The organism is Sphingobium sp. B2 (genome assembly GCF_007693735.1).
Taxonomy (GTDB): Bacteria; Pseudomonadota; Alphaproteobacteria; order Sphingomonadales; family Sphingomonadaceae; genus Sphingobium; species Sphingobium xenophagum.
This window is the reverse complement of sequence record NZ_VDBZ01000001.1, coordinates 931,959-1,042,154: the sequence shown is the minus strand read 5'-3', so window position 1 is coordinate 1,042,154 and position 110,196 is coordinate 931,959. Positions and strand designations below refer to the sequence as shown.

Sequence of the window (110,196 nt, the reverse complement as noted above, 5' to 3'; positions counted from 1 at the left end):
CACCCGAAGCGCGATTGTTCGAATCGCTGTTCGTCACGCCGATCCGGCTGTTCGTGTGGCTCATTTTCCTCGGCACAGCCTATTCGCTTTTCCTCCGCAACATCCTCTACAGGTGGCGCATGGCCCGCATACAAGCCGATCTGCACAATCACATCATCGTCACCGGCTTTGGCACCAGCGGGCAGGAAGCGGTGCATGAACTGCTCGCGCGCGGCACCGACCCGCGTGAGATCGTCGTGATCGACGGCAGCGAAGCCGCGCTGGAACTGGCCGAGGCGCAGGGGTGCAATATATTGTGCGGGGATTCGACCCGCGACCGGACGTTGAAGGACGTGGCGATCCACCGCGCGCGCAGCATGATCGTATCGGCCGGGCGCGACGATACGTCGATCCTGATCACGCTGACCGCCCGCCACCTCGCCCCGCGCCTGCCGATCAGCATCGTCGTGCGGAACGAGGATAATGAACTGCCCGCGCGGCAGGCGGGCGCAACCACGGTGATCAACCCGGTCAGCTTTGCCGGGCTGCTGCTGGCGGGCAGCACCAGCGGCAAGCATATCGCCGACTATATGGCCGATCTGGCGGCGTCTGGCGGGCGGGTGAAGCTGAACGAGCGCTTTGTCAGCCCGCAGGAAATTGGCGGGCCGCTGTCCGCCATCACCACCGGCCTTGGCGTACGCATCTATCGCGACGATCGGCCGATCGGTTTTTGGGAGCCGGGCGCGCAACAGCTTCAGACCGGCGACCTGATCATCGAGATTGTCGAGAGCGAGGGTCTGGAGACAGGCGGCGAGCAGGCCTGAAAGCGCGCGCCAATCGCGCGGCGTGACATTCCGCGCAAAAATCCCTATGTGCGCGGCCATCATGGCAACCAAATTTCCTGACGCGCCGAAAATCGGCATGGTTTCGCTCGGCTGTCCCAAAAACCTGGTGGACAGCGAACGCATCCTGACGAAGCTGCGCTCCGACGGCTACCAGATGTCCGCCGACTATGCCGGCGCCGACGTCGTGCTGGTCAATACGTGCGGCTTTCTCGATTCGGCCAAGGAGGAATCGCTGGAAGCGATTGGCGAGGCGATGGCCGAAAATGGCCGCGTCATCGTGACCGGCTGCATGGGGGATGAGGCGGACCTGATCCGCGCGAAATTCCCGCAAGTGCTGGCCGTCACCGGCGCGCATCAATATGAGCAGGTCGTCAACGCGGTGCATGACGCATCGCCGCCCGTCCCCAACGCCTTTGTCGACCTGGTGCCCGAAGGCGGGCTGAAACTGACGCCGCGCCATTACAGCTATCTGAAGATTTCCGAAGGCTGCAACCATCGCTGCTCCTTCTGCATCATCCCCTCGATCCGGGGCGATCTGGTGTCGCGGCGGATCGACGCGGTGCTGCGCGAGGCGGAGAAGCTGGTCGCGGCGGGGACCAGGGAATTGCTGGTGATCAGCCAGGATACGTCGGCCTATGGCGTCGATACGCGGCATGAGACGCACCAGTGGAAAGGCCGCGACGTGCGCGCGCACATGACCGACATGGCACGCGAACTGGGGCAGCTGCGCACCGCCGAAGGGCGCGCGCCCTGGGTACGGCTGCACTATGTCTACCCCTACCCCCATGTCGATCAGGTCATCCCGTTGATGGCCGACGGGCTGCTGACGCCCTATCTCGACATTCCCTTCCAGCATGCCGCCCCCAGCGTGTTGAAGGCGATGAAACGCCCGGCCAATGAAGCCAAGGTGCTGGACCGCATCCATAAATGGCGCAGCATCTGCCCGGACATCACCATCCGCTCGACCTTCGTGGTCGGCTTCCCCGGTGAGACGGAGGCGGATTTCCAGTATCTGCTCGACTGGCTGGATGAAGCGCAACTCGACCGTGTCGGCGCGTTCCGCTTCGAGCCGGTCGAGGGTGCGGCGGCCAACGCCCTGCCCGGCGCGGTGCCCGACGAGGTCAAGGAAGAACGCTATCAGCGGATCATGGAAAAGACCGCCGCGATCAGCGCCGCCAAGCTCTCGGCCAAGGTCGGCCGCGTGCTGCCGGTAATCGTCGATGAAGTGGGCGAACCGGACGAGGAGGACGGCTCAATCGGCGCGACTGCGCGCTCACAGGCCGACGCACCGGAAATCGACGGCAATGTGTTCCTGCGCGATGTCGGCGAAGGACAAAAGGCTGGCGACATGATCGACGTCACAATCGAGGACGCCGACGAGCATGATCTCTATGGTGTGCCGGTTTAACATTCATCCTCCCCTGCAAGGGGAGGACTATTGCGTATGACTTTTCGTTATTCCTCCAACGTCATCCTGAATTTATTTCAGGATCCATCATGCGCCAAAAGCCGCCGCTGGGGAGGAGAAATGGATGCTGAAACAAGTTCAGCATGACGATGAAGATAGGGGCACGAGTTCCATTTGCCATAACCCTGCCTTCGAGGGGAGGATGGGAAAGCCTGTCTCTTATACACATCTAGATGTGTATAAGAGACAGCGGCGCGACTGCGCGCTCACAGGCCGACGCCTGTCTCTTATACACATCTAGATGTGTATAAGAGACAGGCGTATGACTTTTCGTTATTCCTCCAACGTCATCCTGAAGTTATTTCAGGATCCATCATGCGCCAAAGCCGCCGCTGGGGAGGCGAAATGGATGCTGAAACAAGTTCAGCATGACGATGAAGATAGGGGCAAGAGTTCCATTTGCCATAACTCTGCCTTCGAGGGGAGGATGGGAAAGCTGGGCAAATCACCTTACCCCGCCACAAACCCATCCTGATATTCCGTCTTGATCGCCTTGCGCATCGCCGCATCGACCGGCAGCGCGACCTCATACGTCCCTTCCGCGTAAGGCCCGGCACTATAGGGGCCGACCACGACGGTCACGCCGTCGATCAGCTTGCCGTCCTTGGACGTCAGCACCAGCACCTGTTCCATCGGGTCGATGCACTGGCTGAATTCATCGGCGTCCCGCACCACCGGCGCACCGCGTTTTTCCGCGCGTTGCTTGTCGAGTTCGGCGCAGAAGCGGTCGCGGATGGCGGCGGCGAAGGCGGCGGGCGTGGTCATCACCGCCTTGACACTGGTTTCGCGGCTGCGCGCCTTGTCCCATAACAGGCTGTCATAGCCGGTCATGCCGTGCGCGCCGCCGGTAAAGACATAGGTTTGCGACTGGAGCGCCAAAAAGCGCGGGGTATCGGCGGAAACGCTCCATTCCGTTTCCAGGCTGTGCGCGCGAAACGGATAGCCGGCCTGCTTGGCGGACGCGCTGTCATCCTTCGCCATTTTGAGCGCATCGGCCTTGGACGTCGTCAATTGCTTGTCGAACTTGTCGACCAGCGCGGGGATGGCAGCCGCCTGCGCCGGATAGGCATAGGCGAATTCCAGCAGCGCGCTCTTGTCCGTCTGCTTGAAGGGTTTGGCCGGGGGAGCCTGTGGCGGCGTTCCCGCCATCCTGTCGGCAAAGCGGGTCGCCGCGACATTGGCCGCATCATTGCCGCCCGCCTCCTCGTGCGAGGGGCTGCAAGCAACCAGCAGCATCGCGGCGATACCCAAAAGCCCCGCCGACCGGGCCAGTTCCCCCTGCCGCATCAGTGCGCCCGCGCAGCGCGGCAGCGTTCGCCGATCGCCTTGCGCGCATAGTCGCTTTGCAGCGCCTGCCCGGCATTGGGCCAACCCTCGGCGATCAGCGCCTGTTCGACGGCATGGCCATTTTCAAAACGGCCGCTTTCCGCCAGCACATAGGCACGGGCGCGGGCGGCCTGGAGGCCGCGGTCATCGGAATGAATCATCGTCTCTCTCCTTGGCATTTTGCGATGCAGATGAAGCTAGGCCTCAGCGGCGCTGGACGCAAATGGGGAAAGGGCGACATGTGCGATGCGGGCGATGAAATTTCGCGCTTTCCATCCCTTGCGCCTTTCTCCTAAACCGACCCCATGACCGATTATTCAGCCTTGCTCAAAGCCGACAACGACCAGCCCGCCCGTTCGATCCACCTTGTCGAGGCGGCAGGCTATGACGATTGGCTGGCGGCGCAGCCGGATCGGGTCCGCGCGATTGTGGCGGCGCAGAAATTTCAGGGGAAGCCGGGCGAACTGGCGATCGTGCCGGGCGAAGCCGCAGGCGACTGGTGGGTGGTGGCGGGCATCGCCAACAAGACCGCGCCCGGCCCCTGGTGCCTCGCAAAACTCGCCGAAACCCTGCCCGAAGGCATGTATCGACTGGCCGAAGGATCGCCCGATGCGGCCGCCCTTGGCTGGCTGACGGCGCATTATCGGTTCGATCGCTACCGCAAGGACGAAAACCCGGTCGCGCCCCGCGTGCTGCTGACCAGCGACGTGGCGCGGATCGAATCGACGGTGCAGCTGGCGCAGGCGATCGCGCTGGTGCGCGACCTGGTCAACACGCCTGCCGCCGACATGGGGCCGCCCGATCTGGAAGCCGCCGTGACGCAACTGGGCAAGACGTTCGGCGCCAGCGTCAGCACGACCCGCGGCGATGCCCTGGAACAGGGCTATCCGATGATCCATGCGGTGGGCAAGGCTGCGGACAAGAGCTTCGCGCCGCGCCTCATCGAACTGACATGGGGCGATCCGGCAGCGCCCCGCATCGCGATCATCGGCAAGGGCATCTGCTTCGATAGTGGCGGGCTGGACATCAAGCCTTCGTCGGGCATGCGCCTGATGAAGAAGGATATGGGCGGCGCGGCCCATGCCCTGGCGCTGGCGCAACTGATCATGGGCGCGCGCCTGCCGGTGCGGCTGCACCTGCTGATCCCGGCGGCGGAAAATGCGATCAGCGGCAACGCCTTCCGCCCCGGCGACATATTGCGCACCCGCAAGGGGCTGACGGTCGAGATCGGCAATACCGATGCAGAAGGAAGGCTGGTGCTGGGCGACGCGCTGACCCGCGCTGGCGAGGAGAAGCCGGACATCATCATCGACTATGCCACGCTGACGGGCGCGGCGCGGGTCGCGGTGGGGCCGGACCTGCCCGCGCTGTTCGCCAACGACGATGCGCTGGCGACGGAGATGGCGGCGGCTGGCACGGCGGTAGATGACCCGACCTGGCGGCTGCCCCTGTGGGATGGCTATGCCGACATGCTGAAGTCCGACATTGCCGACATCAACAATGCGGGCGAAGGCGGATTTGCCGGGGCGATCACCGCCGCGCTCTTCCTCAAACGCTTCGTGCCGGACGATGTGCCCTGGCTGCATCTCGACACGTTCGCCTGGCGGCCAACGGCGAAACCGGGCCGGGCGAAGGGTGGCGAAGCATTGGGATTACGCGCGGTTTTCCGGCTGTTGCAGCAGCGATACGGGCGTGATTGATATTGCAAGAGAATGTCGGCGTCCGTTACGCAACCGGATTGTGCATCGTGCGTTAAGGCCACATGAACGCTCATCCCGCCACCGATCTTTCGCCCGCAATCGACCGGCCCGGCCTGCTGCCGCTGACCCACTGGATGCGCACCCTTGTTGACTATGTCCGGTCGGGCAAGCCCGATCTGACCAACCGGCAGATGGCGCTGATGCTGACCGTCTATATTGCCGCCGGGCCACATACGGTGCGGGGTCTGGCCGAAGCGCTGCATGTGTCAAAGCCCGTAATCACCCGCGCGCTCAACAAATTGTCGGCCCTGGGCTATCTGCGCCGCGAACGCGATGTCAGCGACCGGCGCAATATTTTTATCACCCGGACCACCAAAGGGGCGGAATTTCTTGACGCCTTTCACCTTTTCATCGCAGGAACCGCGCGCGATGACAGGTACGAACAACCCCGCGCGGAACGAACCGCCTGAAAGAACCCGTTTCAAGCTCGACGGGCGTTCCGTCGCGCTCGACCGCCGCGTTCATGCGGCGCGGGGTGACCTGGCCGATCTGGCGCTGGCGGGGACGTTATTTTCCGCCCATTACGCCCGCGCCGTCCCGCTCACCTGCGTCGCGCCCGGCTCGCCGATCCTGACCGCGCCATCGGCCACGGGCGAAGCCGTCAGCGAATTGCTGCGCGGCGAAACATTCCATGCGCTGGACGTGATGACCGACTGGGCCTGGGGCTTTTGCGGGCATGACGGCTATGTCGGCTATATCCGGCGGGAAGCGCTGGACGTGCTGGAGCCGGTGAGCCACCGGATCACCGTCAACACCGCTCCGCTGTTCAGCGCGCCGGACATCAAGGCACCGATCGCTGACTACTGGCCGGGCGGCGCGCTGTTTTCGGGTGAGGCGGAGGATGGCTTCATCGCCTGCGCCGAAGGCTTCATCCATATCCGTCATGCCACCCCGCTCGACACGATCGCCACCGATTGGGTCGCCGTGGCGGAGCGCTATCTGGGCCAGCCCTATGTCTGGGGCGGGCGCGGGCATCGCGGCATCGACTGTTCGGGACTGGTGCAGGTCGCGCTGGGCCAGTGCGGCATATCCGTACCGCGCGACACGGACCTGCAATGCGAAGGGATCGGCAATCCGATCGACAGCGAGGCCGTGTTGCAGCGTGGCGACATCCTCTTCTTCCCCCGCCATGTCGGCATCATGATCGACGGCAAGACCCTGCTGCACGCCAATGCACACTGGATGGCGGTGGTCGCGGAACCCCTGGCCGACGTGGTCGCGCGGCTGGCCGGGGATCATGCCCAACCCATCATCGCGCGGCGGAGGATCGGCGCATGACGACACAGGTTTTCATCGACGGCGGCGTCGGCACCACCGGCATAGAAATCGCCGACCGGCTGGCCGGACGCTCCGAATTGTCGCTGATCCGTCTGGACGAGAAGGATCGCAAGGATGCGCGCGCGCGCCGCGATGCACTGAACGCGGCTGACGTCGTGATCCTGTGCCTGCCCGACGATGCTGCGCGCGAAGCCGTGGCGCTGATCGACAATGACCGCACCTGCGTGATCGACGCATCGACCGCGCATCGGGTGGCGGATGGCTGGACCTATGGCTTTCCCGAACTGGAACCCGGGCATCGCGAAAAGCTGGCAGCCAGCCGCTTCGTCGCCAATCCGGGCTGCTGGCCGACCGGCTTTCTGGCGCTGGTGCGGCCGCTGACGCTGGCTGGTCTGCTGCCGGTCGACTGGCCCGTCACCGTGTCGGGCGCGTCGGGCTATTCGGGCGGCGGCAAGGCGATGATCGCGGAATATGAAGGGGCCAACGGCGCGCCGACCGCTCTGCGCGCCTATGGCCTTGGCCTCGCGCATAAGCATGTGCCGGAAATGACCCGCTATTCCGGACTGGCTCACGCGCCCCTGTTCGCACCTGCCGTCGCCAACGCCTATCGCGGGATGCTGGTGGAAGTGCCGTTGCAATTGCGCGCAATGCCCGGATCGCCCACGCTGGCGGACGTCCATGCGGCTTTGGCGTCCGCCTATGCCGGATCGCCGATCGTGAGCGTCGCCGCGCTGGCCGACAGCGACGCCATGGGCAAGATCGATCTGGAACAGGTTGGCGCGACCGACCGGCTGCAACTGTTCGTGTTCGGCAATGCTGCCGCCGGTCAGGCGCGGCTGGTCGCGGCGCTCGACAATCTGGGCAAGGGCGCGGCGGGCGCGGCGGTGCAGAATCTCAACATATTGGCGGGACTGCCCGAAACCGCCGGATTGCGCCTGTAGACCATCGAACCAGTCGCGGGTCGACCGTCAGTGAATCGTGCCCAGCGGCTGATCATGGGTCAGCAGCACGATCAGGCGTTCGATCTGCCGCCAGTGGCAAAAATGGATATGGTTGCCCACGTCCAGGCTGCGGTCGGCGCGGGCAGCGGCTTCATAACCGGCATTTTCGCCGAACAGCGCCATCAGTTCGGCGGCGTCCTCATAGCTCTTTCGGCCCGAAAGATATGGCAACTGCATTGCGACCCCCATTATATTTCCGGCGACACCCATTGGTTCGCTCCCTTCTTCAATCCCCGTGCCATTTCAACGCTTTGACGGGGTTGGCGGGATGCGAGGGTGAACAGGTCATTAGCCAAGTCCCATGATGGGACAAACATCCCGCAACGGCACGGCCAGTCCCGAAACGACGCCCGCGGCCCTGTGACAGCAAAGCCTCTGGCCTTGTCGCATCGTCCATGGCAAGGGGCTGCGCATGAGCAATGACAGGAAAGAGCCGACCGGCGCGGGCGCGATCATCGCCCTCCTCATCCTGGGGGGAGCGATCACTGGCGGGATGATGGGCCAGCCCAGCATCGGCCTGCTGGCGGGTGTGGCCGCTGGCGTGCTGATCGCCGTGCTGCTGTGGCTGCGCGACCGGCGCAAATAAGCGTCGAAACTGCCGCCCATCCACCTTGCCCGATGCGGCACGGCGACATAGATGTGGGGGATGAACAAGCATCTGATCGCCCTCCCCCTCGTCGTCCTCACGCTGGCCGGCGGCGCATTCCTCTATCTTGCGCAAGGGGACACGGCCCAGTTGCCACCCGGCGCGGACACGGGGCGCGAACCGGTATTCACCGGACCGCGCAGCGAGATGATCCCGACGGTCAATATCGCCGAAGTAAAGCCCTGGACCGCAGGTGAAGCGCCGGTGCCCGCCAAGGGGCTGGCCGTCGCCCGTTTTGCCGACGGACTGTCCCATCCCCGCTCCATGCTGCGCCTGCCCAATGGCGATGTACTGGTGGCCGAAACCAACAGCCCGCCCCGCCCGACCGGCGGCATCGTCAACCGGGTGATGAACTATCTGATGAACAAGGCGGGCGCTGGCGATCCATCGCCAAACCGCATCTCGCTGCTGCGCGACGCCGATGGCGACGGGCGGGCCGAAACCAAGACAGCTTTCCTGACCGGGTTGAATTCGCCCTATGGCATGGCGCTGCTGGGCAATACGCTGTTCGTGGCCAACACGGACGCGCTGATGGCCTTCCCCTACAAGCCGGGCGATACCAGGATCAGCGCACCGGGCCGCAAGATATTGAACCTGCCCGCGCAGGCGCCCAACATGCATTGGACGCGCAGCCTGACCGTCAGCCCCGAAGGGATGCTCTATGTCGGCGTCGGGTCCAACAGCAATATCGGCGAAAACGGGCTGGAAACGGAAGCCAATCGCGCAGCCGTGCTGGAGGTCAACCCGAGGACCGGCGACTATCGCATCTGGGCGTCGGGCCTGCGCAACCCGGTGGGCCTGGCGTTTGAACCCAAGAGTGGCGCGCTGTGGGGCGTAGTGAATGAACGCGACATGCTGGGCAGCGACCTGGTGCCCGACTATCTGGCGCGGATCGAATTTGGCGGCTTCTATGGCTGGCCGTGGAATTATTGGGGCGGGTATGAGGATCGTCGTGTCCAGCCGCAGCGCCCGGAAATCCGCGAATATACCAAGCGGCCCGATTATGCGCTGGGCAATCATGTCGCCGCGCTGGGTCTGACCTTCGCTGACAAGGTGACGCTGGGCGCGCCCTATACGGACGGCGCGTTCGTCGGCCTGCATGGCAGCTGGAACCGCAAGCCTGCCGCAGGATATAAGGTGGTGTTTGTCGGCTTCACCGATGGCGAGGCGGGCAAGGCCAAGCCGGTCGATGTGCTGACTGGCTTCCTCGACCAGGATGGCAAGGCCCATGGTCGCCCGGTCGACGTGACCGCCGACGCCAAAGGCGCGCTGCTGGTCAGCGACGATGTCGGCGGCGTGGTCTGGCGGGTGACGAAGGGGAAGTGATGTAAGGCTCGCATACTCCCGCGCAGGCGGGAGTGTGATGTTCTTCATCCTCCCCTTGCAGGGGAGGTGTCAGCGCGTAGCGATGACGGAGGGGTGTCACCCTCTCGATAGCTCAACACCCCTCCGTCTGGCCTGCGGCCAGCCACCTCCCCTGCAAGGGGAGGATCGTCTTGCCGCTAGACTTTCAACCCGTTGCGCCCCGCCAGTTCGACGACATATTGCCACGCCACCCGCCCCGACCGGCTGCCGCGCTGGGTCGACCATTGGACCGCCTCCATCGGATCGAAACCGATGCCGAGCTTGTCCGCATAGCCGCGCACGATCGCGACATAGGCGTCCTGATCGAGCGCATGGAAGCCCAGGCTCAAACCGAACCGATCAGACAGCGCCATCCGGTCATCCACCACATCGCGCGGGTTGATCGGGTCATCCTGCTCCGACAGATGCCGGGGGACGATATGGCGGCGGTTCGACGTCACATAGAGCCGCACATTGGCCGGGCGCGCCGCCGTGCCCCCCTGCAACAAGGATCGCAGCGACCGGGCATCGCCCACCCCTTCGTCAAAGCCGAGATCGTCGAGGAACAGGATGAAGGGCCGGTTCGTGCCGCGCAGCAAAGAGAAAAGCGTGGGCAGGCTCGCCAGTTCGTCGATCGCGCATTGCAGCAGGGCGATGTCCCGCCCCTCCCCCTGCAACTGGCCGACGACGGACGCCACCACCGCCGACTTGCCCGTCCCGCGCGCACCCCATAGCAGCACGTCATGCGCCGCATGGCCCGCCGCATGACGGCGGCTATTGTCGAGCAGCGCGCCCTTTTGCGCGTCGATCCCGGTCAACAGGTCGTAATCCACCGGCGCGAATGCCTCCACCGCCCGGATGGCCCGACCGTCCCATACATAAGCAGGCGACGCGGCAAGATCGGCGGACGGCGCGGGCGGCGGCGCGAGCCGTTCCAGCGCCTCGGCAATGCGGATGAGGAGATCGTCGGTCATGGCGGGGACTTACCGGGCGAGCGACAGCGCGGCAAGCCATGGCGCGCCTCGCATCCGCTCCTCTCGTCAGCCCATGTCATGCGACTGACGCAATGGCCTTTTACTCGGTCGGTTCGCCGTCTATATCGCGGGGGCCGTGACCATCCCAAATCCAGCTTATTCCACCCGATCCTGCCGCTACGGCGCAGAATCCCTGCGCGAGGCGGCGTTGCTGATCCGCGCTGGTGAACCAGTCGCGGTGCCCACCGAAACCGTCTATGGCCTGGCCGCCGATGCAACCGACAGCCACGCCGTCGCCGCCATCTACAGCGCTAAGGGGCGACCGAGTTTCAATCCGCTGATCGTCCATGTCGCCGACCGGACGATGGCGCAGCGGCTGGCGGATTTCTCGCCCGTCGCCAACAGTCTGGCGGATCGGTTCTGGCCGGGGCCGTTGACGCTGGTGCTGCCGGTCCGGGCCGACAGTGGCCTCTCCCCGCTGGTGATGGCGGGCCTGCCCACCGTGGCGCTGCGCTTGCCAGCGCACCCCGCGATGCGCGCGCTGATCCGCGAAAGCGGACGCCCCCTTGCCGCGCCATCGGCCAATCGCAGCGGGTCGATCAGCCCGACACGGGCCGAGCATGTGCTGGCCAGCCTCAATGGCCGGGTGCGCTTGATATTGGATGAAGGACCGACCAGCGAAGGCGTGGAATCGACCATCGCCGCGCCGGAGCATGATCATGTGCGGCTGCTGCGCCCCGGTTCAGTGACGGCGGCGATGCTGGAGGAAGCGACCGGCCTGCCCGTCCTGATCGGCAAGGGCGAAACGAAGATCGAAGCGCCCGGCCAGTTGGAAAGCCATTATGCGCCGTCCAAGCCGGTACGGCTCGAAGCCATGCGGGCGGAGCGGGACGAATATCTGATCGGCTTTGGCCTGATGCCCTGCCACATCAATCTCAGCCCGGAGGCGGACGTGCGGGAGGCGGCGGCCAATCTCTTCGCCGCGTTGCACATCGCCGACGCGAGCGCACAGCAGCGCATCGCCGTCGCCCCCATCCCTGATGACGGGATAGGCGCGGCGATCAACGACCGGCTGAAACGCGCGGCGGCTTAGAGCTTCAATTCCACCTGCGGAGGTCGGGATTGCAGTCGAAAGTCGGTGTTTAATCGCAATTGTCGTAGCCGGCATCCCTGCACTGGCGGCGGCGTTCCTTGTCCGCCTTCTTGCGCGCCTTGCCATCGCGCGCTTCCTGCTCGCGCATCTTGCGACCATAATTGCGGTCGGCCTCGTCCTGGCTGGTCGTCGCCCAGTCCGCCGCCTGCGCGCCCGCGCGCACCGGCATGGTGGCGATGTCCAGCGCCGTCTTGGCAATACAGCCGGGCAGAGCCAGCAGCATTAGCGGCGCGGCCAGCATCATCATCTTGTTCATCTTCAGTCCCCCGACGTGGTTCGCCGCCCTACTGGCATAGCCCATCTTAACCATAGCCTAAGCTGGCTACAAAATGCGGTAAAGCACGTCGCGGAAAATCAGGCGTCCATCTTTTCGGCAAAGCCCTTGCGCAGCTTCGCGAGCTTGGGCGGGATCACCGCCATGCAATAGGGATTGCGGTCGCCGACCCGGTCCCAATATTGCTGATGATAATCCTCCGCCGGATACCAGGGGCCGTCCGGCTCGATCGTGGTGACGATTGCGTCGGCATGGTCCGGCTGCGCCCGGCCGATCGCGGCCTTTGCCTCGGCCTCCTGCGCGGGCGAATGGGGGAAGATGGCGGATCGATACTGGGTGCCGACATCATTGCCCTGCCGGTTCAGCGTCGTCGGGTTATGCGTCGCAAAGAAAATGTCGAGCAGATCGGCATAGCTGATCACGTCGGGATCGAAACTGACACGGATCGCTTCGGCATGGCCGGTCGCGCCGGAACAGACCTGTTCATAGGTCGGGTCAGGCCGCGACCCGCCAATATAGCCGCTCTCGACAGCGCTCACGCCTTTCAGATTCTGATACACCGCCTCGGTGCACCAGAAGCATCCACCTGCCAGCGTCGCGATTTCCTGCGCCATGATTATTCCTTCCAAACCTGATTAGTCCCCGCCGCCATTCGCCCGAACGGTGGCGGGAGCAATGCTTGGACATGCAGATAGGAAGGCTCAGGCCGCTGTTCCAGCCTCCGCAGCGCGCGCGGCCGCTTTCGCACGTTCCTCGGCGACCAGTTCCTTGCGCGAAAGCTTGCCGACCAGCGTGCGGGGCAGGTTCAGCCGCACCTCGACCTCGCACACCCGTTCATGCTTGCCCAGTTGCGGATTGAGCCAGTCCTTCAATGCCGCGCCGTCAATCTCCGCATCCTCGGCCAGCGTCACGAACGCCTTGGGCTGTTCGCCGCGGTAACGGTCGGGGATGCCGATGACCAACGCTTCCTTGACCATCGGATGATGGTAGAGGACCGCCTCGACCTGGCTCGGAAACACTTTGAAGCCGCCAACGGCGATCATGTCCTTCAATCGGTCGACGATGCGGACATAGCCATCCTCGTCAATCTCGCCCACATCGCCGGTGCGGATGAAATCGCCGATAAAGACATCGGCGTCGGCATCCGGCCGGTTCCAATAGCCCTTCATGATCTGCGGCCCGGCGAACAGCAATTCGCCCGGCTCTCCGGGCGGCGGCGGCCTGGTCGGGTCCTCGCGATCCACCAGCTTCACCCGCGTCCCCGGCACCGGCTGTCCCACCGTCCCGGTCTTGTTCAGCCCCTCATAGGGATTGGAACAGACGATCGGGCTGGTTTCGGTGAGGCCATAGCCTTCGATCAGCTTGGCGCCCGTCGCTGCCTCGAACCGTTGCCGCACTTCCAGCGGCAGCGGCGCACCGCCCGAAATACAGGCGCGCAGCGATGAAAAGTCGATGTTGCGGATCGCTGGATGATCCAGCAGCGCCTGGAACATGGTCGGCACGCCCGGCAGCGATGTCGCCTTGACCCGCTGCACCGCCGCCAGCACCTGCGCTGCGTCGAAACGGGGTAGCATGACCATCTCGCCGCCATTGATCACGGTGCGGTTGAGCGTGCAGGTATTGGCGAACACATGGAAGAAGGGCAGCACTGCGATGATGCGATCTTCCTCATTCGCGTGCGGGTCGATCGCCTGCGCCTGTCGCGCATTGGCGGTCAGATTCTGGTGGGTCAGCATCGCCCCCTTGGGCGTGCCTGTCGTCCCGCCTGTATATTGCAGCAGGGCGATGTCCCGCTCCGGGTCGATCGAGGGCACCGTGCAGTCGCCCGCATTGGCGATCAGCCTGTCATAGCGCAGCACGCGCGGATCGTCCGGCAAGGGCACGGACTCGCTCGCCTTGAACAGGCGGAACAGCAGGGATTTGACCGGGGGGAGCATCTCCGCCACCGATCCGACGACCAGCTTCTCCAGGCTGCTATGCTCCAGCACTTCCAGCGCGGTAGGAAGCAGCGCCTTGGCCGACAGGGTGAACAGGATTTTCGTCCCGCTATCCTCGACCTGATGTTCCAGTTCGGCAGCGGTGTAAAGGGGGGAGAAATTGACGACGATCGCGCCAGCGATCAGCGCGCCATAATAGGCCGCGACATAATGAGGCGTGTTGGGCAGATACAGGCCGACCCGGTCGCCCTTCTGCACTCCCATCGCCTGCAAACCGCACGCAATGCGGCGGATTTGCCCGAACATCGTACCATAGCTGAACCGGCGACCCATGAAGTCGATCATCGGTGCATCGGGGTGGGCCAGCGCGCTGCTGGTGACCATCTCACCCATCGACAAAGGGGGGAATGTTCGTTCCCATACGGTGGGGTGCTGATAATGCTCCCGCCAGATTTTCTCTATGCTCTCCATGGGGGAAGTCTATGGCCAACGGTCACTTTACGCAAGCGTCAACCTCAGCAAAAAGGCCGCGCCGATTGCCCGGCGCGGCCCTGAAAAATGCTGCATTGCGGCGACTTACGGCCAGTCGCCCAATGACGCTACGGCATCAAACGCTGCCCTTGTTGTTGCTGAACGGATCAAGGATCGTGGCGATGCCGGAAATCAGTTCCGCCTCGCTGCGCAGCGCCTCATCAGCGCGCCGGGCATTGTCGTCACGCTCGCGCCGCAGCTCCTCGATCAGCGCCGCACGGTCGCCATCCAGCCGCGAATCGGCCGGCGCCTCGATGCCCAGCTTCTTGGCGGTCTTGGCGACCAGAGCGTCCAGTTCGCGCTGCGAACACAGACCCAGCGTCACCGGGTCTTTGGGCGTGATATTGGAAATGTTCCAGTGCGTCCGGTCGCGGATCGCCGCGATGGTGGTGCGGGTGGTGCCGATCAGCTTGCCGATCGCGCCGTCGGACACTTCGGGGTGATTGCGCAGGATCCAGGCGATGCCATCGGGCTTGTCCTGCCGCTTGGACACCGGCGTGTAGCGCGGCCCCTTGGTGCGACGGACAGGCTCCGGTCCTTTCAGCATCTTCAGCTTATAGTCGGGATTCTGTTCGCCCTTGTGGATTTCTTCCATCGTGATTTCATGGGCGCGCACCGGGTCACGGCCGGTATATTTGGTGCTGGCGGTATCATCGGCGATCGCCTGCACTTCCAGGATGTGAAGCCCGCAAAATTCCGCAATCTGTTCAAAGCTCAGAGCGCTGTTGTCGACCAGCCAGCTGGCGGTCGCATGGGGCATGAGTGGCTGGGACACGGGAACATTCTCCGGCACAAAAACGATAAGGGCCGCCCAAGCAGGGCGGCCGCGACCGTCTGGAGATAGTCGATCATGCCCGTTCGAGCAAGGAAAAGCGTCAGGCCGCGCTGTCCAGCCCCAACCGGTCGATGGTGTGCAGGCCCGCCAGGAACTCGCGCGCGCTGCGTTCCCAGCTAAAGCTGCGGCCATAGGCGGCACAGGCCGCCCGGTCGCAGGCCAGCGCAATGGCGACCGCCTGCCCCAGATCCTCCGACAGCGCGCCGCATTCGGGGGTCACAATATCGACCGGCCCGGTGACGGGATAGGCCGCGACCGGCGTGCCGCAGGCCAGCGCCTCTATCATCACCAGGCCGAACGTGTCGGTACGGCTAGGGAAAACGAACACATCGGCCCCGGCATAGGCGCCCGCCAGCGTCTCGCCGAACAATGGCCCCATGAACAGCGCTTCGGGATAGCGCCGCTCCAGCGATGCGCGCGCCGGGCCATCGCCGACGACCACCTTGGTGCCGGGATGATCGGTCGCCAGAAAGGCTTCCAGATTCTTCTCCACCGCCACCCGGCCAACCGCCAGCATGATCGGCCGGGGCAGATCGGCGAACAGGGCGGGCGGCTGCGCGTCCGGCGTAAAGGCGCTCAGGTCCACGCCCCGGCCCCATGGCAATACATTGTGCAGCCCATGGGCGCGCAGTTGCGCGCGCACCGATCCGGTCGACACCAGCACCGCCTGCGCCGGGCCGTGAAACCAGCGGATATAGCGCCAGAACCAGGCCGGGGGCAGCCCGGTGCGCTGCGCCACATAGTCGGGGAAATGGGTGTGATAGGCGGTGGTGAACGGCACGCCGCTGCGCAGGCACCAGCGCCGCGCCGCCAGGCACAGCGGCCCTTCCGTCGCCAGATGCACGGCTTCCGGCTGGAAGGCGGCGATCGCCTGTCCCACCACGCCCGGTCGCACCAGCGCCAGCCTTATTTCGGGATAGGTCGGGCAGGGAATGGACCCGTACAGATCAGGCGAAAGCACCCGGACCTCATGCCCCATCGCCTCCAGTTCCGCGCGGATCGTCTGGAGCGTGCGCACCACGCCATTGACCTGCGGCGTCCATGCATCGGTGACGATCATAATGCGCATGGGATCACTCCGTCATCTCGCCCTAATCCCGCATGTTCCCGCGCAGGCGGGAACCCAGTTCAGACGTTTGGACTGGACTCCCGCCTTCGCGGGAGCACGACTGCTTGAATTCTTAAGCCGCCATCCGCGCCCGTTCGCCCTGCTGCCCTTGCGTCCGCGCGGCGATTTCATCGGCCCAGTGCAGCACTTCCATCCGCCCGCACTCATGCTCGACCAGCGCGGTGCAGCCTTCCACCCAGTCGCCGTCATTATAATAAGCGACGCCGGCAATCTCGCGCATTTCAGCATTGTGGATATGCCCGCATACCACGCCATCCACGCCCCGCGCGCCCGCTTCATGGGCGACCACTTCCTCAAATTGGGAAATGAAGGATACGGCGTTCTTGACCTTGTGCTTGGCCATCTTGCTGAGCGACCAATAGGGCAGGCCCATGCGCTGCCGCACCGCATTGACCACGACATTCAGCCGCATCAGCGTGGTGTAGGCGGCGTCGCCGACAAAGGCCAGCCAGCGATGCGCCAGCATGATCGTGTCGAATTCATCGCCATGCAGCACCAGCAGCTTGCGCCCGTCGGCCGTCATGTGGATCGCCTTGCGCCGGATTTCCACGCCACCGAAATTCATGCCGGTGAACTGGCGGAACATCTCGTCATGATTGCCCGGAATATAGACGACCCGCGTGCCGCGCTTGGCCCGCTTCATCAGCCGCCACACCACGTCATTATGGCTGGCAGGCCAGTAAAAGCGCTTCTTCAGCCGCCATCCGTCAATGATGTCACCCACCAGATAGATGGTGTCGCTGTCCACATTGTCGAGGAAATCGATCAGCATCGCCGCATTGCACCCGCGCGTCCCAAGATGGATGTCGGAGATCCAGATGGTGCGAAACCGGCGACGCTCGCCCTGCGTCCGTTCGGGTACGGAAAATGGCTCGGCGCCGTCCTCCGGCAGGTCCGCCAGAAATGGCAGGCGCGTGATGGCGTTCATGATGCGATCCCCAAAGACTGATGCCCTCAGGACCGGTTCCCTACCGCTGCAATGTTACAGTTCCGAAGCGAATATGACGGAAATGCTACGGTTTGCGTGGGTTTTACAGCTCCCCTCCCGCCCACGGGACGGAGCTATCACAGATTGAAGGCGCGTCATTTCACTTCGTCATGCTGAACTTGTTTCAGCATCCATCGCGCGCCATGAGCCTCCGCTTGTGACGAGAAATGGATGCTGAAACAAGTTCAGCATGACGTGGGGATAGGAACGACGTCCTGCACCTGTCTCTTATACACATCTAGATGTGTATAAGAGACAGGTGCAGGACGTCGTTCCTATCCCCACGTCAGGCTGAACTTGTTTCAGCATCCATCGCGCGCCATGAGCCGCCGCTTGTGACGAGAAATGGATGCTGAAACAAGTTCAGCATGACGTGGGGATAGGAACGACGTCCTGCACGGTCTTCATGCTGCGGGAAGCGCGTTTAGCCTACGCCGCCAGCTCCACGCCCCCTCAAACCACCAGCACAATCTTGCCGAAATGCTCGCCCGCATCCATCCGCGCATGCGCCTTGGCTGCGTCCGCCAGCGCGAACAGTTGGTCCATCGCCGGGCGCAGCTTGCCCTCCTCCACGAACGACCACACCGTCCGCACCAGTTCGTCGGCGACCAGGCTCTTGAACCCCACCGACCGCGCCCGCAGCGTCGATCCGGTCAGTGTCAGCCGCCGCTGCATGATGGCCGGAATAAACACGTCCGCCTTCGCCCCGCCCAGCACCGCGATCGACACATGCCGCCCATCCTCGGCCAGGCACTCCAGGTTGCGCGGCAGGTAATCGCCGCCCACCATGTCCAGCACCGCCTGAACGCCCTGCCCGCCGGTGATCCGCTTCACCTCGGCGACATAATCCTGGGTCTTGTAATTGATCGCCTCGTCCGCGCCCCATGCCTTGGCGGCCGCGCATTTCTCGTCCGATCCGCAGGTGACGATGATCTTCACGTCGAACAGGTTGCACAGCCGGATCGCCATGGTGCCAATTCCGCTGGTCCCGCCATGCACCAGCACCGTGTCGCCGCCCACCGCATAGGCGCGCTCGAACAGGTTGGTCCATACGGTAAACAATGTCTCCGGCAGCGCCGCCGCCTCGATCAGGTCATAGCTCTCCGGCACCGGCAGGCATTGCCCCGCGGGCGCCAGGGCATATTCCGCATAACCGCCCCCGGCCAGCAGCGCACAGACGCGCTGCCCGATCAGCAACTCGCCGCCCTGCCCGGCCGCCACGATCGTGCCGGATACTTCCAGCCCCGGAATGTCCGAAGCGCCGGGCGGCGGCGGATATTTGCCCTGCCGTTGCAGCACGTCGGGCCGGTTCACCCCGGCGGCGGCCACGCGGATCAGCACCTCGTCATCGCCAGGGACCGGCACTGGCCGCGTCTGCGGCACCAGCGCATCAGGCCCACCCGGCACGGGAATGGCGATCGCCATCATCTCGCCCGGTACGCGGTTGCCATCGGCCATCGTCGCTTCCCCCCAAAACCTGCTCATGCTGCATCGCACCAAAATCGACCGGCGGAATGCGCGCCCTTATTGACAGAGTGGCCCGCAGGGTCAACATTACCGTTCATGGACAAGGATGATGATCTCCCTCACCGGGCTGACGATCCACTGGCCCGGCTGCTGATGCAGGATCTGGACCCTTTGTCCGTGGCTGAACTGGACGCCCGCATCGCCGCCCTGAAGGCGGAAATAGCGCGGACAGAAGCGAAAATGGAATACGCCGTTAACCATAAGGCAATAGCCGAGGCGTTATTCAAGCGATGAACCCGCGCCTTGCCCCACGCACCCTGACGAAGGGTTCTACCGGGCACGGTCAGTCTGGCAATTCCGCAGGTCAAGGCGCGCGTCTTGATCCGGCGTCGAGCAATGCCGACATAAGGTTCAATACCGCCCTCTCATCGGGCCAGGAGTAGAACAGACATGCCTTCTTTCGCACCCGCTCTGGAAACCACCTTGCACAATGCGCTGACCCATGCGTCGGAACGCAAGCATGAATATGCGACGCTGGAGCATCTTCTGCTGGCGCTGATCGACGATGAACATGCGTCGAAGGTGATGCAGGCATGCGGCGTGGAAATCGGCGAGCTGGGTGATGCCGTCACCCAATATCTCGATACCGAACTGGACAGCCTCAAGGTCGAAGGGGCGAGCGACCCCTCCCCCACCAGCGGTTTTCAGCGCGTGGTCCAGCGCGCCATCCTCCACGTACAATCCTCCGGCAAGGATGAAGTGACCGGGGCCAACGTCCTCGTCGCGCTCTTTTCCGAACGTGAAAGCTACGCCGTCTATTTCCTGCAACAGCAGGATATGAGCCGTCTCGATGCCGTGAGCTTCATCAGCCATGGCGTCGGCAAGGGTACGCCCACGCCTGAGCGTCAGGAGACCAAGGGGGCAGCCGAAGAGGAGAAGAAGGTGCAGGACGGCAAGGGTAAGAAGGACAGCGCCCTCGATCAGTTCACCGTCAACCTGAATGAAAAGGCGGAGCGGGGCAAAGTAGACCCCCTCATCGGCCGCGCATCGGAGGTTGATCGCACGATCCAGATCCTGTGCCGCCGGTCGAAGAACAACCCGCTCTATGTCGGCGATCCCGGCGTCGGCAAGACCGCGATCGCCGAAGGTCTGGCGCGCAAGATCATCGAAGGCGAAGTGCCCGACGTGCTCAAGGAAGCCGTCATCTACTCGCTCGACATGGGCGCGTTGCTGGCCGGCACCCGCTATCGCGGCGATTTTGAAGAGCGGCTGAAGGCCGTCGTCACCGAACTGGAAAAGCTGCCGCACGCGGTCTTGTTCATCGACGAAATCCACACCGTGATCGGCGCTGGCGCGACCAGCGGCGGCGCGATGGATGCCTCGAACCTTCTGAAGCCCGCTTTGTCCGGCGGCACGATCCGGTGCATCGGCTCGACCACCTACAAGGAATTCCGCAACCATTTCGAAAAGGACCGGGCGCTGCTCCGGCGCTTCCAGAAGATCGACGTCAACGAACCCTCGGTCGAGGATACGATCAAGATCCTCGCTGGCCTGCGCTCGGCGTTCGAGGAGCATCACCACGTCAAATATACGCCGGACGCGATCAAGGCGGCGGTGGAACTGTCCGCGCGCTACATCAACGACCGCAAATTGCCCGACAAGGCGATCGACGTGATCGACGAAGTCGGCGCGATGCAGATGCTGGTCGTGCCCTCCAAGCGCAAGAAGACGATCACGCCCAGGGAGATCGAGCAGGTCATCGCGACCATGGCCCGCATCCCGCCCAAGACCGTGTCGTCCGATGACAAGAGCGTTCTGGAATCGCTGACCACGGACCTGAAGCGCGTCGTCTTTGGCCAGGACAAGGCCATCGAAGTGCTGTCCAGCGCGATCAAGCTGTCGCGCGCGGGCCTGCGTGATCCCGACAAGCCGATCGGCAACTATCTCTTCTCCGGCCCAACCGGCGTCGGCAAGACGGAAGTGGCGCGTCAGCTTGCGACCCTGCTCGGCATCCCGCTCCAGCGTTTCGACATGTCGGAATATATGGAACGCCACTCGGTCAGCCGCCTGATCGGCGCGCCTCCGGGCTATGTCGGCTATGATCAGGGCGGCCTGCTGACCGATGCCGTCGATCAGCAACCGCACAGCGTCCTGCTGCTCGACGAAATCGAAAAGGCGCACCCGGACCTGTTCAATATCCTGTTGCAGGTGATGGATAATGGCCGCCTCACCGACCATCACGGCAAGACCGTCGATTTCCGCAACACCATCCTCATCATGACCACCAATGCCGGTGCGTCGGACATGGCGAAGGAAAGCATCGGCTTTGGCGAACTCACGCGCGAAGATGTGCAGGAAGACGCGGTGAAAAAGCTTTTCACCCCCGAATTCCGCAACCGTCTCGATGCGATCGTGCCGTTCGGCTATCTGCCGCCGGAAATCGTCGCCCGCGTCATCGACAAGTTCGTGCTGCAACTCGAACTGCAACTGGCCGACCGCGACGTCCACATCACCCTGGACGAAGAGGCCAAGGCCTGGCTCACCAAGAAGGGCTATGACAAGCTCTACGGTGCCCGCCCGATGGGCCGCCTGATGCAGGAAAAGATCAAGCAACCGCTGGCCGAGGAACTGCTCTTCGGCAAGCTGGTCCATGGCGGCGAAGTCCATGTCCATATGAAGGAAACCGATGGGGTTGGGGCTCTGGCCTTCGAAATCACCCCCGCCGCTCCCAAAAAGGGCAAGAAGGGCGGCAAGGCCAAGACGCCGGAAGGCACCAAATAAGCGCGATTACAGTCGCAAACAAAAAGGGCGGCCCGCAAAGGCCGCCCTTTTTCATGGCACCCCACCAATCCCCCAACCCCGTCATCCCCGCGGACGCGGGGATCCATCCTTCGCTCCACACCTCAAATAGCGACGATAGAAGAGACTGGATTTACTGACTTATTAGGGCAGTTAGTGGACGAGCGGGTACGGCTAGGACAGCCTAAGAGCCGCCGTTTCACGGCGCCCAAAACCCTCCCCGTGAGATTGTCGAGCAATTTCACAACCCAACAGTATTTTTCGCATATCAGAACACACGCACAGCGCCGTTCTTTCAAGCCGCTGAACCACTCCGATAATCATGTCATTTTCGCCAGCGGGTCGTTTTGACTGTTTTTGAAAACCACCGCTCATTGAACATACGCCATCCGAATATGCCCGCGCCAATGCCAAGCAGGCCGCCTACGAGATAGGCGGTTGGCGCATCGTCCGGCACGAAGAGGCCGCCAGCGACATAGCCGCCGATTACGGCGGATCGCGTCACTGCGCCATAGATCGCCGCGACCTTGCCATGATCCGAGGGAGGGCATTCCGATTGCAGTAAGGTCCGGACAGCAACATTATGGATGCTGTTCGCGCCGCCCCCAAGCATGAAGGCTACGGCGATAATAGCAAATCCGGTCGGCGCGAGACCGATCAGCAGCATTGTCACGCCCATGACGGTGGCGGTGCTGAACACGGCCAAGCCGATCCTAGAGCCAATAGCCTTTTCGGCAAACCCAGCGCCGATCAACATCCCACCTGCCCATAATGCGGTCAGCACGCCAAAGGCAGTCGGCCCGCTCCCCAGCGTCACTATGACGAGGAACACGAAAGCAACGTCGGCAATGGCGGTCGCGAACACTTCAAGGCTGAGAGCGCTTGTCACCACCATCAAGCCTCGATTGCGAAGCAGAGGCAGATAGTCCGCAAGCAGGGTTTGTCCCTCCCGATCGACCCGTTGCGGCTTGCGGCGTAGACCGCTTGCCATCACGACAATCGCCAGAAGGGCGAAACTGACGGCATCGCCCAAAAGCACATTGCTCGATCCGATCGAGCCCACCAGCACGCCGCCAGCGACAGGGCCGGCAAGCATTCCAAGGCTGCGGAGTGTTTCCAAAAGAGAATTGGCGCGCGCGAGCGTTATCCCTAGCTCCCTTGCCAGCACTGGTATCATCGCGAACGTTGCCGCGCTGCTAATCGTAAACAGCACGCTCAACAGCGCAGCCCCTGCGAGCGTGAACATGGGATAGTAGGCGATGAGGGCGATAACGCCAGCTTGTAGCGCCGATGCCATGACAAGAATGCGTCCGGCGTCCTGGCGGTCTATCAGCCGCCCTGCATAAGGCGCGACGATAAGGCCCGGCAGCAACTCCGCGATCAGCAGCAGAGGCACCGCATAGGCGGCCGTGTTCTCGGCAGTGCGGAACATGAGAGTAAGCAGCGTGATTTCATCGCCGATCGTCGAAATCGTCAAGGCGGCAAGAACCAACCATCCCCAGCCTTGCCGAAACTCAACGCCCACTCAATTAACCTTTCACATTGGCCCCTCTTGGCCGGATTGCTTCGCACAGACAGGATCACGGGGAAGCGGATAGCGGGTTATGTCAGCGAAAGCTGGAAATCTCATGGCAATTTTCAACCAATAATCAGGTGTTTCCCATGAGCATCCCTTCCGACCATTCCATACTTCATCATAACAGGCTGGATTGGCCACCACCCGCCTCCGTCGAAATCCGGCACCCTACAAATCCCCTGGCCCAGTCCCGACATTTCCGCCACCCTCTCATCCAACCGCTTTGCCAAGGAGAGCAACGCCATGACCGACACCCTCACCTTCTACACCAACCCCATGTCGCGCGGGCAGATCGTCCGCTGGATGCTGGAGGAAGTTGGCGTGCCCTATGACCCCGTCCTGCTCGACTATGCGACGACGATGAAGGCTCCCGACTATCTCGCGATCAACCCGATGGGCAAGGTGCCCGCGATCGTCCATAACGGTACCATCGTCACCGAATGTGCCGCCATCTGCGCCTATCTCGCCGATGCCTTCCCCGCCGCCAACCTCGCCCCGCCAGCCCAAGCGCGCGGCCCCTATTATCGCTGGCTCTTCTTCGCGGCCGGGCCGCTCGAAGCCGCGATCACCAACAACGCCATGGGCTTCGTCCTGCCGGAAGGGCGCGAACGTACCGCAGGCTATGGCTCGCTCGACGACGTGCTGAATACGCTCGAACAGGCGGTGGCGGGCGAGGCATGGATTTGCGGCGACCAGTTCACCGCCGCCGACGTCTATGTGGGGTCACAGATTGATTGGGGTCTGTCCTTCGGCACCGTGCCGGAGCGGCCCGCCTTCACCGCCTATGCGGAACGCCTGCGCGCGCGTCCCGCCTATCAGCGGCAAAAGGAGATCGACGGCGCACTGATCGCGGCGATGCAGAACCAGGGTTAAGTCTCCCCCCCCCGTTCGCTTCGAGCGTAGTCGAGAAGCAAGCAGCGCAGCATTCGCGCCTGGCGCGCCTCATTTCTCGACTGCGCTCGAAACGAACGGATATTGGCCCAAGACTCGTACAAAAAAGCCCGGCGGAGGTATCTCCGCCGGGCCTTCATAATCTCGCTATCCAGGCCAATCAGTCGCGATTGCCCATGAAGCGCAGCAGGAACAGGAACATGTTGATGAAGTCGAGATAGAGGTTCAGCGCCCCCATGACGACCGACTTACCCATCATGTCCGTGCCCGCGACATGCGCGTAGATGCTCTTGATCTTCTGCGTGTCATAGGCGGTCAGGCCCGCGAACAACAGCACACCGATGAAGCTGATGACCAGATCCATCGCGCTCGATTTCAGGAACAGGTTGATGAGGCTGGCGACCAGCAGGCCAACCACGCCCATGATCAGGAAGGTGCCGAAACCCGACAGATCCTTCTTGGTGGTATAGCCAAACAGGCTCAGCCCCGCAAAAGCGGCTGCCGTCGCAAAGAAGGTCTGGGCGATCGATGTGCCGGTATAGACCAGGAAGATGGACGAGAGCGACAGGCCCATCACCGCCGCATAGGCCCAGAACAGACCCTGCGCCGCCACCGTCGACAGCCGGTTGATGCCAAAGCTCAGCACCATCACGAACACCAAAGGCGCGAACATGATGACATATTTCAGGATGCCGGGACCAGCCAACACCTGATAGGCCAGCCCGCTCGACGCAAACAGCACGGCGACGATGCCCGTCAGCAAAACGCCGCTCGCCATATAATTATAGACCGACAGCATGTAGCTGCGCAGACCGGCGTCGAACGCCTCGCCCCGCGCGACGCTATTGCCGCCAAAGCCCGCAATATTGGAACGGGGATCGGACCAGTTGGCCATGAAAATTCTCCTTCGTCGGCGTCATTGTCGCCGCTGATTCCATTATCGGCGCTTATGGCCGGATATTCAAGCGCTCTCGTAACCGCACTGGCCTAACGCGCGGTAAAGCCTATAGTCGGCCCGTCATGCATCGCCTGTTCGTCGCCATCCGCCCGCCGGCTGCCCACCGCGCGCAACTGCTTGCACTGATGGGCGGGGTCGCGGGCGCCCGGTGGCAACGCGACGATCAGTTGCATCTGACGCTGCGCTTCATCGGGGAGGTCGATCGGCACCGCGCGAGCGACATTGCCGACGCGCTGCGCACCATCCGCTTCGCCCCGTTCGACGCCAGAATTGCGGGCGTCGGGGTGTTTGATCGACGCGGTCTCATCGACACGCTCTGGGCCGGGGTCCAGCCGCGCGATCCGCTGGCCAGCCTGCATCGCAAGGTCGATCGCGCCTGCGTCGCCATGGGTCAGCCACCCGAAGAGCGCGCCTATTGGCCGCACATCACCCTCGCCCGCTTCGGGCGAAGCGGCGCTATCGTCGACCCCTTCCTGGCTTCCCACGCCGCACTGAACAGCCCACCCTTCACGATCGACAGCTTCGCCCTGTTCGAAAGCCGCCTCGGCAACAATGGCGCGCACTATCAGATCGTCGAGGATTATGGCCCCGGCAGCCCGGACTGAAGGATTGGTTCTGATATTTGCAACCCATGGCTCTGGCATGGGTATGCAAATATCAAAATCCGATCATTAGCTCGCCTTCAGGACACCGCAGGCGACCCGTCCGCCGGCATTGCCAGCCGGGTCGCTGACATTGTCGTCGGCCTTTGCATGGATCACCACGGCCGCGCCATCGGCATCCAGCAACGGCATCGCCCCGCTGCTGATCGTCCCGTCGGCTATGACATATTCAATCGCGCCAGTCCCGTCCGTCCCGACCGTCATGTTGGGCATGTCGCCCATATGCTTGCCCGCCGGATTATCCATGCCATGTTGCCGCCCGGTCGGGTTCCAGTGGCCCCCGGCACTGGTGAAATCCGGTGCCGTGCAGGCGCCAGTCGTATGCACATGGACAGCGTGGATACCCGGCGTCAGCCCCTGCGCCTTGACCAGCACATGCAGCCCGTCCGCCGCCTCGGTAACGCTGGCGGTCCCGCGCGCCGATCCATCTGCTGCCATTAACTTAGTGCCAGCCATCGGCGCTGCCGCGGGTGTCGCGGTCGTTGCGCAAGCTGAAAAGGCGACGGTCAGCGGCAGGGCGAACAGGATAGGGGCAAATTTCATGATACACTCCCGGAGATGGCGAATATGAAAGCGAACGCTGAAGCCTCGCTTTTGTTGCCGATCATGACGGGGCTGTCACTGTGATTTCGCCCGAAAGGTTCCAGAAGCCCTGATTTAGCCTCCCCCGGCCCGTCACAAAGACGGTCATGGCTCCGCACCACACAGTAGGCCAAGACCCTTGGCCCTGCCGGGATCAGGGAAATCCATGCCTGCCGACTATCTGCCCGGTACCGGCTTAGTCAGGCACACAGGGCTTGGTCCATGGCGCAAACGCCAATCGCCCGACCCCGCGCTGCTGACGTCACCCGGCGCGTAACGAAAAAGGGGCCGGTCTTTCGACCAGCCCCTTCAACGGCTTTCCATCCTTGCGGACGGAAAAGTCTCTTACATGCCCGAACCCGGACCGTAGGTGATTTCCACGCGACGGTTCTGCAGTTCGCGAACACCGTCGGCGGTTTCGACGCGGGGGTTCGATTCACCGAACGCCTGGGTCGTCATGACGCCGTCGGGGATGCCCTTCGAAGCCATGTAAGCCTTGACGGCGTCAGCGCGACGCTGCGACAGGCCGACGTTGTAAGAAGCCGAACCCGACTTGTCCGCATAACCCGCCAGCATGACCTGGGCGCTGCCGCAGTTGCTGTAGGCCGAAACCGCGTTGTCCAGAATGGTGGCGGCGTCAGGCGTGACGTCTGACTTGTCCCATTCGAAGAACACGATGTACGGTCCGGGGCTGCACTCTGCCACGGGCGGCGGAGGCGGCGGCGGCGGAGGCGGCGGGGGAGGCGGCGGCGGGGGCGGCGGAGGCGGCGGCGGCGGCGGAGCAGCCGGTTCGCCGAAGTTGTAGGTCAGACCCAGCAACAGGCTGTGCGTACGCAGCTTGGTGTCGGCGGTCGAACCTGCAACGCCGTAAGGGGTGGTGTAAGCCGGGATCAGCTTGAGATCGTCCTGATTGAAGAAACGATACTTCAGCGAAACGTCGACATTGTTGGTCACCGGATAGCGAACGCCGGCGATTGCCTGCCAGGCAAAGCCCGTGTCGCTGTCGTTGACGATGTCCGAAGCAACCTTGCCACGCGAAACGCCGACGCCGCCGCCGACAAAGCCCTGCAGGCCATCGTCGGGACCGAAGTCGAGCAAGCCGTTCAGCATGAACGACAGGGCCGAAGCCGCGCCGCCAAAACCGCCACCGGTCTTGTCGAGATCAATCTTTGCGCGCTTGTAAGCGGCTTCGGCTTCCAGACGGAAACCGCCGAAATCATAGCCGATGTTGGCGTCGAAATCATAACCCTTATGATAATCGATCGAAGGGACCGGACGGCCACCGGCAGGCACTGCCGAGAAAGTCATGTCCTGGTCTTCGACCAGCAGCACACCGGCGTCAACGCCGACATACCAGCTGTCGTCACGTGCCATAGCCGGGGTGGCCAAAGCAGTGGTAGCAAGAGCAGCCGCGAGGGCAAGCTTCCGCATCTGAATTCCCCTTTCAAAAGTGTCACGAAGGACTGCTGAAACCCTGTATCGGGAAGAAAGTTTCATGGCAAGTCCACAAATAGTGAAACCGTTGCAAAAATAACGCAGTAGCGCCTGGGAGCGCCAGCTACGAGGCTAATCGCAAGGTTTATCGCTCCAATAGCCAGAGGTCATGACAATAAAAAGTAAATTCTGCCAAACTCAGCTTTCGATCAGCCCATGTGTCCTTAAAGCAACTAGGACAGCGCCCAGTGTAGTGCGCGCCTCAACGTCAATCGTCGCCCCGTCCGTGGGTGCCGCGATCGCGGCCTGCCGCGCGCCGACCACTTTCTGCCCGTCCAGATACAGCCCGTCGCTCCGCAATAATGCGTCGCGCCAAAGGCTGCCATCATGAAAAAGCGCATGCCCCCGGTCCGCGACATCCATCGACAGACCGGCACGGGGCGCGACGAACCGCCAGCCGCCCTCGCTCCAGCAGGCGATGCAGCCCGCCTGCTCCGCCCACGCCCCGGTCGCGCCCGCCGCCACGATCCAGCATTGCCCGATCGTCGGCGTTTCGGGCGGTGTCGCGACATCCGCGCTCTCTACCCTGCCGTGCAGCAGCGCGTCGATCCGCGCCAGCGCTTCATTGTGAAAAACTTCCTTCTGCGCCTGCCCGGCAAACAGCATCGGCATCGCCCATCGCGCCGTCATGTCCATCACGCTTGCTCCCCTATGCTCCAATTTCCACGTCAGGTCGCGATTGCGACCGTCGCTGCCCGCCCGATCGCAAAAGTGCCGACCTGCCGCACCTCCACGCTCAGCGCGCCGTCATGCCCCGCGCCGCTGTCCACAGCGATCATCGCCGCATCATAGGCCCAGCCCGGCGCGATCGTCTCGGCGCTGCGCACCACGGCATCGCCCTTCAGCACCCGCACGGCATAGCGCTCGCTCTCCTCGCCCAGCGGCACGTCGCCCCCGCTGCTCCATCGCCATCCCGCCCGGCTGCGCCGCGTCCAGCCGATCTGCCAGCCGCCGCCGTCCGCCTGCGCCCGCACATGCACGGGCGCAGGCGGCATCAGCGCCTCGCCGGCGATGGCGACACCGGCCACCACAGGCTCCACATCGCCCAGCCCGATCGCCGACAATTGCACCGTCCCGCCAATCTCGCCCGCCACGCCCAGCATCGCCAGCGGATCGACGAGTCGATCTTCCTCGATCAGCAGGAACGGTTCGCCCGCCACATGCGCGTCCATCGCCCATTCGGTCCCGCGCAACCCCCGGCGCAAATCGCTCAGGCGATAGCGCGCTTCGCCGTTCTGCACCGCCGCGCCGAACTGGATCAGTTCGCGCCCCACCAGACACAGGTTGCGCCCCTGCGCCAACCCTTGCTCGTCCGCAGACAACAATGCCATGTCCGCAGCCAGCAATGTCACGTCCAGCGCATTGCGCCCGTCCACCATCGTCACGCTGCCAGGGAACAGAGCATGATCCGCCACGCCCATCACCGCCCGCGGCGCGCTCCGTCCGATCGGCACCGCCTCGCCCGTTCCGCTTATCGCAAACAGCGCCGCGCTGCGCCACCCCGGCCCGCCACTGGCCGCCGCGATCACCAGCGGCGCATCGGCCACGCCCTCGGTCAGTCGCGGCAGGTCGGCCAGCATCAGGCTCGTGACGCCATGGGGCGCATCCACCTGCCGCACGATCGCGCCGGACGAAGCACCGCCCGGCATCACCCCGCCAGCCCCCGGCACCCGCCGCAGCGACAGCCGCACCGCCATCGCCTCCCATTCCCGCTCCTCGATCCGCCATAGCCCCGGCGCATCGCTCACCCGCACCACCTCGCCTGGTTCCAGCCCCAGCGCGGCCCAGCCACAGCGCAGCACCATCGTCGCCCGCCCGGTCCAGCCGCTTGCCAGCCGCGCCCCCGCCAGTTCCCGCGCCGCATCCGCCGCCAGCACCGCGGGCAGCTCGATCCCGCGCTCGGCCCGCCCCGGCCCCGGCCGCGTCACGCGCTGCACCCCTGCCTGATAATCGCGCGCCGCATCATAATGGCGCAGCGACAATGCCACCGGCACAGCGTCGGCCGCCCCGCCGGCATGTTCCACCGCGTCGATGCTCCGTCCATTGACCCGCGCCGCCAGCGCCGCCGCGCCGATCTCGCCCGCGCTTTCGCCTGCCGCCGTCAGCCGCAACCCCTGCAATGCCAGCCCATGCGACTCGACCAGCGGCGTGATAGCCTCGCGCACGTCCGCCCCGCTCGCGGCATAGCCCTCGACACTGGCCAGCCCGGCCCCGCCAATCCGCCCGTCACTCACCGCCGCCGCGATCGCCTCGATCGCCACGGCTTGCGCATCCGCTACCACCTCGAACGTCAGCGACGGGATACGATTGCCATAATCCTCCAGCGCCAGATCCTCGAACACCACATAGGCCATGCCCCGATGGGCCGGGGTCACCGCCACGCCTTGCGCCGCGGCGATCAGCGGATCGACCGCCTGATCCGCCCCACCGTCATGCACCCGGAAAGCCGACAGCGCGCTCTTGAAATCCCCCGCCGCCCCGCGCAGCAAATTGCCATCGGCCCATATCCGCCCGATCGACCCGATCGCCCGCGCTGACAAGGCGACCGCAAAGCTTGCCGAATAGCTGTAGCTGGTCACGCTCGGCCGCCCCTTGCCGCCGCCGCTCTTGCTCTTCGTTTCACGCAGATCGGTCGCCCAGATCACCGTTCCCGCCACCCGCATCGTGCCGAACAGCCGCGGCACCTGTGTCCCGTAACTCGACGTCTGCACCTGCAATTCATTCAGGCGCGGCCCTTCCCGACCCTTGGGCTTGAACAGCACCGCATGGTCGATCGCATTGCCGATCAGCGCGCCGATAGCCCCGCCGATCGGCCCGCCAATCACCGTGCCCACCGCGCTCAGCACCACTGTCGCCATAAAAATCTCCCAAAAGCACCCTGCTCCCGCGCAGGCGGGCGCACGTTCATATCAAGGCCCACCAACCCATCACCGGCCAGGGCGATGGCCCCGGCATCTCGACCACACGGCGCAACCCGGCATGGGCATGGACAAACCCGCCCGGCACACAGATCATCAGATGCAATTGCAGGGGACCGGGCCGCACCAGCGCAACATCGCCCGGCACACCGCCTGCTACCGGCACCAATCCCGCCGCCCGCAACCAGCCGTCGGCCCGCCCGGCATCGCCGCTGCGCAAACCATAGGCGCAGGGCGCATTCAGCCCCAGCGCCAGAGCGACCAGCCCGACACAGTCCACGCCAGCCGCGCTCCGCCCATGCAGCCGAAACGGCACGCCGACCAGCGCCCGCGCCCGCTCGACCGCGCTCATGCGCCGGGATAGCGGGTCAGCAGATCCATCCCCGGCAGATAGGGTTCGCCCCGGAAATTCACCCCATTGCCAAAGCGCCCGGCGCAGGTCGCCATCTGCCGGTCGCACCCCTCCGTCAGCAACGCCAATGTCCCCGCCACCACCGCAAAGGCCGGCGGGTCGGCCAGAGTCACCCCGTCCGCCTGATTATCCACCACGGCCTGCACCAGCCCGACATTCGCCCCGCCCAGCCAGCGCAATGTCCCGAACGCATAGTCGCCGGGCGTCAGCCCGGTCGCGGCGACCACCGCCCCGTCTACAGCCGACACAGTCACCACCCGCCGCCGCGCCGCCATGTCCACCCGGCACGCCCGGTCGCCCAGGGTCGCGCGACAATCGGGTGATGTCGATGGCGCAACCGCCGCCCCCAGCACCGCCGCCGCGCCGATCAGTTCCGCGCTGAACGCCGCCCCCTTGCGCGCCACCGCGCCAATTTCGCCCCGCGCCAGCGACAGCCACAGGTCGCCCGGCGCTTCTCCCAAAGCCCCCCATTGCGTCAGCCACACTTCCAGCGCCGCGCCATCCCAGCGCCCCGCCATCAGATCCGCCTCGCTGATCGCATCGCTGGAAAGCGCCCCAGCCAGGTCGCTATCCTCGCCCTCCAGCCCGATGCCGCTGCGGATCGCCGATGGCGTCATCCCCGGTGCGGCGCGATAGGTCAGCCCGCCGATCGCCAGATCGCGATCATGGCTCGTCAGCCCAATCGTCACCCCGTCCCGCCGCTCGATCCGCCAGCAAAAGGCCAGCGTGACCAGCGGCTGCTCCAGCGCCCCGATCATGCCCATTCGCGTATCTCCACCAGCGGCACCGACGGCGCTTCCCCGGCGGCAAAGGTCGCGCGGTTGATGTCCAGCCGATCCTCGGCAAAGCGCACCGGCACGTCGAAGCGAAAGCCAGCGGTCAGCAGCACGCCCGCCGCCGGCGCCTCGTCAAAGGCGATGATCCCCATTCCCGCATGGCTCCACCCGCTGGCCAACTCCACGCCATCCGCCGCGACCCGGATCGTCCCCGCCACCGGCCGTGTGATGATCCGCGCCTGCGCATCCTCTCCCGCGCCATAATAGCGCGTCAGCTGGAACGAGGCCTGCACCCCGTCCCCCACGCCCAGCCTCTGGTCGATCGGCCCCGGCGCCTGCCCCGGCGCGCCGCTGCGATCGTCATAGGGATCGCTGAACCGGAACCCCCGCGCCGCGCCACGTCGCGCCCGGAAAAACGCGATCAGCGTCGCTATGTCCGCCTCGGACCGCACCCCCGGTCCCGCGTCGAAGGACAGCCGCGCATCCGCCCAGTCGCTGCTGCGCCGTTCATGCCCCGACGGGCTTTCGACGATCTGCGTCGAAAAGGTCGGCGACAGGCTTGCCTCGCGCCCTATGCCCAGCGGAAAGACAATATCGTCAAAGGCTTGCATCGCACCCTCTCCATTGATCCTGAACGCGGTAAAGCCATCGCGGCACGCCTGGGGCAGCGCCCAGATGAAGGTCGCTGCCGTCCCCCGGTCCACCGACGCCTGCGCCGCCGCCGCAATCGCGCGCCACTGGCCCGCCTGTTCGGGCAACAGCACGAAGCCCGAAAAATAATGCTGCTCCTCGATCGGATAGCCCAGCCGCGCCGTCGCAAGCTGTATGCCCCGCGCCGTCAGCCCCGGCCGCTCCTCCGTCACCCAGTCATAATCTTCCAGTTGCAGCACGTCGAAGGCTGGCGCGGCCCAACCCAGCGGCATGTTCGCCCGCTTGGCCTGCGGCGCGCGCGGGTCCAATATCGTCGGCAGATAGGCCAGCAAATGCGTCACCGCGCCCGGCGCGACCGCCTTCACCGCCGCGCACAAGGCCGCGGTGGACGCCGCCAGCACCGCTCCCGCCTGATCCAGCAAAGCGCATTGCGCCTCGTCCAGCGGCGTCCAGATGCTCGCAATCGACACCGGACTGCCGCCAAAGGCCGCCCGCGCCGCATCGTCATAAATGCATATCCGCCCGTCGCCCGGCACGACCCACCACCATGGCTCACCGACCTGAAACAGGATCGGCAGACCGACTTCCAACCCAATGGAAACAAAGGCACTTGCGACGGCCTGCACATATCCCATCGCCCCGCCATGCGCGGGCGACAGCAATGTCGATGGCGGCACCCAGCCGGTCAGCGCCGGATCGCCATTTTCCGCCCGCTGCTTCCAGTCGTTCCAGCAATGCGCGTCGAACAGTTCATAGGATAGCGACCAGATGACATCGAAGCCCAGCGCCTTCGCCCGGCGCGCAAAATCCCGGTGCCATGCCGCGCAGGGCGCGTTCAGCGCCCCGCCGGTCAGACTGACGTACAGCCCCTCCCCGCTGGAAGGATCGGGCCGTTCGAGCCGGAAATAATGGCTCATGCCCACATAATGGTTGATCGCCCCGCGATAGCCCAGCGCATGGATCGCCGCGACCACCCGTTCGGGCGTCTGGTTGAAACAGTCGTCATAGCCGGTCGCCATCGCCAGCCCATGGTCGGGCACCATGACGTCACCTGTCGCCAGCACGGAACCCGCCCCGTCGCACGCCATGTCGGACAATTCGGCCCAGCCCTCGACCCCGCTGGCAAAGGGCGTGTCCCCCGCATCATAATCGGGCGGCACCAGCGATATGAACATCCGGTCCACATCCCCCGCCCACACCGGATCGGCCTCCTCCGGCAACAGGAACCCGCCGTCCAGCGCCGCGAAATCCAGCGTGACAACCGCGTCTTCCGGCCCACCGTTCGCATAATTCCACAGCCGCACATACCAGGCGCGCGGATTGCCCGCCGCATCCCGCCCCTCGATCGTCAGCGTCGGCCCATGCGTCTCGTCCAGCGTGCGCAGGCCGCCGCTCCGCCACCGGAACCGCAGCACGCATGCCCTGAAATCCCGCGCTGTCTCATAGGCCAGCAGGGGATGGCTCCACCCGTCCACCGCCTCCCAGATCAGCCCCGCCAGATCGCCCGACCCGTAAAAGGTCGCATCCACCCGCAAGGCATCCGCCCCGGTCGTGACCACGCTCGCCATCATCGGGCGCGGAAAATTGACGGTCCAGTGGCTCGGCGCAAAGCGCTTCATCCAGCGCGTCTCCTGCCCCCGCCGCGCATCCGCCAGCCAATAGTCCAGCTTCCCCATCAGCCCAGCACCCCCTTCACCGCCCGCGCCACCTGCCGCGCACTGCGCGCCAGCAGCCGCGCCTCGCTCTCCTGCCCCCGACCATTCACCGCAATGCTCACCCGCACATCGCGCGCGCCGCCGCCATGTGCCACGACTTGCCCGCTGCTCGTCGGTACGAACATTTCAGGCCCGCGCTCGCCGACCATATATGCCCGCCCCGGCGCCACCGGCCCGCCCGTGGCCCGCCCCGGCAATCCCAATGCCGACGTCAGCAGCGACGCCCCCAGATTGACAAGCCCGCCAGCCCCGCCACCAGCGCCACCCATCGCCCCGCGCAACGCGCTGCCCGCAATCTCGTCCAGCACGGACAGGGCGATCCGCCGCAAATCCTCAAAGCCGAACTTGCCCGTCCGCACCGCGCGCAGCAGCCCTTGCTCGATCCGCCGCCCGGCCCGCTCCGCCCCGTCGCCCAGCGGCCCCTCAATCCCCGCCCGCATCGCCTCCACGTCCCGGCTCAACCCCTGCGTATCGGCCCGAACCCGCACCACCAGCGTCTCGATTTCCTCGTCCATCCGGGTCACTCCCTTTCAATTTCCGTTCGCCCTGAGCGAAGTCAAAGGGCCAGCCTGAGCGGAGCGAAGGCACTTCGCCTGCGGCTCAGTGGTCGGCTTCGACTTCGCTCTCCTGAGCTTGTCGAAGGGCCGAACGGCAATGGGTCAATCCGGCATCGCCCCCGCCACCTGAACCCAGTGCTCCCGCGCAGGCGGGAGCCCAGTCCCGCCCTCTCGCCTGTGCTCCCGCGCAGGCGGGAGCACGCCGCCCTGCTAGTCCGGCATCGCCCCCATCAACCGCTTCAGCTCATGCCCATCCACCCCCGCATCGACCGCCTCGTCCCCGCGCGCGGCCGCCAGCACCGCCGCCAGTTCAGCGGGCGTCGCGCGCCAGAATTCATCGGGCCGCCAGCCCAGCAGCCACCCGGCCACCCCGGCCAGCCGCGCCGCCCCTTGCGCAAAGCGCGTCATTTGCCCGCCAATATCTGCTGCAAAATGGCCTTGAGCACCGGCGTCACCTTGGCCAGTCCCACCGCCAGAATCGCCTCGCCCAGCGTATCGCGATCCATCCGGTCGCGATCGACCAGACAATGCCAGAACAATGCCACCAGATCGCCCAGCGACAGCTTGCCGTCCGCCGCCCGCTCCACCAGCGCGAACAGCGGCCCCAGTTCCGCCTCCGCCGCCACCAGCGCCGCAAAACTCGGTCGCAACGCCAGCATGTCGCCGCCAATCGCCAGCGCCGCCTCGCCCCGTTCGGGATTTGGGCGCTCCGCCTTAGCCCCGCTCATTCCGACACCACCGCGCCGGAGCTTTCCAGGCTCAGCGCATAATTGCGCTCGCCATTATAGTCCCCGGCATAGTCGAGCCGCGTCACCAGAAAGCGCCCGCGCATCCGCTCGCCGCTCTCGAAACTCAGTTCATAATCCTCGATCGTGCCGGACAGCGCATGGTTGCGAATTGCCACCTCCGCCGCCGATCCGGTGAACAGCCCCGCCGCCGACACGCTGACCGATCGCACCCCCGCGCCCGACAGCAATTCGCGCCACCCGCCCGAATCCTTGGACGTGATGTTCACCGCCTCGCCATTCACGGACAATTGCGTAGTGCGCATCCCCGCCACCGTGGCATATGTTGCCGGAATGTTGCCATCACCAACCTTCAACAGAAACGCACTTCCCTTTTCGACGCCCATGGCGCATCCTTTCTTCCGATAAAGCGTGCAAAACGCTGGTTAAGGAGAGTCTCAATGATCTTCATCGCACCGCTTATGTTGCTGGTCACAACCGCAGCCGCCGCCCCCGCCGATCCTGTCGGCATGGGTCGCAAGGCCTATTCGCAATGCCTGTCGGCCCAGATTCAGCCGGGCTTGGAAAAGAAGCTGACGCTGGGCGATTTTCAGGCCGACATGAAAAAGACCTGCGCCGCCAAGGAAACCGCCTTCCGCACCGCGATCGTCGCGGCGGACAAGGCTGACGGCATGTCCGAAAAAGCAGCGCAGGCCGACGCCGACGACCAGATTTCGGAATATGTCGACAAGATCACCAGCGAATATGAAGATTATAACGCGCCGGGCTGACGCGCATATTTATCTCTCCCCACCGGGGAGAGATACGAAGGCCCGGCAGCTTGCTGCCCCGGCCGCAGTTGAGAGGGGGCACGACGCTCAGTCCGTAGCGCCTACCCCTCCCAAACCGCCCGCAACCGATAATCCACCACCGCGGACCAGCCTCCGCCCTGCCGCGTCGCCCGCGCAACGCGGGACCGCACCAACCGTGCCGTCACGATCCGCCACCCCTCGCGCACCGCCACGCCCGCCAGCACCGGGTCTGTCTCTTATACACATCTAGATGTGTATAAGAGACAGCTGCCGCGTCGCCCGCGCAACGCGGGACCGCACCAACCGTGCCGTTACGATCCGCCACCCCTCGCGCACCGCCACGCCCGCCAGCACCGGGTCGATCCGCGCGATCATCCCCGCCAGCCGCGCCGGCGTCTCGCCACCGTCGTGCAGGCCGATCGTCAGCCGCAACTCGCGCCCCGCCACATCCTTGCCGCCCCAGTCCGCGCCGATGCACTCGCCCACCACGCCATAGGGCTGGCTGGCCCGCACCGGATCGCCGTCGAACAGACCGTTCAGCCCGTCCATCAACAGCGTGTCCGCCCGCAACGCATCGATCACCGCCGCGCGCACCGCCACTTCCGCGCTCATAATCCGCCCCTCCCCGCTTCCCGCAGCGCCAGATCCCGCCACCAGCGCGCCACCAGGCCGCGCCCGGACGCCCGCACCAGTTCGCCTTCGATGCTGACGTCCAGCCCCGCCTCATCCAGCGCCGCCGCGACCGCCGCCCGTCGCCGCGCCGCCCGATGCGCCACCATCCGCGCCAGCGCCGCCCTCATTGCAACCGCATCCGCCGCCATGGCCGCCACAGCGCGCTCACCACGGCGGGGGGGCGCGGCCCCTTCCGTCCCGCGCGCGGAAAAATGCTCCGCCGCCAGCCGCACGATCCCCTGCCGCAATGCTTCGGGCAGGCCGTTCATCTCGCTCGCCATGCCCGCCGAATAGCGCACCAGCAATCGCCGCCTGTCGCCCGCGCGCGTCGATCGCACCCACCCCTCGCCGGTCGCATCGATGTCGATCGCATAGCCATCGACCGGCAGGGCGACCGCCATGCCATCCGCCTCCACCGCCTCGACACTCTCGATTCCCACCACGGGCCGCGCCGTCAGCCGCTGCCAGCTTCCATCGCCCGCCACCATCTCCTGCGCGCCCCGCACGATCAGCCACTGCCCGACAAATTGCTCGCACAGGGCCGACGCGCTGCGCAGCAACCCGGCCAGCACTCCATCCTCGCCACTCGTCTCGATCCGCAAATAGGCCTTCAGCTCGGCCAGCGACGCCGCCAGCGTCCCGCTCTCATCCTGCGCCAGCATCAGCATTCCTCCACCCGAAATGTCACCGACCGCGCGTCCACCTGCCCGTCGGACAAAGTGACCCGGTTCGTCAGTCGATAGAGCCGCCCGATCAGCCCGCCGCTCACCCGCGCGCTGGTCCGCAAGCCTTCGAACGCGGAAGCCTCCACGCTCAATCCGCCCGCTTCGACCGGCGCCACGCTCCACAGGCTGGCGGCGATGCTCTGCCCCGCCAGATGGGCGGACCAGTCGATCCCATGATCGATGCTGCTGTCGGCATCCTTCAGATACAGGCTCATCGCCGCTTGCTCCCCCCAAACAAAAAAGGGGGAAGGCCAAACGCCTCCCCCCCCAAACCTTCTCCCCTGGGGGGAGAAGGATATGCAGCCTTACCCGCGCAGCGGGTTAGGCGAAGTTGGAAGAGGGGGAACCACCCCCTCGCCCCTCACGAAGCCGCAAACTTCATCAATTTGATCGCCTCGCTATTCGCCACGGCCCCGCCGATCCGCTTGACCGCGTAGAAATGCATGAACGGCTTGTTGCTGAACGGATCGCGCAGGATGCTGGTGTCGCTGCGCTCGGCAATGACATAGCCCGCCTGGAAATTGCCGAACGCGATCGACAGGCTGCCCGCGCTGATGTCCGGCATATCCTCGGCCTCGACCACCGGATAGCCCAGCAGCGTCGCGGGCTGGCCAGCGCTCATCGACGGCTGCCACAAAAATGCGCCATCGCTCGTTTTCATCTTGCGAATGGCGCTCAGCGTCGCGCTGTTCATGACAAAGCTCGCCCCTTGCCGGTAGGGCGCGCGCAGGCTCTGCACCAGGTCGATCAGCCGGTCCTGCGGGTCGGACGCGGCAAAAGCCCCCGCCGCGCCCGACGCGACATATTGCAGCGATCCGAACGCCCGCACACTGTCCGCCTCATTGGTCGTCGTATAGGTCAGGAAGCCCTTGGGCTTGTTCGTGCCATTGCCGGTGATGAAGGCCGCACCCTCCGCCACCGCAAATTCACGGGCAATCTCGCCCGCCAGCCAGCCCTCGACATCGAACTGCGCATCGTCCAGCATCGCCTGGCTCGCCGCCGGATTGGCGAACAGTTCGCCCGATGGCGGCGCGATCTCGTTGAAGCTCGGCGTCCCCGTCTCGCCCCGCGCCCCCGTCTCACTGGCCCAACCCGACACGATCCCGCCCGCACTCACCAGCTTGCGATAGCCCGCCGTCCCGGTCCGCACGACATTGGCGATGCTACGAATGGGCGAAATGCCTTTCAGCGTCGCATCGATCAGCTGATCGATCTCGCGCGGCACCGCATACCCCCCGCTCGCGCCCGAAGCCCCGGAAAAGCTCTTGAGCTCCACCCCCGCTTCCTGCCCCTGCCGCAGATAACGATCGACAAAAGCCGCGCGCGCCGGATCAACCGCCTCGCCCTTCACCCCATCGAGCGCAGGCCGCTGCATCGCCACCCGCATCGCGCTCAAATCCGCTTCCAAAGCCGCAATCCGCTCCCCCTGAAGCACCACATCAAAGCTCCCCTCCAGAGCATCCGTCACGCCGTCCGTCATGTCATTCTCCCGCTAGAAAACACAAAAAAGGGCGGCCCCGGATGGGACCGCCCTTCAAAAAACAAACCTTCTCCCCACGGGGGAGAAGGATACGAAGCCTTGCCAGCTTGCTGGCTAGGCGCAGTTGGATGAGGGGGCGCGCGTTGGCGTAAATCCCTCCACCTTATGCACCCGCGCCCGATCCTGCATCGGATGCGTCACCAGACTCACCTCCACCAGCTCCAGCGCCAGCAATTCGCGCGGTCCCGCCCCGCGTGCCTCCCGCACGCGATACCCAAACGACAGCCCATCCAACGCCCCGGCCTTCAGCCCCGCCGCCGCCTCCCGCCCGGCCGCCGTCCGCGCCGACACCCGGCCGATCACCCGCAACCCGCGCGCATCCTCCTCCAGCCGCTCGATCGCGCCGATCACCTGCCCCGGCCCATGCTGCCACAGCAACGGCACCCCCGCCGCGCGCACGCTACCGAACGCCCCCGCCCGCACCACATCCCCGCCCCGGTCCACCCGGTCGAAAATCGCCGCATAACCGGCAAAGCGCACGTCTTGAGCCATATAATCTCCGTTCGCCCTGAGCCTGTCGAAGCCTGTCCTGAGCGCCTGCCGCAGGCGGGCAGTCGAAGGGGGCTTGCCTGCGCTTGTCGAAGGCTTCTGACCTCGCTCCGCGCGGCCAAGGGCTTCGACTTTGCTCAGCCCGAACGGAACAGGCGCCCCATCGCCACTCACGTTCTAACCAACCCGACCAGCCCGGTCTTGACCGCAATCCCCAGCAGCACCAGCGCCAGCGCGATCCGCACCAGCCAGCCGATCACCGCCCCGCGCGCCGCCTTCTTCGCGTCGCGCCAGGCGCGCAGCAGTTCGCGCAGTTCGCGCACATCGCCCTCCGCCCGCCGGTCCGCCAGCCCCAGTCGCTCCAGCGCCCGCCCCGCGCCCAGCTCGCTCGCCTCCTCCACCAGCGCCCGGATCATCACCATGTCCATCGCCCCCGGCCCGCCTTCCGCCTGCGCCACCAACCGCGCCAGCATCTCGCCATCCTGTTTCATCGCGCCCTCCAATCCCCGCGCCCCCTTGGCGCAGTTGGGAGCGGGGGAACCCCAGCCCCCCTCACAACCCCAACAGCCCCTTCTTCTCCTCCGCCGACAGGAAATCCGCCCCCGCGACCCGCTCCCACAGTGCCGCCCGCTCGTCGCTCAGCGCCGCGATGCCATCCAGGTCCGGCTCGATCCGCAGCCCCGGCCACCAGCCGCTCAGCCCCTGCCCCAACCCCGCGCCGATCTTGTTCACCAGCGGCAATATCGTCTGCCGCCACAGCGCCTTGTTCGCCTCGCGATAATTGGCGTAACTATTGTCGCCGGGCAGCCCCATCAGCATCGGCGGCACGCCAAAGGCCAGCGCAATCTCCCGCGCCGCCGCCGCCTTCAGCCCCACAAAGTCCATCTCCGCCGGCGTCAGGCTCAGCGCCTTCCAACTCAGCCCACCCTCCAGCAGCATGGGCCGCCCGGCATTGGCCGCGCCCGCAAAGGCGATCTCCATCTCGCGCTTCACCCGCTCATACTGGTCGGGCGCCATGACCGATCCGTCCCCCGGATCATAAACCATCGCGCCGCTGGGCCGCGCCGCATTGTCCAGCAGCGCCTTGTTCCACACCGTCGCGCTATTATGGATCGCCACTGCCCCCGCCGCCGCGCCGACACAGCCCAATCCATAATGATCGTCCAGCGGATGCAGGCTTTTGAGATGCAGCACCGTGGTCCGCCCCGCGCCATCTTCGGGCGACAGGCGCGTCACGCTCTCCCCGACGCGATAGAGATAGGCCGCGGGCCACCCCCGCGCATCGGCCTCCACCGACACCCGCTCAGGGCGCAGCGCGAACAGCTCGGCGGGCATCCCGTCCGCCCCGCCGATCACCTGCACATAGGCATTGCCATGCAACAACAGGTGGCAGGCCAGCGTCTCCACCAGCCCTTGCCCCGCCGACGCCCGTGCCACCAGCGCCAGCACCCGCGCCCCATGCTCCACGCCAGAGGCTTTCAGCGCAGTCGCCCCCGCCCCTTCCGACACCAGCCGCATCGCCCGCTGCGCCACCGGATTGCCGATCACGCCGCCACGCACCTGCGCCTCATAGCTGGCGGGCCACTCGCCCAGCGCCACCGCACCCGTCCCCCAGGCGCGCGCCAGCACCGGCCGCGCATCCGCCTGCACGGCCTTCATCCCAAAGAATTTCATGCTTGCCTCCCGCACAACAAAAAACCCTCACCCCGACGGGGAGAGGGCCAAAGCGATTTCCAATCAGATAGAATTCCGATGACTCGGAAATCGCGCTAAACCTGAAGCGAAGGCTGGCAGCAAAGCCGCCTGCCGAGGCCGCGAGAGGGAGAACGCCCCACCCTCAAGTCAAACCAGAATGGCTTTCGTTTGCTCCCCAACCTCCGTTCGGTTCGAGCGAAGTCGAGAAACCGCACGCTGCCGTTTCTCGCCCGAACCCGAAACGGACGGGCCGCAGTTGAACTGCCCTACCAAATGAAGGGTCAAGGATTGCGCCGCAACACCCGGTCGCAGGTCGAGTTCGTCCCCTCGCTCTTGCCGATCACCCGGCCCGCCAGCGCCCCGGCGCCCGCGCCCAGCAGCGTCTCGCCCAGGCCACCACCGGCGACCAGCCCGACGCCAGCACCGCCAGCCGCGCCGATCACGGTGCCCTTGTCGCGCCCCTTCTTCCCCTGGATCAGGCAATAGCGCACATCGTCGCGATCACGCGGTGCCGCCCTCGCCACCCGCGCCCTTTCCTTCGCGCTCAGCGTCACCGCCATCACCGGGGTAGCCACCAGCGTCGCCCCGACCAGCGCGCCGAGCATCGTCACCATCTTCATCACCAAATCTCCACTTCAAATCCGATGCTCCCGAAACGACCGACGGCACCGCGGGGTTCCCCTCACAACCCCCGCACCCGCGCCTCGCCCCGCCGCCCCAGCATCAGTTCGGTCAGCGCCCATACCAGCGCGTCGGCGCGATCGGGCGATCGTCCCGGCCCCACATAGCCGCCCCCGGCCAGCAAGCCGCACATCTCATCCTCCAGCCGCGCGAACGCCCCGCGATGCGCCACCCGCCCGGCTTCGTACAGGGCCGCCACGGGTTCGGCCCGCGCCACTTTGCCGCGCGAGGCATGGACCAGCTTCACCGGCAGCATGGCGTCCGCCGCGCGCAGCACGCTTTCCACCATCGCCCCGCCATTATTCGCTTCGGCCACCACCTTGTCAGCGCCATGCACCAGCGCAGCCGCAGCCACCGCGCGCGCCCATTGTTCGGGTGAGCAGCCCTCGACGCTCGCATCGGCAATCACATAGGCGCGCCCGTCACCGCCCACGCCCGCCACTACGATCCCGCACGCATCGCCATGGGCGGACGCAGGCGGATCGACCGCCACCACCACCCGATGCAGCGCCGTCCCATCAGGCCCGCCCGGCACATGCGCCACCCGGCATCGTTCGATCAGGTCGCGCGACCAGAGCGCACCCTCCACCTCCTCGATCAGCTCGCCGTCCAGTTCCTGCCGCCCCAGCCGCGTGCCGCCATAGCTGCGCTCCATCGCCTCGACGAAGCCCTCGGCCAGGTTCGCGCGATTGTCCGCCGTCCGGCCCCGCGTGACGATGACATCCCGGTCCGCCACCAGCCGCCGCACCAGCGCCACCGGGCGCGGCGTCGTCGTCGCCATGACGCGCGGGCTTTTCCCCAGCCGCATCGCCATCATCAGATTATCCCAGGCACCCAGTGCAAAGGGCCATTTGGCGATCTCGTCGGCCCAGCCATGGCTGAACTGCGGCCCGCGCAGGCTTTCCGGTTCCGCCGCGCCGAACAGGGTCGCCACCGCGCCATTGGGCCATGTCAGCTTGCGCAGCGCCGGGGCAAAGACCGGGCGGCACCACCAGGGCGCGACCGCCAGCAATCCGGACGCCCCTTCCACCATCACCCGCCGCGCCTCGCCCAGCGTCGCGCCGACCAGCGCGATCCGCGCGCCGGGTTGGGCCTCCGCAATGCCCCGCACCCATTCGGCCCCGGCCCGCGTCTTGCCAAAACCGCGCCCGGCCATCATCAGCCAGATACGCCAATCGCCCCCCGGCGCCTTCTGCCCCGGCCGCGCCAGCCAGTCCCATTCACGGCTTATGCGTTCGCGGCCAGCCTCCTTCAGCTGCCGCAACATCCTCGCCTGCGTCTGCTCTTGCTGGTCCAGCCATTCGTCATGCGAAGTCTCCATCGCCCTCCCCTTGCCGGGGCGGCGACAGGCGCGCCCCTATTTGCGCGGCGCCATCCCGCCGAACGTCACGATGCTCTCGCCGGGGCGTGCCCGGAAGAAACTCCATATCGGATCATATTTAACCGATTTGATCGCCCGGAGGCATTTTCGAACAGACGAAAATGCGTCAGAATCCTTCACTTCACCAGCAGAACAGCAATGAAGAGGTACAACTGATGGTTGACCGGATAGGAGAGATTGAACGCCACATGATCCTGCTTGGGATCAGCAAAAAGGCCATAGCAGACCTTTCAACCATGATTCGTGCGCACGCGACTGTCGCACCGGACGCTGACCCTGCCATCCACCCGCAGGTCTTGACTGCCGAAATAGGGCAAATTGCCCGCACTTTTCATAAATCCTCGCTGCGTCGTGGGGAAGCGTTGCATTATCCCATATCGGACCCTGGCTGGAACATGCTGCTCGCTCTTGTCACGGATGCGACGGAATATCGCACGTCATGCGTCACATCCTTATGTTACGCCAGCGGCTCACCGATGACGACGGCACTGCGTCACCTCAGCAGGCTTGAACGGGACGGCAAAATTCAGCGGCGCGAAGACCGGCACGATTCTCGCAAATGCGTCATAGAAGCTACGCCGGAGACGCTGGAAATCATGAGAGACCTCATCGTCAGCTTCTGCGTCGAACCGCCCCTTCATTAAGCCGCTCGCCGACCAAACACGCACACACATGGACTTTTCTTACAGGGGCGGCGACAGGCGCGCCCCTATTTGCGCGGCGCCATCCCGCCGAACGTCACGATGCTCTCGCTTCCATCCTTGGCCACGGCCGCCACGCCGATGAAATGATCGTCCACCACCACATCTTTCAGCAGCAATTCGGTCGCGCCCGTCACGACGCGGCTATCGGTCCAGTCCTGCGCATCGGCCCGCCGCCAATACACATGATAGGCCGCCGCCCCCGGCACCGCGTCCCAGAATACCCGCGTATCCATCGACAGCGCGCCATCCAGCGACACGCTCGCCGGCGCCGTCGGCGCGCTTGCCAGAACACGCAACGCCGCGACATTCAGCGCCGTCACCTTCGCTAGATAGGGAAAATCCATGCCAACAACCGTGTCGCCATAATCGCGCCCGCCCTCGACCCGCAGGTCCTGATGCTGCCGGTCGTAATTCTCGATCCCCACCGAAAAACGCACCGCCGGATAGCCCGCCTCCAGCAACGGGGTATGATCGCCACCGCGCCCGAAACGGTCGGGCCGCCGCACCGCAAACACGTCCAGCCCGATCTGCGGATTGGCCTCCGCAATCCCGTCGATCGCCTTGGCCAGCGCCCGCGAAGGCCCGTCATCCTCGCCGCCGATGCCGCGCCGGGTCAGCCCCGCCTTGCCATCCTCGGACGATCGTATCCCTTCGGAAAATACCCGCACCCGGTCCGCCACGATCTGGCCGTTCAGCCCGGTCGTGTTGCCGACAATATCGTTGTTCAGCATCGCCCGCACCTGCCAGCCGCGCGCCTTGGCCGTGTTCGCCAACAATTTGCCACCCAGCAACCCCTGCTCCTCGCCGGACAACAGCGCATAGACGATCGTCCCGTCGAATTTTTCGCCTGCCAGCACCCGTGCCGCCTCAATCACCAGCGCGCTGCCCGATCCATTGTCGTTCGCGCCGGGCGCGTCGCTGGTCGCATCCATGACATCGCTGACCCGGCTGTCGATATGCCCCGCGACGATCACCACCTGATTGGGATCGCCCGTCCCGGTCTGGATCGCCAGCACATCGACAATATCCGCGCCATCGGGCACGCGCGGCGCGGTGAAGCGTTCCGACACGCTCTCAACCTTCAGGCAGCCGCCGCACCCCTTGGAAATCCGCGCAAACTCCGCCGCCGCCCAGGCCCGCGCCGCCCCAATCCCGCGCTTGGGATCGGTCGCCGAAGACAGCGTATGCCGCGTCCCGAAACTCACCAGCTTCTCGACTGTCGCCTTCAACCGCGCGGGATCAGGCGCCTTGCCCTCCGCCAGCGCGGGCGAAGCCAGAAGCGAAGTCGAAAACGCCGAAGCAGCAGCGAGCAGGATCAATTTTCTCATGACCCACAGGTCTATCGCCAATCGGACAAGTGTAAAGAGACGAAGCCGGTTCGCCCTCACGCATCACGTCCCCGTCGCCGCCCTCATCCGTTCAACCTCTTCCACCATCCGCCGCACCCGTCGTACCACCGCGGGGCTATCGGGCCGCTCCTTCTGCGCCGCCGCGTTCGCGCGATAGGCCAGCACCCGGTCGCGATGCCGGGTCAGCAGTTGCAGCGCCAGTTTCAGGTCATGCCCGCGCTTGATCTTGCGGCTCTTCACGCTCCCCTCGCCGTCCAGCAGGATTTCCTCGCTCTCGCTGCCGAACAGGGCTTCGCGCATCAGCATCGCCTCGATCTCGGCATAGCCAATATCCATCGCCCGTTCCCAGTCGGCGGCAAAGCGCCGGTTGCGCTGCCTGCGGTCATAGGCGCTGGTCCGGCACACGCCCGCCACCCGCGCCGCCTCGCTGGTGTTGCAGGTCATCGCCAATGTCTGCAGGAACAGCCGCTCCTGCTCCCTGGTCCAGCCGTCCTTGCGCGGACGGCGCATCTGCGCGCGCGCTGCGCCCGCCATCTTGCGGCGCGCCGGTTCCAGCATCTGCGCCTCCATCCCGTCCGCCATGCTCGTCCCTTCCCCGCATGCGCCCGGCCAACGCAAAAGGGGCCGACCCGCCCGGATCAGCCCCTTTTTGCATCGCCCCGTTGGCGACTCACATTTTTCCACTATGGCCATCTCTGCCAGAACAGCGTGACGCTGTCAAGACAAATGTTCCAAATGGGTTATTTTTTGGCCATCAATCCTTCCACCATCGGCGCCTCCAGTTCCAGCGCTTCCGCCACGCTGGGCCACGCCTTCACCGCCTCGATCCACGCCGCGACCTTTGGCCAACGCCCCGTCGCCAGCGGGTCCGAACAATAGCATATGTTGATGATCGGACAGGCCGCCGCCAGATCGGCCAGGGTGAAGCGATCCTCGACCAGCCAGCCGCTATCGGGCAAAACCCCTTCCAGATAGTCGTATATGCGCGGCATTTCCTCCGCCTCGGCCTTGTCCGCCGCCGCCAGATCCTGCGGAAATTTCATCGCGGGTGCCACGACGCGGTTGAAAAATATCTTCTGCCCCGCCGGCTGGACGATCGTGTCGCCAAATTCCTCGAACCATATCGTGCGCGCCCGCGCCTTCGGTTCGGCCGGGATCATCTCCTCGCCGGGGCGCAGGGCATCCATATAGGTTATGATCGCGCTCGAATCGCACAACAGGAAATCGCCATCTTCCAGTGCCGGAATCTTGCCGAAAGGCGATCCCTTCAGATAGCCTTCCGCCCCGCGCCCGAAACCGGCCGCCTCTACCTCTGCCGCAATCCCCTTCTCCGCCGCAAAGACGATAACCTTGCGCACAAAAGGCGACGGCCGCGCACCATGGATGATCATGCAATCTCTCCTTGTCCTGTTCCGGATCGGAGGATGCCAAAACAGTATCGAAATGCAACTATTTAATGCAGGCACTCACTCGCCACCCGCGCCAGCGCCACCCCCGGCACGCGCCACCGACCGCGTATAATCTATCCGTATCCGCACCCAGCTGCCGACCAGCACCTTGCCATTCTCGCGCGGCGGCAGCACCAGAAACTGCCACGCCGCCAGCCGCACCGCGCGGGCAAAGCCGGACCCCAGCGGCGATTCCCCTAGCGTCTGGCAATTATCGACATGATAATGATCGACCGTCTTGCACGCGACCATGCCCCATCCATTGGGCGGCGCATTGGCGGGCAGGAACGGGGAAAGCTCCGCATCGGTGGGCCGCCGATACCATTCGGCGTTGAACAATTGCACGCCGCCCGGCCCCTCGCCCGGTCCCGCAACCGCGGCGCTGTTGCCCTGCCCCGCCGCGCTTGCCCCTTTCGCCGCCTTGGGCATGCGGCCAATATCGGCCGACGCCATCTGCTCCCGATCCAGGGTCAGAAAGGGGAAGGGCGACGGCGGATCTTCGGCGGGCTTGGCGACCGGCACGGGTGGCCGCACCACCGCCTCGGCCTGTTTGGGCGCGGCCGCATCCTCCTTCTCGCGCCGCTCCGCCTTGGGCGCGCGCTTCTGCTCCGTCTCCGCCTTCTGCCCGGTCTCGACGTCGAACGTCACCGGCATCCGGTCGTCCACCCTTTTGGGTTCGGGCTTGGGGGCCAGCGTGAACAGCGCAAGCAGCAGGATAGCGTTCAGCACCAGCGCAAACGCCATGCCGCCCGCGCGTTGCCGCACTCTGGCCCAGGATATGGTTGAAACTGTCAAACGCGCCGACCGAACAGGACTGATGATGGCTCATGCCCAGACGTCGCCGTCCCGTCAACGCCGTCGCGCCAGGCTGAGGCCATGACCCGCCAGCGCCGCGCCATCGATACGCCATGGATCGCCGCCCGCAAAAGGCGCTGGCGACCGGCCATCATCTCGGCTAGGGGTCGGCCCCGATGCTGACCAGGCTTTACCAATGGATGCTGGCGAAAGCCGCCCACCGCCACGCCGAACGCTGGCTGTTCGCCTTCAGCTTCATGGAATCCAGCTTCTTTCCCATCCCGCCGCATCCGCTGCTCGGCCTCATGTGCCTCGCCCGCCCGGAACGCGCGCTGCGATTCGGCTTCATCTGCACCCTGGCTTCCGTGCTGGGCGGACTGATGGGCTATGCTATCGGCTATTTCCTGTATGAAACGGTCGGCCAGCAATTGCTCGCCGCGCTCGGCCTTGCGGCCAAATTCCCGGTAGCGGCCTGCTATCTGCGTGAATTCGGGGCGGAAATCATCCTGATCAAGGGCGCAACGCCGATCCCGTTCAAACTGATCACGATCACCGCGGGCTTCATCGGCCTGCCGCTCTTCACCTTCATCTGGGCCAGCCTGCTCAGCCGCGCTTTTCAATTCATGCTGGTCGGCTTCCTGTTCTGGAAATTCGGCCGCCCGATCAAGGCGTTCATCGAAAAATATCTCGCCCTCCTGTCGGGCCTGTTCCTCGTCCTCATCGTCGGCGGCTTCATCGCCGCGTCCATGCTGACCGGCGGCCCCGGCAAGAGCGACAGTTGCAGCGCCGCAACGATGGAATCGATCCGCTGACGTGCTGAAGCAAGCCTTCGCTCGCCATCCCAAAGTCGCGGCGCTGCTGGCAGGGTTCGCCTCCGCCACCGGCTTTGCTCCCCTCAATCTCTGGCCGGTAACGCTCGCCTGCCTGATCGCGCTGATCCTCCTGATCCAGCACGCCCCGGACCGCCGCGCCGCCTTCACCCGCGGCTGGCTTTTCGGCCTTGGCCATTTCACCCTCGGCCTCAACTGGATCGCCCACGCCTTCACCTTTCAGGACATGATGCCGCACTGGTTCGGCTATGGCGCGGTGCTGCTGCTGTCGCTCTATCTGGCGGTCTATCCCGGCCTGGCGACCCTTGGGACATGGTGGCTTTCTCATTCCTCCCCTGCAAGGGGAGGGGGACCACGAAGTGGTGGAGGGGTGTCACCCTATCGTGAGGGCGACACCCCTCCGTCATCGCGACGCGATGCCACCTCCCCTTGCAGGGGAGGATGGATGGCACTGCCCCCCCTCCTCTTCTTCGCGGCCTTCTGGCTGGGCACGGAATATCTGCGCGCCTGGGCTTTCACCGGCTTCGCCTGGAACCCGCTCGGCGTCACCCTGCTCCCCACCGGCATCGCCATCGCCGCCACCCTGATCGGCACCTATGGGCTGAGCGCCCTCACCATCCTCGCGGCGGGCGCGCTGCTTCTTGCGTTCCAGCGCCACTACCGCCCGGCCGCCGCGATCGCAGCCCCGCTTCTTCTCCTCGCGCTCTGGGGCCATCTCGCCCCCGGCCCCGCCGCCCCCCCCGGCGCGCCGCGCGTCCGCGTCGTCCAGCCCAATATCGGCCAGGACCAGAAATATTCGGTCGAAAACGAAGTCGCCAATTTCCGCAAGCTTGCCGCCCTCTCCGGCCAGCCCCGGCCCGCCCCGCGTCTCATTTTCTGGCCCGAAGCCGCCATCCCCGCCTATCTCGACATGGAACCGGGCTGGCGCGCCCGCCTCGCCAGCCTGCTTGGCCCCGGCGACCTGCTGATGACCGGCGCGGACAAGGTCTATTTCAAGCCGGTCGAGGAAAATGGCGTCATCACGCAAAAGCTGGCGGGCGCGAACAACAGTGTCTGGATCGTCACGCCCGACGCCCGTTTGCTTGGCCGCTACAGCAAGGCGCATCTCGTCCCCTATGGCGAGTATCTGCCGATGCGGAACATCCTCACGCCCCTCGGCCTCTCGCGCCTCGTACCGGGCGATGCCGATTTCTGGCCCGGTCCCGGTCCGCAAAGCCTCCCGCTGCCCGCCACGCTTGGTCGTCCCGACCTCAAAATGGGGGTGCAGATCTGCTATGAGATCATCTTTTCGGGTCAGGTGATCGACCGCGCCAACCGCCCCGATTTTCTCTTCAACCCTTCCAACGACGCCTGGTTCGGCAGCTGGGGTCCGGTCCAGCATCTGGCGCAAGCCCGCCTCCGCGCGCTGGAAGAAGGCATCCCGATCATCCGCTCCACCCCCACCGGCGTCTCCGCGATCATCGACGCGCGCGGCCAAGTCGTCCATGCGCTGGGCCTCAACCGCGCCGGTTTCCTGGATTCCGGCCTGCCCCCGCCGCTTGCCCCCACCCTCTTCGCACGGGTCGGCAACTGGGCGCCCTTCGCCCTCATGCTGCTGCTCGCCGGACTGGCCATTGCCATGCAGCGCAGCAAAAGCTAATAGCCACATAAACTATTCTTTATATCGTTTTCCGGTTCAGCCGTTTACGGGAGTCCCATGCGTAACCAATTCCTCTTCACCTCGGAATCCGTGTCCGAAGGCCATCCCGACAAGGTTGCAGACCAGATTTCCGACGCCATCGTCGACCTCTTCCTGTCGAAAGACCCCGAAGCCCGCATCGCCTGCGAAACCCTGACCACGACCCAGCTCGTCGTCCTGGCCGGTGAAATCCGCTGCAAGGGCGTCTATGAAAATGGCGCCTGGGCACCGGGCGCGCAGGAAGAGATCGAAGCCACCGTCCGCGCCACGGTCAAGCGCATCGGCTATGAGCAGGACGGCTTCCACTGGCAGACCTTCCGCTTCGAAAATAATCTCCACGGCCAGTCCGCCCACATCGCCCAGGGCGTCGATGAAAGCGGCAACAAGGATGAAGGCGCCGGCGATCAGGGCATCATGTTCGGCTATGCGTCGGACGAAACCCCCGACCTCATGCCCGCCACCCTCTATTACAGCCACAAGATCTTGGAACGCATGGCCGCCGACCGCCACGCGCAGGTCGTCGACTTTCTCGAACCCGACGCCAAGAGCCAGGTCACGCTCGAATATATCAATGAAAAGCCGGTCCGCGCGACCGCTCTGGTCGTATCGACCCAGCATGCCGCAGGCATGGACAATGATGAAAGCCGCGCCAAGCTGCGCGACTATGTGAAGGGCGTCATGGCCGACATCCTGCCCGAAGGCTGGCTGCCCGGCGAAGAAGCGATTTACGTCAACCCGACCGGCCTTTTCGAAATCGGCGGGCCGGACGGCGACGCTGGCCTGACTGGCCGCAAGATCATCGTCGACACCTATGGCGGCGCCTCGCCGCATGGCGGCGGCGCGTTCAGCGGCAAGGACCCGACCAAGGTCGACCGCTCGGCCGCCTATATCACCCGCTACCTCGCCAAGAATGTCGTCGCTGCCGGCCTCGCCCGCCGCTGCACGATCCAGCTTTCCTACGCCATCGGCGTCGCCGAACCGCTTTCGCTCTACGTCGACCTGCACGGCACCGGCACCGTCGAAGCCTCGGCGATCGAAACGGTCCTGCCAACGCTGGTGCGCCTCACGCCCAAGGGCATCCGCACCCATCTCGGCCTCAACAAGCCCATCTATCAGAAAACCGCCGCCTACGGCCATTTCGGCCGCACGCCCGAAGGCGACTATTTCCCTTGGGAAAAGACCGATCTGGTGGACGCGCTCAAGGCCGCTCTGGCCTGATCCAAACAAAGAGGGGCGCGGAAAACGCCCCTCTTTCTTCTCCCCTCCCTTTCAGGGAAGGGAGAAGAACGCGCCTCTCCGAATAGCAAGGCCAAGCCCCCCTTGCCCCCACCCCTCCTACCCGCTAGTCAGCCGCCCCATGACAGCGCATAAATCCGGCGATCCTACGACCCTCAACCGCCTCTATGGCCGCCAATCGGGCCACAAGCTGCGGCAGGGGCAGCAGGAACTGGTCGACACCCTCCTCCCCGCCATTTCCGTCCCCGAAGAAGGCGACATCACCGCCGCCGCCCTCTTCGGTTACGATCGCCCGCTCCATTTCGAGATCGGCTTTGGCGGGGGCGAACATCTTGCCTATCGCGCCGACATGCTGCCCGACCATGGCTTTATCGGCTGCGAGCCCTTCCTGAACGGTGTCGTCACCGCGCTTGGCCATGTCCGCGACGGTGCGCTGGGCAATGTCCGCCTGCACATGGGCGATGCGCTTGAGGTGCTTAGCCGCATTCCGGACGGCGCCTTGAGCTTTGTCTATCTGCTCCACCCCGACCCCTGGCCCAAGGCGCGCCATGCCAAGCGCCGGATGATGAACCCCGGCCCGGTCGCGATGATCGCCCGCAAGCTCAAGCCGGGCGGCGAATTCCGCTTTGGCACCGATCATCCCATCTATCTGCGCTGGGCGCTGATGGTGATGAACGGCCATCCCGATTTCGACTGGCTGGCCAACGACCCCGCCGACTTCCTCACCCGCCCCGGCGGCTGGCCCCAGACCCGCTACGAAGCCAAGGCGCGGAAAAAGGGCCATGAAGTCTGGTACTTCCGCTACCGGCGCAAATGAAATCCTCCCCTGTAAGGGGAGGTGGCAGGGCGCAGCCCTGACGGAGGGGTGTCACCCTCTCGATGGGGCAACAGCCAACCCGATGACTTTACCCTGATCCGTTCGTTTCGAGCGAAGTCGAGAAACGTTGCGCACAGGTTGGTGCTCCCCCCCTTAAAACGCCTCCGCCGCCAGCGCCATGATCGCCCCTTCGCCCGCCGCAATGCTCGCCGCCAGCCCGCTCGCCTGCGGCAACACCCGCCGGGCATAATAATCCGCTACCGCCAGCTTGCCTTGATGCAGCGCCGTCTCGCCAGACCCGGCAGCCACCGCCATCCGCGTCCACATCCATCCCATCGCCACCAGCGCGAACAGCCGCAGATAGTCGACCGCCGCGGCCCCGGTCGCGTCCACATCCGCCCCGCGCAGCGCCACCGTAGCCTCGCGCAGCAAGGCCAGCGCCTCGCCCGTCCGCACCGCGATCACCCGGTCGCCCGCCGCCGCCACATCCGCCGCGATCCCGTCGAAAAAGCCCTCGACCACCGCGCCGCCTGCCATGGGCAGCTTGCGCCCGACCAGATCCATCGCCTGCACCCCGTTAGTGCCTTCGTAAATCTGCGCGATCCGGGCATCGCGGACAAATTGCTCCATCCCCCATTCGCGGATATAGCCATGACCGCCGAACACCTGCTGCGCCTGCACCGCGCATTCAAAGCCATAGTCGGTAAAGGCCGCCTTGATCACCGGCGTCAGCAACGCCACCAGCGCGTCCGCCTGTTCCCGCTCGCCCGCATCCGCATGCGCTTTCGCCCGGTCGAGTTGCAGCGCGGTCCATCCCGCCAGCGCCCGGCCCGCCTCCACGAACGCGCGGACATTCAGCAGCATCCGCCGCACATCGGCATGCTCGATGATCGCCACCGGGCCGCGCGCCCCGTCCGCGCTGCGCCCCTGCAACCGGTCCCGCGCATAGGCGACCGCCTGCTGATAGGCGCCCCCTGCAATCCCCAGTCCCTGAATGCCCACCATCAACCGTTCGGCGTTCATCATCGTGAACATCGCCGCCAGCCCGCGATGCGCCTCTCCCACCAGCCAGCCGGTTGCATCGTCATAATGCATCACGCAGGTCGGCTGGGCGTGGATGCCCATCTTCTTTTCCAGCGACCCCACCGACATGGCGTTGCGCACGGTAAAACCGCCATCGGCATCGGGCAGGAACTTGGGCACCAGAAACAGGCTGATCCCCTTCACGCCGGGCGGCGCATCGGGCAGCCGCGCCAGCACCAGATGGACGATGTTGCCGCCAAAATCATGGTCGCCCGACGAAATGAAAATCTTGGTCCCGGCCACCGCATAGCTGCCGTCCCCCTTTGACGTCGCCCGCGTCTTGAGCAGCGCCAGATCGGTCCCCGCCCCGCTCTCGGTCAGCGCCATCGCGCCCGTCCATTCGCCGCTCACCAACGGCTCCAGATAGGCGGCCTTCAACGCGTCGCTGGCATGGGCCGCAATCGCCTCACACGCCCCGCGCGACAGGCCGGGGAACAGGCCGAAGGACAGGTTGGTCGCCGACATCATCTCGTCGAACCAGAGTTGCAGGACGAAGGGCAGCCCCTGCCCGCCATGCGCCGGGTCCGCCGACAGCGACGTCCAGCCACCCTCGGCAAAATCACGATAGGCCTGCGCAAAACCATCGGGCGTCTGCACCGCGCCATCGACCAGCCGGCTCCCCTGCTCGTCCCCTTCGCGGTTCAGCGGCTGCAGGCGCTCGGCACAGACCTTCCCCGCCTCCTCCAGCACCGCCACCGCCAGATCGGCATCCACCTCTTTCCCCAACTCCGCCATCGCCTGGTCGAAACCCAGTACGTCGTTCAGCAGAAATCGATAATCGTCGATCGGCGGGGTATAGCTTTGCATGGCGGTTCCTCTTCTATCGCACGAACATTACACCAAACATATGTTACAGTCAATTTTCAACAGCCTGTAAGCCCGCCGCAAACGGCTGGATCAAGTCCCACGACGAAGGGCGCCCGAAAAAGGGGCCAGTCTGTAAGCGACCAGAAGCGCCCGGAAATTCCTCCCCTGCAAGGGGAGGGGGTCCACGAAGTGGTGGAGGGGTGTCGCCCTATCGAGAGGCTGATACCCCTCCGTCTGGCCTACGGCCATCCACCTCCCCTTACAGGGGAGGATGATCGGGAACGACCGTTGGCGACAACAGCGGCAGATCGCGCGCGTCCAACAAGCAGTCATTAGGCGAAGCGTCCTTGCTTATCTGTGCTTGAAGGTCCAGCTTCGATCTTCGCCCGGATCGCCGTTGAAAAGATACTCTATATCATCGATTTTGCCGTTGGGCCACACGACAAGCTCGCGCTCGTTTATGAAATCGATCTGCATCGCATCGCCGCTATCATCAGCATCCCATTTCAACGTGAGCTTATCGCCCGGTTCCAGTTCGAAGCATTGAGGCCAAGGTTCGACCGATATGTAGATTGGGCCGTCCTTCTTATTGCTGAACGTATGTTGGGTCTGCGCCATGCGTTCGTTCTGGAGCCGTTTCGTTGAGAAGGCAACGTCCGCTTACGAGCCTTAGCCCCTCGACAACAGAACGTCGCCAATCCCCCCTTAGGCGACCCTCCCTCCCCCGCCTCCCGCAACCCGCCCGCTAATCCCGCGGCTTGTGCGACGACAGCAGGTAGCGCCAGACGCCGACCATATTGATGCCCAGCATGGCGACATTCTGCCAGCCTATCCCCTCACTGTCCTGCGCCAGAAACCCCCACAGGATCAGCGCGATCGAGCTGGTGACGAACAGTACGAACGCCCATCCCGTCACGCGCCGCCCGATGTTGAGCGAGACCAGCAACGCCGCCAGCGTCGCCGCCGCCGCGCCATAATATTGCAGCCCCGTCAGCACAGCCTCATCCATCTCGCCCCAACGCCGCGCCGCCCGCCAAGGTTGCAGCCAGGCCCCGCCCCCTCTAGGCAGGCGGCATGATCGCCAGCATTGACCCGTTCCACGCCATCGCCATCAGCCGCGAAGCCCACAGGCTCGAAGCAGCGGGCCGCTCCATCCTCCACATGGAATTTGGCCAGCCCTCCACCGGCGCACCGGCAGCGTCCATCGCCATGGCCCATCATGTGCTGGACACCGACCCGATGGGCTATTGGGAAAGCCAGCCGCTCAAGGACCGGATCGCCCGCCATTATCGCGACAGCTATGGCCTCGCCATCGATGCCGAACGCATCCTGCTCACCTGCGGCGCGTCCCCCGGCCTGGTCCTTGCGCTGACCAGCCTGTTCGCGCCCGGCGCGCGCGTCGCCACCGCCCGCCCCGGCTATGTCGCCTATCGCAACACGCTCAAGGCGCTCTACCTCTCCCCCGTGGAGATCGCCTGCGGTCCGGCGGAACGCTATCAGATCAGCGCCGACGCGCTCGCCGCGCTTGATCCAGCGCCCGACGGCCTCATCGTGGCCAGCCCGGCCAACCCCACCGGCACCATCATCCCCGCCGACGAACTGGCCCGCATCGCCGCGACCTGCGCCGCGCGCGGCATCGCCATCGTCTCGGATGAAATCTATCACGGCCTGTCCTTCGGCGACCCGGCCCGCTCGATGCTGGAATTCGCCCCCGACGCGATCATCGTCAACAGCTTCTCCAAATATTTCAGTATGGCCGGCTGGCGTCTGGGCTGGATCGTCGTGCCGCCTGTCCTGATCGACGCCGCCCGCGCCCGCATGGGCAACCTGTTCCTCACGCCCCCGGTCCTGGCCCAGCAGGCCGGGCTGCAGGCGTTTGAGGAGAGCGCCGAACTGGACGGCCATGTCGCCACCTACCGCCGCAACCGCCAATTGCTGCTCGACGCCCTGCCTGCGCTCGGCCTCGCCAGCATCGCCCCGCCCGATGGCGCATTCTATCTCTATGCCGACATCAGCCATCTGACCGACGACAGCCTGGCCTTCTGCCACCGCCTGCTACAGGACACCGGCGTCGCCACCGCGCCCGGCATAGATTTCGATCCGGTCGAAGGGCGCCACTTCATCCGCTTCAGCTTCGCCGTCTCCACCGACCGGGTAGAGGATGCCATCGCCCGGATGGTGCCATGGTTTCAGGCGCAAGGCAGGCGTTGAACGCTGGAAATCCTCCTCTGCAAGGGCAGGCTTTTCGCATATGAACTGCCTCCTCCTTCATCGTCATCCTGAACTCGTTTCAGGATCCATTTCTCCTTACGAGCGGCGGCCTGTGGGGCACGATGGATGCTGAAATAAATTCAGCATGACGTTGGATGGATAGCGGAAAGTCATATGCAACCGCCCTGCCCTTCCATGGAAGGATGCACTTCGATCTGAATTGCAATGTCGGAAACAAAGTCCGGCCAAAAAATGGTGCGGGCGGTCGGAATCGAACCGACACTCCTTGCGGAACCGGATTTTGAGTCCGGCGCGTCTACCAGTTTCACCACGCCCGCACGGCCTGGGAGCCGCCAAATGACAAAATCCGGCTCCCTCGTCCAGCCGAAAATCAGTCCGGCCCATATTCATCGCCCAAAGCGCCACGCCCGCCAGACTTTCACCATGCGATAGCAAGCCGTTGCAGCATCGCCGCCGGGACGATAGCCTCCTTGCGCTATCATCCGCGCGCGCTATAAGGGCGTCATCGTGCAGATATAGATATGTTCAACGGAAAAGGACCATCCTTTGGCCGAATCATCTGCTACGTTCCTATTATTCGGCGCTACGGGGGATCTCGCGCGACGGATGATCTTCCCTTCGCTCTATAATCTCCTGTCCGACGGGCTGCTGCCCGACGATTTTCTGATCGTCGCTTCCGGCCGGTCGGAACTGGACGACGACGCCTTTCGCGACGATGTCGATGCGGCGCTGCGCCAGTTTCTGGCGGCCGACCGCTATGACAGCCAAGTCGCCGCCACCTTCCGCGCGATGATCTGCTATCAGCCGGTGGAGGCAGGCAATGCGACCCAGTTCGCCGCCCTTGCCGATCGGATCGACGGGCGGCTGGAACGCGGCCTGTCGGTCTATCTCTCCACCCCGCCATCGCTGTTCGCCCCCACGGCGCAGGGTCTGGCGGACGCGGGCCTCATCACCCCGCTGACCCGGATCGCGATGGAAAAGCCGATCGGCAAGGATCTGGCCTCCTCCAAACAGGTCAATGACGGCATCGGCGCGCTGTTCGAAGAGGATCAGATTTTCCGCGTCGACCATTATCTGGGCAAGGAAACCGTCCAGAACCTGCTGGCGCTGCGCTTTGGCAATCTGATGTTCGAACCCTTGTGGAACGCGACCGGCATCGACCATGTCCAGATCACTGTCGGCGAAACCGTGGGCCTGGAAGGCCGCGTCTCCTATTATGACGGCGTCGGCGCGCTGCGCGACATGGTGCAGAACCATATGCTCCAGATCCTGTCGATCATCGCCATGGAGCCGCCCGCCCGCATGGACCCGACCGCGGTGCGCGATGAAAAGGTGAAGGCGCTGCGCTCGCTGCGCCCGATGACCGCCGAAACCGTCAAGACGCATAGTGTGCGCGGCCAATATACGCCGGGCGCCGTGGGCGGCCAGATCGTCACCGGCTATGCCGACGAACTGGGCAAGCCCTCGACCACGGAAACCTTCGTCGCGGTAAAGGCCTATATCGACAATTGGCGCTGGCAGGGCGTCCCCTTCTACCTGCGCACCGGCAAGCGGATGCCGGAACGCCAGTCCGAAATCATGATCCAGTTCAAGCCGGTCCGGCACTCCATCTTCGGACGGGACGGCCATGGATCGGGGCTTGAATCCAACACGATGGTCATCCGCCTCCAACCCGAAGAATATATCCGCCTGACCATCATGTCGAAACGGCCCGGCCTCGAACGGCAGGTGCATCTCGACGAAGTGACGCTCGACGTCTCGCTGACCGCCGCCTTTGCCGGGCAGCGCCGCCGGATCGCCTATGAACGGCTGATCCTCGATCTTCTGGCCGGCGATCCCACCCTGTTCGTCCGCCGTGACGAGGTGGAGGCGCAATGGACCTGGATCGATTCGATCATCGACGGGTGGAAGGAAGCGAATATGAAACCCGCCCCCTATTCTTCCGGGAACTGGGGTCCATCCTCGGCCATTGCCCTTATCGAACGTGACGGAGCCAGCTGGCATGACTGAACTGAACCCCATCATCGCCAAGGTGACGGAACGCATCGTAAAGCGCAGCGCCAGGAGCCGCCGCCATTATCTCGACCTTATCGAGCGTGGCCGCGACGCTGGCACCAACCGCGATCAGCTAAGCTGCGGCAACCTCGCCCATGCCTTTGCCGCCAGTGGGGAGGACAAGCCTGTCATCCGCACCGGCGCGGCGATGAATATCGGCATCGTCACAGCCTATAACGACATGCTCTCGGCGCATCAGCCCTATGGCCGCTATCCCGAAGCGATCAAGCTGGCCGCCCGCGAAGTCGGCGCCACGGCCCAGGTGGCGGGCGGCGTCCCCGCCATGTGCGACGGCGTGACCCAGGGGCAGGCGGGCATGGACCTTTCGCTCTTCAGCCGCGACACGATCGCGCTGTCGACCGCCATCTCCCTGTCCCACGCCATGTTCGAAGGCGTCGCCCTGCTCGGCATCTGCGACAAGATCGTGCCCGGCCTGCTGATCGGCGCGCTGCGCTTTGGCCATCTGCCCACCATCCTGATCCCCGCCGGGCCGATGCCCTCCGGCCTTGCCAACAAGGAAAAGGTCCGCATCCGCCAGCTTTATGCCGAAGGGAAAGTGGGCAAGGACGAACTGCTCGAATCCGAAAGCGCCAGCTATCACGGCGCTGGCACCTGCACCTTCTACGGCACGGCGAACAGCAATCAAATGATGATGGAAGTGATGGGCCTCCACATGCCCGCCGCCGCCTTCGTCAATCCCGGCACGAAGCTGCGCCAGGAACTCACCCGCGCCGCGACTCACCGGCTGGCGTCGATCGGCTGGGCCAAAGACGGACAACCAAATGACGATTATCGTCCCCTGGGTCACTGCGTCGATGAAAAGGCGATCGTCAATGCCATCATCGGCCTGATGGCGACCGGTGGCTCCACCAACCATGCCATCCACCTGCCCGCCATCGCCCGCGCTGCCGGGATCAGCATCGACTGGACCGATTTCGCCGAACTCTCCGATGCCGTCCCGCTGCTCGCCCGCGTCTATCCCAATGGCTCCGGCGACGTGAACCATTTCCACGCCGCTGGCGGCATGAGCTATATCATCCGCGAACTGCTCGACAATGGCCTGCTCCATCGCGACATCATGACCGTCGCGCGCGGCGACCTCACCGATTATGGCAAGGAACCCGTGCTGGAAAATGACGCGCTCCAGTGGCGCGACGTCCCCGCCTCGCGCGATGAAAACATGCTCCGCCCCGTTGCCAATCCGTTCAGCGCCGATGGCGGGATGAAGCTGCTGGCGGGCAATCTGGGCCGCTGCGTCATGAAGGTCAGCGCCGTCGATCCCGCGCTCTGGACCATCGAGGCGCCAGCCGCGATATTCCACGATCAGGACGACGTCCTGCGCGCCTTCAAGGCGGGCGAACTGGAACGCGACGTCGTGGTCGTCGTCCGCTTCCAGGGGCCAAAGGCCAACGGCATGCCCGAACTGCACAAGCTGACGCCTGCGCTTGGCGTACTGCAGGATCGCGGGTTCAAGGTCGCACTGGTGACCGACGGGCGCATGTCCGGCGCATCCGGCAAGGTGCCCGCCGCCATCCATCTTTCGCCCGAAGCCTTGGGCGGCGGCGCCATCGGCAAGCTGCGCGATGGCGATCTCGTCCGGGTCTGCGCGCAGAGCGGCACCATCGACGCGCTGGTCGACGCCGCGACCTGGGACGCGCGCGACATCCCCGCCGCGCCGCCCCCGCCCTATGATACGGGCCGGGAGCTGTTCGCCCTGTTCCGCCATCATAGCGACTTGGCCGAACAAGGGGCGTCCCCCATTCTCGCCGCCATGGAAGCCGAACTATAATCTCCACCGTCATCCCGGCCAACGCCGGGATCTCTCTCCTGCTCACACCACGCAAAGGAAGAAGGATGCCAGCCTGCGCTGGCATGACGGACATAATGATAGGATGCCCTGATGACCAACATCATCGCTGCCGACATTGGCGGCACCAACGCCCGCTTCGCGCGCGCCTCGCTCGATGAAAGCGGCGTGCCAACGCTCGGCACGGTGCGCAAATATAAGGTCGCCGACTATTCCAGCCTGCAATCCTGCTGGGCCGCCTTCACGCAGGATGAAGCGGATAGCGGCGCGGGCGACCTGCCCGACGCCGTCTCCATCGCCTTCGCCACCGCCATTGGCCGCGACGTCATCAAGCTGACCAACTCCAGCTGGGTCATCCGCGCCGATACGCTGGCCGAGGATCTGGGCGTTCGCACGGTCAAGCTGGTCAATGATTTCGAAGCGGTCGCCCATGCCGTCTCTCGCCTTCCGCAAGACAATCTGCCCTTGCTGTTCGGCGAGGATCGCCCCTTCCCCCGCGATGGCGGCGTCACCATCCTTGGCCCCGGCACCGGCCTTGGCGTTGCGATGATCGCCTATGACAATGGCCATCCCCACGTCATCGCGACCGAAGGCGGGCATCTCGATTTCGCCCCGCTCGACAGTCTGGAAGAAAAAATCCTCGCCTATCTGCGCGACAAATTCCTGCGCGTTTCGACCGAGCGGATCGTGTCCGGCCCCGGCCTCAACAATATCTACAAGGCAATGGCGACGATCGGCCATCATCGCGTGATGTTGATGGAAGACCCCGAATTGTGGCAGGCGGCACTGGATGACAGCGATGCCTTCGCCCGCAATGCGCTCGAACGCTTCTGCCTCTGCTACGGATCGGTCGCCGGTGATCTTGCGCTGGCCCATGGTCCCCATGCCGTCGTGCTGGCCGGTGGCCTGACCCAGCGGATGCGCGATTTCCTGCCGCACAGCGGCTTCCACACCCGTTTCAAGGCCAAGGGCCGGTTCGAAAGCCTGATGGCATCCGTTCCGATCCGCATGGCCGTCCATGATGAAATCGGCCTTTTCGGGGCCGCCGCCGCCTTCAGGGAGCAATGATTATGAGCGAATTGACCGTCGAACAGGTGATGGAGCTGGCCCCGGTGATCCCGGTGCTGGTGGTCGATCGGGTGGAGGACGCCCTCACCATCGCCCGCGCGCTCGTCGCCGGTGGCCTGCCCGCGCTCGAAGTCACGCTGCGCACCCCCGCCGCGCTCGACGTGATCCGCGAAATGAGCCAGGTGGAAGGCGCTGTCGTCGGCGCCGGCACCGTCCTCAATCCCGATCAGCTCGACGCCGCAATGGCGGCAGGCGCGCGCTTCGTCGTCAGCCCCGGCCTGACCGAGCCGCTGGGCAAGGCCGCGATCGCCGCGAACATCCCTTTCCTCCCCGGCACCGCCACGGCGGGCGACATCATGCGCGGCATGGACATGGGCCTTACCCATTTCAAATTCTTCCCCGCCGAAACATCGGGCGGCCTGCCCGCGCTCAAGGCGCTTGCCGCGCCGCTGCACACCGCCCGTTTCTGCCCGACCGGCGGCATTACGCTGGAAAGCGCGCCGACATGGCTGGCCCAGCCCTTCATCAAATGCGTCGGCGGCAGCTGGGTCGTGCCCAAGGGGCCGGTCGACGGCGCGAAGATCGAGCAACTGGCGCGCGCCGCCGCCGCCCTCCCGCGCGGATGATCGTGCGCGGGTGACGGGGCCATTGCGCGCCGTCACCCGCCACCCTAGATGCAGGTTCATGATGACCCGTCGGCTGCTGCCCTATCTCGCCCTGCTCCTGTCCGGCTGCACCGGCGGACAGCTGACCTATCCCTCGCTCGCCAAGCGGCCGATCGAGAGCGCCCCGGTCGCGCAGGCCGCGCCGCCCCCCGCCCCGATCGCCGCCGACGCCCAGCTGACCGAGCAGATCGCCCGCTTCACAGCGCAGGCGGAAACCGGCCGGACCGGCTTCGACGCTGCCTATGCCAAAGCGGAAAAAGCCGCCCGCGCCGCATCTGGATCGTCCGTCTCCAGCGACGCCTGGGTCGCCGCGCAGGTCGCCATCAGCGCGCTGGAAACCGCCCGTAACGACAGCGTTTCCGCTCTCGCCAGCCTCGACACCCTCTATGTCAATCGCACCAGCGCCATTGCCGATGGCAAGGAAAGCGGCGGCCTCGACGCCCTCGACACCGCCCGCACCACGGCCCTCGCCATCGTCGATAGCCAGAATGACCGCATCGACGCGCTCAAGGGACAACTGGCCCAGCCCTGAAATTGATCCTCCCCTGCAAGGGGAGGTGGCGACGCGAAGCGTTGACGGAGGGGTGTCACCCTCTCGATAGCGGGACACCCCTCCGTCTGGCCTTCGGCCCGACACCTCCCCTTAAAGGGGAGGAGCAGGAACCGTGCAAAACTGATTGAATATAAGCGTTAAACCGCGTCCACCGCTGCCTTGTGCGCGCGCGCATAGTCGACATAGCGCGCCGCGCCTCCGCTCAGCTTCTTAACCATCTCGTCGGACAGGTCGCGCATATATTTGGCCGGTCGCCCCGCCCATAATTGCCGCCCCGGCAGCCGCTTGCCCGGCGACAGCAAGGCACCCGCCGCCAGCATCCCGTCACTCTCGATCACGCATCCGTCCATGACGATCGCGCCCAGCCCGACAAACGCCCGGTCTTCCAGCGTGCAGCCATGCACCATCGCCATATGGCCGATCAGCACATCGTCCCCGATGATGGTCGGCCATCCTGCCAATGGCCGGTCGATCCCGTCGCCGGGGCTGTCGCAATGGATCACCGTACCGTCCTGCACATTGCTGCGCGCGCCGATCCGTATCCGGTTCACATCGGCGCGGATGACGCAATTATACCAGATGCTGGCATCCTCGCCGATCTCGACATCGCCGATGATCCGGCATCCCGGTGCGATGAAGGCACTGGGGTGGATGACCGGCACCTTGCCCTTGAACGGGACGATGCTGACGCCCGGATAATCGCTCATCTCAAGCTCCCAGCAGCCGCGCCGCATGCAGCGCATGATAGGTCAGGACGCCCGAACAGCCCGCCCGCTTGAACGCCATCAGCGTTTCGAGCACCAGCGCGTCGCGGTCCCCCGCGCCAGCGGCAGCGGCATGTTCGATCATCGCATATTCGCCCGACACCTGATAGGCGAACACCGGCACCGCGAACTGGTCCTTCACACGGGCGATGATGTCCAGATAGGGCAGCCCCGGCTTCACCATCACGCTGTCCGCCCCCTCGGCCAGGTCCAGCGCCACCTCGCGCAATGCCTCTTGCCCATTGGCCGGGTCCATCTGGTAATTTTTCTTGTCGCCCTTCAGCAACCCGCGCGATCCCACCGCATCGCGGAACGGACCGTAGAATGCGCTCGCATATTTGGCGGCATAGGACATGATCTGGACATTGACATGGCCCTCGCCCTCCAGCGCCGCGCGGATCGCGCCGACCCGCCCGTCCATCATGTCGCTGGGCGCAATGATGTCCGCCCCCGCCGCCGCCTGATTGAGCGACTGGCCAATCAGCACATCGACGGTCGCATCGTTGAGGACATAGCCCCTGTCGTCCAGCAGCCCGTCCTGCCCATGCGCGGTATAGGGGTCCAGCGCCACGTCGGTCAGCACGCCAATGTCCGGCACCGCATCCTTGATCGCCCGGATCGCCCGGCACATCAGATTGTCGGGGTTCAGCGCCTCCGCGCCATCGTCGCTGCGCCGGTCGGCCTGCGTATTGGGAAACAGCGCCAGGCAAGGGATGCCCGCATCCCGCGCTTCCCGCGCCCGCGCGACGATGCCATCCACCGACCATCGCGACACGCCCGGCAGCGCCCCGATCGGCTCCTCCACCCCATCGCCCTCGGTCACGAACAGGGGCCAGATGAAATCGCTGGGCGACAGGCGATTTTCCGCAAACATCGCCCGGCTCCACGCCGAAGCCCGCGCGCGCCGCATCCGCAGCGCCGGATAGGAAGATTGGGTCATGGCGCGGGTCTAGGCGCGGTCGAGCGGGGGATCAAGCAGGAGTGATCAAACAGGGGACGTTCCGCTCCTCAGCGCGGAAAGAATAGGGACTATCCAATCCGGTCCCCCATTCCCACGATCCTGCCGATATCCTAGAAGCCGCCCATGCGCGCCGTCCATCACATAGCCATCATCTGTTCCGACTATGCCCGCTCTCGCGCCTTTTACCGCGACATATTGCAATTGCCGGTGATCCGCGAAGTCTGGCGCGCCGAACGCCAGTCGTGGAAGTGCGATCTGGACGCGGGCAATGCCCAGATCGAACTATTTTCCTTCCCAGATCCCCCTGCCCGGCCGAGCCGCCCGGAAGCCTGCGGCCTGCGGCACCTTGCCTTCACCGTCGCCAATATCGATGCGGAAGTGGCGCGGCTCGACGCCGCCGGGGTCGCGTGCGAACCGATCCGGATCGACGAATATACCGGCCAGCGCTTCACCTTCTTCACCGACCCTGACGGACTGCCGCTCGAACTTTACGAGCAACCGGCACCCTGACCGCCGCTACTTCGCAAAGCGCCGAAAGAAACTGTCCGCGTTCCAGGTCGGCCGCGCCGCCCCATTGGCCACGCGCAGCGTCACCGCCGTCACATAGTCGTTCAGCTTCGCGCTTTCGGCGGGCATCACCGGCTGGTTCAGATCGTCGAACGGCGAATGGTAGATATTCGCCCGCCACGCCTTTTCTACCGTCGCTTCGGGCGTCCCCGCCTTGAACCCATATTTGAAGAACAGCGCCGGTATGCCCTCGCGGATGAAGGCATATTGGTCCGACCGGATGAACACGTTGCGGTCGGGGAAGGGGTCGGGCGTGATCGGCAGGTTCATCGCCGCGCTCACGGCCTGGGCTTCTGCGCCCAGCGAACTTTGGTCATAGCCGATCGGCGTCACGCTGGTCAGCGGGAAGATCGGCAGCGCCATGTCGAAATTCAGGTCCGCAATGATGCTCTTCTGCGGCACGGTCGGGCGGCGCGCGAAATAGCGGGAGCCGAGTAATCCCTTCTCCTCCGCCGTGACGATGGCGAACAGGATCGACCGTTTGGGCTTCACCTTACCGGCTTTGAGCGCGCGCCCGATCTCCAGCAGGCTCGCAACCCCGGACGCATTGTCCAGCGCGCCATTATAGATCGCATCGCCCTTGATCGGCGTACCCACGCCATAGCCGTCCAGATGCGCCGACAGCACGACATATTGCTGCCGCAGCTTCGGGTCGCTACCGGGCAGCACGGCGATCAGATTGGGCGATGACAGGTCGGCCCGCGTCGCGCTCACCTGCGCCTTCAGCCGCAGCGCCAGCGGAAAGGACGGCACGGGCGCGGACGCATCCGCCGCCGCCACGATCGCGGCAAAATCCTGTCCCGACCCGGCAAACAGCATGTCGGACTTGGCCGGATCGAGCTGCGCGCTCAGAAAAGGCGTCTGCGTGTCGCGCAGGCTGACATCGCTATAATAGAGCGCGGGCGCCCCCGACAGGGCGATCCGCCGTACCCACGGGATCTCCACCTGCCTGGGCGTCACCAGCGTGATCAGCCCCAGCGCGCCCTGCTCCGCCAGCCATTGCGACCGTTCCGACCGCGCATGGGATTTGAGCGCGCCCGACAGGGTCGCCGGCCCGCCCGACAGCACGACGACGATCTTGCCCTTCAGGTCCAGCCCGGCAAAATCATCATGCCCCGCTTCGGGCAGATGCAGGCCATAGCCCGCAAACACCATTGGCGCGTCGACGCTTTCGGGCACCGGCCCGCCCCCGCCGCCAAAGATCAGGTCGCCCGGCACCGCCAGCGGCACCTCCCCCTGCGGTCCCACCAGCGCCGCGCTGGACTTGTCGGACAGGATGCGCTGCTCCACAAACGCCACCGGCTGACGATAGCCCTGCGTGCCAGCGGGTTTCAGCCCCATCGCCTTGAACTGCCCGATCACATAGTCCGCCGCCCGGTCATAGCCCGGCGTCCCGGTCCCGCGCCCCTCCATCGCATCATTGGCCAGCGCCTCGACATGCGCCCACCAGCGCGCGCCCTTGTCCCCCTCGCCCGCGGCCGGCGCGACGCTGCCCGCCATCAACGCGATCAGGGATATGCCGAAGGAAAGGCCGCGCATGGTCGTGCTACTCCGTTCTAATCTCGTCTCTATCTTGCCTTATCCTGCCTGACGAACAAGGGGGCTTGGAACCGCTACCATGAACGTGTATTACAATGGCAATACAGTATGGAGATGACGATGACCCGTTCCCCTTCCCTGTCGGCTCTGCTGCTTGCCGGGCTTGCCCTGTCGACCGCCGCCTGTTCGCGCCCTGCCGATGATGCCGCGCCCGCCGTGAAGGGCGGCGCGACGCAGGACTGGTCGACGCTCACGGATTTCAACGCCATCGAAGCGACCGGCCCGGACGATGTCGCCGTGACGATCGGCGATGCCTATTCGGTCCGCGCGGAGGGCGATCCCAAGGCGATCGAAAGGCTCACCATCGCGGTCAAGGGCGACCGGCTGGTGATCGGCCGCAAGTCGGACGGCAACTGGGCCTTTGGTCGCAAGAATGACGATGGCGACGTCACCGTCCATGTCACCATGCCCGCCATCCGCGCCGCTGCGCTGACCGGCGCAGGCGACTTCACGCTCGACCGGGCGGAGGGCGACATGCTGGATCTGTCGCTGACCGGCGCTGGCGATTTCGCCATTGGCACCGTCAAACTGCGCAGCCTCAAGACCGACATCACCGGCGCCGGATCGGTCAAGATCGCGGGCACCGCCGACTCAGGCGAACTCGCCATCACCGGCGCGGGAGACATCGACGCCGACGACCTCAAACTGGGCACGGCCAAAGTGTCGATCCTGGGCGCGGGCAACATCGCCTTTGCGTCGGACGGCGCGGTCGCTATCAGGATCATGGGGCCGGGCGACGTGACGGTGAAGGGCAAGGCGCAATGTACGACCAGTGGCACAGGACCGGGCGAGGCGCGCTGCGCGCCCTGATCGGCGCGACCATCCTGATCGCAATGCCCGCAGCGGCGGCGACCCGCGGCTATACCATCACCAGCTTCGACGCGATCCGGGTCGATGCGCCGGTCAACGTCATCGTCACCACCGGCGCAGGCGCATCGGCCCGTGCGGAGGGGGATCAGGCGCTGCTCGACCGGCTGAACGTCGCCGTGTCGGGCCGCCTGCTGATCGTCGGCATCACCCGCGCGCGGCCCGGTGAAAAAGGCGGCGGCGCGGCGACCCTGCGCGTCTCCACCGGCGATCTGTCCCGCATCGTCCTGACCGGCGGCGGATCGGTCGCGGTCAGCCGGATGAAGGGGCTGCGCGGGGACATTGTGCTGGGCGGCAATGGCGACGTGAGCGTGGCGGCGGTCGATCTCGACCGGATCGACCTGTCACTGGCGGGCGGTGGCCGCGCGACCCTGGCCGGGCGCGCCGGCGTCGCCAATATCCGCGTCTCCGGCCCCGGCGCGGTCGCGGGCGAAGGTCTGCGCGCACGGCAGGCGACCCTTGCCAATGACGGGCCGGGCAGCATCGCCCTCAGCGCAGACGTCACCGCCAAAATCACCGCCACTGGCTCGGGCGACGTCACCGTCACTGGCAGGGCCGCCTGCTCGGTCGACAATCGCGGCACCGGGCGCATTGCCTGCGGCGGCGACTCCTATTGAACGATAATGACAAAGCGCCGTCGCTCTGGCATCGGCCGCTACGACTGGATGCGAACGGGGCGAACATGACGACTATCGGGATTTTCGGGGCAGCGGGTCGCATGGGCCGCGCCATTGCGCAGGTCGCGGCGGACGCCGGCCTTGGCATAGCGGGCGGCACCGACCGCGACGGCACTGGCGAGATCGCGCCGGGCATCGCCATCACCACCGATCCGCTCGCGCTCGCCGAGCGCAGCGACGTGCTGATCGACTTCTCCGTACCGGGCGCCCTCTCTGTTCATCTCGATGTCTGCATTGCCGCCAACAAGCCGATCCTGATCGGCACCACGGGCCTTGAAGCCGTCCACCACGCCCTGATCGACGAAGCCGCCGCGATGATCCCCGTCCTCCAGACCGGCAACACCTCGCTTGGCGTCAACCTGCTCGCCGCGCTGGTGGAACAGGCCGCAGCGGGCCTTGGCGATGACTGGGATATAGAGATTGTCGAGATGCACCACCGGCACAAGGTCGATGCCCCGTCCGGCACCGCCCTGCTGCTGGGCCAGGCCGCTGCACGCGGGCGCGGCATCACGCTCGCCGACCATAGCGAACGCGGTCGGGACGGCATCACCGGCGCGCGGGCAAGCGGCGCGATCGGCTTTGCGGCCCTGCGCGGCGGATCGGTCGCGGGCGACCATCAGGTCATCTTCGCAACCGAAGGCGAACGCATCGAAATCGGCCACCGCGCCGAAAACCGCACCATCTTCGCCCGCGGCGCGGTCAAGGGCGCGCAATGGCTCATCGGCCAGAGCGTCGGGCGGTACGACATGAAGGGCGTATTGGGCCTCTGACGCCCCTGAGCATCGTCATGAACAAGGCCCAGATCTTCGACTTTTTCAGCCGCCTGGCCGAAGCCAATCCCGCGCCCGTGACGGAGCTGGAATATGGCAACCCCTATCAACTGCTGGTCGCGGTCACGCTGTCGGCGCAGGCCACGGACGTCGGCGTCAACAAGGCGACCCGCGCCCTGTTCATGGAAGTCACCACGCCCCAGCAGATGGTGGACCTTGGCGAGGATGGCCTCAAAGCCCATATCCGCACGATCGGCCTGTTCAATACCAAGGCGAAGAATGTCATCGCCCTGTCGGACATATTGGTGCGCGACTTTGGCGGGGAAGTGCCACAGGATCGCGACACGCTGACCACCCTGCCCGGCGTCGGGCGCAAGACCGCCAATGTCGTCGTCAACACCGCCTTCGGGCAGGAAACCTTCGCGGTCGACACCCACATCTTCCGCGTCGGCAACCGCACCGGGCTGGCGCCGGGCAAGACGGTGCTGGCGGTCGAGGCGAAACTGGAAAAGCGCGTCCCCCAGCCCTTCCGCCGCGACGCCCATCACTGGCTGATCCTGCACGGCCGCTATATCTGCAAGGCGCGCAAACCCGAATGCTGGCGCTGCCCCGTCGCCGACCTGTGCCGGTTCAAGCCCAAGACCCCGCCGCCTGCCTGACGCCTGCTTGTTCTTCCTGCGTTCAGAACTGGTCGGCTAGGACGGTTTTCACAGTCCTGCGACGTCGATTCGTTCAAAGACGTCTCTAAGGAGAGAATATATGTCCGTCCGTTTCGCTTTGGGTTTCGCGCTGGCCCTGGCCGCCGCCCCCGCCATCGCCAAGACCACGCCCGACCCCTATGTCCCAACCGGCGCGAAGGCCATGGATTGCATCCCGCTAACCTCGATCCGCTCGACCAATGTTCGCGATGACCGCACCATCGATTTCATCATGAACGGCAATAAAATCTACCGCAACACCCTGCCCAACAGCTGCCCCAGCCTGGGCTTTGAAAAGCGCTTTTCCTACCGCACCAGCCTGTCGCAACTCTGTTCGGTCGATATCATCACCGTGCTGTGGAACAATGGTCCCGGCCTGCAACCGGGGGCCAGCTGTGGCCTGGGCAAATTCCAGCCGATGAAAAAAGCATCGAAATAAGATGGCCCGGCGGCGATTTTGCCGCTGGCGCGGACGAACGGCCTTTGCTAAGCGGCCTGTCTGACACGGCTCACCGGCCAGCGTCATGCACCCATAGCTCAGCTGGATAGAGCGTTGCCCTCCGAAGGCTGACGTTCAACGCGAGAGCGATGGTTTTATAAAGGATTTTCGGCTACTTAGGAAGGGCCAAGAAAGGACGGTTTAGAAAACTCACCAAATTCTCACCGCGGCCGGACTGCCGGATTCGATCGCGGATTGACCTTCCCCGGCGCAAATCTTACGGCTTCAAGCCCTACGCACCCATAGCTCAGCTGGATAGAGCGTCGCCCTCCGAAGGCGAAGGCCAGAGGTTCGAATCCTCTTGGGTGCGCCAAACTTCCTCGAAAAATCAAAGAGTTGAGAGCCAGATTGCTCTCCTCGCATCAGGCAGATCCTGCCGAAAACTCACCACACGGAAGCGCGAACAGGCGATATCCCTCGGTTTTCTGCGGCTCTCGCCGCTCTGAAAACTCACCACAGCGGTATATTTGGTTCCTGCTCAAGCCAATCGGTGGCAAAAACTCGACGCGACCGCGTCGCCCATATCGGGCTCGCTGCCTAAGACACTGGACTGTTCACCCGGAGGGGAAAGCCTTCCCCTGACGGTGCGCCGCTTGCGCGTCGCCCCCTACCCCTTCTCGCGGGGCCGCTGCCCCGCGCACCCCGCCTAAAGTGAGAGAAGTGCCGGATTGGCCGTGACGGGTTGAGAGATGGCGAGAGTGGCTCGCCGCGCCCGTCGCGGAGAACCAGCATGAGCCGGAACGAAGGATCTGCCGAACGCGCCAATGTCTACACCCGCATCACCCACGAGATCATCGCGGCTATAGAAGCGGGCGCAGGAGAGTGGCGGATGCCGTGGCACCATGACGGCGCGGCCGTCACCCGCCCGACCAACGTCGTCTCCCGCAAGCGCTATCGCGGCGTCAATACGGTGGCCCTGTGGATCGCTGCCGAGGCCAGAGGCTACGGCAGCGGTCTGTGGGGAACCTTCCGCCAGTGGCAGTCCGCAGGCGCGCAGGTGCGCAAGGGCGAGCGCGGAACGACCGTCGTCCTCTGGAAGCCCTTCGGGACCAACGCGGACGCCGGGCACGGCGATGATGAGCATCGCCGCGGCGGCATGTTCGCGCGTGCCTTTTCCGTGTTCAATCTCGCCCAGGTCGAAGGGTACGACCTGCCGCCCACGACAATGCTTCCCGAGAGTGAGCGCATCGGCCATGCGGAAGACTTCGTCGCCGCGCTGAACATTCCAGTGACCGAGGGCGCTTACGATGCACATTACCGGATCGATCTGGATCGCATCTTCATGCCCACATTCGGGAGTTTTCGCGATCCCGCATCGGCGGTCGGCGTGCTGCTGCATGAAGCGGCGCACGCAACGGGGGCGAAGCACCGCCTCGATCGCAATTTCGAGGAGCGCTTCAAGCGTGACTGGCTGCCGATCGAGGAAGCCTGCGCCGAATTGACCGCGTCCTTCGTGCTCGCGGATCTCGGAATCGCGCACCATCCGCGTCCCGACCATGCGGCCTACGTTGCGTCCTGGCTTTCCGCCCTCAAGCAGGACCCGCGCGCGATCTTCACGGCTGCGAGCAAGGCGCAGCAGGCGGCGGACTGGATGTGGGCGCAGCAGCCCGAAGCGAAGGAGATCGCGGCATGATCCTCCTCACTCCCGGCCTCCGCGCCCAATTGCTCGCCAACGGCGCCGCACCCAACGCTGATCACGTCCCTGTCGTGAAGTTCTTCAATCCGATCGGGCAGGCCGTGTGGCTCGCCAGCATGATGGAGGACAACGGCGAGATCCTGTTCGGTATTGCGGACCTCGGTTTCGGCACGCCCGAAGTCGGCAGCTTCAGCCTCACCGAACTCGCCGAACTGCGATTGTCATTCGACATGGGAATCGAGCGGGACGTCCTGTTCGAGACGCAAACGCCCCTGTCGATCTGGTCCCGGACAGCCCGGCGCCTCGGCTGCCTTCGCGAGGCCGAGCGAACGATCTGGCAGTCAGAGCAGGAGGGCTAACCTATGCGCTTCAGCAAATGGCCCAGGCCGACCGCCTATGTCGAAACTTCGCGCAAGCGCGCCGCTTTCCTCACCCGGCAACGCCGCGACCGCGAGAAGCTGCCGCTGTTCGCCGGGATGATTGCGGCCACGCAGCACAGCGTCGAGGAGGAAATGGCACGCCGCGCCGAATGGTGGCCGCAGCAGCAGCAACGACTGCGAGATGAGCGCGCTGCGGTCTGGCGCCGGGCTCGTAACCGTCTGTTCGAGTTCGGCGAAGGTAGCCGGTCGGCGATCCGGCGCGCGTGGCGGGACTGCCCCTATCCCGCCGACCCCTACAGCTTCGCCGACTTCCTTCACCAGATCCGCGTCGGCAAGCTCGATCCCGAGCGCCCGTCCTGGAAATATCATGCCCGGGCCGAGGCGAATACCACGCCTTGCCCGACCAGCTTTGCAGAGGCGTTCAAGCGCGTCGGAAGGCAAGTGGTCGAGCTGGTGCCGGGGATGCCCAAGAGCGAGGTGCCCCAGTATTGCGGCAATCTCGGCAACGGGATTCTGTTTCTCACCGTAATTCCGCCCACGGACAACGATCCCCGCCCCCGGATCGATGTGCGGGGCGTATGCACCGATGCCGACATCGCACTGATCGGGCGACTGGCCTCGGCAGCGGAGCAGCGCGAGGTCCGTGTGGTGCGGGTCGATGTCCCGCAGACGCGGGCAGCGGGCTTTTCGCATCGCCTTCTCATTCTCGCCTGTTCGGCCACGAAGCGCCGCGATCCGGGCTGGATGCCGGCATGGGAACGCTACGATGGTCCGCTCTGGCAGACATGGCGGGCCGTCGATCCGCAGCGGCGCCTCGCTCGGGTTGGTTTCGTGTCGGCGCGCTACGGATTTCGCAGCGCGGACAGCCCCATCGAGCACTACGATGCGCGACTGACGCCGGATCTGGCCAAGCGCATGATCGCCGGAGGCATGGGCACCCGCTGGCCCCGCCCGCCATCCGCGGGAAAGCCGGACAATTACGGCTCCCATCCCGGCTGCGAGATAGCGTCTCTCGCCTATCACGGGACACGCCCCTTTACGGACGTCGCGCTGGTCGGAGGCCATCTCTACCTCAAGGTCATGCGTGCCTTTCTCGAAGGCTTTCGCGAAATGCGCTGCATCACCCCCGATGCCGAGGTCACCGAGATCAATGCCGGCATCGGCGTCATGCGTGCGAAGCTGCGCGCCTGGCTTGAGGAGGGACGCCAATGACCTCGATCGGGCATAACGGCGGGCCGAAGCTGGAAGACGACGAAGGACCGCCGGTCCCGCGCTACTGCAAATACTGCCGGCACTGGTCACCGCCGTCCGACCACGAGGTCAGCGCCTATGAGGCATTTCGGATCGGCATTTCCCGCCGCCGCGTGAAGCGTCCCTCGGGCTCGTGCGATCGCGTGCTTATGGCGCAAGGAAAGCCGCTGGCGTTCTCGGCGACCACCGACACGTTCGGCTGCCTCAATTTCCTCGCCAAGCCGCCTGTGCCCATCACTCGCGGGCGCGGCTTCGTCACCATCTATGACGGAGACCGCATCGTGTGGCAGGGCCATGAGGAGGATATTCCCGAGGAGCACCTGTGAGCCAGAAATCCGGCGCGAGGCATTTTCAATCCTCGCCCGCCTCGTCGATCAGCTTCTGGACCGCGCCGATCGGCGTGTCATCGATCGGCCGCACCGTCACTCCGCATCCCGGGCACTCGATCGTTCGTTCGAGCCGCAGCGTCCGGAAGCTGACGGTAAATTCCCGCCCGCATTGCGGGCAATCGCACTGCGCCCTGATATCGTCGAGTTCATTCGCCATGCCTCGCCATACCACCGAGCGGGCGCCAGGTCAGTCCCTTCCTCGGCGGTCGGCGTGAGGAACGCCTGCCGGAGCAGGCCTTCAGAGGAAGAGGGAAGCCAGGGCTTCGTGACGGGCTGGTAGCCGAGAGAGAGTCTCCGGCGGCCCGTCGTGGAGAAAACTCATGGCAAAATCGCCGCAGAAGATCGTCCTCAGCGGTTCCCGGGACATTCCGTTCGACAAGCTGGTCCTGTCCCAGTCCAATGTGCGCAAGGTGAAGGCCGGCGTGTCGATCGGCGAACTGGCGGAGGATATCGTTCGCCGGACCCTGCTTCAGAGCCTCAACGTGCGTCCGCTCCTCGACGATGAAGGCGCGGAAACGGGCCAGTTCGAGGTTCCGGCCGGCGGCCGGCGCTATCGCGCGCTCGAACTGCTGGTCAAGCAGAAGCGCCTGGCGCGCAACGCGCCGATTCCCTGCGTCGTCAAAGCAGCCAATGATGCGGTGTCGGCCGAGGAGGACAGCTACGCCGAGAACACCTTCCGCGAGCCGCTGCACCCGCTCGATCAGTTCCGCTCGATGCAGGCGATGGTCGACAACGGCCAGGACATCGAATCGGTCGCCGCGCACTTCCATGTGATGCCCGCGGTCGTGAACCAGCGCCTCAAGCTCGCGAGGGTTTCGCCGAAGCTGCATGCGATCTACGCCGACGATGGCATGACGCTCGAGCAGCTCATGGCCTTCGCCGTCGCTGACGATCACGAGCGCCAGGAGCAACTGTGGGAGCAGCTCGAACACAGCTATAACAAGTCGGCGGGCTATATCCGGCAAAAGCTGACCGAGAACACGGTCCACGCTTCCGACAAGCGGGCGCGCTTTATCGGCATCGATGCCTATGTTGCCGCCGGCGGCAGTGTCATGCGCGACCTTTTCCAGCAGGACGACGGCGGTTGGCTGAGCGACCCTGCCCTGCTCGACAAGCTGGTCGATCAGAAGCTCGTCGCCGAAGGCGAGCGGATCGGCGCCGAGGGCTGGAAGTGGGTCGCCACCGCGGTCGATCTTCCCTGGGGTGTCGCTCACGGTCTTCGCGAGATCGAGGGCACCGAACTTCCGATGACTCCCGAGGAGGAAACGCGGCTCGCCGCGCTCCAGGACGAGGCTGAAACGCTCGAGGCCGAATGGTCCGATGCCGACGAAATCCCCGACGAGGTGAACGCTCGCGTGGTGGCGATCGACGAGGAAATCGGCGCACTGGTCGATCGGCCGGTCACCTTCGATCCCGAGGACGTGGCACGAGCCGGCGTCTTCCTGTCGATCGAACGCGACGGCTCGCTCTGCATCGAGCGCGGATATGTCCGGCCGGAGGACGAACCGGTGACCGAGCAGGAGGCCGGCGACGGGCGCGACAGGACCGAAAGCTCCGGATCGGAGGGTGTCGGCGGCACGGACACGCCTGAAACTGCGGCGTCCAACGTCGTTTCGATCACGTCGGCAAACGACGATGATGATGCCGACGGTGAGGTGGTGAAGCCACTCTCCGATCGTCTCGTCGCCGAGCTTACCGCCTGGAGAACGCTGGCCCTGCAGGATGCCTTCGCTCAGAGCCCCACTACCGCTTTTGCTGCCGTGCTGCATGCGTTCGTGCTCGACATCTTCTACCCGCATGGGCGCGAATCGTGCCTTGAGGTGTCGCTCAGGAAGGTGACCTTCGGGATGTCTCCCGCCGATCTCAAGGACAGCGCGCCGGCGAAGGCGATCGCCGAGCGCCATGCCCGGTGGAAGGCACGGCTGCCTCGATCCGAGCAGGAGCTGTGGGACGCGCTCCTGATGTTCGACGGCAATGAGCAGGCCGCGCTGTTCGCGCATTGCGCCTCGCTCTCGGTCAACGCGCAGCAGGAAGTCGTGCCGAAGTACGACAATGGGCGCATCTCGAAGCACGCTGTCGAACGGCGCATCGCGCAAAGTCACGTGCTCGCGCGGGCGGTTGGCCTGGACGTTGTCGGCGCAGGCTGGCGTCCGACCGTGGCGGGCTATTTCGGGTCGGTCACCAAGCCGCGCATCCTCGCGGACGTCGCCGAGGCGAAGGGCTCGAAGTTTGCCGAGATGATCGACCATCTCAAGAAGGGCGACATGGCTCGCGAAGCCGAGCGACTGCTGGAAGATGCGGGGTGGCTGCCCGAGGTCATGCGCACGCCCGATCTCGCCAGCGACCTGCTGGGCGATTTGGTGGCCGGTAGCGAGGCCGAAGACGGAGACGCGGCGCTGCCCGCCTTCCTCGATGAGGACGAGCCGGTTGCCGCCGTCAATGACGAGGACGAGGACCTGGCCGCTGCAGCCTGATCCTCCGGCGGGACGGTTTCGGCCGTCCCGCCCTGCTTCCATCCATTCTCAGGCCCGGCGCGATGCGTCGGGCCTTCGCATTTTCAGGAATATGTCGATGACCGAAACCCTCACGCCAACGGTCGATTATGCGGCCATAATGGCGAAGCACGCCGCCTGGGAAGCCGAGGCAAGGAAACTCATTCCGAAAAACAAGGCGCTGCTGTTCGCTTGTCTCGCCTCGGCGGGCATCACGTACGTCGTCGTCACTTTCAATGGCGAGGGCGACAGTGGCCAGATCGAGGAAATCCAGCCCAGAAACGACGCGGGTGAGGCTGAACTGCCTGCGACTCCCGTCCAACTTCTCGCTGCCTGTTATGGCGGACAGCCGCCGGAGGTGAAACGTATGCCGCTAGCCGATGCGCTCGAAGAACTCTGCTACGACCTTCTGCGCGACAAGCACGCGGGTTGGGAGAACAACGACGGCGCTTACGGGGAGTTCACTTTCGACGTGGCGGCGGGCACGATCACGCTCGATTACAATGAGCGGTTCACGTCCTCCGAAAACCATGTCCATGAATGGTGAGGAGCGGGCAATGGGACACTGCTATCACCACGCGCTTTCCTCGGTCCGCCAATGGGGCGGCGTGCCGGAGGACTATCTGGCGCTGCACCAGTGGTTCGACGAGTCCAAGGAAATCACGGCAGATTTCCGGCACCGGGCGTTGCGCCATCATGCCCAAGGCATATTCCAGCTCGAACGCGCTTTCGGGGCGACGATCACGATCTCGACCGGGCGGGTCGTTCCGGTGCGGCTTATCGGCGAGCAGCATGTTCGCGAGGATCTCGGATTCATTCCCAGCTTCGCGGACTGGGTGCGCTGCATCCGGCCGGAGCGCTGGATGGGTCGTGCCCAGCCGATCCACAAGGAGGTCGATCCCTTTGCGGTCACCGCCTGATTCTCCGATTTTATGTTTCAACCCTCAAAGCCCGGCCTCGCGCCGGGCTTTCACGTTTCAAGGAGGCCGAAATGGCTGACTACTATACCCAGACCGTGGTGCGCCCGAGCATTCCAGCAGCGGCTATCACTCCGCTCGAAATGGACTTGCTCCTGCAAATGTTCGAGCATGAGCCCGATGGCGATGCGGTTTACTTCTTCGCCAGCGACGGCGTGTGCGACACAGTCTGGCTCGCCCCCGCGACACTCAAGGCCAGCCTTGCCATCGCGAGTGACACGCCCAGCGCCGCCGCCGACTTCGTGCGCAAGGAGCTAGCATCGGCGGACGCCGATGCCGACGAAATCGAGCTGGACCTCTCCGATCTACAGGACGCCGTTTTCCAGGATGTCATCCGCCGCTCCGACCTGATCGACAGCGTGGTCATCACCTCGGCCTGGACGTGCAGCAAGATGCGGCCCGACGGCTTCGGCGGTTCCGTCACAGTGATCACTGCCGATCGGGTTTTCTGGTCCAGCACGACGGAAATGGAATGTGAACTGCTCGACCGCGCCCAATATGGCGACCTCGGCTGTGCGCCAGGACACGGCAGCCATGTGCTTCTGCGGCTCGATGAAGCCGATGTGCGTCGGACAGTCGAGGAGATCGCCGAAGGCCAGGCGCCGAAAGGCGTCGCACTTGAGGATGTGACCGATGACGACATCCGCGCGGCGGCCCGTGCGGTTCAGGCATCGACCGACCTCTCCCGCGAGCGCGGACAGATTGCTTTCAACGCGGCGCTGGCCGCCCTCCATCTCGCCGCCGGGCGACACGAAACTGCGCAACCCTAGCGCAGCGCCGGCGGCTTCACGCTTCCGGCTCATCCGCGCCCGGACCCGGTACGGCCGGGCTTTCCTCAAACCCTGATCTGGGAGCTTCCCATGAATTTGCATGACATCGACACCGCCACGCCCGAAGTGCTGGCCCCGTTACTGCTCAAGGCGCTCCAGCGCCTCGGTCAGCTTGGTCGCGAGGGGGCCGTCGCACTGGCGGCCCTTATCGATGACGACGATGCCGATCTCGACGAGGCCAACGAATGGCTGACCGATATCGTCGACGGTGGCCTCAGGGACTGACGCCTCCCTTCTCCTTTTCCACATCCATAACCTTCCCGAAAGCCCGGCCATCGCGCCGGGCTTTCGCGTTTCAGGAGCCTGTGAATATGTCCGCTCAACGCATCTACGATACCGCGCCGCTCGGCAGTCTCATCCGCTTCTCCAATGGCCAGCCGCGTCCACCCGCCCGGTTTTCGCGCAAGCTGAAGGCCTGGAACAACGACAATGGGATGGGGCGCCTGGTCGAAAGGTCGCCCGAGCATATTGGCACGAACTATCGTTCGCCCGCGACCTTTACCCTCCATCTCGGCAATTATGGAAGCCAAGGCACGATCCTCATGGTCGTGCGCCGACACTACTCGGTCGAGAGCGTGCTCAATTTCGAAATCGCGGAAATGCCGCGTCCCGGTATGGTCCGCATTCTCACCCCGATCGGTGACCGCGAGGAACTGCAATATCTCGCCCCCGACATGGTCAGCGCCGAAACCTGGATGGCCGAGCATCGCTACCATCGGATACGCGCGGAAGTCGTGCCCGATCCTGACCCGGTCATGCTTCCTGCGATGCTCGGGAGGGCGGCATGATGATGCACAATCATCGCTCAGCGGCCAACGCTCTGGAAGGGCAAGGCGGTATGCGCTGCCATTATGTCCATGTTTATGCCGTCGTCCGCGTCAAACTCGCGGTAGAGGCAACAGGTCATCGCGGGGCCTTGGAACAAGCCGACGCCGTGCTGTGCCGACATGGCTTTCCCGTGCGCATGATCTCCGCTGACAAGGCCGTGGTGGAGGCCGAGTTTGCCCAGGAGGTCACTGGCTACCTCGTCGATGAAGCCGGTGACCCGGATCACATGCGTTCCCGCGCCTATCGTGCCGATCACCAGCCTGACGATGGCGCCGTCTAATGGACGGCGTGATGACTGCGGTCGTTCCCGAATATGGCATCACGGCCGATGGGCACCGTGCCGCCCGGATCGCCGATATCGCCTATATCGCCATCCCGGCGACCCAGGGCCTTCGCCTCGCATCGGGGTGGCGGCTATCGCGGCCGATCGGTGAATGGACCAAGACCGATGTCTATGGCAGCGAGGGCATCGTCGCCGATGAAGCCGCGTTCCGGGTGCATGTCGAAGATGTCGCCAGACACCTGACGCAGCGCAATGCCCTTTGTCGCAAGGAGGTCCGCATGCGGGTTTCGACGCCCTGGGGCATGTCGCAGGGCGCGACGGTCTATGCCGAGGGGATCGTCTGCCATTCGACGGCGTCGCATGGCGGATTCAAACTCGACCGGGCGCGCAATGCCGCCATGCCCAAGGCGCTCCGGGTCGATGGTGGCTGGTATGAGGAGGATGGCGAGTGGGCCAAGGTGGCACTGGGCTATCCCGACCTGTTCACCGATCGGGAGAAGGTCAGCGCCGAGCGCACGCTGAGGGACTGGTATCCCGATGCCTGGGAGGCTGTTCATGGCCGGGCCTTGCAACCGCAAGAATCCTTCCAGCGTGATCGCGAGCGTTTCGAACGCGAGCATGCCGCGGACTGGGTGGTGATCTCGGCGATACGATCGGAGCGCTATCCTGGTCAGGTCGAGACGGTGGCGACGCTGGGCGGCAAGCGTCTCGATGGCGTCCGGCGGCGCAGGTTCCTCGTTCCCTACGATGAATATGCCGCTGGCCGACATGGCTTCGTGATCGACCTCGATCGCCATCCGGTACTCGCCGAACCCTGATCGAAGGCTTCCGACAGCCCGCTCCGGTTCGCCGGAGCGGGCTTATTCGTGCGAGGCGGACGAGAGCCGGTGCCCCTAGGGGCAGGTTACGGGCGCGAGACGCCTACTCGACCACCCTCGCAATCCGCCAAGGGGCAGAGGCAGGCCGGGAGAAGGGAGCCTGGCCGGGCCAGAGAGAGCGTCCGGCGGGCTAGCCCAATCCTGCTCTCCCGGAGACATCTTCCCATGATCCAAGCATTTTCTGACGCGGCGCGCGGTGCCGCGCCTTCCGCCGCCATGTCCCGACATTCCGAAACCCAGGCGAAGAGTCTGCTGACCGCGGGTCGCACCCTCCTGCCTGCCCTTGAGGCGGGGCGCGGGATCAACGCGGCGCTGCTGCGCGGGGCGATGGTCGATGCCTTTGGTGCCAGCGACGCCGAAGGGGGCTGGGACTGGAAAAGCGCCTATGATGCCTGCGAGGCGGCGATGATCCTGTTCCTGCGCCGCTATGGCGCCGGTCTCCTCGCACGTCCCGCGCCCAGTGCCTTGAAAGCGATCGAGCGCGTCGCCGCGCTGCTGCCCACCCATACCCGCCGCTCGGAAACGAGCCAGGCGCTCCAGCAATTCTCGACCCCACCGGGCCTTGCGTTCGTCGCCTCGGTGGCCGCCGCGATGACGCCTGCCGACCAGGTACTTGAACCCTCGGCGGGCACGGGGATGCTCGCGGTTCACGCCCTGCTGGCGCGGGCCGGTCTCGCCCTCAACGAATATGCCGAAATCCGTGGCTGCCTGCTCGGCAAGCTGTTCAAGGGTACGCGCGTATGGGGGCATGACGCGGCGTCGATCGACGATCGCCTGACGGCGAGCGTCCGGCCCACCGTCGTGCTGATGAACCCGCCATTCTCGGCCATGGCCCATGTCGATAGCCGCATGAAGGATGTGGCGCTGCGCCATATCGCCTCGGCGATGGCCCGGCTCGAACCGGGTGGCCGGCTCGTGGCGATCGCGGGCGCGAGCTGCGATCCGCATGCGCCCGCATGGCGCGAGGCCTTCATGCGGTTGCAGGCGCAGGGCCGCGTGGTGTTCACCGCCGCGATCGACGGTAAGGTCTATGCGAAGCACGGCACCACGATCGACACGCGCCTGACCGTGATCGACAAGGTGCCCGCCGACGATCCAGGCCAATTCCCGGCGAGCGCAGGGATGGCGCTCGACACCGCGACCCTGCTCGACTGGGTGTGCCAATTCGTGCCGCCGCGTGCACCGCTTGCCGCGAGGCCCGAAGTCGCGCCCGCGCCCGCGTCGACGCTGGGGGTGGTGCTGCCCATAGTCGCGACACCGTCTGTTGTGCGCTCTGCCCCGGCGAAAGCGAAAGCGGCTTCCGCGCCAGCCGCTAACACCGGCCCGGACGACAGGGTCGAACTGGCCTATGAAACCTGCGACTGGCCCCCACCCGCCGGTGGCCTGAGCGAGGGCATCTACGAGCCCTATGCGCTCCAGTCGCTGCGCATACCGGAAGCGAAGCCCCATCCGACCCCGCTGGTGCAGTCGGCGGCGATGGCCTCGGTCGCGCCGCCCCGGCCGTCGTACCGACCTCATCTGCTCCCATGCCTGGTGAGCGAGGGTATCCTCTCCGATGCACAACTCGAATCGGTGATCTATGCTGGCGAAGCCCATACCGGCATGATCTCGGGGGCGTGGAAGGTCGACGAGACCTGGGACACAGTTTCGGCCGCGCGCGAGGATGACGAGGACGCCGTGCGCTTCCGCCGGGGCTGGTTCCTCGGCGACGGCACGGGCGCGGGCAAGGGCCGCCAGGTCGCCGCGATCATCCTCGACAATTGGCTCAAGGGTCGGAAACGAGCGGTGTGGCTGTCCGTTTCGGATCGACTCCTGGAGGACGCCCAGCGTGACTGGACAGCGCTCGGTCAGGAACGACTGCTGGTTACGCCGCTCTCGCGCTATCGGCAGGGCACCCCGATCCGGCTCGACGAGGGCGTGTTGTTCACGACTTACGCGACGTTGCGCTCGCAGGAGCGCGGGGGCAAGAAGTCGCGCGTCGAGCAGATCGTCGAATGGCTGGGCGCCGATTTCGATGGGGTGATCGTGTTCGACGAAGCCCACGCCATGGCCAATGCCGCCGGCGGCAAGGGCGAGCGCGGCGATGTGGCGCCTTCGCAGCAGGGGCGCGCCGGATTGCGCCTCCAGCATGCGCTGCCCAATGCCCGCATCGTCTATGTCTCGGCGACCGGGGCCACCACTGTCCAGAACCTCGCTTACGCCCAGCGGCTCGGCCTGTGGGGCGGCGAGGACTTCCCCTTCGCGACGCGCGGCGAATTCGTGACCGCGATCGAGAACGGCGGCGTTGCCGCGATGGAAGTGCTGGCCCGCGACCTGAAGGCGCTCGGCCTCTATGCGGCGCGCTCGCTGTCCTTCGATGGCGTCGAATATGCCATGCTCGAACATCGGCTCACCCCCGAGCAGACCCGCATCTACGACAGCTTCGCTTCGGCTTTCGAGGTGATTCACAACAACCTCGACGCCGCTCTGGAAGCCTCCGGTGTCACCAGCGCGGGCCACGGGATGCTGAACCGGCAAGCCAAGGCTGCAGCCAAGTCCGCCTATCAGGGTATGCTCCAACGCTTCTTCAATCACCTCATCACCAGCATGCAGACGCCCAGCGTCACCGCCAGCATCGAGCAGGATTTGGCGAATGGCCACGCCGCCGTCGTCCAGATCGTCTCGACCGGCGAAGCGCTGCAGGAGCGCCGCCTCGCGGAAATCCCGGCCGACGAGTGGAATGACGTGTCGGTGGACATCACGCCCCGCGACGGCGTTCTCTCCTACCTCCAGCACAGCTTCCCGGTGCAGCTCTACGAACCTTTCACTGACGGCGAGGGCAACCTGTCGTCGCGGCCCGTGCACGACGAGGAAGGCAACCCCGTCGTCAACCGCGAGGCCGTCCGCCTGCGCGATGCGATGATCGAAAAGCTCGCGGCCCTGCCGCCGGTGCCAGGCGCGCTCGACCAGATCGTTCAGCATTTCGGGACGGACAAGGTCGCCGAGGTCACGGGGCGGTCGCGCCGCATCGTACCCCGCAAGGGCGAGGATGGCCGCGTTCGCTTCGCGGTCGAGAACCGCCCGGCCTCGGCCAGCCTGCATGAGACCACCGCGTTCCAGGACGATGCCAAGCGCATCCTCGTGTTCAGCGAGGCGGGCGGGACCGGGCGCAGCTATCATGCCGATCTGGGTGCGGCGAACCAGCGCCGCCGCATTCACTACCTGCTCGAAGCGGGCTGGAAGGCCGATGCCGCGATCCAGGGTTTCGGGCGCACCAACCGCACCAACCAGAAGCAGCCGCCGCTCTTCCGGCCGGTCTCGACCGATGTGAAGGCGCAGAAGCGGTTCATCTCGACGATTGCCCGGCGGCTCGACTCGCTGGGCGCGATCACGCGCGGCCAGCGTCAGACGGGCGGCCAGAACATGTTCCGGCCCGAGGACAACTTCGACAGCTGGTACGCGCGTGATGCGCTGCGCCAGCTCTATGTCCTGCTCGCGCGCGGAAAGGTCGAGGGCTGTTCGCTCGCCCGCTTCGAGGCGGCGACCGGGCTGTCCCTGCTGGACAGCGAGGGTGGCCTCAAGGACGAACTGCCCGGCATCAACACTTTCCTCAACCGCATGCTGGCGCTTACCGTCACCATGCAGAACTTGCTGTTCGAGGCCTTCGAAGGCTTGCTGACCGCGCGGATCGAACAGGCCAAGGCGTCGGGCAACTATGAGATCGGGCTGGAGACCTTGCAGGCCGAAAGCTTCCGCATCGCCAGCCGGACGGTGATCTACACCCATCCGGGAACGGGCGCGGAGACCTCGCTGCTGACCATCGAACGCAAGGACCGCCTGACCCCGCTGTCGCTCGAGGAAGCGCTGGCGATGGCCGATGGCAAGGGTGCCAGGCTGCTGCTCAACGCCAAAACCGGCCGCGCCGCCATCCAGCGTCGGGCACGCAGTCTCACCGACGACGATGGCGCGGTCCATCCGCGCGTTCGCCTTGTCTGGCCGCTCACCGACAGCATCGTTCCTGCCGAAATGCTGGCCGCGAGCCAGTGGGCGGAAACCGATCAGGAGAGATTCAGCGTGGCTTGGAACGCGGAGCTGGCTGAGTTGCCCACCCACGAAACCTCGACCCTCCAGATGGTCACGGGGCTTCTGCTCCCGATCTGGAAAAAGCTTCCGGATGACTCCACGCGGGTCTATCGCCTTCAGACCGACGACGGCGAGCGCGTTATCGGTCGGCGCGTATCTCCCGCCTGGGCCGCGACAGTCGCCAGCGACAATGGACCCCCGCAGCTCAGCCCTGCCGACGCCTATGCCATGCTGATGGCGGGCGATGCCGTGCTGCACCTTGCCGAAGGCCAGATGCTCAAGCGGGTCCGCGCGATGCACGACTGGCGGATCGAGCTGACCGGCTTCAACGATCTTGGCGTCGAGCGGCTGAAGTCGATGGGCTTGATTTCGGAGATCGTCTCATGGAAACTTCGGCTGTTCGTTCCGACGGGGGCCGAAGGACCGAACGTGCTGACCCGCCTCATGGAGCGCTTTCCCCTCCAGCGGCTCGGCGCTCCCAACGCGGCGAAAGCCGCCTGAAGGATCGGCCCCATGGAAAGTCCAGCAACCGAGATTTCCCGTCGCCTCGCCGACAATGCCGAGGCTGTCTGCCGACGATACCTCTCTAAGGGGCATCGCGAAGGCCGTTACTGGCTGATCGGCGACGTTCACAACAATCCCGGCCGTAGTCTCTATGTCCGCTTGGTCGCGTCCCCCGATGGGCGCGGCCAGGCCGGCAAATGGACAGACGCCGAGAATGGCGATCATGGCGACCTGCTCGACATCATCGCCGCCAGCAACGGCTCCCGTTCGCTGCGGGAGACACTCGACGAGGCACGGCGCTTCCTCGCCCTTCCGCAGCCACCCCCGGCTGCGGAAGATCGCTGCAAGCGTCCCGCGAAAGCGCCAACCGGCACGCCGGAGGCGGCTCGGCGACTGGTCGCCATGACGCAGCCGATCGCGGGCAGTATCGTCGCGGCCTATCTCGGCACGCGCGGTATCACTAACCTTGCCGGCACGGACGCGCTCCGCTTCCATCCCCGATGCTGGTATCGTGCATCCAAGGACGATCCTCCCGATGTTCGTCCAGCCTGGCCCGCGATGATCGCAGCCGTCACCGATCTGGGCGGTGCGATCACCGGCGTTCACCGCACCTGGCTCGATCCCCATGCGGTCGACAAGGCACCTGTCGCCTATCCTCGGCGCGCCATGGGACATCTGCTCGGAAACGGCGTCCGCTTCGGGGCTGCGGGTCCGGTCATGGCCGCCGGCGAAGGCATCGAGACCATCCTGTCGCTCCGCATGGCGCTCCCCGTGATGCCCGCGATCGCCGGGCTCTCGGCCAATCACCTCGCGGCCATCGCGTTCCCGCCGGGCCTGCGCCGGCTCTATGTCGCGCGCGATGACGATCCGGGAGGCGACGGCGCGCTGAAGACATTGACAGAGCGCGCTTCGGAGGCCGGGATCGAGGCGGTTCCCCTTGATTCCATGCTCGGCGATTTCAACGATGACCTGCGGCAATTCGGGCTGTCGCGATTGCAGGCGCACGTCGGGCGGCAGCTCTCGGTGGCCGACAAGGGGCGATTTCTGCTGCCGCTTGACTGAGGATTGGGCGCGGTTGGTCTCGGGCCGCAGGGCCGCTGCTTTCGGCCGCATGTCCCCTGTGTCTCCGGTGCGAGAGCCGCGCCACGGCCTTCACATGGAGGGCGACGTGCATCAACCTGTCCGTCGGCGCAACGGGCGCGACGACTATTTTCCGCCGCGGCCCCGAGGGGCCGCTTTGCATCGCCAGGCAAAATAGCCGCCGCGTTCCCGCCCTCCGCTGCGCTCCGGCCGCCATCCCGCGCGAGAAGCGCGGGACCGCCAAGGCTTGTCGGTGCGCAGCCGGCCAGGCCGCTGCCCCTTGTCGCCGTGAAGGCCGCGAGTGGCGCGGTCCAGCCGGAGACAGAACATGACGACCGAAAACACCATCCCCACGGACGAACCCGAGCACGCCGAATCCTCGTTCGTCGGCGTCATCGAAGAAATGGCGCTCTACGGCTACCGCCCCTTCGAGGATGAACCCGACCAGCGCCCTTTGCCTGAGGCCCGGCTTGTCGACGGGGCCGTCGCCGACATCTTCGACGCGATGGTCTCGGCGCTCGAAGACACCCGCCTCGAACCTGATCTCGAGGACCTGCTCTGGAATATCGTCAACGTCTTTCACCGCGCCGCCGACCGGATCGAGCGCGAGCTTGACGACAACGAACGCACGCAGAAGCGCCTTCAGCGCGAACAGGACGGATCGGAGGTGAAGTCCGTCGAGCTTGAACGCTCGCTGGCCGAAGGCATCACCATGATCGAACGGCGCGACACGATGGAATATTTCCGCGATGCCGGCGCCGACTTGTTCCGGACCCATGTCCGCAAGCCCTGGCTGCCCTATTCCGGGGCAATGGTGAACCACAAGGCGCTGACCTCCGCGGTTCTCGACAGCCGCAAGCATGTCGAAAAGCGGGATTTCCAGAAAGCCAAGGTGCTCGATCCCGATGGCGTCCGCATCGCCTTCACCGGCGGCGCGGATTGCAACGATCATCAGCGCATCTACGCCGTCCTCGACAAGGTCCACGCCCAGCTTCCGAACATGATTCTCATGCACGGCGCTACTCCGACCGGTGCTGAGCGGATCGCCGCCTGCTGGGCGCGTGACCGTAACGTGCCGCAGGACCCTTATCGGCCCGACTGGGGCCGCTACAAGAAGGCCGCGCCGTTCAAGCGTAACGATGCTATGCTGGCAATCTGTCCCAAGGGCGTCATCGTCTTTCCGGGCACCGGCATTCAGGACCTGTCTCTTATACACATCTAGATGTGTATAAGAGACAGCATGAAAACGGCGAACTGCGTTACGCGGGCAAAGTCGGGACCGGCTTCGACACCGAAGAGTTGCTTCGCCAGATGGAGGTGATGCGACCGCTCGAACAGCAAGCGGCGGCCGTCAAGGCGCCCCGCGCCGCGGTGCGCGGCGCCCATTGGCTGAAGCCGCGGCTCGTCGCCGAGATTGCCTTCCCCGAAATGACGAACGAGGGAACGCCTGTCTCTTATACACATCTAGATGTGTATAAGAGACAGCATGAAAACGGCGAACTGCGTTACGCGGGCAAAGTCGGGACCGGCTTCGACACCGAAGAGTTGCTTCGCCAGATGGAGGTGATGCGACCGCTCGAACAGCAAGCGGCGGCCGTCAAGGCGCCCCGCGCCGCGGTGCGCGGCGCCCATTGGCTGAAGCCGCGGCTCGTCGCCGAGATTGCCTTCCCCGAAATGACGAACGAGGGAACGCCTGTCTCTTATACACATCTAGATGTGTATAAGAGACAGCATGAAAACGGCGAACTGCGTTACGCGGGCAAAGTCGGGACCGGCTTCGACACCGAAGAGTTGCTTCGCCAGATGGAGGTGATGCGACCGCTCGAACAGCAAGCGGCGACCGTCAAGGCGCCCCGCGCCGAGGTGCGCGGCGCCCATTGGCTGAAGCCGCGGCTCGTCGCCGAGATTGCCTTCACCGAAATGACGAACGAGGGAACGCTGCGGCATCCAAGCTATCTCGGCCTGCGCGAGGACAAGAAACCCGAAGCCGTCGTGGTCGAGACGGAAACGCCGGTGGCCGAGGCCACCGCCTCTCCGGCCGTCTCTGTCCCCATCAGCAATCGCGACCGGGTGATTTATCCGGAAAGCAGCATCACCAAGGGTCAGCTTGCAGACTATTATGCGGCCGTCGCGCCGATCATGCTTCCCTGGGTCGGATCGCGCCCCATCAGCCTCGTCCGCTGCCCTCAGGGCCGGGCGAAGAAGTGCTTTTTCCAGAAGCATGACGCGGGCAGCTTCGGCGATGCGGTTCATCATGTCGCCGTCATGGAAAAAGATGGGCACGAGGAGCCCTATCTCTACATCGACTCGCCCGAGGGGCTGCTGACCTGCGTGCAGATGGGCACGATCGAGTTTCATGGCTGGGGCGCTCGGATCGAGGACGTCGAGAAGGCCGACCGCCTGGTGTTCGATCTCGATCCCGATGTGGGCCTCGATTTCGAAGCGGTTCGCGCCGCAGCCTTCCAGTTCCGCGACATACTGTGGTCAATCGGGCTTGAGACATTCCCGATGCTCACCGGCGGCAAGGGCGTCCATGTCATAGCCCCGCTGACGCCGCGCGCTGAATGGCCGGAAGTGAAGGATTTCGCGCACCGGCTCGCCCAGGCGGTCGCCCAATCGGACCCCGGGCACTTCACGGCGGCGCTGCCCAAGGCACAGCGCAAGGGCCGAATCTTCGTAGACTATCTTCGCAACCAGCGCGGAGCGACCGCGGTGATGCCTTATAGCGCCCGCTCGCGCGACGAAGCGCCGGTAGCCGCGCCGATCACGTGGAAGGAGATGGAGACGATCGACAAACCTTCGCACTTTCATGTCGGCGATCAGAAGGAATTGCTGAAGCGGGCCGCCAGCAAGGCGCTGTCCGGATGGGGACGCGCCGAGCAGGAACTCCCGGACCTGTGAAGATCGCAAGCTACAACGTGAATGGGATCAACGGACGGTTGCCGGTGCTGCTGCGCTGGCTCGATCTGGCTGAACCGGACATCGTCTGCCTCCAGGAGCTTAAATGCCCGCAGGAGAACTTTCCCGAACGCGCCATTGTCGATGCCGGCTACCGCGCCATCTGGCACGGTCAGAGCCGCTGGAACGGCGTCGCGATCCTGAGCCGCGTCGGCGAGATCCACGAGACCCGTCGCGGACTTCCCGGCGATCCTGATGACGTTCAGAGCCGCTACATCGAGGCGGCGGTCAATGGCGTGCTCCTGGCCGGGATTTACCTGCCCAACGGCAATCCGCGTCCCGGCCCCAAGTTCGATTTCAAGCTTCGGTGGTTCGACCGGCTTCATGCCCATATGGCGACGCTGATCGGGCTCGACGCCCCGGTGATCGTGGCCGGCGACTACAATGTGATGCCGACGGACCTCGACGTCTATGCGCCCGAGCGCTGGCGCGACGATGCCCTGTTCGCGCCCGAGGTGAAGGTAGCCTACCATGCGCTGCTCGATCAGGGTTGGACCGACGCCATCCGCCAGCTGCATCCCCGCGACACGATCTACACCTTCTGGAAATATTGGCGCGGGGCGTTTGAGCGCAACGCCGGCCTGCGGATCGACCACTTCCTGCTCAATCCGGCGGCGGCTGCGCGCCTTGTCGCGGCCGAGGTCGATACGCGCCCGCGCGCTTGGGAGAAGACCAGCGACCACGCGCCCGTCTGGATCGAGCTTACCGAAACAAGGCGCCGGCGCCGAAAGTTGGGCTCAACGGAGTAGCGACGATGGAGACGGACCAGTTCATCCTGCATGAGAACGACTGGGTGCCGAACAACGAGTGTTTGCCGGTCCTGATCTATCGCGGCGCGGTCAAGGCCGAAGGAAAGAAGGCGGCCGAGCGGTTCGAGCGGCTGTTCGCCGATCACGGCTGGCTGCCGCAATGGCGCGATACGATTTTCGACTATCATCACTATCATTCGACCGCACACGAGGCTCTGGGCGTGGCGACCGGCTACGGGACGCTGCTCCTGGGCGGACCAGGCGGGCGCGAGGTCGAGGTCCGCGCGGGCGACGCGCTCGTGCTGCCGGTCGGGATCGGCCATCGCCGGCTCGACGTCAGCGACGATTTCCTCGTCGTCGGCGCCTATCCCGACGGACAGGAGTGGGACATCTGCCGGGAGGCCCCGTCGGATGAGACGCGCCGCCGGATGCGCGACTTTCCCGTTCCGGATCGGGATCCTGTCGTCGGAGAATCCGGCGGCGTGGTTCATCTCTGGCGGAACTGACCGGTCCGAGGACCGAATCCCTCATGGCAGGAAAGCGAGGCCATATGGCGAGATCGATTGCAGGCTGGAAGGTGGATCGGGTCGAGCGCGAAGAACTCCTGGCCCGCTTTGCGCCGCGTTACCCGCGCACGATTGCCGACCATGTGACGCTGCGCTTCGGAACGGGCGATGGCACACCGACGCCGACCGCGAACGCAGGCGAGATTGTCGGCGAAGCGGACGATGGGGCCGGCGTGCAGGCGCTGGTCGTTCGGATCGGCGGGACCACCGAACGCGGTGACGGCAGCCATTTCCACATCACCTGGAGCCTTGCGGCGAGGCGAGAGGCAAAGGAAAGCAACGACGTCATTCGCGAGCATGGGTGGCGACCGATCGAGCCGCCGGTCGCGATCCTGCTGGAACCGGCGCGATGGAAAGGCTGATCGATGCAGCTCTATCTCGACTGCGATGGCGTTCTCGCCGACTTTGACCGTGCAGCGACCGAACTGCTGGGCATGCCGCCACGCGTGTTCGAGAAGCGGCGCGGCATAGCTGCCTTCTGGCGAGAGATCGCCCGCCATCCAGATTTCTACGGGACGCTGCCGTTGATGCCCGACGCGATGGACCTGTTCGAAGCCGTCCGCCATCTCGATCCGGTGATCCTGACCGGCCTGCCACGCGGCAAATGGGCCGCACCGCAAAAGGTCCGCTGGGCCGCCGAGCATTTCCCCGGCACGCGTATCCTGACGGTCATGGCGGTGGACAAGCGCAACCATGCGCAGGAAGGCGATATTCTCGTCGATGACCAGTTACGCCATGCCCATTTGTGGGAGGACGCCGGAGGCATATTCATCCATCATCACGACGCCGCGAGTTCGATCGCAAAGCTCCGCCAGCTCATTCCGGACGCTATGGCGACCGGAATGAATTGACGTCGGCGGACTCGTGCTGCGGAGACGCCTGCGCCAGGCTCCGGAACGTGATCGACCAGCGCGGCGAATCCATCGCCGCAATACTATGCTCCCACCCATGCCGCGCTTCGCCGCTCAGATGATAGATCGAACGGGGCGCAAGCGGCGCCGACGCCCGCGCGAATTTCGCGCCAGCCCGGCGGCGGAACCGCATGGTTGCCGGGTTTCCAAGCGAAATGCCGATCACATGCTCGAAAACCGGCCGATCCTTGTGCCAACCTATGCCCGCGCCCGGATCGTAGCGGATCAGCAAGGCCTGGACGAGTTCGGTCGGGTCCAGCCCGGCGAACCTTGCGGCGCGGGCTTTGAGCGGTTCCAGCCAGGCGGGTAACGCATCGGTCGGCGCAAAGCGGCCCGTCTCGAAATCATAGTTCCAGCCGAAGGATCGCGTAAGCCGCTTTCCCGTCCATTGCTGGAAGCGGAAAGGGCTGAGATCGATCGCACCGATCTGATCGATCAGGCCCCGCTCCTCGGCTGCACTGACGATCTCAGGAGCATAGCTCAGGCCCGGAAGGACTGTGTCGTCGAACAAGTCCGACTGGCGCGTCGCCTCTGCGAAAGAGAAGTGCAGCGTCATGGATCGAGGCCGGCTATCACAGCGCCAGAGACGACTGGCGCGGACCCGATGCCAATTCCTCGACCACGAACGTGCCCGCCGGCGGCGTTACCAGCAGCTCGGATTCCGGCCTCCTCAGGTCGAGCCAGTCCATCACCTGCGCCGAGTGGATGATCGCACCGTGCCGGGTCTGATAGTCGGACACCTCCGCATTGGCAGCGACCGTGACGATCCGATAGCAGAGCGGCCAACCGGCCATAGCCGGCTCCCAGACGGCCGCCAGGTAGAAATGCCCGCCGCTCGCCAACATCACGCGCCAGCTCTTTTCCCCGACGCTCATATGAAACTCGGATGCCGGCACGAGGCAGCGCTGGTTCGGGAAGCTCTGACCCTCCGAGCGCACGAAGCGGAACGATGCGCCGCCGCCGAAAAAACGCGGATTGGAACCCCAGGTCGCTTCGACCATCTCTATTTCCTGGAGATCGTCGGGGTTGCGCCGGATCATGGCGCTCTGATTTCCGATCGGCGCGTTCGAGTCGAAAGGCCTCGCTGTCGATTCCATAGTGAGAACATAAAAGGAACGAGCGGGCGCGACAAGCAAGCAGAGGGAGGATGAGGACGGGATGTGCAATGCGTATAGTCTGCTGGTCGATGTTGCCACGATCATGGGCGACTTCGCCGACCTCAAGATCAGGATCAAGCTGCCCGAAGGCGCGCCCAACGTCGCTGCCGCTGAGGTCATAACCATCGGTGACATGGCGCCGATCGTGCGCGGCATCGAAGGTGAGCGCGGCGCGGGCGAGCTGGTCAATCGGCGCTGGAGTTGGTCCGGCCAAGGCGGCAAGCCCGTCTACAATTTCCGCTCGGAGGGCCGGGAGTTCACCTCCAATAGATGCCTCATCCCCGCGGACGGGTTCTATGAGCATACGGCGCCGATCCTGCCCGGCCAGAAGCGCAAGACCCGGTGGCTGTTCACGATGCGCGACTGTCCATGGTTCTGCATCGCGGGGATCTGGCGGGAGGGTCCGGCAGGCGAAGCCTTCACCATGCTGACGATGGATGCCGGTGAGGATGTCGCACCCTATCATCATCGCCAGATCATCCCGCTGCCCCCCGACCGCTGGGCGGACTGGCTCGACCCGTCGGTTCCGGCGCGCGATGTCCTGGGCCATCTTCCCAAGGGCAGCCTGCCTGTGACCCGCGCCTATCCCCCACCGGCGCAAGGCGCGCAGCCGATGCTGGCGCTGTAGGAGAGCCAGATCATGCCCCGTGCCCAGAAGCTCAAGGTCTTCCGCACAGCGGCAGGGTTTTTCGATGCCTATGTCGCCGCGCCGAGTCAGAAGGCTGCTCTGGAAGCATGGGGAAGCGATACGAACCTCTTCGCGATGGGAACCGCGGAGCGGGTTGAAGATCCCGAGCTTATGGCGGAGCCGCTCGCTCGGCCCGGCGAGATTATCCGGCGCCCGCGCGGAACCACCGCAGAGCACATGGCGGCTCTGTCTAAGGATGAACCACCCCGTCGGCCGAAGACGAAGGCCGGCACGTCCGGCGAAGCGCGCGACGAGCGTCCGCCCGCATCGCCCGAGAGGAAGCCGCCCAAGCCCGCAAAACCTCCCAAGCCTCCAAAGCCGCGCCCCGACCGCTCGGCTCTCGATCAGGCCGAACAGGCCGTCTCCGAACTCGAAGCGCGCCAACGGGCGGAGCGTGACGAACTGGTTCGCCGCGAGGCTGAAATCGCGCGCGAGCGGCGGACTGTCGAGAAGCGGCATGAGGCGGAACGCGCGCAGCTCGACCGCAAGGTCGAAGCTGCACGTGCGAAATATGATCGCGCAATGGCCGCCTGGCGAAAGCAGGCAGACTAATGGAAATTGCGCGGCTTGAGCTTCAGCGAGCCTTCGCCGCGATCCGCACCGATGAGACCGGCATAGCGCGGCATCGGCGTGCGGGAGTCCGCGCCGCCTCCCTGGCGCGCGCCGTCGCCCCGGCCACCCGGCGGCGGAAATGCCGCATCGCGTGTCCCGAGGCTCGATAGCAGCGGGCTCAGATCGAACAGCCGCGCGGCGATGATATGGATCACATCTCCCTCGCGCTGGACGCGGCCCTGCAGCCCGAGCATCGAGGCGGTCAGCACGATGCGGCGCTGCTTTTCGTAGAGGTCGGGCCAGACGACGAGATTGGCGACGCCCGTTTCGTCTTCGATGGTGATGAAGGTGACGTTCTTCGCCGATCCGGGCCGCTGGCGGACCAGCACGAGCCCTGCGAGGCGGACCGGCCGACCGTCCTTCAGCGCATTGGCCTCGGCGCAGGAGACGAACCGCTCGCGGCCCAGCTCGTCGCGCAGGAAGGCCAGCGGATGGCGGCGCAGGGTCAGGCCGGTATGGCGATAGTCCTCGACCACTTCGCGGCCAGCCGTCATCGCCTTGAGCCGAACCGCTTCCTCGACGATCTCGGGTGCGGGCCTGTCGTCGTCGCTTACGGCTGCGAACAGCGGCAGCGGCTCATCGCGCAGCGCCTTGATCGCCCATAGCGCATCGCGCCGCGCAAGACCGAAGGCAGGCCGGAAAGCGTCGGCCTCGGCCAGATGCACGAGCGCCGCTGCCGGAACCTTCGCGCGGCGCCACATATCGTCGACGTCGCGAAAGGGCTGTCCGGCCCGGGCGGCGAGAATCGCGGCGCCATCGGCATTGGCGAGGCCCGCCACCCGGTTGAGGCCGAGCCGGACCGCGAACCGCTCCTCACCGGCCGGCTCGAGCGTGCAGTCCCATCGCGAGGCGTTGACGCAGACCGGACGGACCTCGACGCCATGTTCGCGGGCATCGCGGACGATCTGGGCGGGAGCGTAGAATCCCATCGGCTGGCTGTTGAGCAGCGCGGCGCAGAAGACCTCGGGATGCCAGCATTTGAGCCAGCTCGACGCATAGGCAATCAGCGCGAAACTCGCCGCGTGGCTCTCCGGGAAGCCGTAGGAGCCGAACCCCTCGAGCTGGCTCACGGTCCGTTCGGCGAATTCCTCGGTATAGCCGCGCTCGACCATGCCGCTCATCAGCCGCTCACGGAAATGGACGACGCCGCCGGTGTGCTTGAAGGTCGCCATCGCGCGGCGGAGCTGGTCGGCCTCGCTTGCCGAGAAGCCCGCGCAGACCATCGCAACCTGCATCGCTTGCTCCTGGAAAAGCGGGACGCCCAGCGTCTTGCCGAGCACCTTCTCCAGTTCGGGCGTCGGATAATCGACCTTCTCCAGCCCCTCGCGCCGCCGCAGATAGGGATGGACCATATCGCCTTGGATCGGTCCGGGCCGGACGATCGCCACCTGGATGACGAGATCGTAATAGGTCCGCGGCTTGATCCGGGGCAGCATCGCCATCTGCGCCCGGCTCTCGATCTGGAAGGTGCCGAGCGTGTCGGCCTTGCGGATCATCGCATAGGTGCGCGGGTCCTCAGCCGGGATCGTCGCCAGATCGAGATCGATGCCCTTGTGCTCGCGCAGGAGATCGAACCCGCGCCGCATGCATGACAGCATCCCCAGCGCCAGCACATCGACCTTCATCATCTTCAGCGCATCGACATCGTCCTTGTCCCATTCGATCACTTGCCGGTCCTCCATCGCGGCGGGCTCGATCGGGACCAGCTCGTCCAGACGATCCTCGGTCAGGACGAAGCCGCCGGGATGCTGCGAGAGGTGGCGCGGGGTGCCGATGAGCTGCCGGGCGAGATCGAGCGTCAGCCGCAGGCGCCGGTCCTGGAGGTTGAGGTTCAGTTCCTCGGCATGTTTGGGTTCGGCGCCCTCGGTCGACCAGCCCCAGATCTGCGAGGACAGCAGCGTAATGACGTCTTCGGGCAGACCCATCGCCTTGCCGACATCGCGCAGCGCGCCCTTGGCGCGATAGCGGATCACCGTCGAGCAGAGCGCGGCGCGGTGGCGGCCGTAGGTCTCATAGACCCACTGGATCACCTCCTCGCGCCGCTGGTGCTCGAAATCGACATCGATGTCGGGGGGCTCGCGGCGTTCGGCCGAGACGAAGCGCTCGAACAGCAGGTTGTTCCGGCTCGGGTCGATCGAGGTGATGCCGAGCACATAGCAGACCGCCGAATTGGCCGCGCTGCCGCGTCCCTGGCACAGAATGCCGAGCCTGCGCGCCTGCCGGACGATGGAATCGACGGTCAGGAAATAGGGCGCATAGTCGAGACTGGCGATGAGCCCCAGCTCGTGCCGCAGAATCGCGGCTACTTCCTCGGGCAAGCCCTCCGGGTAGCGCTCGCCCGCGCCCTCCCACGTCCGCTTCTCCAGCGTCGCCTGCGCGGTCAGGCCGTCCTCCACCACCTCATGCGGATATTGATAGGCCAGCTCGTCAAGGCTGAACCGGCAGCGGTCGGCCACCTCGACCGAACGCGCCACGGCTTCCGGCCAGAGCCGGAACAGCCGCGCCATTTCCTCGGGCGGCTTGAGATAGCGATCGGCGTGCCGGTTCTTGGCGAAGCCCGCATCGTCGATCGTCACGCCCTCACGGATGCAGGTCATCACATCCTGAAGCATCCTGCGAGCAGGAGCATGGAACAGCACGTCGTTGGTCGCGACGGTCGGCACACCAACCTGCGCCGCCATGTTCACCAGCTCGTGCAGCCGGAGGAAATCGCGCGGACGGCGGCGCAGGGTGAGCGCGCAATAGGCGCGGCCGGGAAACAGCTTCGCGACCCGCCGAAGCCGGTGGCCGGTCAGATCGTCGGCCGCGTCGGGCACCAGCAGGACGAGCAGTCCTTCGCCCCAATCCGCCAGATCGTCCCAATGCAACTCGCACTTGCCCTTGCCGGCGCGGGCCTTGCCGACCGAAAGCATCCGGCAGAGGCGCGCATAGGCGGGCCGGTCGGTCGGATAGACCAGCAGGTCCGTTCCGTCGGCCAGCACCAGGCGGCAGCCGACGATCAGGCGCACGCCGGTAGTCCTGGCCGCTTCATGCGCGCGCACGATCCCGGCCAGGCTGTTGCGGTCGGTGATCGCCAGCGCTTCGATCCCGAGCATGGCGGCGGCGGCGAACAGTTCCTCGGCCGACGACGCGCCGCGCAGGAAGCTGAAATGCGACGCGCACTGGAGTTCCGCGTAGCGGCTCATGCGAAGATCCCGTGCAGATACCAGCGATGATCGCCGGTGTTCGGGTCCTCGCCATCGCCGCGGCGGAACAGCCAGAAGCGCTCGCCCGCTTCATCCTCGACTTCGAAATAGTCGCGCACGGCTGCCAGCTCGCCGTCGCGCACCCACCATTCCCCGAAGATCCGTTCCGGCCCGTCCGCGCGCTTCACGCGGCGGCGCACGCCGCCCCAGGTGAAGCTCGCCGGTGGATGGTCCGGCAGCAGAGCCATCGCCTCGACCGGCGCGGGCGGGTCGATCAGGCGCGAAGGTCGCGGCCAATCGTTCGGCCAGGTCACGCCGATCGGCGGCGCCAGCGGCTCGACACGGCGGATCGACCGCTCAGGCACTTCGCTCTCGGTCGGCGCACAGCGATAGAGCCGCCCATGCGCCATCCGGTTCGCCAGGGTGTCGACGAGGTCGGACAGGTCTGGAACGGCGGCATCGATCAGGCTGGACGCTTCCGCGCGATAGTCGAGCGGTTCGGCGATCGTCGCGGTCAAGGTCATCAGCTCAATGCCGAAGCCCGGCGCGATGGTTTCGATCCGGTCGCACAGCAGTCGCGTTATGCGGGGGATGTCCCGCAGCGGCTTGGCGGTCCCCGCCCGGATCGCCTCGACGCGGTTGTCGACGCGGGTGAACAGCAGGTCGAGCCGGCGCGCGCCGAGGCCCTTGGCCTCCAGCGCCTCGCAGAGCTGGGCCGCGAGCTTGCCGGTATAGCGCGCCAGCGTTTCGGGCGCACCGATCGGCTCGGCGAACGATCGCCGCACCCGGACCAGTTCTGGCGCCTCGACCAGCTCGAAAGGCTCGCCGGTCCGATCATAAGCCTGGTCGAGCCGGCGCCCGACTTCCGGCCCGAACCGGAGCGCCAGCGGCGCACGCGGCAAGGCGGCCAGTTCGCCTATGGTCTCGACGCCGAGGCGGCGCAGCCCGGCTACCGTCGCGGTGTCGAGTCGCAGCGCAGCGACGGGAAGCGGCGCAAGGCGCGCTTCCAGGTCCTGCCGCTGCACGATCACGGACGGCTCAGGTTCGAACCGCGCGAGGGCATGGGCGGCGCCATAGGTCGGGGCGATGGCGATCCGCGCGCCGACGCCGCTATCGGTCAGCCGCCGCACAAGATCGGCAAGGAAGGCGGGTTCGCCGCCCAGCAGATGCGCGGCCCCCGCCATGTCGAGACGCAGGCCGTCGGGCGGATCGGCCGCGACCATCGGCGAATAGCGTTTGAGCGCCCAGACCGCGAGGCGTTCGAGCGCCGCATCGTCGCCGGCCGGGTCGGCGTCGCGGACCTCAAGCCCTTCGATCAGCGCCTGCGCTTTGGCGACCGCCATGCCGGGCGCCGCGCCCAGTTCGAGCGCCGCGGCATTGGCGGCGACGATCGCGCGCTTGCGCCCGTCACGGCCGACGAGAACCAGCGGCGCGTCAGGCGGCGGCGCCGAGGCGCCGAGGCTCCGCCGCAACCGATCCGTCGGCCAGGTCGGCAGGTAGAGCGAGACGGCCCTGCTCATCACAGGCCTCCAGTTGGAAATCCGCGCATTCGCCTGCGCGAGCGCGGATCAGCTCCACCAGCCAGCGTGCCCGGCCGACGCCGGGGACCGGCAACGGCGCGGACGGCATCGCGCTGGTCCGCCAGCGCGTGACGCTCGCGGTCGGCTGCCCGAAATCCGCAGCCTCGACCATGCGGCGCCAGCGCCGGATCGCCAACGCGATCGTGCCGCTCTCCTCGGCGCAGAGCTGCAAGCGGCGCGAGGCGACCATCGGCAGGCGGGCGAGTTCGCCCACCACCGCCGAGAGCCCGCCGTGCCGCAATCCTTCTTCCATGCAGGCCAGCACCGCCTTCTCGTCGCCGACCTCGGCATAGATCACCCGGTCGGGATGAAGGCCCGCCTGCGACAGCGCGGGCGCGAACAGATCGGCCCGCGTCACGCACCAGAGAACCTGACCGGATGTTCGCGCCGCGATCCCGGCAGCGAACAGCGATGCCGCCGCGCCATGCACCGAGCCATTGCCGCCACCTGCGACCTCGTGCAGCGCGCCCAATGCGAGGCCGCCGCCGGGCACCTTCCGGTCGACCGCTTCGAGCCCGAAGGGCAGCACGCCGCGCGAACGGCGCTCGCCCGACTCGATTCGGGCGATTCGCTCGCGCAGCTCTGCAAGGCGTGGATTTCCGGACGATTTCATAACTCCATGAACGACCAAAATGTTAATATGTTCTCTAAATGTTCTCCTATCCGTTAACAGGAGTCAATCGTGCGGCTCATCCGCGACCAATGTGCCGGTCCTGTGGATCGCCTTGCCGCGCCTATTACCGCGATAGGGGCGGGCTTCCACGCGGGGCTCCTGAAAGTGCCGTGCTGTTACCCCGAACGCCGGGGCGGGGTTCGCCGCGTGCTGCGCGCGCGACCGTAACGCGCCGCGGGATCCCTATCGGCCCGGCTGGAACCGCCACAAGAAGGCGGCGCCGTTCAAGCGCAACGATGCCATGCTGGATGCTTGCCCCAAAGGCGTCATCGTCTTTCCGGGCACCGGCATTCAGGACAACCTCGCCGACAAGGCCCGCAGGATGGGCATCCGCGTCTGGGACTTCCGGAAGCGTTGCTAGACATTTACGGCTTCACCCAGTCCAGATGCGCACCACATCGTCTCAGATCGGCTCTGTGGCATCGCTCGGGCCGTGGCGGTTCCTCACAAGTCTTTCAATGCTTCCGTCAATCGCGGCAGACGTGCGGCGATGGCCGCGGCGATACTTTCGTGAACGGAAATCGCAAAATCCTTCGGCATTGCCTTTTGCGTGCGCATGGGTGCTTGGGACGCGCAGTCCAGCAACTGCGTGATGGCCTCTCGCATGAGGCTGGGCGCGAGACCTGCTGCCTTACCCGTCTGGACGAAATGCCGCCCCATGATTTCGGTCATTCGATAGTGGCGGTTCGTCCCCGCCGACATCGCCAGGCGAAAGCTGCTCGGTTCGATCTGACCTTTGTCGACCGCAGGTTGTGCGGACAGGACATCGTAGAATGGTGCCAGACTGTAGCGACCGCCGGGCTTGAGAAAGATGCTGAAATTCTTGGCATGGCCGTCTGTCGCGCCGATCAGCCAGAACAGGATCTGGCTTTTGAAGAAGGCGACCTGATCGATCTGCGGCTCGTCCACGCCTTTCAGCAGGTCGAGGATGTCCCGCATATTCGGGCCGCCGTCGCTCTGGTATTTCCGCGTCGAGGCAACACCGAGTGCCTGACAGCAATCCTCCTGCGGCAGTCGCAGAATTCGCCCGTCATTGCGCCAGTGCCGGTCAAAGCGTTCGACTACGAGCACCCGGCGCGCACCGAAAGTCGCTATCTCGGTCTGCGCGACCCGAAGTCCGAACGCCTCCATGAGTTTCAGGCAATAGTGCTCGTTGTCCACGCTGTCCGACATGTCGATCATGCCGTCCGAGCTGGGAATCTGTCCGAGCTGGGGTTTCAGGATGTGCGTCGTGGGCGTGGTGCCGCCGGGACGGAACCATTTCCCGTCCTTGCGGAGCAGGGCAGTCTTTTCCTGCGCGCCCGCCACTGAAATCCTGAACTCATGCTCGCGGTCAACTCCCAGCGGTGCCTGCGCCAGACCGGCGAGCAGCGCCTCGATTTGGACATCGTCGATGGGTTCGCCCGTTTCATCAGGATCGCCGCTTTCAACCGCGCCTTCGGGCAGGAACTGCATCGCCCCCACGCAGTCGCGCCCGATGGCTTCCAGAAGGCTGTAGAAATCCGTTCCCGCCGCGCCCATGCGCTCGGCGACGCGGCGTCGCACTGTTTGCCTGTCCGGCAGCAGATTGTCGAATACCGCTGCGACCCCCGCGCCGCGATAGACCCCGGGGCTCAGAGGCAGGGACAGGGAAACAGCAAAGCGATGCTCCCATGCGAGCCAGGCTTCGTCATACCGGAAACTGATCGCACCGTTCGCCGCTTTCTCCAGACGACCGACAAGACGGCGATTGATCAGCACGTCGAGCGGGACATGAGCCTTTCTGCGCGCCATGGCTAGAAAACATCCTCGATCGATTGGCTATCTCGCTGCCGGGAGATGAGCTGCATATCGAGGTCGAGATTGGCGATCACGCTTAGCAACGTGTCCAGCTTTGTACCCTCGCTGCCATTCTCGATCGCCGATATGGTCTTTTGCTGCGTGCCCGCGAGGCTTGCCAGTTCCGACTGGGTCAGGCCCAGACGAAGCCGTTCGCTCTGGATGATCGCACCCAGTTGACGAGGTAGTCGGACGATCTGACGCATGACGTTTCTCCAGCATCAGCCGGTATACCCTATAAGGCATAAGACGACAATATACCCCATGGGGAATAAATGCGACTTATTCCCTATAAGGTATATTTGCGCGGCGCGCCATGCCGCAAGAACCTATATCGTGGCCTCTGGTCCAATGTCGTCCGATCCGTCGTGGCAGGCGCGACGGTGCGCCTCACCTGGTCAGGAACGCCTAATTACGACTGGGAAAGGTCTGGCCGGGCACGGCCTCCTTGCATCGTGCATCGGAAGAATCGCGGCTCTGTCTGGTGCGCTTGCTCATCCAAGGTGCCGTCACGACAGGCGAGGAACGGCGTGTGGCCATCGTCTACCGCCCTTGCATCGCTCAAGGACCTCCCCCTCCTTGTCGCCTGAATACGATCCTCGGCCGGCCTAATGCCGTCAACCCCGTGAAGGGGTTCCCCTTCGCTGCGCTCCCGGTGACGTCGGCCTGCCGGGCTCTCCTTTTGGCGCCATCGGGGATGGTCCCCGAGACACGCAAGGAGTTCAAGTCATGGCCACTATCGCAAATCTCACCGTGAAGTCGGACGGCACCATGGAAGGCACGCTCGCGACGCTCACCGTTCAGGCACCCATCGCCATCATCCCGAACGGCCGCAAGTCGAAGGAATCCGAGCCCGATTACCGCATCATCAGCCGCAAGACCGGCTATGAACTCGGTGCCGGCTGGAACCGCTTCTCGCAGACCACGGGCGCCGAATACACTTCGGTGTCGATGTCGGCTCCCGAGTTCAGCGACACGATCTACGGCAATATCGCCAACGCCCCCGGCGACGACCCGTCGCGCAAGGTCATCATCTGGAACCCGCCGGCCTGACCGGCTCCGGCCCCGCCTTCGGGCGGGGCCGGTCCTCAACCATCCGACCAGGAGGCGAATCCATGAGCAGACACGCCGTAACCGTTCAGTCTCGCGGCGCCATCGATGACAGAGCCGTCATCGGCTACGATGCGCCGATGCGCACCTATTTCCTCCAGGCATTCCGGCGAAAGGCCGAGGAATGCCCGGAAATCTGGCTGGGCATGCGCTTCGACGAATTTCCCACTCTGAGCAGCCTGATCGAAGCCGCTCGATCGAAAGACTGTGCGGTCGTCGGTCTTTCCGGCAGATCGATCAGAGACATGGTTGCAGAAGCATCCGCGCCGCCAACACGTTCGCTGGCCGAACGCGCTCGCCTGACCTTGCGCTGAACAAGGCCAAGTGCCGGTGCGGACATGGCGCCGCACCGGCAGTTTTTCTTAGCCGTTCAGCTTGTCCTTCACGGCCTTCGCGGGCGCGAAGGACAGCTTTTTGGATGCCGCAATCGTGATGGTCTCGCCGGTCGCGGGATTGCGGCCCTCGCGCGCGGCACTGTCCTTCACCTTGAACTTGCCGAAGCCGTTCAGCGAGACTTCCTCGCCCTTGGCGGCCGCCTCGGCGATCGCGGAGAAAACGCCGTCGACATATTTGCGCGCGTCGGCCTTGGTGATGCCGTTGGCAGCGGCAAGAGCATCGGCAAGATCATTGTTGTTCACGAATATCAGCTCCATTTCCTGGGTGTCGTCGCCCTCACGCTCGAATCATCGAGCGTCGAGCGCCACGGCGCTTCTACGTCGCCTGCTATTCCCGGTCATCTTCGCGTTGCGCACCACAGGCACGTCTTCCCGCACCGACCACCCGCATCCCCGCCGGTTCGCACCGTGAACGATGGACAGCCCGTTACATGGTTTCAGGCGAGCGACTGGACGGCAGCGGCGTGAACGCATCTGCCGCGCGGATCTCACCCCGTTCGCAAGGCGCTGATCCCTCTGGCCGAAGTCCGGCCTCCTTCAATCAACCCGTAAAGGGTTCGCTACGCATGCGCGTGCGACCGCGCTTCGCCGCGGTGATTGCGGCCAGCCTCCGGCCGCGGGGCAACTGTCGAGCGGGGATGGTCTCCGCTCCCGGACAGGAGCTTTCCTCATGCCACTCAAGACCGCCCAGTCGCTCGCCTGGAACCTCGCGAAGACGCTGATGACGATCGTCGTCCTCGTGCGGACCGACAAAGGCTACGCGGTGATGCCGTGGGACGAGTTCGACGGAAATCCGGCTCATGTAGTGCGCGAATATGATCCGTTTCCATCCTGACCGGGAGGATCGCCTGGCGATGCCGATGCAACAAATCCTATTTCGTTCCGCGCCTCGCGGCGCTATCATGGCGGTTGCAAGATTGCGCTGTGGAGGTGGTGGCGGGCGCGTCCGACGTTCATTCGTCATGAAAGGACGCTATCCATGACCCTGTTTCTGCTGCTCGGCCTTTTTGCCGGCCTCTACGCCATCGCACTGCTCTTCCGTCTCGCCATCCACGCCTTGCCGGTCATGGCCGGCATCGGCGGCGCATTCCTGCTGCACGGACATGGCGCCGGGCTTTTCACGGCCGCCGCTATCGGCCTCGGGCTCGGCATCGGCCTGTTTCTTGCCGGGCAGTTTCTGTTCGCAGCCACGCGATCGCCTCTGCCGCGGTTCCTGCTGGGCGTAACCTTCGCCATTCCCGCGGGCATTGCCGGCTATCATGCCGTCGGAGCCGTCGCCGGCATCGTCATCGATCCGGGCGTGTCGCTCTCGCTGCTGAGCTGGCTGGGAGCCGCGATGATCGGTGCAATCGCCGTCGCCCGGCTGAGCCCCTCCGGCGGGAGGCCGCCTCACGCATCTTGAGGATGTCCGAGGCCGCGATCGGGTTCCCGGGCGATGCCTGCTCCAGCCGTCGTCACCGACTTGTGCTTTGCCAAACCCTCCCGAAATCGGTGCTTCGCCGCTGGCCCGCCCGTCGGAACGGTCGAATGGACACGCAGACTCGCCATGTCGATGCACCGGCGTGTCCGCCCGAACCTTCTCGCTCCTTTTTTGCGATGTCGTCCTTGCACTTACGCCGAGCCAGAACGGCCTCGTTTCGATGCGCAATTGCCGTCAGGGCGCTGGCGCTCGCCCGGCTTGCCGCAACGGCGTGCCCAAACTTTCTTCCCCCGGCGTGCCGCCGTTCCTCGCGAGCCAAGAAAGCCCGTTCACGCCGTCCTCCGCTTTGCTCCGGGCCTGACGGCTGCGGCGCCGGTCGCCCATCGGCTTTCCCTGCGCATCGAGGCCGCACTGGCGCGGCTCGACCAGCGAAAGGAATAGTATCATGGCAAAGATCGGCAGCTTCAAGAAGGTTTCGGGCGAACTGCGGGGCCAGATCGTCACCCTCTCGGTCCAGGCGAAATCGGTCCGCATCGTCGCGGACGAGCAGGCCAGCGGCAACGCCCCGAGCCATCGGGTTTTCGTGGGCGAAGCGGAAGTCGGCGCCGCCTGGAGCAAGCGCACCCAGGATGATCGTACCTATCTCTCGGTCAAGCTCGACGACCCGAGCTTCGTCGCTCCCATCTTCGCGCAACTCTTCGCGGGCGAGGACGGCGAATACGACCTCATCTGGACGCGGCAGACCCGCCGCCAGCAGGACTGAGCTGCCGCACCGTCACCCGGCCAATGCGTCGGGTGACGGTTTGACGACAACCATCTGGCGTGAGTTCGCGTAACGAGCCGACACGACTGTCCGGTGCCCGGCGTTCGCGCGCTTCGATCTGCAATTTCAATAAGTCCAGCCACCAATCGTCAGTCGCTCGATAACATTGGGCAACTTTCGTCCGGTCCTTCTTCGGTCAAGCTGGGAAGCTTTTCGCAACCGACAAAGAACGGGGGGAGCTTATGTCGCCGGTCGCTGATGAGAGTGTCTCCATTCCCGACGATCTGAACATAGCCGAATTTGCCGCCGAATTCCTGAGGCGCGCACCGGACTATCGACAGGATTTTTACGCGCTACCCGATAGCGAGAAATGCTCGGATCGGGCGGCAGCACTGGCCCAGCGATGGGGCTTGCGATTTCCTGGTTGATCCCGCGCGCCCGGTCCCGCGCGATCGGCCCCTCTGGCAGATCGGTGAAGACCCCTATGTGGTCCTGATCGGGCAGCAACCCCGCGGCTTCGAGCATGAGGAACCGATCGACCCTGACCGCATGCCGAATGTCATCCGGCGCTACTCAGCCGAGGACGGCGAGTATTTCACGCTGGGCGACAGCCGATCGCTCGTCCGGCTGCGTTTCGAACCCGGTATCGCCCGCCACGGTTCGATCCTGCTCCCCACGGAGCGTTATGCGACCATTCGAGAACAGACATCGGAATGGCTTTTGCGCCTGCTGTGCGGTCGGATCAGGGAACCGTCGCCGGAAGCATCCCGGCTCACGGCCTTTCGCCGGCGGCGTCTCGCGATGCTTCTGCGGGTTCACGACTTGCGCAGCGCAGGGACAACATCGCGCCGGATCGCCGAGTATCTCATCGACCCTCATCTGGCATCGCTGCCTGCAGCCGAATGGACCGAACGCAATGAGCGAAAACGTGTCCGCCGCTGGATCGCCGAAGCTGCCCGGCTCGTGGGCGGCGGCTACCGCGACCTGCTTCACGGCCGCTGACCAAATGTGTCGGGGGACATTTGTTTTCCGCTCTTCCGTCCCTTCTTTGCCGCCTCCCCCTGCCCCCATTCTGACCTCCTAACCGCCGCCGAGCGCCAGTCTCGTCGGCCGCATGCAGGAGAACCACCATGCCGTCCGCCGAACCCGCCACACGCCCGCGCTATCCCGCCCAGGCCGATCCGACGCTGATCGTGCGGCCGCGCTATCTCAAGACCCCCGACGCCGCGATCCATCTCGGGCTCTCGCCACGCACTCTGGAGAAGCACCGCTGTTTCGGCACCGGGCCGGTCTATCGCCGGCTTGGCGGGCGGATCGTCTATGCGATCGACGATCTCGACGCCTGGGCCGCGATCGGCACCCGCCGTTCGACCTCCGACCCGGGTAGCGGCACCGTGCATCCCGCCAAGCGCATCGGCACGGAAAGCTGATCGATGTCCTTGCATGCCTCCCGTTCCGGCGAGCGCCGGCAGCTCGATCTGTTCCGATCGATGCCGGGTGATTTTGCGCCGCGCGATGCCCAGGACCTCATGTCGTGGCCGTTTTTCAGCCTCGCCAAGCGCAAGCGCACCGCGCCCATCGATTTTCGCATGGGCGAAACCTGGATCTCGGTCGAAGCCGTCCCCGAACATGGCATGGCCACCATCTGGGACGCCGACGTGCTGATCTGGGCCGCGAGCCAGATCGTCGAGGCGCGCGACTGCGGCCGCGCGACCTCGCGGTTGCTGATGACCACGCCGCACGAAATTCTCGCCTTTACCGGGCGCAGCATCGGGCGCGATCACTATGATCGGCTGAAGGCCGCGCTCGATCGGCTCCAGTCGACCACGGTCGCGACCTCGATCCGTCAGCAGCACCAGCGACGGCGTCACCGCTTCTCCTGGATCAACGAATGGCGCGAACTTGCCGACGCCAACGGCCGACCGCTGGGCATCGAGCTGATCTTGCCCGACTGGTTTTATGCCGGCGTCGTCGACCGTGCGCTCGTGCTGACCATCGACCGTGCGTACTTCGATCTCACGGGCGGGCTTGAGCGCTGGCTCTACCGCATCGTGCGCAAGCATGGCGGTCGTCAGTCGGGCGGATGGAGCTTCGACCTGGCGCATCTGCATCTCAAGTCCGGCGTGCTCTCGCCGCTCAAGCAGTTCGCGTTCGAGGTTCGGGGGATCGTCCGCCGCCAGGCGCTGCCGGGATACACGCTCAACCTCGAATATGGGTTCGGCCGCGAGCGGCTGAACTTCGTGCCGATTCCCGTCGATCCGCTCGACCGCGCCATGCGCCGTCTCAAGCTGCGCCCTGTGGATAACCGGCCATGATGCTTGGCCTATTAAAAACCGCCGAGGTTGGCCTATTGAAAACCGCCCGCTTGGCCTATTGGAAACCCGCGCGCCCCGCAAAGCCGCAGAAATCTGCGACGAAACGACCCCCTACTAACCGTCCTAACAAAGAGTCCTTCGGACTCTTGCTAACGGTGCGGTGCTCTGTGGAAATTTCGGTGCGACAATTTTCACAATCCGGGGCGAAGTTTTGCGTTCCGGGGCAAGGTTGCCCGGACCCGACCCGCGAACGGTGTCGGCGCGCCGTGGTTCGTGAATTGGCACCATCATTCGTGATCCAGTGTCATCAATCGCGGACTCGAGCCGCAACCAACCAAACTCTTCGCGTGGCGCCTTTCTCTCCGGGGGGCCAGCCATGACCGGCGTGCGATCTGGACCGCGGGGCGAACCGGTGCGCACAGCAGCCTTCAGCACGGCCAATACCGAGGTCGAACTGATATGGATCGAGAAGCGGCTCGAACACTGGATACGCTTCGGCCGGGTCGCTGCCGAACGCATCGTCAGCCGCAAGACCCGCGTCTTCTCTTTCCGACCCGATGCCGTCTTTGCCTACATCCGTTGGACGGCCAACGACTACGGCACGGTCCATTCGCGCATCGACATTCTGCGCGCCATTCGTCCCGGCGAGGCCTATACGACGGTTCCTTTCGTGCGGCCCGGCGGCGAGTTGCTGCTGTCACTATCGGGCTGGCCGAAGGTGCGGGCGGTACTCAATGCGATCGACGCGATCGAAGCCGCCAGCGTCGATCCGTGCGACGTCGCACCCGAGCACTGGCGCCACGTCCATAACCGGCTGAGCGCGGGCGAACCTGCTCGCAGCTACACGCCCGAACGTCACCAGGCGTGGCTCAAGCGCAAGGCGCTGGAGCCATGAACCGGCGTTCCATCCTCGCCGTAACCGGCCTTGCGACTGTATTGTGGCTGGCCGGTTTTGCCGCGATCATGGCATTCGATCCGAAACCACGTCTGCTGTGGAACGCCAGCGCAAGCGTGCCGATCGGGCTTTATCGGCTGCACTCTGCGCGCAAGCCCGCGACCGGCGATCTGGTCGCAATCCTGCCGCCACCGCAGCTCGCCCGTTTCATGGCCGAGCGTCACTATCTGCCCGTGGGCGTCCCAATGCTGAAGCGGGTTGCCGCCGGACCGGGTGCAACCATCTGCCGCTTTGGCCCAGACGTGACGGTTGGCGGGCGCCTTGTCGCCGCAGCGCACGACGCCGATCGCTACGGACGGCCGCTGCCGGTCTGGCGCGGCTGCCGCGACGTCGGCGTGCAGGAACTGTTCCTGCTCAACAGCGCCCCGGACAGCTTCGACGGACGCTATTACGGGCCGATCCCGGCCTCCGGCCTGCTCGGCAGTGCGCAGCCCCTACTCACGCGCGACACACCCGCAGCGCCGCTGCGCCGGCGCCTGGGCTGCGCAAAACTACCCGATTCCAAGCACGCATCAGGAGATAAACCATGCAGATAGGACAATTTTATCGCCAGGACGACGGCTTCATCGGCCGCCTTCGCACGCTCACGCTCGACGTGCAGCTTCGCATTACACCGACCGGATTCGTGGGACACAGCCGCGCGCCCGAGTGGCGCGTTCATCTCGTCGAGGACGGCGAGGGCGCAGCGCACGACCCCGAAGTCGGGTCGGGCTGGGCACACCGCAGCGACCGCATCGGCGACTATATCACGATCCAGCTCGACTGCCCGGGCCTGGCGCGTCCGATGCGAGCCAATCTGCTGCCCGGCAAGCAGGGCGACGGCGCATTTGTGCTGCTCTGGTCGCCGCGCCTGCGCCGCCCGAAACCGGACTGAGGCGATGTTGCGGCGCGACTTCAGCACGTGGCCTTCGCGGCTTTCCGGCGGTGCAATGTGCGTTGCTTTCGCATGGGCCGTGGCCGTTCCGCCTCCCTTCCTCTTCCCAGTCCCTGCTGCCTTCGCAGCCCCGGCGCCGCCTCCCGCAGTGCATCCCTACGCCGCCTATGTGAGCGAAGCGGCGCAGCGTTTCGGCATTCCCGAAGCGTGGATCTGGGCAGTGATGCGGGTCGAAAGCCGAGGCAATCCGCGCGCCGTCTCGCCGGTCGGCGCGATGGGGCTGATGCAGATCATGCCCGCGACCTGGACCATGCTCTCTGCAAGGTTCGGGCTCGGCGGCGATCCTTTCGAACCGCGTCGGAACATCCACGCGGGTGCTGCCTATCTGCGCCTCATGTGGGACCGCTATGGCGACATCTCGGCCATGCTCGCCGCCTATAATGCGGGGCCGGGCCGGATCGACGACTGGCGCACGCGCGGTCGCCCGTTGCCTGCCGAAACCGTTGCCTATGTCGCGCAGATCGCGCCAGCCATCGGCGGTTCGGCGGTGGCTGCGCCTGCCGAGGGTGCGATCGCCGCATCACCGTCATGGCGCGATGCCGGGCTGTTCACCGTCCGCAGCGATGCGGCGCGCGCATCGGCACATGGCGACCCTGCCGACCGTGGCGAACGCGCCGTTCCGCAAGCTCCGACACCAGCTGCGCCGACGCCTTCGCCGCCTCCTGCGGCCGCTCCCGTGCCGGCGGAAAGCAGCCTCTTCGTCTCCATCGTCGGCGGCACCAAGCAGTGAGCGGCGCTGGCGTTGTCTTTCGCGCGCAAGGTCACCTTAGGCGACGTTGGCGGAGCAGTGAAGCTATTGATCTAAGGCGGAAAAAAGGACGGCGAGATAAAAGGGCCGCCACCTTGGGGGCCTTATGTGGTTGTGAGTGCTGGGGAATTTCAGGTGGCATCGCACTTTGCCGGGTGGCGCGCGGGCAAGAATATCACGCAGGATCAAGATGTTCGAAGGTGGCGCAGGTGGCTTTCCGTTCGGGGCGCCGCCGATGAGAGGCGACGACGATGATTTCGAGATCCGGCCGGGAAGAAGCCGGGCCGCGGGCCAGGGTGCGGGGCGCAAAGTCCAGACCTTGGGCGCCCAGGTCCGCCGGGCTGCGGCAAAAGCGGGAAATACCCGCCGTGGACCATCGAGGGGCAAGGGCACCGGCGCATATGGGCGAGGCCGCACCGCCCGGCTTCGGTCCCGATCTTCCGCAAGCGCACGGCGTGTCGTCATCAAGGCTCGCGTGGTGCGCCACAAAGGCACCCGCTTCCGCGCCGCGCCGCTCGCCCGGCACCTTGCGTACCTCAAGCGCGATGGCGTGACCCGCGACGGCGCGGATGCCTCAATGTTCGATGCGCGCTCCGACAATGCCGATGGCGATGCTTTTGCGGAGCGCTGCGAAGACGATCGGCACCATTTCCGGTTCATCGTTTCGCCCGAGGACGCAGGCCAGATGACCGACCTCAAGGCCTTCACGCGGGAGCTGATGGACGAAATGGCCCGCGATCTCGGCACGAAGCTGGACTGGGTCGCGGTGGACCACTGGAACACCGACAACCCCCACGTTCATGTACTGGTGCGCGGCGTCGATGAGACCGGGGCCGATCTCGTCATCGACCGGGACTATATTCGTGAGGGAATGCGCAGCCGCGCCCAGGAGCT

120 protein-coding genes, 2 tRNA genes and 3 pseudogenes (2 of these 125 running past the window's edge) are annotated in these 110,196 nt (G+C 65.2%); 70 read left to right on the top strand and 55 right to left on the bottom strand.

What is annotated here, in order from left to right:
* From FE851_RS05180 to FE851_RS26020, 3 genes are all read left to right on the top strand, one after another.
* Positions 1-803, top strand: the 3' portion of a protein-coding gene (locus tag FE851_RS05180) for a potassium channel family protein (RefSeq protein WP_409994494.1). Its footprint begins 187 nt before the window's first position; the window shows 803 of its 990 coding nt (coding positions 188-990); the start codon falls outside the window, past its left edge; the stop codon is at positions 801-803.
* Between the two features lie 46 nt (positions 804-849).
* A complete protein-coding gene (gene rimO / locus FE851_RS05175; protein ID WP_186378758.1) occupies positions 850-2,232 on the top strand; it encodes a 30S ribosomal protein S12 methylthiotransferase RimO in 1,383 nt (460 codons plus the stop codon).
* Positions 2,233-2,356: 124 nt separating this feature from the next.
* On the top strand, positions 2,357-2,533 hold the full coding sequence (locus tag FE851_RS26020) for a hypothetical protein (RefSeq protein ID WP_186378757.1): 177 nt from the start codon (positions 2,357-2,359) through the stop codon (positions 2,531-2,533).
* Positions 2,534-2,742: 209 nt separating this feature from the next.
* Here FE851_RS26020 and FE851_RS05170 read toward each other — a convergent pair whose 3' ends face one another.
* Complete coding sequence (locus FE851_RS05170) at positions 2,743-3,579, bottom strand: PdaC/SigV domain-containing protein (RefSeq protein WP_145200457.1); 837 nt, start codon at positions 3,577-3,579, stop codon at positions 2,743-2,745.
* Entirely contained in the window at positions 3,579-3,779 is a 201-nt protein-coding gene (locus FE851_RS05165; RefSeq protein WP_017184723.1) for a hypothetical protein, read from the bottom strand. Before FE851_RS05165 ends, FE851_RS05170 begins: the two co-directional genes overlap by 1 nt.
* A gap of 144 nt (positions 3,780-3,923) precedes the next feature.
* On the opposite strand from FE851_RS05165, the gene FE851_RS05160 reads away from it, so the two are divergent.
* From FE851_RS05160 to argC, 4 genes are all read left to right on the top strand, one after another.
* The gene (locus FE851_RS05160) at positions 3,924-5,318 is read left to right on the top strand and encodes a leucyl aminopeptidase family protein (protein ID WP_145200454.1); all 1,395 of its coding nucleotides are present in this window, start codon (positions 3,924-3,926) and stop codon (positions 5,316-5,318) included.
* 62 nt (positions 5,319-5,380) lie between these two features.
* On the top strand, positions 5,381-5,788 hold the full coding sequence (locus tag FE851_RS05155) for a MarR family transcriptional regulator (protein ID WP_017184726.1): 408 nt from the start codon (positions 5,381-5,383) through the stop codon (positions 5,786-5,788).
* Positions 5,748-6,656, top strand: coding sequence for an NlpC/P60 family protein (locus FE851_RS05150; protein ID WP_107126112.1), 909 nt, complete (start codon positions 5,748-5,750; stop codon positions 6,654-6,656). The genes FE851_RS05155 and FE851_RS05150 overlap by 41 nt, the downstream gene beginning before the upstream one ends.
* On the top strand, positions 6,653-7,597 hold the full coding sequence (argC, locus tag FE851_RS05145; protein ID WP_145200451.1) for an N-acetyl-gamma-glutamyl-phosphate reductase: 945 nt from the start codon (positions 6,653-6,655) through the stop codon (positions 7,595-7,597). Before FE851_RS05150 ends, argC begins: the two co-directional genes overlap by 4 nt.
* Positions 7,598-7,624: 27 nt before the next feature.
* Here argC and FE851_RS05140 read toward each other — a convergent pair whose 3' ends face one another.
* Positions 7,625-7,834: a hypothetical protein gene (locus FE851_RS05140; RefSeq protein ID WP_017184729.1), complete on the bottom strand. Its 210-nt coding sequence runs from the start codon at positions 7,832-7,834 to the stop codon at positions 7,625-7,627.
* A gap of 235 nt (positions 7,835-8,069) precedes the next feature.
* Between FE851_RS05140 and FE851_RS26015 the strand changes: the two genes are divergently transcribed.
* Positions 8,070-8,243 carry a hypothetical protein gene (locus FE851_RS26015; RefSeq protein ID WP_017184730.1) on the top strand — a complete coding sequence of 58 codons (174 nt, stop codon included), beginning with the start codon at positions 8,070-8,072 and terminating at the stop codon, positions 8,241-8,243.
* A 60-nt stretch (positions 8,244-8,303) separates the two neighbouring features.
* Positions 8,304-9,629, top strand: a complete 1,326-nt coding sequence (locus FE851_RS05135) for a PQQ-dependent sugar dehydrogenase (RefSeq protein ID WP_145200448.1) — start codon at positions 8,304-8,306, stop codon at positions 9,627-9,629.
* Positions 9,630-9,805: 176 nt separating this feature from the next.
* On the opposite strand, the gene FE851_RS05130 is transcribed toward FE851_RS05135, so the two are convergent.
* Positions 9,806-10,621 carry an ATP-binding protein gene (locus FE851_RS05130; protein ID WP_145200445.1) on the bottom strand — a complete coding sequence of 272 codons (816 nt, stop codon included), beginning with the start codon at positions 10,619-10,621 and terminating at the stop codon, positions 9,806-9,808.
* A 136-nt stretch (positions 10,622-10,757) separates the two neighbouring features.
* Here FE851_RS05130 and FE851_RS05125 point away from each other — a divergent pair, with 136 nt between their 5' ends.
* On the top strand, positions 10,758-11,714 hold the full coding sequence (locus FE851_RS05125; protein WP_145200442.1) for an L-threonylcarbamoyladenylate synthase: 957 nt from the start codon (positions 10,758-10,760) through the stop codon (positions 11,712-11,714).
* Positions 11,715-11,763: 49 nt separating this feature from the next.
* Here the strand turns inward: FE851_RS05125 and FE851_RS05120 are convergent, their stop codons facing one another.
* The 7 genes from FE851_RS05120 to FE851_RS05090 form a co-directional block, all read right to left on the bottom strand.
* On the bottom strand, positions 11,764-12,030 hold the full coding sequence (locus FE851_RS05120) for a hypothetical protein (protein WP_017182779.1): 267 nt from the start codon (positions 12,028-12,030) through the stop codon (positions 11,764-11,766).
* A gap of 98 nt (positions 12,031-12,128) precedes the next feature.
* Positions 12,129-12,662, bottom strand: coding sequence for a peptide-methionine (S)-S-oxide reductase MsrA (gene msrA, locus FE851_RS05115; RefSeq protein WP_145200439.1), 534 nt, complete (start codon positions 12,660-12,662; stop codon positions 12,129-12,131).
* Positions 12,663-12,749: 87 nt separating this feature from the next.
* The gene (locus FE851_RS05110) at positions 12,750-14,456 is read right to left on the bottom strand and encodes an AMP-binding protein (RefSeq protein WP_026002322.1); all 1,707 of its coding nucleotides are present in this window, start codon (positions 14,454-14,456) and stop codon (positions 12,750-12,752) included.
* 136 nt (positions 14,457-14,592) lie between these two features.
* Complete coding sequence (locus FE851_RS05105; protein WP_017182776.1) at positions 14,593-15,276, bottom strand: DUF1013 domain-containing protein; 684 nt, start codon at positions 15,274-15,276, stop codon at positions 14,593-14,595.
* Between the two features lie 115 nt (positions 15,277-15,391).
* Complete coding sequence (locus FE851_RS05100) at positions 15,392-16,420, bottom strand: glycosyltransferase family 4 protein (protein ID WP_145200436.1); 1,029 nt, start codon at positions 16,418-16,420, stop codon at positions 15,392-15,394.
* A gap of 112 nt (positions 16,421-16,532) precedes the next feature.
* The gene (locus tag FE851_RS05095; protein WP_017182774.1) at positions 16,533-17,408 is read right to left on the bottom strand and encodes a UDP-2,3-diacylglucosamine diphosphatase; all 876 of its coding nucleotides are present in this window, start codon (positions 17,406-17,408) and stop codon (positions 16,533-16,535) included.
* A gap of 513 nt (positions 17,409-17,921) precedes the next feature.
* A complete protein-coding gene (locus tag FE851_RS05090) occupies positions 17,922-18,953 on the bottom strand; it encodes an NAD(P)H-quinone oxidoreductase (protein ID WP_261370855.1) in 1,032 nt (343 codons plus the stop codon).
* A gap of 78 nt (positions 18,954-19,031) precedes the next feature.
* On the opposite strand from FE851_RS05090, the gene FE851_RS05085 reads away from it, so the two are divergent.
* Together FE851_RS05085 and clpA are read left to right on the top strand one after the other, a co-directional pair.
* Positions 19,032-19,229: a DUF1192 domain-containing protein gene (locus FE851_RS05085; RefSeq protein ID WP_017182772.1), complete on the top strand. Its 198-nt coding sequence runs from the start codon at positions 19,032-19,034 to the stop codon at positions 19,227-19,229.
* Positions 19,230-19,385: 156 nt separating this feature from the next.
* Entirely contained in the window at positions 19,386-21,716 is a 2,331-nt protein-coding gene (gene clpA, locus FE851_RS05080) for an ATP-dependent Clp protease ATP-binding subunit ClpA (protein ID WP_019052618.1), read from the top strand.
* Between the two features lie 343 nt (positions 21,717-22,059).
* On the opposite strand, the gene FE851_RS05075 is transcribed toward clpA, so the two are convergent.
* Positions 22,060-23,226, bottom strand: coding sequence for an MFS transporter (locus tag FE851_RS05075; protein WP_261370854.1), 1,167 nt, complete (start codon positions 23,224-23,226; stop codon positions 22,060-22,062).
* A gap of 327 nt (positions 23,227-23,553) precedes the next feature.
* Here FE851_RS05075 and FE851_RS05070 point away from each other — a divergent pair, with 327 nt between their 5' ends.
* Positions 23,554-24,183 carry a glutathione S-transferase family protein gene (locus FE851_RS05070; protein WP_145200429.1) on the top strand — a complete coding sequence of 210 codons (630 nt, stop codon included), beginning with the start codon at positions 23,554-23,556 and terminating at the stop codon, positions 24,181-24,183.
* A 178-nt stretch (positions 24,184-24,361) separates the two neighbouring features.
* Here FE851_RS05070 and FE851_RS05065 read toward each other — a convergent pair whose 3' ends face one another.
* A complete protein-coding gene (locus FE851_RS05065) occupies positions 24,362-25,096 on the bottom strand; it encodes a Bax inhibitor-1/YccA family protein (RefSeq protein WP_017184495.1) in 735 nt (244 codons plus the stop codon).
* A 125-nt stretch (positions 25,097-25,221) separates the two neighbouring features.
* Between FE851_RS05065 and thpR the strand changes: the two genes are divergently transcribed.
* On the top strand, positions 25,222-25,764 hold the full coding sequence (gene thpR, locus FE851_RS05060; RefSeq protein ID WP_145200426.1) for an RNA 2',3'-cyclic phosphodiesterase: 543 nt from the start codon (positions 25,222-25,224) through the stop codon (positions 25,762-25,764).
* A 66-nt stretch (positions 25,765-25,830) separates the two neighbouring features.
* Here thpR and FE851_RS05055 read toward each other — a convergent pair whose 3' ends face one another.
* The 11 genes from FE851_RS05055 to FE851_RS05005 form a co-directional block, all read right to left on the bottom strand.
* A complete protein-coding gene (locus FE851_RS05055; protein WP_145200423.1) occupies positions 25,831-26,364 on the bottom strand; it encodes a superoxide dismutase family protein in 534 nt (177 codons plus the stop codon).
* 384 nt (positions 26,365-26,748) lie between these two features.
* Positions 26,749-27,834 carry an OmpA family protein gene (locus FE851_RS05050; RefSeq protein WP_145200419.1) on the bottom strand — a complete coding sequence of 362 codons (1,086 nt, stop codon included), beginning with the start codon at positions 27,832-27,834 and terminating at the stop codon, positions 26,749-26,751.
* Positions 27,835-28,035: 201 nt separating this feature from the next.
* Positions 28,036-28,533, bottom strand: a complete 498-nt coding sequence (locus FE851_RS05045) for a DUF2793 domain-containing protein (RefSeq protein WP_017184499.1) — start codon at positions 28,531-28,533, stop codon at positions 28,036-28,038.
* A gap of 32 nt (positions 28,534-28,565) precedes the next feature.
* The gene (locus FE851_RS05040; RefSeq protein ID WP_145200416.1) at positions 28,566-30,755 is read right to left on the bottom strand and encodes a phage tail protein; all 2,190 of its coding nucleotides are present in this window, start codon (positions 30,753-30,755) and stop codon (positions 28,566-28,568) included.
* Between the two features lie 46 nt (positions 30,756-30,801).
* Positions 30,802-31,167, bottom strand: coding sequence for an NlpC/P60 family protein (locus tag FE851_RS05035; RefSeq protein WP_145200413.1), 366 nt, complete (start codon positions 31,165-31,167; stop codon positions 30,802-30,804).
* Positions 31,164-31,985, bottom strand: a complete 822-nt coding sequence (locus FE851_RS05030) for a DUF2163 domain-containing protein (RefSeq protein WP_145204132.1) — start codon at positions 31,983-31,985, stop codon at positions 31,164-31,166. The genes FE851_RS05035 and FE851_RS05030 overlap by 4 nt, the downstream gene beginning before the upstream one ends.
* Positions 31,982-34,330: a DUF2460 domain-containing protein gene (locus FE851_RS05025; RefSeq protein WP_145200410.1), complete on the bottom strand. Its 2,349-nt coding sequence runs from the start codon at positions 34,328-34,330 to the stop codon at positions 31,982-31,984. The genes FE851_RS05030 and FE851_RS05025 overlap by 4 nt, the downstream gene beginning before the upstream one ends.
* Positions 34,330-34,884 (bottom strand): tail tape measure protein, encoded by a 555-nt coding sequence (locus FE851_RS05020; RefSeq protein WP_145200407.1) that lies wholly within the window; start codon positions 34,882-34,884, stop codon positions 34,330-34,332. Before FE851_RS05020 ends, FE851_RS05025 begins: the two co-directional genes overlap by 1 nt.
* 252 nt (positions 34,885-35,136) lie before the next feature.
* Entirely contained in the window at positions 35,137-35,334 is a 198-nt protein-coding gene (locus FE851_RS05015) for a phage tail assembly chaperone (RefSeq protein ID WP_019052630.1), read from the bottom strand.
* Entirely contained in the window at positions 35,331-35,654 is a 324-nt protein-coding gene (locus tag FE851_RS05010; protein ID WP_019052631.1) for a gene transfer agent family protein, read from the bottom strand. The genes FE851_RS05015 and FE851_RS05010 overlap by 4 nt, the downstream gene beginning before the upstream one ends.
* Entirely contained in the window at positions 35,651-36,058 is a 408-nt protein-coding gene (locus FE851_RS05005; protein WP_017184507.1) for a phage major tail protein, TP901-1 family, read from the bottom strand. The genes FE851_RS05010 and FE851_RS05005 overlap by 4 nt, the downstream gene beginning before the upstream one ends.
* A gap of 54 nt (positions 36,059-36,112) precedes the next feature.
* Here FE851_RS05005 and FE851_RS05000 point away from each other — a divergent pair, with 54 nt between their 5' ends.
* Complete coding sequence (locus FE851_RS05000; RefSeq protein ID WP_017184508.1) at positions 36,113-36,442, top strand: hypothetical protein; 330 nt, start codon at positions 36,113-36,115, stop codon at positions 36,440-36,442.
* A 101-nt stretch (positions 36,443-36,543) separates the two neighbouring features.
* Here FE851_RS05000 and FE851_RS26010 read toward each other — a convergent pair whose 3' ends face one another.
* From FE851_RS26010 to FE851_RS04950, 11 genes and pseudogenes are all read right to left on the bottom strand, one after another.
* Complete coding sequence (locus FE851_RS26010; RefSeq protein ID WP_186378756.1) at positions 36,544-36,687, bottom strand: hypothetical protein; 144 nt, start codon at positions 36,685-36,687, stop codon at positions 36,544-36,546.
* A 22-nt stretch (positions 36,688-36,709) separates the two neighbouring features.
* Positions 36,710-37,075: a DUF3168 domain-containing protein gene (locus tag FE851_RS04995; RefSeq protein WP_145200404.1), complete on the bottom strand. Its 366-nt coding sequence runs from the start codon at positions 37,073-37,075 to the stop codon at positions 36,710-36,712.
* Positions 37,072-37,263, bottom strand: a complete 192-nt coding sequence (locus FE851_RS04990) for a hypothetical protein (RefSeq protein ID WP_145200401.1) — start codon at positions 37,261-37,263, stop codon at positions 37,072-37,074. Before FE851_RS04990 ends, FE851_RS04995 begins: the two co-directional genes overlap by 4 nt.
* Positions 37,260-37,803: pseudogene (locus tag FE851_RS04985) on the bottom strand (hypothetical protein). Before FE851_RS04985 ends, FE851_RS04990 begins: the two are co-directional and overlap by 4 nt.
* Positions 37,797-38,075, bottom strand: coding sequence for a hypothetical protein (locus FE851_RS04980; RefSeq protein WP_145200398.1), 279 nt, complete (start codon positions 38,073-38,075; stop codon positions 37,797-37,799). Before FE851_RS04980 ends, FE851_RS04985 begins: the two are co-directional and overlap by 7 nt.
* 146 nt (positions 38,076-38,221) lie before the next feature.
* On the bottom strand, positions 38,222-39,340 hold the full coding sequence (locus FE851_RS04975) for a phage major capsid protein (protein WP_145200395.1): 1,119 nt from the start codon (positions 39,338-39,340) through the stop codon (positions 38,222-38,224).
* A 114-nt stretch (positions 39,341-39,454) separates the two neighbouring features.
* Entirely contained in the window at positions 39,455-39,892 is a 438-nt protein-coding gene (locus FE851_RS04970; RefSeq protein ID WP_145200392.1) for an HK97 family phage prohead protease, read from the bottom strand.
* A 167-nt stretch (positions 39,893-40,059) separates the two neighbouring features.
* Complete coding sequence (locus FE851_RS04965; protein WP_017184515.1) at positions 40,060-40,380, bottom strand: DUF6127 family protein; 321 nt, start codon at positions 40,378-40,380, stop codon at positions 40,060-40,062.
* Between the two features lie 61 nt (positions 40,381-40,441).
* Positions 40,442-41,563, bottom strand: coding sequence for a phage portal protein (locus FE851_RS04960; RefSeq protein ID WP_145200389.1), 1,122 nt, complete (start codon positions 41,561-41,563; stop codon positions 40,442-40,444).
* 302 nt (positions 41,564-41,865) lie between these two features.
* Positions 41,866-42,204: a hypothetical protein gene (locus FE851_RS04955; protein WP_017184517.1), complete on the bottom strand. Its 339-nt coding sequence runs from the start codon at positions 42,202-42,204 to the stop codon at positions 41,866-41,868.
* Positions 42,205-42,266: 62 nt separating this feature from the next.
* Positions 42,267-43,532 (bottom strand): DNA-packaging protein, encoded by a 1,266-nt coding sequence (locus FE851_RS04950; protein WP_261370973.1) that lies wholly within the window; start codon positions 43,530-43,532, stop codon positions 42,267-42,269.
* A 215-nt stretch (positions 43,533-43,747) separates the two neighbouring features.
* On the opposite strand from FE851_RS04950, the gene FE851_RS04945 reads away from it, so the two are divergent.
* A complete protein-coding gene (locus tag FE851_RS04945) occupies positions 43,748-44,290 on the top strand; it encodes a hypothetical protein (protein ID WP_026002651.1) in 543 nt (180 codons plus the stop codon).
* Between the two features lie 65 nt (positions 44,291-44,355).
* Here FE851_RS04945 and FE851_RS04940 read toward each other — a convergent pair whose 3' ends face one another.
* From FE851_RS04940 to FE851_RS04925, 4 genes are all read right to left on the bottom strand, one after another.
* Complete coding sequence (locus tag FE851_RS04940) at positions 44,356-45,678, bottom strand: M28 family peptidase (protein ID WP_145200383.1); 1,323 nt, start codon at positions 45,676-45,678, stop codon at positions 44,356-44,358.
* A gap of 63 nt (positions 45,679-45,741) precedes the next feature.
* Positions 45,742-46,281 (bottom strand): hypothetical protein, encoded by a 540-nt coding sequence (locus FE851_RS04935; RefSeq protein ID WP_145200380.1) that lies wholly within the window; start codon positions 46,279-46,281, stop codon positions 45,742-45,744.
* A gap of 158 nt (positions 46,282-46,439) precedes the next feature.
* Positions 46,440-47,090 (bottom strand): glutathione S-transferase family protein, encoded by a 651-nt coding sequence (locus FE851_RS04930; RefSeq protein ID WP_130752597.1) that lies wholly within the window; start codon positions 47,088-47,090, stop codon positions 46,440-46,442.
* 75 nt (positions 47,091-47,165) lie between these two features.
* On the bottom strand, positions 47,166-47,891 hold the full coding sequence (locus FE851_RS04925) for a hypothetical protein (protein WP_017184523.1): 726 nt from the start codon (positions 47,889-47,891) through the stop codon (positions 47,166-47,168).
* Positions 47,892-48,118: 227 nt separating this feature from the next.
* Here FE851_RS04925 and FE851_RS04920 point away from each other — a divergent pair, with 227 nt between their 5' ends.
* The 4 genes from FE851_RS04920 to FE851_RS04905 all read left to right on the top strand — a co-directional run bounded on the left by FE851_RS04920 (position 48,119) and on the right by FE851_RS04905 (position 52,503).
* On the top strand, positions 48,119-48,754 hold the full coding sequence (locus tag FE851_RS04920) for a YqaA family protein (RefSeq protein WP_017184525.1): 636 nt from the start codon (positions 48,119-48,121) through the stop codon (positions 48,752-48,754).
* Between the two features lies 1 nt (position 48,755).
* Entirely contained in the window at positions 48,756-50,411 is a 1,656-nt protein-coding gene (gene lnt, locus FE851_RS04915) for an apolipoprotein N-acyltransferase (protein ID WP_145200377.1), read from the top strand.
* 57 nt (positions 50,412-50,468) lie between these two features.
* Positions 50,469-51,668 (top strand): methionine adenosyltransferase, encoded by a 1,200-nt coding sequence (gene metK / locus FE851_RS04910; protein ID WP_145200374.1) that lies wholly within the window; start codon positions 50,469-50,471, stop codon positions 51,666-51,668.
* Positions 51,669-51,807: 139 nt separating this feature from the next.
* Positions 51,808-52,503: a tRNA (guanine(46)-N(7))-methyltransferase TrmB gene (locus FE851_RS04905; RefSeq protein WP_130752593.1), complete on the top strand. Its 696-nt coding sequence runs from the start codon at positions 51,808-51,810 to the stop codon at positions 52,501-52,503.
* A gap of 153 nt (positions 52,504-52,656) precedes the next feature.
* On the opposite strand, the gene FE851_RS04900 is transcribed toward FE851_RS04905, so the two are convergent.
* From FE851_RS04900 to FE851_RS04885, 3 genes are all read right to left on the bottom strand, one after another.
* Positions 52,657-54,393, bottom strand: coding sequence for an acyl-CoA dehydrogenase family protein (locus FE851_RS04900; protein WP_145200371.1), 1,737 nt, complete (start codon positions 54,391-54,393; stop codon positions 52,657-52,659).
* Between the two features lie 351 nt (positions 54,394-54,744).
* A complete protein-coding gene (locus tag FE851_RS04890; protein WP_017183674.1) occupies positions 54,745-55,011 on the bottom strand; it encodes a hypothetical protein in 267 nt (88 codons plus the stop codon).
* A gap of 127 nt (positions 55,012-55,138) precedes the next feature.
* Positions 55,139-55,402 (bottom strand): hypothetical protein, encoded by a 264-nt coding sequence (locus FE851_RS04885; RefSeq protein WP_017183673.1) that lies wholly within the window; start codon positions 55,400-55,402, stop codon positions 55,139-55,141.
* Positions 55,403-55,467: 65 nt separating this feature from the next.
* Between FE851_RS04885 and FE851_RS04880 the strand changes: the two genes are divergently transcribed.
* A complete protein-coding gene (locus FE851_RS04880) occupies positions 55,468-56,604 on the top strand; it encodes a pyridoxal phosphate-dependent aminotransferase (protein WP_145200369.1) in 1,137 nt (378 codons plus the stop codon).
* Positions 56,605-56,857: 253 nt separating this feature from the next.
* Here the strand turns inward: FE851_RS04880 and FE851_RS04875 are convergent.
* A tRNA-Leu gene (locus tag FE851_RS04875) sits at positions 56,858-56,942 on the bottom strand.
* A 229-nt stretch (positions 56,943-57,171) separates the two neighbouring features.
* Here FE851_RS04875 and zwf point away from each other — a divergent pair.
* From zwf to FE851_RS04850, 5 genes are all read left to right on the top strand, one after another.
* Positions 57,172-58,635: a glucose-6-phosphate dehydrogenase gene (zwf, locus tag FE851_RS04870; RefSeq protein ID WP_026002580.1), complete on the top strand. Its 1,464-nt coding sequence runs from the start codon at positions 57,172-57,174 to the stop codon at positions 58,633-58,635.
* A complete protein-coding gene (gene edd, locus FE851_RS04865; protein WP_130752588.1) occupies positions 58,628-60,469 on the top strand; it encodes a phosphogluconate dehydratase in 1,842 nt (613 codons plus the stop codon). Before zwf ends, edd begins: the two co-directional genes overlap by 8 nt.
* Positions 60,470-60,580: 111 nt before the next feature.
* Positions 60,581-61,555: a glucokinase gene (glk, locus tag FE851_RS04860; protein ID WP_019052660.1), complete on the top strand. Its 975-nt coding sequence runs from the start codon at positions 60,581-60,583 to the stop codon at positions 61,553-61,555.
* 2 nt (positions 61,556-61,557) lie between these two features.
* The gene (gene eda / locus FE851_RS04855) at positions 61,558-62,181 is read left to right on the top strand and encodes a bifunctional 4-hydroxy-2-oxoglutarate aldolase/2-dehydro-3-deoxy-phosphogluconate aldolase (protein WP_026149598.1); all 624 of its coding nucleotides are present in this window, start codon (positions 61,558-61,560) and stop codon (positions 62,179-62,181) included.
* 58 nt (positions 62,182-62,239) lie between these two features.
* Positions 62,240-62,752, top strand: a complete 513-nt coding sequence (locus tag FE851_RS04850; RefSeq protein WP_145200367.1) for a hypothetical protein — start codon at positions 62,240-62,242, stop codon at positions 62,750-62,752.
* A 158-nt stretch (positions 62,753-62,910) separates the two neighbouring features.
* On the opposite strand, the gene FE851_RS04845 is transcribed toward FE851_RS04850, so the two are convergent.
* Together FE851_RS04845 and hemB are read right to left on the bottom strand one after the other, a co-directional pair.
* On the bottom strand, positions 62,911-63,480 hold the full coding sequence (locus tag FE851_RS04845) for a gamma carbonic anhydrase family protein (RefSeq protein WP_186378755.1): 570 nt from the start codon (positions 63,478-63,480) through the stop codon (positions 62,911-62,913).
* Between the two features lies 1 nt (position 63,481).
* Positions 63,482-64,477 (bottom strand): porphobilinogen synthase, encoded by a 996-nt coding sequence (gene hemB / locus FE851_RS04840; protein WP_145200363.1) that lies wholly within the window; start codon positions 64,475-64,477, stop codon positions 63,482-63,484.
* A gap of 144 nt (positions 64,478-64,621) precedes the next feature.
* On the opposite strand from hemB, the gene FE851_RS04835 reads away from it, so the two are divergent.
* Positions 64,622-65,008, top strand: a complete 387-nt coding sequence (locus FE851_RS04835) for a VOC family protein (RefSeq protein WP_145200361.1) — start codon at positions 64,622-64,624, stop codon at positions 65,006-65,008.
* Between the two features lie 6 nt (positions 65,009-65,014).
* On the opposite strand, the gene FE851_RS04830 is transcribed toward FE851_RS04835, so the two are convergent.
* Positions 65,015-66,604, bottom strand: coding sequence for a M28 family metallopeptidase (locus FE851_RS04830; protein ID WP_145200354.1), 1,590 nt, complete (start codon positions 66,602-66,604; stop codon positions 65,015-65,017).
* 108 nt (positions 66,605-66,712) lie between these two features.
* Here FE851_RS04830 and FE851_RS04825 point away from each other — a divergent pair, with 108 nt between their 5' ends.
* The 10 genes from FE851_RS04825 to FE851_RS04780 all read left to right on the top strand — a co-directional run bounded on the left by FE851_RS04825 (position 66,713) and on the right by FE851_RS04780 (position 73,768).
* On the top strand, positions 66,713-67,474 hold the full coding sequence (locus tag FE851_RS04825) for a head GIN domain-containing protein (RefSeq protein ID WP_145200351.1): 762 nt from the start codon (positions 66,713-66,715) through the stop codon (positions 67,472-67,474).
* Positions 67,426-68,148, top strand: a complete 723-nt coding sequence (locus tag FE851_RS04820; protein WP_145200347.1) for a GIN domain-containing protein — start codon at positions 67,426-67,428, stop codon at positions 68,146-68,148. The genes FE851_RS04825 and FE851_RS04820 overlap by 49 nt, the downstream gene beginning before the upstream one ends.
* Positions 68,149-68,213: 65 nt before the next feature.
* Complete coding sequence (gene dapB / locus FE851_RS04815) at positions 68,214-68,978, top strand: 4-hydroxy-tetrahydrodipicolinate reductase (RefSeq protein ID WP_130752581.1); 765 nt, start codon at positions 68,214-68,216, stop codon at positions 68,976-68,978.
* A 17-nt stretch (positions 68,979-68,995) separates the two neighbouring features.
* The gene (gene nth, locus FE851_RS04810; protein ID WP_145200344.1) at positions 68,996-69,637 is read left to right on the top strand and encodes an endonuclease III; all 642 of its coding nucleotides are present in this window, start codon (positions 68,996-68,998) and stop codon (positions 69,635-69,637) included.
* Positions 69,638-69,737: 100 nt separating this feature from the next.
* Positions 69,738-70,115, top strand: a complete 378-nt coding sequence (locus FE851_RS04805) for a hypothetical protein (protein WP_017184191.1) — start codon at positions 69,738-69,740, stop codon at positions 70,113-70,115.
* A 296-nt stretch (positions 70,116-70,411) separates the two neighbouring features.
* A tRNA-Arg gene (locus tag FE851_RS04800) sits at positions 70,412-70,488 on the top strand.
* Positions 70,489-70,905: 417 nt separating this feature from the next.
* On the top strand, positions 70,906-71,808 hold the full coding sequence (locus FE851_RS04795) for an ArdC family protein (RefSeq protein ID WP_145200341.1): 903 nt from the start codon (positions 70,906-70,908) through the stop codon (positions 71,806-71,808).
* On the top strand, positions 71,805-72,170 hold the full coding sequence (locus FE851_RS04790) for a DUF2958 domain-containing protein (protein WP_145200338.1): 366 nt from the start codon (positions 71,805-71,807) through the stop codon (positions 72,168-72,170). The genes FE851_RS04795 and FE851_RS04790 overlap by 4 nt, the downstream gene beginning before the upstream one ends.
* Positions 72,171-72,173: 3 nt before the next feature.
* A complete protein-coding gene (locus tag FE851_RS04785; protein WP_145200335.1) occupies positions 72,174-73,403 on the top strand; it encodes a hypothetical protein in 1,230 nt (409 codons plus the stop codon).
* Positions 73,400-73,768, top strand: coding sequence for a hypothetical protein (locus FE851_RS04780; protein WP_145200332.1), 369 nt, complete (start codon positions 73,400-73,402; stop codon positions 73,766-73,768). The genes FE851_RS04785 and FE851_RS04780 overlap by 4 nt, the downstream gene beginning before the upstream one ends.
* 25 nt (positions 73,769-73,793) lie before the next feature.
* On the opposite strand, the gene FE851_RS04775 is transcribed toward FE851_RS04780, so the two are convergent.
* Entirely contained in the window at positions 73,794-73,988 is a 195-nt protein-coding gene (locus FE851_RS04775; RefSeq protein ID WP_145200329.1) for a hypothetical protein, read from the bottom strand.
* 163 nt (positions 73,989-74,151) lie between these two features.
* Between FE851_RS04775 and FE851_RS04770 the strand changes: the two genes are divergently transcribed.
* The 16 genes and pseudogenes from FE851_RS04770 (at position 74,152) to FE851_RS04690 (ending at position 90,889) form a co-directional block, all read left to right on the top strand.
* Positions 74,152-76,305 (top strand): ParB/RepB/Spo0J family partition protein, encoded by a 2,154-nt coding sequence (locus tag FE851_RS04770; RefSeq protein WP_145200326.1) that lies wholly within the window; start codon positions 74,152-74,154, stop codon positions 76,303-76,305.
* 97 nt (positions 76,306-76,402) lie between these two features.
* Entirely contained in the window at positions 76,403-76,870 is a 468-nt protein-coding gene (locus FE851_RS04765) for a DUF6878 family protein (protein WP_145200323.1), read from the top strand.
* A 10-nt stretch (positions 76,871-76,880) separates the two neighbouring features.
* Positions 76,881-77,243, top strand: a complete 363-nt coding sequence (locus tag FE851_RS04760; protein WP_145200320.1) for a DUF6915 family protein — start codon at positions 76,881-76,883, stop codon at positions 77,241-77,243.
* Between the two features lie 71 nt (positions 77,244-77,314).
* Positions 77,315-78,070: a hypothetical protein gene (locus tag FE851_RS04755; protein WP_145200317.1), complete on the top strand. Its 756-nt coding sequence runs from the start codon at positions 77,315-77,317 to the stop codon at positions 78,068-78,070.
* A gap of 90 nt (positions 78,071-78,160) precedes the next feature.
* Positions 78,161-78,355 carry a hypothetical protein gene (locus FE851_RS04750; RefSeq protein WP_145200314.1) on the top strand — a complete coding sequence of 65 codons (195 nt, stop codon included), beginning with the start codon at positions 78,161-78,163 and terminating at the stop codon, positions 78,353-78,355.
* An 86-nt stretch (positions 78,356-78,441) separates the two neighbouring features.
* A complete protein-coding gene (locus tag FE851_RS04745) occupies positions 78,442-78,918 on the top strand; it encodes a hypothetical protein (RefSeq protein WP_145200311.1) in 477 nt (158 codons plus the stop codon).
* Positions 78,915-79,238, top strand: coding sequence for a hypothetical protein (locus FE851_RS04740; protein WP_315850564.1), 324 nt, complete (start codon positions 78,915-78,917; stop codon positions 79,236-79,238). The genes FE851_RS04745 and FE851_RS04740 overlap by 4 nt, the downstream gene beginning before the upstream one ends.
* Positions 79,239-79,249: 11 nt before the next feature.
* Complete coding sequence (locus FE851_RS04735; RefSeq protein WP_145200308.1) at positions 79,250-80,059, top strand: DUF7007 domain-containing protein; 810 nt, start codon at positions 79,250-79,252, stop codon at positions 80,057-80,059.
* Between the two features lie 225 nt (positions 80,060-80,284).
* Positions 80,285-84,682, top strand: coding sequence for a strawberry notch family protein (locus FE851_RS04730; RefSeq protein WP_145200305.1), 4,398 nt, complete (start codon positions 80,285-80,287; stop codon positions 84,680-84,682).
* 12 nt (positions 84,683-84,694) lie between these two features.
* Entirely contained in the window at positions 84,695-85,747 is a 1,053-nt protein-coding gene (locus FE851_RS04725; protein WP_145200302.1) for a toprim domain-containing protein, read from the top strand.
* Between the two features lie 421 nt (positions 85,748-86,168).
* Positions 86,169-86,987: a DUF2493 domain-containing protein gene (locus FE851_RS04720; RefSeq protein ID WP_261370970.1), complete on the top strand. Its 819-nt coding sequence runs from the start codon at positions 86,169-86,171 to the stop codon at positions 86,985-86,987.
* 17 nt (positions 86,988-87,004) lie between these two features.
* Positions 87,005-88,666, top strand: a pseudogene (ligD, locus tag FE851_RS04710) (DNA ligase D); the annotation flags it as partial.
* Positions 88,663-89,472 carry an exodeoxyribonuclease III gene (gene xth, locus FE851_RS04705; protein WP_145200296.1) on the top strand — a complete coding sequence of 270 codons (810 nt, stop codon included), beginning with the start codon at positions 88,663-88,665 and terminating at the stop codon, positions 89,470-89,472. The pseudogene ligD and the gene xth, both read left to right, overlap by 4 nt.
* A gap of 5 nt (positions 89,473-89,477) precedes the next feature.
* Positions 89,478-89,978 carry a cupin gene (locus tag FE851_RS04700; protein WP_145200293.1) on the top strand — a complete coding sequence of 167 codons (501 nt, stop codon included), beginning with the start codon at positions 89,478-89,480 and terminating at the stop codon, positions 89,976-89,978.
* A gap of 44 nt (positions 89,979-90,022) precedes the next feature.
* The gene (locus tag FE851_RS04695) at positions 90,023-90,400 is read left to right on the top strand and encodes a hypothetical protein (RefSeq protein ID WP_145200290.1); all 378 of its coding nucleotides are present in this window, start codon (positions 90,023-90,025) and stop codon (positions 90,398-90,400) included.
* 3 nt (positions 90,401-90,403) lie between these two features.
* Positions 90,404-90,889, top strand: a complete 486-nt coding sequence (locus tag FE851_RS04690) for a hypothetical protein (RefSeq protein ID WP_145200288.1) — start codon at positions 90,404-90,406, stop codon at positions 90,887-90,889.
* On the opposite strand, the gene FE851_RS04685 is transcribed toward FE851_RS04690, so the two are convergent.
* Both FE851_RS04685 and FE851_RS04680 read right to left on the bottom strand, forming a co-directional pair.
* Complete coding sequence (locus FE851_RS04685; protein ID WP_145200285.1) at positions 90,867-91,505, bottom strand: alpha-ketoglutarate-dependent dioxygenase AlkB; 639 nt, start codon at positions 91,503-91,505, stop codon at positions 90,867-90,869. The genes FE851_RS04690 and FE851_RS04685 overlap by 23 nt on opposite strands.
* Before the next feature lie 16 nt (positions 91,506-91,521).
* A complete protein-coding gene (locus FE851_RS04680) occupies positions 91,522-91,989 on the bottom strand; it encodes an SOS response-associated peptidase family protein (RefSeq protein WP_261370852.1) in 468 nt (155 codons plus the stop codon).
* A 118-nt stretch (positions 91,990-92,107) separates the two neighbouring features.
* Here FE851_RS04680 and FE851_RS04675 point away from each other — a divergent pair, with 118 nt between their 5' ends.
* The gene (locus tag FE851_RS04675) at positions 92,108-92,734 is read left to right on the top strand and encodes an SOS response-associated peptidase (protein ID WP_145200282.1); all 627 of its coding nucleotides are present in this window, start codon (positions 92,108-92,110) and stop codon (positions 92,732-92,734) included.
* Between the two features lie 12 nt (positions 92,735-92,746).
* Positions 92,747-93,346, top strand: coding sequence for a hypothetical protein (locus tag FE851_RS04670; protein WP_145200279.1), 600 nt, complete (start codon positions 92,747-92,749; stop codon positions 93,344-93,346).
* Here FE851_RS04670 and FE851_RS04665 read toward each other — a convergent pair.
* From FE851_RS04665 to FE851_RS04655, 3 genes are read right to left on the bottom strand one after another with little or no spacing between them, the layout of a single operon-like run.
* Entirely contained in the window at positions 93,343-96,591 is a 3,249-nt protein-coding gene (locus tag FE851_RS04665; protein ID WP_145200276.1) for an error-prone DNA polymerase, read from the bottom strand. The genes FE851_RS04670 and FE851_RS04665 overlap by 4 nt on opposite strands.
* Positions 96,588-98,111, bottom strand: coding sequence for a Y-family DNA polymerase (locus FE851_RS04660; RefSeq protein WP_145200273.1), 1,524 nt, complete (start codon positions 98,109-98,111; stop codon positions 96,588-96,590). Before FE851_RS04660 ends, FE851_RS04665 begins: the two co-directional genes overlap by 4 nt.
* Positions 98,026-98,784 (bottom strand): ImuA family protein, encoded by a 759-nt coding sequence (locus FE851_RS04655; protein ID WP_145200270.1) that lies wholly within the window; start codon positions 98,782-98,784, stop codon positions 98,026-98,028. The genes FE851_RS04660 and FE851_RS04655 overlap by 86 nt, the downstream gene beginning before the upstream one ends.
* Positions 98,785-98,962: 178 nt before the next feature.
* Between FE851_RS04655 and FE851_RS27220 the strand changes: the two are divergent.
* A pseudogene (locus FE851_RS27220) lies at positions 98,963-99,205 on the top strand (hypothetical protein); the annotation flags it as partial.
* A gap of 83 nt (positions 99,206-99,288) precedes the next feature.
* On the opposite strand, the gene FE851_RS04650 reads toward FE851_RS27220, so the two are convergent.
* Together FE851_RS04650 and FE851_RS04645 are read right to left on the bottom strand one after the other, a co-directional pair.
* Positions 99,289-100,617 carry a type II toxin-antitoxin system HipA family toxin gene (locus FE851_RS04650; protein ID WP_145200267.1) on the bottom strand — a complete coding sequence of 443 codons (1,329 nt, stop codon included), beginning with the start codon at positions 100,615-100,617 and terminating at the stop codon, positions 99,289-99,291.
* Positions 100,618-100,619: 2 nt separating this feature from the next.
* A complete protein-coding gene (locus FE851_RS04645; protein ID WP_145200264.1) occupies positions 100,620-100,868 on the bottom strand; it encodes a helix-turn-helix domain-containing protein in 249 nt (82 codons plus the stop codon).
* A gap of 523 nt (positions 100,869-101,391) precedes the next feature.
* Here FE851_RS04645 and FE851_RS04640 point away from each other — a divergent pair.
* A complete protein-coding gene (locus FE851_RS04640; protein ID WP_145200261.1) occupies positions 101,392-101,715 on the top strand; it encodes a DUF736 domain-containing protein in 324 nt (107 codons plus the stop codon).
* 62 nt (positions 101,716-101,777) lie between these two features.
* Complete coding sequence (locus tag FE851_RS04635; protein WP_145200258.1) at positions 101,778-102,086, top strand: hypothetical protein; 309 nt, start codon at positions 101,778-101,780, stop codon at positions 102,084-102,086.
* Between the two features lie 48 nt (positions 102,087-102,134).
* Here FE851_RS04635 and FE851_RS04630 read toward each other — a convergent pair whose 3' ends face one another.
* Positions 102,135-102,410 (bottom strand): HU family DNA-binding protein, encoded by a 276-nt coding sequence (locus tag FE851_RS04630; RefSeq protein WP_145200255.1) that lies wholly within the window; start codon positions 102,408-102,410, stop codon positions 102,135-102,137.
* Between the two features lie 427 nt (positions 102,411-102,837).
* On the opposite strand from FE851_RS04630, the gene FE851_RS26000 reads away from it, so the two are divergent.
* From FE851_RS26000 to FE851_RS04570, 12 genes are all read left to right on the top strand, one after another.
* Positions 102,838-103,002 (top strand): hypothetical protein, encoded by a 165-nt coding sequence (locus tag FE851_RS26000; protein WP_186378753.1) that lies wholly within the window; start codon positions 102,838-102,840, stop codon positions 103,000-103,002.
* Between the two features lie 144 nt (positions 103,003-103,146).
* Positions 103,147-103,569, top strand: coding sequence for a hypothetical protein (locus FE851_RS04625; RefSeq protein WP_145200252.1), 423 nt, complete (start codon positions 103,147-103,149; stop codon positions 103,567-103,569).
* 463 nt (positions 103,570-104,032) lie between these two features.
* Positions 104,033-104,350 carry a DUF736 domain-containing protein gene (locus FE851_RS04615; RefSeq protein WP_145200246.1) on the top strand — a complete coding sequence of 106 codons (318 nt, stop codon included), beginning with the start codon at positions 104,033-104,035 and terminating at the stop codon, positions 104,348-104,350.
* Between the two features lie 242 nt (positions 104,351-104,592).
* Positions 104,593-104,778: a transcriptional regulator domain-containing protein gene (locus FE851_RS27215; protein ID WP_145200243.1), complete on the top strand. Its 186-nt coding sequence runs from the start codon at positions 104,593-104,595 to the stop codon at positions 104,776-104,778.
* 58 nt (positions 104,779-104,836) lie between these two features.
* A complete protein-coding gene (locus FE851_RS04605) occupies positions 104,837-105,352 on the top strand; it encodes a DNA -binding domain-containing protein (RefSeq protein WP_145200240.1) in 516 nt (171 codons plus the stop codon).
* A gap of 128 nt (positions 105,353-105,480) precedes the next feature.
* A complete protein-coding gene (locus FE851_RS04600; protein ID WP_261370851.1) occupies positions 105,481-105,780 on the top strand; it encodes a helix-turn-helix transcriptional regulator in 300 nt (99 codons plus the stop codon).
* Between the two features lie 60 nt (positions 105,781-105,840).
* Positions 105,841-106,665, top strand: a complete 825-nt coding sequence (locus FE851_RS04595) for a replication initiator protein A (protein ID WP_261370969.1) — start codon at positions 105,841-105,843, stop codon at positions 106,663-106,665.
* A gap of 376 nt (positions 106,666-107,041) precedes the next feature.
* On the top strand, positions 107,042-107,560 hold the full coding sequence (locus FE851_RS04590) for a DUF2840 domain-containing protein (RefSeq protein WP_145200234.1): 519 nt from the start codon (positions 107,042-107,044) through the stop codon (positions 107,558-107,560).
* Entirely contained in the window at positions 107,557-108,156 is a 600-nt protein-coding gene (locus FE851_RS04585; RefSeq protein ID WP_145200231.1) for a S26 family signal peptidase, read from the top strand. The genes FE851_RS04590 and FE851_RS04585 overlap by 4 nt, the downstream gene beginning before the upstream one ends.
* Positions 108,147-108,494: a DUF736 domain-containing protein gene (locus tag FE851_RS04580; RefSeq protein WP_145200228.1), complete on the top strand. Its 348-nt coding sequence runs from the start codon at positions 108,147-108,149 to the stop codon at positions 108,492-108,494. Before FE851_RS04585 ends, FE851_RS04580 begins: the two co-directional genes overlap by 10 nt.
* 55 nt (positions 108,495-108,549) lie before the next feature.
* Positions 108,550-109,284, top strand: coding sequence for a lytic transglycosylase domain-containing protein (locus FE851_RS04575; protein WP_145200225.1), 735 nt, complete (start codon positions 108,550-108,552; stop codon positions 109,282-109,284).
* Positions 109,285-109,537: 253 nt separating this feature from the next.
* Positions 109,538-110,196, top strand: the 5' end (the start) of a protein-coding gene (locus FE851_RS04570) for a relaxase/mobilization nuclease domain-containing protein (RefSeq protein WP_145200222.1). Its footprint extends 1,084 nt past the window's final position; 659 of the gene's 1,743 nt are visible here — the first part of the coding sequence; its start codon is at positions 109,538-109,540; its stop codon lies off the right edge, out of view.

What these genes read in the sequence shown, in the direction of transcription:
- rimO (WP_186378758.1), top strand. Translation starts at nt 850, where the DNA reads ATGTGCGCGGCCATCATGGCAACCAAATTTCCTGACGCGCCGAAAATC.
- FE851_RS26020 (WP_186378757.1), top strand. Translation starts at nt 2,357, where the DNA reads ATGCTGAAACAAGTTCAGCATGACGATGAAGATAGGGGCACGAGTTCC.
- FE851_RS05170 (WP_145200457.1), bottom strand. Translation starts at nt 3,579, where the DNA reads ATGCGGCAGGGGGAACTGGCCCGGTCGGCGGGGCTTTTGGGTATCGCC.
- FE851_RS05165 (WP_017184723.1), bottom strand. Translation starts at nt 3,779, where the DNA reads ATGATTCATTCCGATGACCGCGGCCTCCAGGCCGCCCGCGCCCGTGCC.
- FE851_RS05160 (WP_145200454.1), top strand. Translation starts at nt 3,924, where the DNA reads ATGACCGATTATTCAGCCTTGCTCAAAGCCGACAACGACCAGCCCGCC.
- FE851_RS05155 (WP_017184726.1), top strand. Translation starts at nt 5,381, where the DNA reads ATGAACGCTCATCCCGCCACCGATCTTTCGCCCGCAATCGACCGGCCC.
- FE851_RS05150 (WP_107126112.1), top strand. Translation starts at nt 5,748, where the DNA reads ATGACAGGTACGAACAACCCCGCGCGGAACGAACCGCCTGAAAGAACC.
- argC (WP_145200451.1), top strand. Translation starts at nt 6,653, where the DNA reads ATGACGACACAGGTTTTCATCGACGGCGGCGTCGGCACCACCGGCATA.
- FE851_RS05140 (WP_017184729.1), bottom strand. Translation starts at nt 7,834, where the DNA reads ATGCAGTTGCCATATCTTTCGGGCCGAAAGAGCTATGAGGACGCCGCC.
- FE851_RS26015 (WP_017184730.1), top strand. Translation starts at nt 8,070, where the DNA reads ATGAGCAATGACAGGAAAGAGCCGACCGGCGCGGGCGCGATCATCGCC.
- FE851_RS05135 (WP_145200448.1), top strand. Translation starts at nt 8,304, where the DNA reads ATGAACAAGCATCTGATCGCCCTCCCCCTCGTCGTCCTCACGCTGGCC.
- FE851_RS05130 (WP_145200445.1), bottom strand. Translation starts at nt 10,621, where the DNA reads ATGACCGACGATCTCCTCATCCGCATTGCCGAGGCGCTGGAACGGCTC.
- FE851_RS05120 (WP_017182779.1), bottom strand. Translation starts at nt 12,030, where the DNA reads ATGAACAAGATGATGATGCTGGCCGCGCCGCTAATGCTGCTGGCTCTG.
- msrA (WP_145200439.1), bottom strand. Translation starts at nt 12,662, where the DNA reads ATGGCGCAGGAAATCGCGACGCTGGCAGGTGGATGCTTCTGGTGCACC.
- FE851_RS05110 (WP_026002322.1), bottom strand. Translation starts at nt 14,456, where the DNA reads ATGGAGAGCATAGAGAAAATCTGGCGGGAGCATTATCAGCACCCCACC.
- FE851_RS05105 (WP_017182776.1), bottom strand. Translation starts at nt 15,276, where the DNA reads ATGCCCCATGCGACCGCCAGCTGGCTGGTCGACAACAGCGCTCTGAGC.
- FE851_RS05100 (WP_145200436.1), bottom strand. Translation starts at nt 16,420, where the DNA reads ATGCGCATTATGATCGTCACCGATGCATGGACGCCGCAGGTCAATGGC.
- FE851_RS05095 (WP_017182774.1), bottom strand. Translation starts at nt 17,408, where the DNA reads ATGAACGCCATCACGCGCCTGCCATTTCTGGCGGACCTGCCGGAGGAC.
- FE851_RS05090 (WP_261370855.1), bottom strand. Translation starts at nt 18,953, where the DNA reads ATGAGCAGGTTTTGGGGGGAAGCGACGATGGCCGATGGCAACCGCGTA.
- FE851_RS05085 (WP_017182772.1), top strand. Translation starts at nt 19,032, where the DNA reads ATGGACAAGGATGATGATCTCCCTCACCGGGCTGACGATCCACTGGCC.
- clpA (WP_019052618.1), top strand. Translation starts at nt 19,386, where the DNA reads ATGCCTTCTTTCGCACCCGCTCTGGAAACCACCTTGCACAATGCGCTG.
- FE851_RS05070 (WP_145200429.1), top strand. Translation starts at nt 23,554, where the DNA reads ATGACCGACACCCTCACCTTCTACACCAACCCCATGTCGCGCGGGCAG.
- FE851_RS05065 (WP_017184495.1), bottom strand. Translation starts at nt 25,096, where the DNA reads ATGGCCAACTGGTCCGATCCCCGTTCCAATATTGCGGGCTTTGGCGGC.
- thpR (WP_145200426.1), top strand. Translation starts at nt 25,222, where the DNA reads ATGCATCGCCTGTTCGTCGCCATCCGCCCGCCGGCTGCCCACCGCGCG.
- FE851_RS05055 (WP_145200423.1), bottom strand. Translation starts at nt 26,364, where the DNA reads ATGAAATTTGCCCCTATCCTGTTCGCCCTGCCGCTGACCGTCGCCTTT.
- FE851_RS05050 (WP_145200419.1), bottom strand. Translation starts at nt 27,834, where the DNA reads ATGCGGAAGCTTGCCCTCGCGGCTGCTCTTGCTACCACTGCTTTGGCC.
- FE851_RS05045 (WP_017184499.1), bottom strand. Translation starts at nt 28,533, where the DNA reads ATGGACATGACGGCGCGATGGGCGATGCCGATGCTGTTTGCCGGGCAG.
- FE851_RS05040 (WP_145200416.1), bottom strand. Translation starts at nt 30,755, where the DNA reads ATGGCGACAGTGGTGCTGAGCGCGGTGGGCACGGTGATTGGCGGGCCG.
- FE851_RS05035 (WP_145200413.1), bottom strand. Translation starts at nt 31,167, where the DNA reads ATGAGCGCGGTCGAGCGGGCGCGGGCGCTGGTCGGCGTGCCGTTTCGG.
- FE851_RS05030 (WP_145204132.1), bottom strand. Translation starts at nt 31,985, where the DNA reads ATGATCGGGGCGCTGGAGCAGCCGCTGGTCACGCTGGCCTTTTGCTGG.
- FE851_RS05025 (WP_145200410.1), bottom strand. Translation starts at nt 34,330, where the DNA reads ATGGGGAAGCTGGACTATTGGCTGGCGGATGCGCGGCGGGGGCAGGAG.
- FE851_RS05020 (WP_145200407.1), bottom strand. Translation starts at nt 34,884, where the DNA reads ATGGACGAGGAAATCGAGACGCTGGTGGTGCGGGTTCGGGCCGATACG.
- FE851_RS05015 (WP_019052630.1), bottom strand. Translation starts at nt 35,334, where the DNA reads ATGACGCGCTTTGCGCAAGGGGCGGCGCGGCTGGCCGGGGTGGCCGGG.
- FE851_RS05010 (WP_019052631.1), bottom strand. Translation starts at nt 35,654, where the DNA reads ATGAGCGGGGCTAAGGCGGAGCGCCCAAATCCCGAACGGGGCGAGGCG.
- FE851_RS05005 (WP_017184507.1), bottom strand. Translation starts at nt 36,058, where the DNA reads ATGGGCGTCGAAAAGGGAAGTGCGTTTCTGTTGAAGGTTGGTGATGGC.
- FE851_RS05000 (WP_017184508.1), top strand. Translation starts at nt 36,113, where the DNA reads ATGATCTTCATCGCACCGCTTATGTTGCTGGTCACAACCGCAGCCGCC.
- FE851_RS04995 (WP_145200404.1), bottom strand. Translation starts at nt 37,075, where the DNA reads ATGAGCGCGGAAGTGGCGGTGCGCGCGGCGGTGATCGATGCGTTGCGG.
- FE851_RS04990 (WP_145200401.1), bottom strand. Translation starts at nt 37,263, where the DNA reads ATGAGGGCGGCGCTGGCGCGGATGGTGGCGCATCGGGCGGCGCGGCGA.
- FE851_RS04980 (WP_145200398.1), bottom strand. Translation starts at nt 38,075, where the DNA reads ATGAGCCTGTATCTGAAGGATGCCGACAGCAGCATCGATCATGGGATC.
- FE851_RS04975 (WP_145200395.1), bottom strand. Translation starts at nt 39,340, where the DNA reads ATGACGGACGGCGTGACGGATGCTCTGGAGGGGAGCTTTGATGTGGTG.
- FE851_RS04970 (WP_145200392.1), bottom strand. Translation starts at nt 39,892, where the DNA reads ATGGCTCAAGACGTGCGCTTTGCCGGTTATGCGGCGATTTTCGACCGG.
- FE851_RS04965 (WP_017184515.1), bottom strand. Translation starts at nt 40,380, where the DNA reads ATGAAACAGGATGGCGAGATGCTGGCGCGGTTGGTGGCGCAGGCGGAA.
- FE851_RS04960 (WP_145200389.1), bottom strand. Translation starts at nt 41,563, where the DNA reads ATGAAATTCTTTGGGATGAAGGCCGTGCAGGCGGATGCGCGGCCGGTG.
- FE851_RS04955 (WP_017184517.1), bottom strand. Translation starts at nt 42,204, where the DNA reads ATGAAGATGGTGACGATGCTCGGCGCGCTGGTCGGGGCGACGCTGGTG.
- FE851_RS04950 (WP_261370973.1), bottom strand. Translation starts at nt 43,532, where the DNA reads ATGTTGCGGCAGCTGAAGGAGGCTGGCCGCGAACGCATAAGCCGTGAA.
- FE851_RS04945 (WP_026002651.1), top strand. Translation starts at nt 43,748, where the DNA reads ATGCGTCAGAATCCTTCACTTCACCAGCAGAACAGCAATGAAGAGGTA.
- FE851_RS04940 (WP_145200383.1), bottom strand. Translation starts at nt 45,678, where the DNA reads ATGAGAAAATTGATCCTGCTCGCTGCTGCTTCGGCGTTTTCGACTTCG.
- FE851_RS04935 (WP_145200380.1), bottom strand. Translation starts at nt 46,281, where the DNA reads ATGGCGGACGGGATGGAGGCGCAGATGCTGGAACCGGCGCGCCGCAAG.
- FE851_RS04930 (WP_130752597.1), bottom strand. Translation starts at nt 47,090, where the DNA reads ATGATCATCCATGGTGCGCGGCCGTCGCCTTTTGTGCGCAAGGTTATC.
- FE851_RS04925 (WP_017184523.1), bottom strand. Translation starts at nt 47,891, where the DNA reads ATGGCGTTTGCGCTGGTGCTGAACGCTATCCTGCTGCTTGCGCTGTTC.
- FE851_RS04920 (WP_017184525.1), top strand. Translation starts at nt 48,119, where the DNA reads ATGCTGACCAGGCTTTACCAATGGATGCTGGCGAAAGCCGCCCACCGC.
- metK (WP_145200374.1), top strand. Translation starts at nt 50,469, where the DNA reads ATGCGTAACCAATTCCTCTTCACCTCGGAATCCGTGTCCGAAGGCCAT.
- FE851_RS04905 (WP_130752593.1), top strand. Translation starts at nt 51,808, where the DNA reads ATGACAGCGCATAAATCCGGCGATCCTACGACCCTCAACCGCCTCTAT.
- FE851_RS04900 (WP_145200371.1), bottom strand. Translation starts at nt 54,393, where the DNA reads ATGCAAAGCTATACCCCGCCGATCGACGATTATCGATTTCTGCTGAAC.
- FE851_RS04890 (WP_017183674.1), bottom strand. Translation starts at nt 55,011, where the DNA reads ATGGCGCAGACCCAACATACGTTCAGCAATAAGAAGGACGGCCCAATC.
- FE851_RS04885 (WP_017183673.1), bottom strand. Translation starts at nt 55,402, where the DNA reads ATGGATGAGGCTGTGCTGACGGGGCTGCAATATTATGGCGCGGCGGCG.
- FE851_RS04880 (WP_145200369.1), top strand. Translation starts at nt 55,468, where the DNA reads ATGATCGCCAGCATTGACCCGTTCCACGCCATCGCCATCAGCCGCGAA.
- edd (WP_130752588.1), top strand. Translation starts at nt 58,628, where the DNA reads ATGACTGAACTGAACCCCATCATCGCCAAGGTGACGGAACGCATCGTA.
- glk (WP_019052660.1), top strand. Translation starts at nt 60,581, where the DNA reads ATGACCAACATCATCGCTGCCGACATTGGCGGCACCAACGCCCGCTTC.
- eda (WP_026149598.1), top strand. Translation starts at nt 61,558, where the DNA reads ATGAGCGAATTGACCGTCGAACAGGTGATGGAGCTGGCCCCGGTGATC.
- FE851_RS04850 (WP_145200367.1), top strand. Translation starts at nt 62,240, where the DNA reads ATGATGACCCGTCGGCTGCTGCCCTATCTCGCCCTGCTCCTGTCCGGC.
- FE851_RS04845 (WP_186378755.1), bottom strand. Translation starts at nt 63,480, where the DNA reads ATGAGCGATTATCCGGGCGTCAGCATCGTCCCGTTCAAGGGCAAGGTG.
- hemB (WP_145200363.1), bottom strand. Translation starts at nt 64,477, where the DNA reads ATGACCCAATCTTCCTATCCGGCGCTGCGGATGCGGCGCGCGCGGGCT.
- FE851_RS04835 (WP_145200361.1), top strand. Translation starts at nt 64,622, where the DNA reads ATGCGCGCCGTCCATCACATAGCCATCATCTGTTCCGACTATGCCCGC.
- FE851_RS04830 (WP_145200354.1), bottom strand. Translation starts at nt 66,604, where the DNA reads ATGCGCGGCCTTTCCTTCGGCATATCCCTGATCGCGTTGATGGCGGGC.
- FE851_RS04825 (WP_145200351.1), top strand. Translation starts at nt 66,713, where the DNA reads ATGGAGATGACGATGACCCGTTCCCCTTCCCTGTCGGCTCTGCTGCTT.
- FE851_RS04820 (WP_145200347.1), top strand. Translation starts at nt 67,426, where the DNA reads ATGTACGACCAGTGGCACAGGACCGGGCGAGGCGCGCTGCGCGCCCTG.
- dapB (WP_130752581.1), top strand. Translation starts at nt 68,214, where the DNA reads ATGACGACTATCGGGATTTTCGGGGCAGCGGGTCGCATGGGCCGCGCC.
- nth (WP_145200344.1), top strand. Translation starts at nt 68,996, where the DNA reads ATGAACAAGGCCCAGATCTTCGACTTTTTCAGCCGCCTGGCCGAAGCC.
- FE851_RS04805 (WP_017184191.1), top strand. Translation starts at nt 69,738, where the DNA reads ATGTCCGTCCGTTTCGCTTTGGGTTTCGCGCTGGCCCTGGCCGCCGCC.
- FE851_RS04795 (WP_145200341.1), top strand. Translation starts at nt 70,906, where the DNA reads ATGAGCCGGAACGAAGGATCTGCCGAACGCGCCAATGTCTACACCCGC.
- FE851_RS04790 (WP_145200338.1), top strand. Translation starts at nt 71,805, where the DNA reads ATGATCCTCCTCACTCCCGGCCTCCGCGCCCAATTGCTCGCCAACGGC.
- FE851_RS04785 (WP_145200335.1), top strand. Translation starts at nt 72,174, where the DNA reads ATGCGCTTCAGCAAATGGCCCAGGCCGACCGCCTATGTCGAAACTTCG.
- FE851_RS04780 (WP_145200332.1), top strand. Translation starts at nt 73,400, where the DNA reads ATGACCTCGATCGGGCATAACGGCGGGCCGAAGCTGGAAGACGACGAA.
- FE851_RS04775 (WP_145200329.1), bottom strand. Translation starts at nt 73,988, where the DNA reads ATGGCGAATGAACTCGACGATATCAGGGCGCAGTGCGATTGCCCGCAA.
- FE851_RS04770 (WP_145200326.1), top strand. Translation starts at nt 74,152, where the DNA reads ATGGCAAAATCGCCGCAGAAGATCGTCCTCAGCGGTTCCCGGGACATT.
- FE851_RS04765 (WP_145200323.1), top strand. Translation starts at nt 76,403, where the DNA reads ATGACCGAAACCCTCACGCCAACGGTCGATTATGCGGCCATAATGGCG.
- FE851_RS04760 (WP_145200320.1), top strand. Translation starts at nt 76,881, where the DNA reads ATGGGACACTGCTATCACCACGCGCTTTCCTCGGTCCGCCAATGGGGC.
- FE851_RS04755 (WP_145200317.1), top strand. Translation starts at nt 77,315, where the DNA reads ATGGCTGACTACTATACCCAGACCGTGGTGCGCCCGAGCATTCCAGCA.
- FE851_RS04750 (WP_145200314.1), top strand. Translation starts at nt 78,161, where the DNA reads ATGAATTTGCATGACATCGACACCGCCACGCCCGAAGTGCTGGCCCCG.
- FE851_RS04745 (WP_145200311.1), top strand. Translation starts at nt 78,442, where the DNA reads ATGTCCGCTCAACGCATCTACGATACCGCGCCGCTCGGCAGTCTCATC.
- FE851_RS04740 (WP_315850564.1), top strand. Translation starts at nt 78,915, where the DNA reads ATGATGATGCACAATCATCGCTCAGCGGCCAACGCTCTGGAAGGGCAA.
- FE851_RS04735 (WP_145200308.1), top strand. Translation starts at nt 79,250, where the DNA reads ATGACTGCGGTCGTTCCCGAATATGGCATCACGGCCGATGGGCACCGT.
- FE851_RS04730 (WP_145200305.1), top strand. Translation starts at nt 80,285, where the DNA reads ATGATCCAAGCATTTTCTGACGCGGCGCGCGGTGCCGCGCCTTCCGCC.
- FE851_RS04725 (WP_145200302.1), top strand. Translation starts at nt 84,695, where the DNA reads ATGGAAAGTCCAGCAACCGAGATTTCCCGTCGCCTCGCCGACAATGCC.
- FE851_RS04720 (WP_261370970.1), top strand. Translation starts at nt 86,169, where the DNA reads ATGGCGCTCTACGGCTACCGCCCCTTCGAGGATGAACCCGACCAGCGC.
- FE851_RS04700 (WP_145200293.1), top strand. Translation starts at nt 89,478, where the DNA reads ATGGAGACGGACCAGTTCATCCTGCATGAGAACGACTGGGTGCCGAAC.
- FE851_RS04695 (WP_145200290.1), top strand. Translation starts at nt 90,023, where the DNA reads ATGGCGAGATCGATTGCAGGCTGGAAGGTGGATCGGGTCGAGCGCGAA.
- FE851_RS04690 (WP_145200288.1), top strand. Translation starts at nt 90,404, where the DNA reads ATGCAGCTCTATCTCGACTGCGATGGCGTTCTCGCCGACTTTGACCGT.
- FE851_RS04685 (WP_145200285.1), bottom strand. Translation starts at nt 91,505, where the DNA reads ATGACGCTGCACTTCTCTTTCGCAGAGGCGACGCGCCAGTCGGACTTG.
- FE851_RS04680 (WP_261370852.1), bottom strand. Translation starts at nt 91,989, where the DNA reads ATGATCCGGCGCAACCCCGACGATCTCCAGGAAATAGAGATGGTCGAA.
- FE851_RS04675 (WP_145200282.1), top strand. Translation starts at nt 92,108, where the DNA reads ATGTGCAATGCGTATAGTCTGCTGGTCGATGTTGCCACGATCATGGGC.
- FE851_RS04670 (WP_145200279.1), top strand. Translation starts at nt 92,747, where the DNA reads ATGCCCCGTGCCCAGAAGCTCAAGGTCTTCCGCACAGCGGCAGGGTTT.
- FE851_RS04665 (WP_145200276.1), bottom strand. Translation starts at nt 96,591, where the DNA reads ATGAGCCGCTACGCGGAACTCCAGTGCGCGTCGCATTTCAGCTTCCTG.
- FE851_RS04660 (WP_145200273.1), bottom strand. Translation starts at nt 98,111, where the DNA reads ATGAGCAGGGCCGTCTCGCTCTACCTGCCGACCTGGCCGACGGATCGG.
- FE851_RS04655 (WP_145200270.1), bottom strand. Translation starts at nt 98,784, where the DNA reads ATGAAATCGTCCGGAAATCCACGCCTTGCAGAGCTGCGCGAGCGAATC.
- FE851_RS04650 (WP_145200267.1), bottom strand. Translation starts at nt 100,617, where the DNA reads ATGGCGCGCAGAAAGGCTCATGTCCCGCTCGACGTGCTGATCAATCGC.
- FE851_RS04645 (WP_145200264.1), bottom strand. Translation starts at nt 100,868, where the DNA reads ATGCGTCAGATCGTCCGACTACCTCGTCAACTGGGTGCGATCATCCAG.
- FE851_RS04640 (WP_145200261.1), top strand. Translation starts at nt 101,392, where the DNA reads ATGGCCACTATCGCAAATCTCACCGTGAAGTCGGACGGCACCATGGAA.
- FE851_RS04635 (WP_145200258.1), top strand. Translation starts at nt 101,778, where the DNA reads ATGAGCAGACACGCCGTAACCGTTCAGTCTCGCGGCGCCATCGATGAC.
- FE851_RS26000 (WP_186378753.1), top strand. Translation starts at nt 102,838, where the DNA reads ATGCCACTCAAGACCGCCCAGTCGCTCGCCTGGAACCTCGCGAAGACG.
- FE851_RS04625 (WP_145200252.1), top strand. Translation starts at nt 103,147, where the DNA reads ATGACCCTGTTTCTGCTGCTCGGCCTTTTTGCCGGCCTCTACGCCATC.
- FE851_RS04615 (WP_145200246.1), top strand. Translation starts at nt 104,033, where the DNA reads ATGGCAAAGATCGGCAGCTTCAAGAAGGTTTCGGGCGAACTGCGGGGC.
- FE851_RS27215 (WP_145200243.1), top strand. Translation starts at nt 104,593, where the DNA reads ATGTCGCCGGTCGCTGATGAGAGTGTCTCCATTCCCGACGATCTGAAC.
- FE851_RS04600 (WP_261370851.1), top strand. Translation starts at nt 105,481, where the DNA reads ATGCCGTCCGCCGAACCCGCCACACGCCCGCGCTATCCCGCCCAGGCC.
- FE851_RS04595 (WP_261370969.1), top strand. Translation starts at nt 105,841, where the DNA reads ATGCCGGGTGATTTTGCGCCGCGCGATGCCCAGGACCTCATGTCGTGG.
- FE851_RS04590 (WP_145200234.1), top strand. Translation starts at nt 107,042, where the DNA reads ATGACCGGCGTGCGATCTGGACCGCGGGGCGAACCGGTGCGCACAGCA.
- FE851_RS04585 (WP_145200231.1), top strand. Translation starts at nt 107,557, where the DNA reads ATGAACCGGCGTTCCATCCTCGCCGTAACCGGCCTTGCGACTGTATTG.
- FE851_RS04580 (WP_145200228.1), top strand. Translation starts at nt 108,147, where the DNA reads ATGCAGATAGGACAATTTTATCGCCAGGACGACGGCTTCATCGGCCGC.
- FE851_RS04575 (WP_145200225.1), top strand. Translation starts at nt 108,550, where the DNA reads ATGTGCGTTGCTTTCGCATGGGCCGTGGCCGTTCCGCCTCCCTTCCTC.